This window comes from Arthrobacter sp. 01T414, assembly GCF_056398965.1.
Genome location: NZ_JBFTQK010000002.1, coordinates 1 through 115343, shown reverse-complemented (window position 1 = coordinate 115343; position 115343 = coordinate 1). Strand labels below are relative to the sequence as shown.

102 protein-coding genes, 1 tRNA gene, 1 rRNA gene and 2 riboswitches (1 of these 106 running past the window's edge) are annotated in these 115343 nt (G+C 67.5%); of the genes, 32 read left to right on the top strand and 72 right to left on the bottom strand.

From position 1 onward, the window contains the following. The 3 genes from AC1DK9_RS06015 to AC1DK9_RS06005 form a co-directional block, all read right to left on the bottom strand. A protein-coding gene (locus tag AC1DK9_RS06015) for a methylenetetrahydrofolate reductase (protein WP_476915308.1) crosses the window boundary here: on the bottom strand, positions 1 to 634 show its 5' portion. 221 nt of this gene lie to the left of the window's left edge; 634 of the gene's 855 nt are visible here — the first part of the coding sequence; it begins with the start codon at positions 632 to 634; its stop codon lies beyond the left edge, outside the window. 136 nt (positions 635 to 770) lie between these two features. Further along, a complete protein-coding gene (gene purU, locus AC1DK9_RS06010; RefSeq protein ID WP_476915617.1) occupies positions 771 to 1634 on the bottom strand; it encodes a formyltetrahydrofolate deformylase in 864 nt (287 codons plus the stop codon). A gap of 44 nt (positions 1635 to 1678) precedes the next feature. Further along, entirely contained in the window at positions 1679 to 3148 is a 1470-nt protein-coding gene (locus tag AC1DK9_RS06005) for an amino acid permease (protein WP_476915307.1), read from the bottom strand. Positions 3149 to 3303: 155 nt separating this feature from the next. Further along, positions 3304 to 3401: riboswitch (glycine riboswitch) on the bottom strand. Positions 3402 to 3686: 285 nt separating this feature from the next. Continuing rightward, a riboswitch (glycine riboswitch) is annotated at positions 3687 to 3786 on the top strand. Positions 3787 to 3921: 135 nt separating this feature from the next. Between AC1DK9_RS06005 and gcvP the strand changes: the two genes are divergently transcribed. The 8 genes from gcvP (at position 3922) to AC1DK9_RS05965 (ending at position 13661) form a co-directional block, all read left to right on the top strand. Continuing rightward, positions 3922 to 6783, top strand: coding sequence for an aminomethyl-transferring glycine dehydrogenase (gene gcvP, locus AC1DK9_RS06000; protein WP_476915306.1), 2862 nt, complete (start codon positions 3922 to 3924; stop codon positions 6781 to 6783). Between the two features lie 9 nt (positions 6784 to 6792). Then, the gene (gcvT, locus tag AC1DK9_RS05995; RefSeq protein WP_476915305.1) at positions 6793 to 7941 is read left to right on the top strand and encodes a glycine cleavage system aminomethyltransferase GcvT; all 1149 of its coding nucleotides are present in this window, start codon (positions 6793 to 6795) and stop codon (positions 7939 to 7941) included. Positions 7942 to 7999: 58 nt separating this feature from the next. Next, a complete protein-coding gene (gcvH, locus tag AC1DK9_RS05990) occupies positions 8000 to 8383 on the top strand; it encodes a glycine cleavage system protein GcvH (protein ID WP_476860536.1) in 384 nt (127 codons plus the stop codon). Further along, on the top strand, positions 8380 to 9705 hold the full coding sequence (gene glyA, locus AC1DK9_RS05985) for a serine hydroxymethyltransferase (protein WP_476915304.1): 1326 nt from the start codon (positions 8380 to 8382) through the stop codon (positions 9703 to 9705). The genes gcvH (AC1DK9_RS05990) and glyA overlap by 4 nt, the downstream gene beginning before the upstream one ends. 89 nt (positions 9706 to 9794) lie before the next feature. Then, positions 9795 to 11207, top strand: a complete 1413-nt coding sequence (locus AC1DK9_RS05980; protein ID WP_476915303.1) for an L-serine ammonia-lyase — start codon at positions 9795 to 9797, stop codon at positions 11205 to 11207. Between the two features lie 65 nt (positions 11208 to 11272). Then, positions 11273 to 12280 (top strand): lipoyl synthase, encoded by a 1008-nt coding sequence (gene lipA, locus AC1DK9_RS05975; RefSeq protein WP_476915302.1) that lies wholly within the window; start codon positions 11273 to 11275, stop codon positions 12278 to 12280. Positions 12281 to 12370: 90 nt separating this feature from the next. Then, positions 12371 to 13132 (top strand): DUF4191 domain-containing protein, encoded by a 762-nt coding sequence (locus tag AC1DK9_RS05970; protein WP_476863557.1) that lies wholly within the window; start codon positions 12371 to 12373, stop codon positions 13130 to 13132. 166 nt (positions 13133 to 13298) lie between these two features. Beyond that, positions 13299 to 13661 carry a DUF3817 domain-containing protein gene (locus AC1DK9_RS05965; protein WP_476863558.1) on the top strand — a complete coding sequence of 121 codons (363 nt, stop codon included), beginning with the start codon at positions 13299 to 13301 and terminating at the stop codon, positions 13659 to 13661. A 200-nt stretch (positions 13662 to 13861) separates the two neighbouring features. On the opposite strand, the gene AC1DK9_RS05960 is transcribed toward AC1DK9_RS05965, so the two are convergent. Beyond that, a complete protein-coding gene (locus AC1DK9_RS05960; RefSeq protein WP_476863559.1) occupies positions 13862 to 14299 on the bottom strand; it encodes an RDD family protein in 438 nt (145 codons plus the stop codon). Between the two features lie 298 nt (positions 14300 to 14597). Here AC1DK9_RS05960 and glnA (AC1DK9_RS05955) point away from each other — a divergent pair, with 298 nt between their 5' ends. Beyond that, entirely contained in the window at positions 14598 to 16022 is a 1425-nt protein-coding gene (gene glnA, locus AC1DK9_RS05955) for a type I glutamate--ammonia ligase (protein WP_476863560.1), read from the top strand. A gap of 166 nt (positions 16023 to 16188) precedes the next feature. Next, positions 16189 to 16614 (top strand): hypothetical protein, encoded by a 426-nt coding sequence (locus AC1DK9_RS05950; protein ID WP_476863561.1) that lies wholly within the window; start codon positions 16189 to 16191, stop codon positions 16612 to 16614. Here AC1DK9_RS05950 and AC1DK9_RS05945 read toward each other — a convergent pair. The 5 genes from AC1DK9_RS05945 to glnA (AC1DK9_RS05925) form a co-directional block, all read right to left on the bottom strand. Further along, complete coding sequence (locus tag AC1DK9_RS05945; RefSeq protein WP_476863562.1) at positions 16595 to 17110, bottom strand: GNAT family N-acetyltransferase; 516 nt, start codon at positions 17108 to 17110, stop codon at positions 16595 to 16597. The genes AC1DK9_RS05950 and AC1DK9_RS05945 overlap by 20 nt on opposite strands. Positions 17111 to 17170: 60 nt before the next feature. Further along, positions 17171 to 17920, bottom strand: coding sequence for an amino acid ABC transporter ATP-binding protein (locus AC1DK9_RS05940; RefSeq protein WP_476863563.1), 750 nt, complete (start codon positions 17918 to 17920; stop codon positions 17171 to 17173). Then, positions 17917 to 19380, bottom strand: a complete 1464-nt coding sequence (locus tag AC1DK9_RS05935) for an amino acid ABC transporter substrate-binding protein/permease (protein ID WP_476915616.1) — start codon at positions 19378 to 19380, stop codon at positions 17917 to 17919. Before AC1DK9_RS05935 ends, AC1DK9_RS05940 begins: the two co-directional genes overlap by 4 nt. A gap of 186 nt (positions 19381 to 19566) precedes the next feature. Continuing rightward, entirely contained in the window at positions 19567 to 22578 is a 3012-nt protein-coding gene (locus tag AC1DK9_RS05930) for a bifunctional [glutamine synthetase] adenylyltransferase/[glutamine synthetase]-adenylyl-L-tyrosine phosphorylase (protein ID WP_476915301.1), read from the bottom strand. A gap of 9 nt (positions 22579 to 22587) precedes the next feature. Beyond that, positions 22588 to 23928, bottom strand: coding sequence for a type I glutamate--ammonia ligase (gene glnA / locus AC1DK9_RS05925; RefSeq protein WP_138769615.1), 1341 nt, complete (start codon positions 23926 to 23928; stop codon positions 22588 to 22590). A 275-nt stretch (positions 23929 to 24203) separates the two neighbouring features. On the opposite strand from glnA (AC1DK9_RS05925), the gene panB reads away from it, so the two are divergent. Next, positions 24204 to 25154: a 3-methyl-2-oxobutanoate hydroxymethyltransferase gene (gene panB, locus AC1DK9_RS05920; protein ID WP_476915300.1), complete on the top strand. Its 951-nt coding sequence runs from the start codon at positions 24204 to 24206 to the stop codon at positions 25152 to 25154. 1 nt (position 25155) lies between these two features. Here panB and AC1DK9_RS05915 read toward each other — a convergent pair whose 3' ends face one another. Both AC1DK9_RS05915 and AC1DK9_RS05910 read right to left on the bottom strand, forming a co-directional pair. Continuing rightward, complete coding sequence (locus tag AC1DK9_RS05915) at positions 25156 to 25704, bottom strand: P-loop nucleotide/nucleoside kinase family protein (RefSeq protein WP_476915615.1); 549 nt, start codon at positions 25702 to 25704, stop codon at positions 25156 to 25158. A 25-nt stretch (positions 25705 to 25729) separates the two neighbouring features. Continuing rightward, positions 25730 to 25897, bottom strand: a complete 168-nt coding sequence (locus tag AC1DK9_RS05910; RefSeq protein ID WP_476863566.1) for an SPOR domain-containing protein — start codon at positions 25895 to 25897, stop codon at positions 25730 to 25732. Positions 25898 to 26026: 129 nt separating this feature from the next. Here AC1DK9_RS05910 and map point away from each other — a divergent pair, with 129 nt between their 5' ends. After that, a complete protein-coding gene (gene map, locus AC1DK9_RS05905; protein WP_476915299.1) occupies positions 26027 to 26905 on the top strand; it encodes a type I methionyl aminopeptidase in 879 nt (292 codons plus the stop codon). Positions 26906 to 26971: 66 nt separating this feature from the next. Further along, positions 26972 to 27775 (top strand): polyphosphate--glucose phosphotransferase, encoded by an 804-nt coding sequence (ppgK, locus tag AC1DK9_RS05900; protein ID WP_476863568.1) that lies wholly within the window; start codon positions 26972 to 26974, stop codon positions 27773 to 27775. Between the two features lie 117 nt (positions 27776 to 27892). Here the strand turns inward: ppgK and nrdR are convergent, their stop codons facing one another. The 3 genes from nrdR to AC1DK9_RS05885 form a co-directional block, all read right to left on the bottom strand. Continuing rightward, on the bottom strand, positions 27893 to 28384 hold the full coding sequence (nrdR, locus tag AC1DK9_RS05895; RefSeq protein WP_476863569.1) for a transcriptional regulator NrdR: 492 nt from the start codon (positions 28382 to 28384) through the stop codon (positions 27893 to 27895). 163 nt (positions 28385 to 28547) lie between these two features. Next, entirely contained in the window at positions 28548 to 29957 is a 1410-nt protein-coding gene (gene hisD, locus AC1DK9_RS05890) for a histidinol dehydrogenase (protein WP_476915298.1), read from the bottom strand. A gap of 65 nt (positions 29958 to 30022) precedes the next feature. Further along, entirely contained in the window at positions 30023 to 30580 is a 558-nt protein-coding gene (locus tag AC1DK9_RS05885) for a hypothetical protein (RefSeq protein WP_476915297.1), read from the bottom strand. A 206-nt stretch (positions 30581 to 30786) separates the two neighbouring features. Here AC1DK9_RS05885 and AC1DK9_RS05880 point away from each other — a divergent pair, with 206 nt between their 5' ends. Next, positions 30787 to 31245, top strand: a complete 459-nt coding sequence (locus AC1DK9_RS05880) for a flavin reductase family protein (RefSeq protein WP_476863638.1) — start codon at positions 30787 to 30789, stop codon at positions 31243 to 31245. 83 nt (positions 31246 to 31328) lie between these two features. Here the strand turns inward: AC1DK9_RS05880 and dnaE are convergent, their stop codons facing one another. The 23 genes from dnaE to dinB all read right to left on the bottom strand — a co-directional run bounded on the left by dnaE (position 31329) and on the right by dinB (position 59199). Beyond that, positions 31329 to 34886: a DNA polymerase III subunit alpha gene (gene dnaE / locus AC1DK9_RS05875; RefSeq protein WP_476915296.1), complete on the bottom strand. Its 3558-nt coding sequence runs from the start codon at positions 34884 to 34886 to the stop codon at positions 31329 to 31331. A gap of 76 nt (positions 34887 to 34962) precedes the next feature. Further along, the gene (locus AC1DK9_RS05870; protein WP_476915295.1) at positions 34963 to 35919 is read right to left on the bottom strand and encodes an RluA family pseudouridine synthase; all 957 of its coding nucleotides are present in this window, start codon (positions 35917 to 35919) and stop codon (positions 34963 to 34965) included. Beyond that, complete coding sequence (lspA, locus tag AC1DK9_RS05865) at positions 35912 to 36559, bottom strand: signal peptidase II (RefSeq protein ID WP_476915294.1); 648 nt, start codon at positions 36557 to 36559, stop codon at positions 35912 to 35914. Before lspA ends, AC1DK9_RS05870 begins: the two co-directional genes overlap by 8 nt. 145 nt (positions 36560 to 36704) lie before the next feature. Further along, positions 36705 to 37382, bottom strand: coding sequence for a DivIVA domain-containing protein (locus AC1DK9_RS05860; protein WP_476863575.1), 678 nt, complete (start codon positions 37380 to 37382; stop codon positions 36705 to 36707). Between the two features lie 149 nt (positions 37383 to 37531). Then, positions 37532 to 37840, bottom strand: a complete 309-nt coding sequence (locus AC1DK9_RS05855) for a YggT family protein (protein ID WP_476863576.1) — start codon at positions 37838 to 37840, stop codon at positions 37532 to 37534. Between the two features lie 150 nt (positions 37841 to 37990). Next, on the bottom strand, positions 37991 to 38521 hold the full coding sequence (locus tag AC1DK9_RS05850; protein ID WP_476915293.1) for a cell division protein SepF: 531 nt from the start codon (positions 38519 to 38521) through the stop codon (positions 37991 to 37993). 83 nt (positions 38522 to 38604) lie between these two features. Further along, a complete protein-coding gene (locus AC1DK9_RS05845) occupies positions 38605 to 39351 on the bottom strand; it encodes a YggS family pyridoxal phosphate-dependent enzyme (protein WP_476915292.1) in 747 nt (248 codons plus the stop codon). Then, complete coding sequence (locus AC1DK9_RS05840) at positions 39348 to 40094, bottom strand: purine nucleoside phosphorylase YfiH/LACC1 family protein (protein WP_476863579.1); 747 nt, start codon at positions 40092 to 40094, stop codon at positions 39348 to 39350. Before AC1DK9_RS05840 ends, AC1DK9_RS05845 begins: the two co-directional genes overlap by 4 nt. A gap of 128 nt (positions 40095 to 40222) precedes the next feature. Next, the gene (gene ftsZ / locus AC1DK9_RS05835; protein WP_476863580.1) at positions 40223 to 41437 is read right to left on the bottom strand and encodes a cell division protein FtsZ; all 1215 of its coding nucleotides are present in this window, start codon (positions 41435 to 41437) and stop codon (positions 40223 to 40225) included. Between the two features lie 284 nt (positions 41438 to 41721). After that, a complete protein-coding gene (locus AC1DK9_RS05830) occupies positions 41722 to 42678 on the bottom strand; it encodes a cell division protein FtsQ/DivIB (RefSeq protein WP_476915291.1) in 957 nt (318 codons plus the stop codon). Then, positions 42671 to 44083 (bottom strand): UDP-N-acetylmuramate--L-alanine ligase, encoded by a 1413-nt coding sequence (murC, locus tag AC1DK9_RS05825; RefSeq protein ID WP_476915290.1) that lies wholly within the window; start codon positions 44081 to 44083, stop codon positions 42671 to 42673. Before murC ends, AC1DK9_RS05830 begins: the two co-directional genes overlap by 8 nt. A gap of 64 nt (positions 44084 to 44147) precedes the next feature. Beyond that, positions 44148 to 45278, bottom strand: a complete 1131-nt coding sequence (gene murG, locus AC1DK9_RS05820; RefSeq protein ID WP_476915289.1) for an undecaprenyldiphospho-muramoylpentapeptide beta-N-acetylglucosaminyltransferase — start codon at positions 45276 to 45278, stop codon at positions 44148 to 44150. Positions 45279 to 45284: 6 nt separating this feature from the next. After that, positions 45285 to 46760: a putative lipid II flippase FtsW gene (ftsW, locus tag AC1DK9_RS05815; protein ID WP_476915288.1), complete on the bottom strand. Its 1476-nt coding sequence runs from the start codon at positions 46758 to 46760 to the stop codon at positions 45285 to 45287. 2 nt (positions 46761 to 46762) lie between these two features. Next, on the bottom strand, positions 46763 to 48364 hold the full coding sequence (gene murD, locus AC1DK9_RS05810; protein WP_476915287.1) for a UDP-N-acetylmuramoyl-L-alanine--D-glutamate ligase: 1602 nt from the start codon (positions 48362 to 48364) through the stop codon (positions 46763 to 46765). After that, on the bottom strand, positions 48346 to 49455 hold the full coding sequence (gene mraY, locus AC1DK9_RS05805) for a phospho-N-acetylmuramoyl-pentapeptide-transferase (RefSeq protein WP_476863586.1): 1110 nt from the start codon (positions 49453 to 49455) through the stop codon (positions 48346 to 48348). The genes murD and mraY overlap by 19 nt, the downstream gene beginning before the upstream one ends. Beyond that, positions 49452 to 50975 carry a UDP-N-acetylmuramoyl-tripeptide--D-alanyl-D-alanine ligase gene (locus AC1DK9_RS05800; RefSeq protein WP_476915286.1) on the bottom strand — a complete coding sequence of 508 codons (1524 nt, stop codon included), beginning with the start codon at positions 50973 to 50975 and terminating at the stop codon, positions 49452 to 49454. The genes mraY and AC1DK9_RS05800 overlap by 4 nt, the downstream gene beginning before the upstream one ends. A 6-nt stretch (positions 50976 to 50981) precedes the next feature. Then, the gene (locus tag AC1DK9_RS05795) at positions 50982 to 52637 is read right to left on the bottom strand and encodes a UDP-N-acetylmuramoyl-L-alanyl-D-glutamate--2,6-diaminopimelate ligase (protein ID WP_476915285.1); all 1656 of its coding nucleotides are present in this window, start codon (positions 52635 to 52637) and stop codon (positions 50982 to 50984) included. 113 nt (positions 52638 to 52750) lie between these two features. Beyond that, positions 52751 to 54553 (bottom strand): peptidoglycan D,D-transpeptidase FtsI family protein, encoded by a 1803-nt coding sequence (locus AC1DK9_RS05790; protein WP_476915284.1) that lies wholly within the window; start codon positions 54551 to 54553, stop codon positions 52751 to 52753. A gap of 44 nt (positions 54554 to 54597) precedes the next feature. Next, positions 54598 to 55269: a cell division protein FtsL gene (gene ftsL / locus AC1DK9_RS05785; RefSeq protein ID WP_476915283.1), complete on the bottom strand. Its 672-nt coding sequence runs from the start codon at positions 55267 to 55269 to the stop codon at positions 54598 to 54600. Beyond that, positions 55266 to 56267 (bottom strand): 16S rRNA (cytosine(1402)-N(4))-methyltransferase RsmH, encoded by a 1002-nt coding sequence (gene rsmH, locus AC1DK9_RS05780; protein ID WP_476915282.1) that lies wholly within the window; start codon positions 56265 to 56267, stop codon positions 55266 to 55268. The genes ftsL and rsmH overlap by 4 nt, the downstream gene beginning before the upstream one ends. Positions 56268 to 56476: 209 nt before the next feature. Further along, the gene (mraZ, locus tag AC1DK9_RS05775) at positions 56477 to 56905 is read right to left on the bottom strand and encodes a division/cell wall cluster transcriptional repressor MraZ (protein WP_056740915.1); all 429 of its coding nucleotides are present in this window, start codon (positions 56903 to 56905) and stop codon (positions 56477 to 56479) included. 442 nt (positions 56906 to 57347) lie between these two features. Beyond that, positions 57348 to 57719: a DUF3040 domain-containing protein gene (locus AC1DK9_RS05770; protein WP_476915281.1), complete on the bottom strand. Its 372-nt coding sequence runs from the start codon at positions 57717 to 57719 to the stop codon at positions 57348 to 57350. 316 nt (positions 57720 to 58035) lie between these two features. Further along, positions 58036 to 59199 (bottom strand): DNA polymerase IV, encoded by a 1164-nt coding sequence (gene dinB / locus AC1DK9_RS05765; protein ID WP_476915614.1) that lies wholly within the window; start codon positions 59197 to 59199, stop codon positions 58036 to 58038. A 183-nt stretch (positions 59200 to 59382) separates the two neighbouring features. Here dinB and AC1DK9_RS05760 point away from each other — a divergent pair, with 183 nt between their 5' ends. Together AC1DK9_RS05760 and AC1DK9_RS05755 are read left to right on the top strand one after the other, a co-directional pair. Beyond that, on the top strand, positions 59383 to 59916 hold the full coding sequence (locus AC1DK9_RS05760; RefSeq protein WP_476915280.1) for a hypothetical protein: 534 nt from the start codon (positions 59383 to 59385) through the stop codon (positions 59914 to 59916). Continuing rightward, positions 59913 to 61007, top strand: coding sequence for a polyprenyl synthetase family protein (locus AC1DK9_RS05755; RefSeq protein WP_476863594.1), 1095 nt, complete (start codon positions 59913 to 59915; stop codon positions 61005 to 61007). The genes AC1DK9_RS05760 and AC1DK9_RS05755 overlap by 4 nt, the downstream gene beginning before the upstream one ends. 107 nt (positions 61008 to 61114) lie before the next feature. Here AC1DK9_RS05755 and AC1DK9_RS05750 read toward each other — a convergent pair whose 3' ends face one another. After that, the gene (locus AC1DK9_RS05750; protein ID WP_476863595.1) at positions 61115 to 61468 is read right to left on the bottom strand and encodes an Rv2175c family DNA-binding protein; all 354 of its coding nucleotides are present in this window, start codon (positions 61466 to 61468) and stop codon (positions 61115 to 61117) included. A gap of 315 nt (positions 61469 to 61783) precedes the next feature. Between AC1DK9_RS05750 and AC1DK9_RS05745 the strand changes: the two genes are divergently transcribed. Then, positions 61784 to 63196: a LysM peptidoglycan-binding domain-containing protein gene (locus AC1DK9_RS05745; protein WP_476863596.1), complete on the top strand. Its 1413-nt coding sequence runs from the start codon at positions 61784 to 61786 to the stop codon at positions 63194 to 63196. Positions 63197 to 63301: 105 nt separating this feature from the next. Further along, positions 63302 to 65425: a protein kinase domain-containing protein gene (locus tag AC1DK9_RS05740; protein ID WP_476915279.1), complete on the top strand. Its 2124-nt coding sequence runs from the start codon at positions 63302 to 63304 to the stop codon at positions 65423 to 65425. Positions 65426 to 65568: 143 nt separating this feature from the next. On the opposite strand, the gene AC1DK9_RS05735 is transcribed toward AC1DK9_RS05740, so the two are convergent. Together AC1DK9_RS05735 and AC1DK9_RS05730 are read right to left on the bottom strand one after the other, a co-directional pair. Continuing rightward, positions 65569 to 66957: a class II 3-deoxy-7-phosphoheptulonate synthase gene (locus AC1DK9_RS05735; protein WP_476915613.1), complete on the bottom strand. Its 1389-nt coding sequence runs from the start codon at positions 66955 to 66957 to the stop codon at positions 65569 to 65571. Between the two features lie 122 nt (positions 66958 to 67079). Next, entirely contained in the window at positions 67080 to 67820 is a 741-nt protein-coding gene (locus AC1DK9_RS05730; protein WP_476915278.1) for a lysophospholipid acyltransferase family protein, read from the bottom strand. A 111-nt stretch (positions 67821 to 67931) separates the two neighbouring features. Here AC1DK9_RS05730 and AC1DK9_RS05725 point away from each other — a divergent pair, with 111 nt between their 5' ends. From AC1DK9_RS05725 to AC1DK9_RS05715, 3 genes are read left to right on the top strand one after another with little or no spacing between them, the layout of a single operon-like run. Next, positions 67932 to 68759 (top strand): alpha/beta hydrolase, encoded by an 828-nt coding sequence (locus tag AC1DK9_RS05725; RefSeq protein ID WP_476915277.1) that lies wholly within the window; start codon positions 67932 to 67934, stop codon positions 68757 to 68759. Next, positions 68756 to 69559, top strand: coding sequence for an alpha/beta hydrolase (locus AC1DK9_RS05720; RefSeq protein WP_476915276.1), 804 nt, complete (start codon positions 68756 to 68758; stop codon positions 69557 to 69559). Before AC1DK9_RS05725 ends, AC1DK9_RS05720 begins: the two co-directional genes overlap by 4 nt. Further along, entirely contained in the window at positions 69552 to 70100 is a 549-nt protein-coding gene (locus AC1DK9_RS05715) for a hypothetical protein (RefSeq protein ID WP_476915275.1), read from the top strand. Before AC1DK9_RS05720 ends, AC1DK9_RS05715 begins: the two co-directional genes overlap by 8 nt. Before the next feature lie 55 nt (positions 70101 to 70155). Here AC1DK9_RS05715 and AC1DK9_RS05710 read toward each other — a convergent pair whose 3' ends face one another. Next, positions 70156 to 71244: an ROK family glucokinase gene (locus AC1DK9_RS05710; RefSeq protein ID WP_476863602.1), complete on the bottom strand. Its 1089-nt coding sequence runs from the start codon at positions 71242 to 71244 to the stop codon at positions 70156 to 70158. Between the two features lie 188 nt (positions 71245 to 71432). Between AC1DK9_RS05710 and AC1DK9_RS05705 the strand changes: the two genes are divergently transcribed. Next, positions 71433 to 73253 (top strand): AMP-dependent synthetase/ligase, encoded by a 1821-nt coding sequence (locus AC1DK9_RS05705; RefSeq protein ID WP_476915274.1) that lies wholly within the window; start codon positions 71433 to 71435, stop codon positions 73251 to 73253. Between the two features lie 102 nt (positions 73254 to 73355). On the opposite strand, the gene AC1DK9_RS05700 is transcribed toward AC1DK9_RS05705, so the two are convergent. Next, positions 73356 to 76751 (bottom strand): pyruvate carboxylase, encoded by a 3396-nt coding sequence (locus AC1DK9_RS05700; protein ID WP_476915273.1) that lies wholly within the window; start codon positions 76749 to 76751, stop codon positions 73356 to 73358. A 306-nt stretch (positions 76752 to 77057) separates the two neighbouring features. On the opposite strand from AC1DK9_RS05700, the gene AC1DK9_RS05695 reads away from it, so the two are divergent. Then, positions 77058 to 77870 (top strand): ParA family protein, encoded by an 813-nt coding sequence (locus tag AC1DK9_RS05695; protein WP_476915272.1) that lies wholly within the window; start codon positions 77058 to 77060, stop codon positions 77868 to 77870. On the opposite strand, the gene AC1DK9_RS05690 is transcribed toward AC1DK9_RS05695, so the two are convergent. The 5 genes from AC1DK9_RS05690 to gcvH (AC1DK9_RS05670) all read right to left on the bottom strand — a co-directional run bounded on the left by AC1DK9_RS05690 (position 77836) and on the right by gcvH (AC1DK9_RS05670) (position 80964). Continuing rightward, a complete protein-coding gene (locus AC1DK9_RS05690) occupies positions 77836 to 78432 on the bottom strand; it encodes a MerR family transcriptional regulator (protein WP_175321578.1) in 597 nt (198 codons plus the stop codon). The genes AC1DK9_RS05695 and AC1DK9_RS05690 overlap by 35 nt on opposite strands. Positions 78433 to 78696: 264 nt before the next feature. Further along, positions 78697 to 79200, bottom strand: coding sequence for a bifunctional nuclease family protein (locus AC1DK9_RS05685; protein ID WP_476863606.1), 504 nt, complete (start codon positions 79198 to 79200; stop codon positions 78697 to 78699). Then, positions 79200 to 79916 (bottom strand): transcriptional regulator FtsR, encoded by a 717-nt coding sequence (gene ftsR / locus AC1DK9_RS05680; RefSeq protein ID WP_476863607.1) that lies wholly within the window; start codon positions 79914 to 79916, stop codon positions 79200 to 79202. The genes AC1DK9_RS05685 and ftsR overlap by 1 nt, the downstream gene beginning before the upstream one ends. A 23-nt stretch (positions 79917 to 79939) precedes the next feature. Then, positions 79940 to 80413: an FHA domain-containing protein gene (locus tag AC1DK9_RS05675; RefSeq protein WP_476863608.1), complete on the bottom strand. Its 474-nt coding sequence runs from the start codon at positions 80411 to 80413 to the stop codon at positions 79940 to 79942. A 164-nt stretch (positions 80414 to 80577) separates the two neighbouring features. After that, positions 80578 to 80964, bottom strand: coding sequence for a glycine cleavage system protein GcvH (gene gcvH, locus AC1DK9_RS05670; RefSeq protein WP_138769663.1), 387 nt, complete (start codon positions 80962 to 80964; stop codon positions 80578 to 80580). A 153-nt stretch (positions 80965 to 81117) separates the two neighbouring features. Here gcvH (AC1DK9_RS05670) and AC1DK9_RS05665 point away from each other — a divergent pair, with 153 nt between their 5' ends. After that, positions 81118 to 81987, top strand: a complete 870-nt coding sequence (locus AC1DK9_RS05665) for an Fpg/Nei family DNA glycosylase (protein ID WP_476915271.1) — start codon at positions 81118 to 81120, stop codon at positions 81985 to 81987. A gap of 68 nt (positions 81988 to 82055) precedes the next feature. On the opposite strand, the gene AC1DK9_RS05660 is transcribed toward AC1DK9_RS05665, so the two are convergent. From AC1DK9_RS05660 to AC1DK9_RS05615, 10 genes are all read right to left on the bottom strand, one after another. Then, positions 82056 to 82132: transfer RNA gene (locus AC1DK9_RS05660), tRNA-Pro, on the bottom strand. Between the two features lie 162 nt (positions 82133 to 82294). Further along, on the bottom strand, positions 82295 to 83845 hold the full coding sequence (der, locus tag AC1DK9_RS05655; RefSeq protein WP_476915270.1) for a ribosome biogenesis GTPase Der: 1551 nt from the start codon (positions 83843 to 83845) through the stop codon (positions 82295 to 82297). Continuing rightward, on the bottom strand, positions 83842 to 84540 hold the full coding sequence (locus AC1DK9_RS05650; RefSeq protein WP_476915612.1) for a lysophospholipid acyltransferase family protein: 699 nt from the start codon (positions 84538 to 84540) through the stop codon (positions 83842 to 83844). Before AC1DK9_RS05650 ends, der begins: the two co-directional genes overlap by 4 nt. A gap of 49 nt (positions 84541 to 84589) precedes the next feature. Beyond that, complete coding sequence (gene cmk, locus AC1DK9_RS05645; RefSeq protein WP_476863610.1) at positions 84590 to 85318, bottom strand: (d)CMP kinase; 729 nt, start codon at positions 85316 to 85318, stop codon at positions 84590 to 84592. Continuing rightward, positions 85318 to 86427 (bottom strand): prephenate dehydrogenase, encoded by a 1110-nt coding sequence (locus tag AC1DK9_RS05640; protein ID WP_476915269.1) that lies wholly within the window; start codon positions 86425 to 86427, stop codon positions 85318 to 85320. Before AC1DK9_RS05640 ends, cmk begins: the two co-directional genes overlap by 1 nt. A 3-nt stretch (positions 86428 to 86430) precedes the next feature. Next, positions 86431 to 87633, bottom strand: a complete 1203-nt coding sequence (locus tag AC1DK9_RS05635) for a pseudouridine synthase (RefSeq protein ID WP_476915268.1) — start codon at positions 87631 to 87633, stop codon at positions 86431 to 86433. A 109-nt stretch (positions 87634 to 87742) separates the two neighbouring features. After that, entirely contained in the window at positions 87743 to 88324 is a 582-nt protein-coding gene (gene scpB / locus AC1DK9_RS05630) for an SMC-Scp complex subunit ScpB (RefSeq protein ID WP_476915611.1), read from the bottom strand. 131 nt (positions 88325 to 88455) lie between these two features. After that, the gene (locus AC1DK9_RS05625; RefSeq protein ID WP_476915267.1) at positions 88456 to 89304 is read right to left on the bottom strand and encodes a segregation and condensation protein A; all 849 of its coding nucleotides are present in this window, start codon (positions 89302 to 89304) and stop codon (positions 88456 to 88458) included. A gap of 8 nt (positions 89305 to 89312) precedes the next feature. Next, positions 89313 to 90212: a ParA family protein gene (locus AC1DK9_RS05620; RefSeq protein ID WP_175321568.1), complete on the bottom strand. Its 900-nt coding sequence runs from the start codon at positions 90210 to 90212 to the stop codon at positions 89313 to 89315. A 305-nt stretch (positions 90213 to 90517) separates the two neighbouring features. Then, complete coding sequence (locus AC1DK9_RS05615; protein ID WP_476915266.1) at positions 90518 to 91885, bottom strand: cation:dicarboxylate symporter family transporter; 1368 nt, start codon at positions 91883 to 91885, stop codon at positions 90518 to 90520. Positions 91886 to 92019: 134 nt separating this feature from the next. Between AC1DK9_RS05615 and AC1DK9_RS05610 the strand changes: the two genes are divergently transcribed. Then, positions 92020 to 93747, top strand: coding sequence for a sensor histidine kinase (locus AC1DK9_RS05610; RefSeq protein WP_476915265.1), 1728 nt, complete (start codon positions 92020 to 92022; stop codon positions 93745 to 93747). Next, positions 93744 to 94463, top strand: a complete 720-nt coding sequence (locus AC1DK9_RS05605) for a response regulator (protein WP_476915264.1) — start codon at positions 93744 to 93746, stop codon at positions 94461 to 94463. The genes AC1DK9_RS05610 and AC1DK9_RS05605 overlap by 4 nt, the downstream gene beginning before the upstream one ends. On the opposite strand, the gene AC1DK9_RS05600 is transcribed toward AC1DK9_RS05605, so the two are convergent. Then, positions 94460 to 96364 carry a propionyl-CoA synthetase gene (locus AC1DK9_RS05600; protein ID WP_476915263.1) on the bottom strand — a complete coding sequence of 635 codons (1905 nt, stop codon included), beginning with the start codon at positions 96362 to 96364 and terminating at the stop codon, positions 94460 to 94462. The two genes, AC1DK9_RS05605 and AC1DK9_RS05600, sit on opposite strands and share 4 nt — an antisense overlap. 172 nt (positions 96365 to 96536) lie before the next feature. Here AC1DK9_RS05600 and AC1DK9_RS05595 point away from each other — a divergent pair, with 172 nt between their 5' ends. From AC1DK9_RS05595 to AC1DK9_RS05580, 4 genes are all read left to right on the top strand, one after another. After that, positions 96537 to 97178 carry a GntR family transcriptional regulator gene (locus AC1DK9_RS05595; RefSeq protein ID WP_476915262.1) on the top strand — a complete coding sequence of 214 codons (642 nt, stop codon included), beginning with the start codon at positions 96537 to 96539 and terminating at the stop codon, positions 97176 to 97178. A 10-nt stretch (positions 97179 to 97188) separates the two neighbouring features. Beyond that, positions 97189 to 98709 carry an MmgE/PrpD family protein gene (locus AC1DK9_RS05590; RefSeq protein WP_476915261.1) on the top strand — a complete coding sequence of 507 codons (1521 nt, stop codon included), beginning with the start codon at positions 97189 to 97191 and terminating at the stop codon, positions 98707 to 98709. Then, entirely contained in the window at positions 98709 to 99611 is a 903-nt protein-coding gene (prpB, locus tag AC1DK9_RS05585) for a methylisocitrate lyase (protein ID WP_476863620.1), read from the top strand. Before AC1DK9_RS05590 ends, prpB begins: the two co-directional genes overlap by 1 nt. A gap of 62 nt (positions 99612 to 99673) precedes the next feature. Continuing rightward, positions 99674 to 100813, top strand: a complete 1140-nt coding sequence (locus AC1DK9_RS05580) for a bifunctional 2-methylcitrate synthase/citrate synthase (protein ID WP_476915260.1) — start codon at positions 99674 to 99676, stop codon at positions 100811 to 100813. A gap of 82 nt (positions 100814 to 100895) precedes the next feature. Here AC1DK9_RS05580 and AC1DK9_RS05575 read toward each other — a convergent pair whose 3' ends face one another. The 4 genes from AC1DK9_RS05575 to AC1DK9_RS05560 form a co-directional block, all read right to left on the bottom strand. Then, positions 100896 to 101786, bottom strand: a complete 891-nt coding sequence (locus AC1DK9_RS05575) for a hypothetical protein (RefSeq protein WP_476863622.1) — start codon at positions 101784 to 101786, stop codon at positions 100896 to 100898. A gap of 155 nt (positions 101787 to 101941) precedes the next feature. Beyond that, complete coding sequence (locus tag AC1DK9_RS05570) at positions 101942 to 102442, bottom strand: 8-oxo-dGTP diphosphatase (protein ID WP_476863623.1); 501 nt, start codon at positions 102440 to 102442, stop codon at positions 101942 to 101944. A gap of 35 nt (positions 102443 to 102477) precedes the next feature. Further along, positions 102478 to 103230 carry a hypothetical protein gene (locus tag AC1DK9_RS05565; protein ID WP_476915259.1) on the bottom strand — a complete coding sequence of 251 codons (753 nt, stop codon included), beginning with the start codon at positions 103228 to 103230 and terminating at the stop codon, positions 102478 to 102480. Positions 103231 to 103232: 2 nt separating this feature from the next. Next, positions 103233 to 103736 carry an RNA polymerase sigma factor gene (locus AC1DK9_RS05560; RefSeq protein ID WP_476915258.1) on the bottom strand — a complete coding sequence of 168 codons (504 nt, stop codon included), beginning with the start codon at positions 103734 to 103736 and terminating at the stop codon, positions 103233 to 103235. A 160-nt stretch (positions 103737 to 103896) separates the two neighbouring features. Here AC1DK9_RS05560 and AC1DK9_RS05555 point away from each other — a divergent pair, with 160 nt between their 5' ends. Further along, the gene (locus AC1DK9_RS05555) at positions 103897 to 104391 is read left to right on the top strand and encodes an N-acetyltransferase family protein (protein ID WP_476915257.1); all 495 of its coding nucleotides are present in this window, start codon (positions 103897 to 103899) and stop codon (positions 104389 to 104391) included. Between the two features lie 65 nt (positions 104392 to 104456). Here AC1DK9_RS05555 and xerD read toward each other — a convergent pair whose 3' ends face one another. The 9 genes from xerD to AC1DK9_RS05510 all read right to left on the bottom strand — a co-directional run bounded on the left by xerD (position 104457) and on the right by AC1DK9_RS05510 (position 113840). Beyond that, complete coding sequence (xerD, locus tag AC1DK9_RS05550; RefSeq protein ID WP_476915256.1) at positions 104457 to 105512, bottom strand: site-specific tyrosine recombinase XerD; 1056 nt, start codon at positions 105510 to 105512, stop codon at positions 104457 to 104459. Then, positions 105512 to 106174, bottom strand: a complete 663-nt coding sequence (locus AC1DK9_RS05545) for an NUDIX domain-containing protein (protein WP_476915255.1) — start codon at positions 106172 to 106174, stop codon at positions 105512 to 105514. Before AC1DK9_RS05545 ends, xerD begins: the two co-directional genes overlap by 1 nt. A 27-nt stretch (positions 106175 to 106201) precedes the next feature. After that, entirely contained in the window at positions 106202 to 107998 is a 1797-nt protein-coding gene (locus AC1DK9_RS05540; protein WP_476915254.1) for a CTP synthase, read from the bottom strand. A gap of 75 nt (positions 107999 to 108073) precedes the next feature. Beyond that, positions 108074 to 109813 (bottom strand): DNA repair protein RecN, encoded by a 1740-nt coding sequence (gene recN, locus AC1DK9_RS05535; RefSeq protein WP_476915253.1) that lies wholly within the window; start codon positions 109811 to 109813, stop codon positions 108074 to 108076. 3 nt (positions 109814 to 109816) lie between these two features. After that, on the bottom strand, positions 109817 to 110854 hold the full coding sequence (locus AC1DK9_RS05530) for an NAD kinase (protein WP_476915252.1): 1038 nt from the start codon (positions 110852 to 110854) through the stop codon (positions 109817 to 109819). 46 nt (positions 110855 to 110900) lie between these two features. Beyond that, a complete protein-coding gene (locus AC1DK9_RS05525; protein ID WP_476863632.1) occupies positions 110901 to 111707 on the bottom strand; it encodes a TlyA family RNA methyltransferase in 807 nt (268 codons plus the stop codon). After that, positions 111704 to 111946: a hypothetical protein gene (locus tag AC1DK9_RS05520; RefSeq protein ID WP_476915251.1), complete on the bottom strand. Its 243-nt coding sequence runs from the start codon at positions 111944 to 111946 to the stop codon at positions 111704 to 111706. The genes AC1DK9_RS05525 and AC1DK9_RS05520 overlap by 4 nt, the downstream gene beginning before the upstream one ends. Positions 111947 to 111956: 10 nt before the next feature. Beyond that, positions 111957 to 112949, bottom strand: a complete 993-nt coding sequence (locus tag AC1DK9_RS05515; protein ID WP_476915250.1) for an HAD-IIA family hydrolase — start codon at positions 112947 to 112949, stop codon at positions 111957 to 111959. Between the two features lie 6 nt (positions 112950 to 112955). Then, positions 112956 to 113840, bottom strand: a complete 885-nt coding sequence (locus AC1DK9_RS05510) for a hypothetical protein (protein ID WP_476915249.1) — start codon at positions 113838 to 113840, stop codon at positions 112956 to 112958. Positions 113841 to 113852: 12 nt separating this feature from the next. Here AC1DK9_RS05510 and AC1DK9_RS05505 point away from each other — a divergent pair, with 12 nt between their 5' ends. Beyond that, on the top strand, positions 113853 to 114722 hold the full coding sequence (locus AC1DK9_RS05505; protein ID WP_476915248.1) for a hypothetical protein: 870 nt from the start codon (positions 113853 to 113855) through the stop codon (positions 114720 to 114722). 499 nt (positions 114723 to 115221) lie between these two features. Here the strand turns inward: AC1DK9_RS05505 and rrf are convergent. After that, positions 115222 to 115338: ribosomal RNA gene (rrf, locus tag AC1DK9_RS05500) — 5S ribosomal RNA — on the bottom strand. Positions 115339 to 115343 lie beyond the last annotated feature (5 nt).

Genomic DNA, 115343 nt, shown 5'->3' with positions numbered 1-115343 from the left:
AGATGAGCTTGGTCCGCGGCACCGACCCGGCGACGCCGGCCCACACCGGCAGGGCGACGCCTTCACGGCGCAGCAGCTCCACGTACCAGCTGATCCGGGCGGCGGAGAAGCACATCTGCGTGACCACGCTGGTGGCAAGGTGCTGCTTCTCCAGCAGGGCGTCGAGCATGCGCAGCTGGCTCTGCTGCGGATGCCCCTCGGGGTAGCCGGCGACGCCCACGGCCACGCTCCCGCCGGAGAGCTGGGCGATGTCTTCCAACAGCCGGGCGCTGCTCAGGTAGGGGCCCGCTGCCTGCGCCGCGTCCCCGCCGACGGCGAAGACCTCGTTGATTCCGGCAGCACCGCAATCCTTAAGGATGCCGGCGAGCTGGGTGCGGCTCTCGAGGCTGCGGGCGGCGAGGTGCGGCACCACGTCATAACCCAGGAGCCGAAGCTGGACAGCTGCCCGCATAGTGGGGTTGACCCCGTGGTGCGGCAGGCAGGTGACCGTGAGCGCGGAGCCCGGCGGCAGGCTTGACTGGACCCTGGCGACGATGCCGTCGGTGGGCACGATTTCCAGCCGGGTCGGAAGCGCAGGGGCACCGGCCGCGGGCCGGGATTTCGAAGACGTGGATGAAAGAGACTGAACCGTCACGTGGAACTCCAAGGAATGGCCGGCGCGACGCGCCGGAAGGGACAGGCCTGAGCGGTGGGATCCGGGGACCGGACCAGGTTCGTCATGCGAAGCCACCCGGACGTCGGGTGGCTTCGCATGACCGGGCGGGAGGCCGTCAGCGAAGGATGACGGTCCGGTTGCCGGAGAGAATGATGCGGCCTTCGGAATGCCAGCGGACGGCGTTCGTCAGGGCCTTGCATTCGGCGTCGCGGCCCACCGCCACTAGGTCAGCGGGCGCGTAGGTGTGGTCCACTTCGATGACCTGCTGCGCGATGATCGGCCCCTCATCCAGCTCCGAATTAACGTAGTGGGCGGTGGCCCCAACGGTCTTGACCCCCCGTTCGTACGCCTGGTGGTAGGGCTTGGCTCCCTTGAAACTCGGCAGGAAGGAATGGTGGATGTTGATTGCCCTGCCGGCGAGCCGGGCCGTGAGGTTGTCGCTCAGGACCTGCATGTAGCGGGCAAGGACAACCAGCTCCACATCGTAGGCATCCACCAGGGAGAGCAGCGTTGCCTCGGCCTCCGGCTTCGTCGCCTGGGTCACTGGCACATGGTGGAAGGGGATCCCATGCCAGGTGACCAGGTCCTCGTGGTCCCGGTGGTTGGACACCACCGCCACTATCTCGACCGGCAGTTCCCCGATGCGGGCGCGGAAGAGCAGGTCGTTGAGGCAGTGGCCGTATTTGGAGACCATGACGAGGATTCGCTGTTTCCGGCCGTGCCGCTCCAGGCGCCAGTTCATCGTCCATTCCGCGGCCACCGGCGTGAAGTCGCGCCGGAGTTCTTCGACGTCGGCGAAGCTGCCGGTCGAGACGAAATGCACCCTCATGAAGAAGTGCTGTTCCTGCCGGTCTCCGAACTGCTTGATGTCGACGATGTTGCAGCCGTGGTCCAGGAGGAATTTGGACACGGAGTGAATGATCCCCGGCGATTCCGCGCAGTCGAGGGTGAGGACAAACTCCGTACTCGATCCCTCCAGCTGTTCGGGGGCCGGGACGTTGGATGGCGTGCCTGTTCCGGTGCTCACTTGCCGTCCACCGCCCGGAGCTCGGCTGCGACATCCTGTTCGGACTGCAGCTCTGCCTTGAACGCCTCGTAGCGGGCCAGGTGGACGGGCCTGCGGCGCAGCACGAACCATGCGGCGCCGAGCACGAGGAACCACACCGGAGTCACCAGCAGCGCCGCCAGCGTGTCGGGCTGGGTGGTCAGGGTCCAGAGCACGAAGGCGAAGAAGGCGAAGACAACCCAGACCATGGGAACGCCGCCGGGCATTTTGAACTTGGATGAGTCATGCAAACCGGGACGGCGACGGCGGAACGCTACGTAGCTGGCGAGGATGATCGACCAGACAAAGATGAAGCAGACCGCGGAAACGGTGGTGACCATTTCAAAGGCCTTGCCGATGTTCTCCCCCGCGTACATGAGCACGACGCCGGCCAGCAGCAGCACGCAGGACAGGAAGAGTGCGTTCTGCGGAACCTTGCGGCGGGACAGGTCGCCGAAGCGTGCCGGCGCGTCACCTTCCTGGGCCAGGCCGTAGACCATGCGCGAGGTGGAGTAGATGCCGGAGTTGGCCGAGGACATCGCCGAGCTGAGGACCACCAGGTTGACGACCGTGGCGGCCGCGCCGAGGCCGGCCAGGGAGAACATGGCGATGAATGGGCTGTGTCCGGCGGCGAACTGGGTCCACGGGATGACGGACATCAGGATGATGAGGGCGCCGACGTAGAAGAGGAGGACGCGCACCGGGATGGAGTTGATGGCGCGGGGCAGGTTCTTCTCCGGGTCCTTGGCCTCTGCCGCCGTCGTGCCCACCAGTTCGATGCCCACGAAAGCGAACACGGCGATCTGGAATCCGGCCACGAAGCCCATGAACTCATTCGGGAAGAAGCCGCCATGGCTCCAGAGGTTGCTGAAGGTTGCCGGTCCGGCCTCGGAGCTGAATCCGCTGAAGATCATGAACAGGCCCACGACGATCAGCGCAGCGATGGCGATGATCTTGATGAGGGCGAACCAGAACTCGGTCTCACCGAACGCCTTCACCGTTGTCAGGTTCAACAGCAGCAGGATCGCAATGGTGACCAGCCCCGGGATCCAGAGGGGCAGTCCCGGCCAGAGTTCCTGGGAGTACCCGGCGATGGCAATGACGTCTGCAATGCCGGTGATCACCCAGCAGAACCAGTAAGTCCACCCGGTGAAGAACCCGGCCCAGGGACCCAATAGATCTGCCGCGAAATCGCTGAACGACTTGTAGTGCAGGTTGGACAGGAGCAGCTCGCCCATGGCCCGCATGACGAAAAACAGCATGAAGCCGATAATCATGTAAACGAAGATCACCGACGGGCCGGCCGCCGAGATGGTCTTGCCCGAGCCCATGAACAGGCCGGTGCCGATGGCGCCGCCGATCGCGATGAGCTGGATGTGCCGGTTGCTGAGCTGCCGCTCAAGGTGCGGGGCTTCGACTGCGGTAGTGGGTGGTCGCTGAATCGTCATGAGGAACTCCATCGTTCAAGTGGCATCGGTGCCACGATGATTCGGGTTCCTCCCCGCTCTGTCTTGGACCTGAGAGTTTCCGCGTTTCCTGCCCCCGCAGGAACCGCTTGCACCTTCGGTGAGCCGGACGCCGTCCGGCTGCTTTCCAGAGTCGCCTCGCCGCGGCGGTACATGGGCCTGAGAGATTCCTGGGGAGGATTTGCTCCTACGGCGCCTGCTGAATGTACCGGCAGGACTCTCCCGCCGCAGATCGTAAGCATGTTGATTTTGTTGTGGTGCGGAAGGCGCAGTGGCGGGGAGATCAACCCCGCTCCACCACCGGCCGCAACCGAATTCCGCGCCTCCGGGAATCCCCGGATCCGCAGAAATACTGGCCATCTGTTCCGTCCGGAACATTGCTTGGCCGATCCAGTGTGGGATGGATCACGCTGGAAAGTCAACCCCGTCGAATTGTTTCGTCGCACGGCGCCGCCGTGTTGCCGGGTGCSGGGATTGCGTGTAGCGTGTGAGCCGAATCACCACATTCGAATACGCCTTTCGAGCCGTGGCGGGAGAGTCCTCCCCGTCATCACCGGGCAGGCGCCGTAGGAGCAAATCCTCCCCAGGAATCTCTCAGGCCCCCGTACCGCCGCGGCGAGGCAACTCTGGAAAGCAGTCAGGCACGTTCCTGGCTCACCGACGGTGCAAGCGGACAAAGGTCTGCGGAATCTCTCAGGTCCAATACAGAGCGGGGAGGAACCCGGTCCCCTCCGGCGCGTTGCGTCGGCCAAACCTTGGAGTTCCTCTTGACGGTTCAATCTCTTCCATCCAATTTCGCCGATCGCCATATCGGCGCACGCCGCCAGGCCGACGTCGACACCATGCTGAAGGCTGTCGGCTACGACAGCGTTGACGGCCTGGTTGATACCGCCGTTCCCGATTCCATCCGCCAGGATGTTCCCCTGCGATTGACCGATGCCCTCAGCGAGGTGGAGGTCCTGGCCGAGCTGCGCAGGATCGCCTCCAGGAACAAGACGGCCGTGCAGATGATCGGGCAGGGCTACTACGACACCGTGACCCCCGCCGTGATTCGCCGGAACATCCTCGAAGCTCCGGCCTGGTACACCGCGTACACGCCCTACCAGCCGGAAATCTCGCAGGGCCGGCTGGAGGCGCTGTTGAACTTCCAGACCATGGTCCAGGACCTCGTCGGCCTGCCGATCGCCAACGCCTCGCTGCTGGACGAAGCCACCGCCGTCGCCGAGGCCGTGCTGCTGATGCGCCGGGCCAATAAGGACAAGGCGGCCAGCGGCGGCAAGACCGTCCTCGACGCCGACTGCCTCCCGCAGACCATCGCGATCGTCAGGGGCCGCGCCGAGGCCCTTGGCTTTGAGGTCGAGGTCGCTGACCTGTCCAAGGGCCTGCCCGACGGCGACATCAACGGCATCGTGCTGCAGCAGCCCGGCGTTTCCGGCCGCGTCTGGGACCAGTCCACGGTCATTGCGGACGCGAAGGAGCGCGGCGCACTCGTCACCGTCGCCGCTGACCTGCTGTCCCTGACCCTGATCACCCCTCCCGGTGAGCAGGGCGCCGACATCGCCGTCGGCTCCACCCAGCGCTTCGGCGTGCCGCTGTTCTTCGGCGGCCCGCACGCCGCGTACATGGCCGTCCGGGCCGGGATGGAACGCACCCTGCCGGGCCGCCTCGTGGGCGTGTCCAAGGACAACGCCGGCGCCCCCGCCTACCGGCTGGCGCTGCAGACCCGCGAGCAGCACATCCGCCGCGAGAAGGCCACGTCCAACATCTGCACCGCCCAGGCGCTGCTGGCCATCGTCGCCTCGTTCTACGCCGTCTACCACGGCCCGGACGGACTGAAAGCGATCGCCGACAACGTCCACAACAACGCCCGGGTTCTCGCCACCGCACTGGAAACGGCGGGCCGCGAACTGCTCAGCGGGTCCTTCTTCGACACCCTGACCGTCCGCGTCCCCGGCAAAGCCCGCAAGGTCATCACCGCCGCGGAAGCCCGCGGCATCAACCTGCGCTTCATCGACCCGGACACAGTTGGCGTGTCGGTCGATGAGACCACGACGCCGGAAGTCCTCTCCGCGGTGGCCGTGGCCTTCGGTGCCGGCCCGGTGAGAGAAGCGAACGGCTTTGAGCTGCCGGAAGCGGTGCTGCGCACCTCGGATTACCTGCAGCACCCGGTGTTCAACACGCACCGCTCCGAGACCCAGCTGCTGCGCTACATCCGCCGCCTCTCGGACCGCGACCTGGCCCTGGACCGAACCATGATCCCACTGGGTTCGTGCACCATGAAGCTGAACGCCACGGCCGAAATGGAAGCCATCTCCTGGCCGGAATTCGCCTCCATCCACCCCTTCGCACCCGAATCCCAGACGGCGGGCTGGCGCGAACTGATCGAGGACCTCGAAGCCCAGCTGACCGAGATCACCGGCTACGACCAGGTCTCCATCCAGCCCAACGCCGGCTCCCAGGGTGAGCTCGCCGGGCTGCTCGCGATCCGCGGCTACCACCTCTCCCGGGGTGATGACCAGCGCAATATCTGCCTGATCCCGGCCTCCGCGCACGGCACCAACGCCGCGTCCGCGGTGCTGGCCGGCATGAAGGTCGTCGTCGTGGCCACCGCCTCGGACGGCACGATCGACCATGCCGACCTGCAGGCCAAGATCGAACAGCACAAGGATGCCCTCTCGGCGATCATGATCACCTACCCGTCCACGCACGGGGTGTACGACGCCGATGTCCGTGAGGTTTGCGACGCTGTCCATGCAGCCGGCGGCCAGGTGTACGTTGACGGTGCCAACCTGAACGCCCTCGTCGGCCTGGCCCAGCCCGGCCAGTTCGGCGGTGACGTCTCGCACCTGAACCTGCACAAGACCTTCTGCATCCCGCACGGCGGCGGCGGACCCGGCGTCGGACCGGTCGCGGCCAAGGCCCACCTGGCCCCGTTCATGCCCGGCAACGCGGCAGATCCGGCCAACGGCGCCGAGGGCACCCCGATCTCTGCCTCCCGCTACGGCTCGGCCGGCGTGCTGCCGATCTCCTGGGCTTACGTGAAGCTGATGGGCGGACAGGGCCTGACCGAGGCCACCAAGTCCGCGCTGCTCGCCGCGAACTATGTTGCCTCGAGGCTCAATGAGTTCTTCCCGGTGCTCTACACCGGCGAGGGCGGCCTCGTCGCGCACGAGTGCATCCTGGACCTGCGCGAACTCACGGCCAAGACCGGCGTGACGGCCGAGGACGTCGCCAAGCGCCTGATCGACTACGGATTCCACGCCCCGACGCTGGCGTTCCCGGTTGCCGGGACCCTGATGGTCGAGCCCACCGAGTCCGAGGACCTGGGCGAGATCGACCGGTTCATCGACGCGATGATCGCCATCCACGCCGAAATCGAACAGCTTGCGGCCGGCGACTTCACCTTGGCGGACTCCCCGCTGCGCAACGCACCGCACACTGCGGCCGCCGTCGTTTCCTCCGATTGGGACCGTGCGTACCCGCGCGAACAGGCCGCTTTCCCGGTCCACACCCTCAAGCAGGACAAGTACTTTCCGCCGGTCGGCCGGATCGACGGCGCCGCCGGTGACCGCAACCTGGTCTGCTCCTGCCCCCCGATCGAAGACTTCGAGAACTAAGGACTGACAATGACTGAGAATTACACCGCGCTCTACGAAGAGCATAAGAAGGCCGGTGCGTCTTTCACCGATTTCGGTGGCTGGCAGATGCCGCTCAAATATAGTTCCGAGCTGGCCGAACACCACGCCGTCCGCAACGCCGCGGGCCTGTTCGACCTCTCGCACATGGGCGAAGTCTGGGTCACCGGCCCGGACGCCGCCGCCTTCCTCGACTACGCCCTGGCCGGCAAGCTCTCGGCAGTCGCCGTCGGCAAGGCGAAGTACTCGCTGATCTGCCAGGAGGACGGCGGCATCATCGACGACCTGATCTCCTACCGCCGCGGCGACGAGCAGTACCTGGTGGTCCCCAACGCCGGCAACGCCAAGGTCGTGGCCGCGGCCCTGGCCGATCGCGCCGGTTCTGCCCAGGAAGGCGGTTTCGACGTCACCGTCGAGGACGTCTCGGACGAGACCTCGCTGATCGCCGTCCAGGGGCCGAACGCGGAAGCCATCCTGCTGGCCCTCGTCCCGGCCGCGCAGCACAGCCTGGTCACGGAACTGAAGTACTACGCTGCCGTCGAGGTCGGCTTCAACTTCGGCGGTGCCAGCAAGAACCTGCTGCTGGCCCGCACCGGCTACACCGGAGAGGACGGCTTCGAGATCTACGTCCCCAACGCGGACGCTCCGGCGCTATGGGAGACGCTGCTGGAGGCCGGCGCAGACCGTGGACTGATCCCTGCCGGGCTGGCGTGCCGCGACTCGCTGCGCCTTGAGGCCGGCATGCCGCTCTACGGCAACGAACTCTCCCGGAACGGCAACCCGTACGAGGCAGGGCTGGGCCCGGTGGTGTCCCTCGCCAAGGAATCCGACTTCGTGGGCCGCACGGCACTTGAGGCGCTGAAGGCCGGCGGCGCCGGTTCCACGACGGGCCGCAAGCTCGTGGGGCTCAAGGGCCTGGGCCGGCGCTCCGGCCGCAGCCACTATCCGGTCCTCAAGGACGGCAATGTCGTCGGCGAAGTCACCTCCGGGCAGCCGTCCCCGACGCTGGGCTACCCGGTCGCCATGGCCTACGTTGACGTCGAGTTCGCCGAACCCGGCACCGCCCTGGACGTCGACCTGCGCGGCAAGAGCGAGCCGTTCGAAGTCGTGTCACTGCCTTTCTACAAGCGCGAAAAATAGCTCCACAGGCGGTGAAACCGCCCCACATCGACTACAGATCAAACAGAAGGAAAAACACATGAGCAAGGTTGTTGCTGAACTGAAGTACTCCGCAGAGCACGAATGGGTTGCCGCTGACGGGTCGGGCCCGGCCGGCATCGGCATTTCCGCTGTGGCCGCAGATGCGCTGGGCGACATCGTTTACGTTGACCTGCCCGAGGTGGGCTCGTCGGTGACGGCGGGTGAGACCTGCGGTGAGGTTGAGTCGACCAAGTCGGTTTCGGATCTCTACGCCCCGGTGACGGGCGAGGTCACCGAGATCAACGACGCGGTCGTGTCCGATCCCGCGCTGATCAACAGCGATCCGTACGGCGCCGGCTGGCTGTTCAAGGTGGCCGTAGCCGAAGAAGGCCCGCTGATGTCGGCTGAAGAATACGCCGCAGCCAACGGCGGCGAGCTGTGAGCGGGGCGGGCGTCGCGACGGCGACGTTTGAGCAGGTTGTGTCCCCGTCGCTGGACGCGGAGCTGTCCGCCCTGGATCCGGAGATCGCCGCGCGGATCGACGCGGAACTCACCCGCCAGCGGGACGGGCTGGAGATGATCGCCTCGGAGAACCACACCGCGCGGGCCGTGATGCAGGCGCAGGGCTCGGTGCTGACGAACAAGTACGCCGAGGGCTACCCGGGCAAGCGCTACTACGGCGGCTGCGAGCACGTCGACGTCGTCGAGCAGCTCGCGATCGACCGGGTCAAGGCCCTGTTCGGCGCGGAATACGCGAACGTCCAGCCGCACTCCGGGGCGCAGGCGAACGCCTCGGTCATGCACGCCCTGATCCGCCCCGGCGACACGATCATGGGGTTGAACCTGGCCCACGGCGGGCACCTGACCCACGGGATGAAAATCAACTTCTCCGGCCGGCTCTACAACGTCATCCCGTACCAGGTCCGCGAGGATGACCACCGGATCGACATGGCCGAGGTCGAACGCCTCGCCCAGGAACACAAACCCCAGCTGATCGTGGCCGGCTGGTCCGCGTACGCCCGGCAGCTGGACTTCGCGGAGTTCCGCCGGATCGCCGACTCGGTCGGCGCGTACCTGATGGTGGACATGGCCCACTTCGCCGGACTCGTCGCGGCCGGGCTGCACCCCTCCCCGGTCCCGCACGCGCACGTCACGACCTCCACGACGCACAAAACCCTCGCCGGTCCGCGCGGCGGGATCATCCTCTCCAACGACGCCGAGATCGCCAAGAAGATCAACTCCGCGGTGTTCCCGGGCCAGCAGGGCGGCCCGCTCGAGCACGTCATCGCCGGCAAGGCCGTGGCCTTCAAGATCGCCGCGTCGCCCGAGTTCAAAGAACGCCAGGAACGCGTCCTGGCCGGCGCCCGGATCCTCGCCGAACGCCTGGTCCAGCCCGATGTCACCGCCAAAGGCATCACCGTGGTCTCCGGCGGCACCGACGTGCACCTGGTCCTGGTGGACCTGCGCGACTGCGAACTCAACGGCCAGGAAGCCGAGGACCGGCTCGCCGCGATCGACATCACGGTCAACCGCAACGCCGTCCCGTTCGACCCGCGCCCGCCGATGGTCACCTCCGGGCTGCGGATCGGCACCCCGGCCCTGGCCACCCGCGGGTTCGGCGAAGCCGCGTTCGCCGAGGTCGCGGACATCATCGCCGAGGCCCTGACCGCCGACGCCGGCGCGGACCTGACCGGGCTCCGCACCCGGGTCCAGGCCCTCGCCGCCGCCCACCCGCTCTACCCCACGGTCACCAACCTCGGCTAAGGGCGCACCGGTAGTTGGGCCCGTCGTGGCATTGGGGGCGACGGGCTCAACTACAGGCATTTGAATCATGACTACGTTAGGAACCGACCATGGCTGTTGGAGTCTTCGACCTTTTTTCCATTGGAATTGGGCCGTCCAGCTCGCATACCGTGGGCCCGATGCGGGCCGCGGCGGTCTTCGCCGAAGAACTCAAGGCCTCCGGGGACCTGGAGAAGGTCGCCTCGCTCCGGGTTGATCTCTACGGGTCCCTGGCCGCAACCGGGCACGGGCACGGGACGATGACGGCGATCCTGCTGGGCCTGGAAGGCTTCCACCCGGAACTGATCCTGCCCGCCGAGGTCGAGGAGCGGCTCGCCGCGATCGCCGAGACCGGGAAGCTGCAGCTGGCAGGGTCCGTGCAGTTGCCTTACGGGGTGAAGGACATGGTGCTGCGCCCGCTCACCGTCCTGCCCCGGCACACCAACGGGATGACCTTCACCGTCTCCGGCGCCGACGGCTGCACCCTGCACCGTGCGACGTTCTTCTCCGTCGGCGGCGGCTTCATCGTCCGCGAGGGCGAGGAGGACGCCGCGCAGCAGGAGCTCGATGACTCCATCAAGGAACTGCCGCTGCCGTTCCGCACCGCGGCGGAGCTGCTCGAACACTGCCGGCAGAGGGGCCTGTCGATCAGTGAGATCATGCTGATCAACGAACGCGCCTCCCGCACCGAGGAGGAGATCCGCGCGGGCCTTCTGCACATCTACGCGGTGATGGCCGACTGCGTCCAGACCTCGCTCAAGCGCGAGGGCCTGCTCCCGGGCGGGCTGAAGGTGCGCCGCCGCGCCCCGGACTGGCACGAACGGCTGATGAAGGAAAACCCCGGCCAGGACCCCGACTACCGGGACCCGAAGTACTGGCAGGAATGGGTCAACCTGATCGCCCTGGCCGTGAACGAGGAAAACGCCTCCGGCGGCCGCGTCGTCACCGCACCGACCAACGGCGCCGCCGGGATCATCCCCGCCGTCCTCTACTACGCCCTGCACTTTGCCCCCGGCATGGATCAGGCCACCCAGGCCGACCGCGACGAAACGATCGTGAAGTTCCTGCTCGCCGCCGGAGCCATCGGGGTCCTCTACAAGGAACAGGCTTCGATTTCCGGCGCCGAGGTCGGCTGCCAGGGCGAGGTGGGTTCGGCGTCGTCGATGGCGGCCGCCGGCCTGGCCGAAGTCATGGGCGGCACTCCGCAGCAGGTCGAGAACGCAGCGGAAATCGCGATGGAACACAACCTCGGCCTGACCTGCGACCCGATCGGCGGGCTCGTGCAGATCCCCTGCATCGAACGCAACGCGATCGCCGCCGCCAAAGCGATCAACGCCGCCAAGATGGCCCTCTGGGGCGACGGCTCACACCGCGTCTCCCTCGACGAAGTCATCATCACCATGCGCGAAACCGGCAAAGACATGTCCTCAAAATACAAGGAAACCGCCATGGGCGGCCTCGCCGTCAACGTCGTGGAGTGCTGAACCGCGGGCCGGTTCCAGCACCCACGCCCCGCCGGTTCGCCGGCGCCAACACGAAGGAAAGAACAATGACACTGGCACCAGAAGGCCGGAAGATGCTGCGGATCGAGCAGCGGAATGCGGCCACCCCGGTGGAACGGAAGCCCGAGTGGATCAAGGCCAAGGTCCAGATGGGCCCGGAGTTCGTCCAGCTCAAGAACCTGGTGAAGAAGGAAGGYCTGCACACCGTCTGTGAAGAGGCCGGCTGCCCGAACATCTTCGAGTGCTGGGAAGACAAGGAAGCGACCTTCCTGATCGGCGGCTCCGAATGCACCCGCCGCTGTGACTTCTGCCAGATCGACACCGGCAARCCCTCCCCCGTGGACATGTTCGAACCSACCAAGGTCGCCCGCTCGGTCCAGTCCATGGCCCTGCGCTACGCCACCGTCACCGGCGTCGCCCGCGACGACCTCGCCGACGAGGGCGTCTGGCTCTACGCCGAAACGGTCCGCAAGATCCATGAACTGAACCCCGGCACCGGCGTCGAACTCCTCATCCCGGACTTCTCCGGCAAACCCGAACACATCGCCGCGATCTGCGACTCCAAGCCCGAGGTCTTCGCCCACAACGTCGAGACCGTGCCCCGGATCTTCAAGCGCATCCGTCCCGCGTTCCGCTACGAACGGTCCCTGGACGTCATCAGCCAGGGCCGCAGCCACGGCATGGTCACCAAGTCCAACCTGATCCTGGGCATGGGCGAGACCCGCGAGGAAATCTCCGAGGCCCTSCGGGACCTGCACGAGGCCGGCTGCGACCTGATCACCATCACCCAGTACCTGCGCCCGTCCGAACGCCACCTCCCSGTGGACCGCTGGGTCAAGCCGCAGGAATTCGTGGACCTGCAGCAGGAAGCGGACGAGATCGGCTTCCTCGGCGTCATGTCCGGGCCGCTGGTGCGTTCCTCGTACCGCGCCGGCCGGCTCTGGGCCACCGCGATGCGCAAGAAGGGCTGGGAAATCCCCGCCGCCCTCGCCCACATCGAGTCCTCCGGCAGCACCCGCCAGGAAGCCAGCTCACTGCTCGCGGCACACTCCTGACAGACCCCTTCAACCATTGCCGCCCAGGGCCGGCACCGGAGCAATCCGGTGTCCGGCCCTGAGCCGTGCATCACGTAGAATTAAGGCACTATGGCGAATTTCCCTGACTCCAGCACGTCCACTTCCTCGGCCGACGAGCCGAAGCGTGGCCTTTTCTCCCGCAAGCCCAAGGTAGCCAAGGCCAAGAAGCCGAGCCGGCTGAAGCAGATCAGGGAAGTCTTCCAGATGACCCGCCGCCACGATCCGATGGTTCCGTGGCTCATGCTGCTGGCGTTCCTCGGCGTCGTCGCGGTCAGCTTCCTGGTCGGATTCCTGCTGGATAACTGGATCACGGGCCTGATCATCGGCATTCCGCTGGGCATCCTGGCCGCCACCCTGATCCTGTCCCGCCGCGCCGAGCGGGCAGCGTTCGCCCAGATCGAAAACCAGCCCGGCGCCTCCGGTGCCGCACTCGGCACCCTGCGCCGCGGCTGGATCACCGAGGACCAGCCGGTCGCCGTCAACCCGCGCACGCAGGACGCCGTCTTCCGCGCCATCGGACGCCCCGGCGTCGTGCTCGTGAGCGAGGGTCCCAGCCACCGGGTCAAGCCCCTGCTCGACGGTGAACGCAAGCGTCTCGCCCGCATCCTGCCCAACGTCACCATCCACGTGATCGAGAGCGGCCGAGGCGAGGGCCAGGTGCCGATCAGCCAGGTCGCCAAGAAGATGGGCAAGATGAAGAACGAACTGACCAAGACCGAGGTCAGCACCGTCTCGAAGCGCATCTCCTCACTCGGCAACCGCCTGCCGATCCCCAAGGGCATCGACCCGTACAAGGCCCGCCCGGACCGCAAGGCCGCCCGCGGCCGCTAGGGACCCGTTGGCTACAGCTTTCCCGGGGCGCCCCGGTTGCCGGCATCTTGCCGGGAGCCGGGGCGGTCCGCTTTAACCGGGCTTAGCCCTTTTTGTCCGACCCGTACGACGACGGCGCCTGCGCTCGGAGGCCGTCACCGCATCGACCGAATCCGGAGACTCCCACGTGAAACTACCTTCGAAAACCGCCGTGCTCAGGGCCTTCAAGATCCTGGCAGTTGCCGAAGCCTTTAGCTGGGCAGCGCTGCTGGTGGGAATGTTCCTCAAGTGGGTGCTGCGGACCACCGAACTGGGCGTCGAGCTTGCCGGGCCGGTCCACGGGGCATTCTTCATTGGCTACGGCCTGACCGCCCTGACGTTGTGGAGGCTGCAGCGTTGGCCGTTCCGGGTGGCCCTGTTCGCCGGGCTGTCCGCGGTGCTGCCTTTCACCACCATCTGGTTCGAGCGCTGGGCTGAGAAGCGCGGCTATCTGTCCGCCAAGGACGTTGCAACCGAACCGTTGCCGGCCCGGGCGTCGGCCGGGGTGTAGCTCCGCGCGGGTTCTCCCTGGTTTGGCGGCGGTTTGCCGGGCGGCCGGGCGCTTCGTCACGGGGCGCCGGCCCGGTCGCCACAGATGGCCGCTATGCACAGTGCGATAGCGGCCATCTACGGCAAACGGGGAAGGTTAGCCGCGCGGCGGGTGGGCCCGCGGCCCCTGACCCCGCCCGCCGCAGCTACCTTCGACGGCAGCTACATCCGGACGAGCACCGTGTTCATGGCCTTGTCGTGCAGGCCGCGGTGGTCCGGGTCGAAGATGACGGCAGGGATCACAAGGCAGAGCAGCAGGCTGCGGACCAGGCCCGCGAGCGGCCCCGCGGGACCACCGCCGAGCCGGATGACATGGATGCCCATGATCCGGTGCCCGATGCTGTAGCCCAGCGTCCCAACCAGCAAGGCCTGTTCGACGGCGAAGACCGCAAGGTTGGCCCAGGGGTTTCCCGCGAAGGCAAAGTTGCTGATCAGCAGGGCGATCCCCCAGTCGATGCAGATGGCCAGGATGCGCCGGCCCGCGCGGGCAATCGAGCCGGGGCCGGACTCGGGCAGTCCCAGCCGCTCCCCCGGGTACTTGGAGATGCCGGACGTGTCCGGTCCGCTGAGCCAGGAGCCTATGTCTTTGCGATCAACCACCCCACAAGCCTATCGGCTCCCGGCCGGGCGCCCGGCCTGTTCATCATTTGGACTTGGGGCGGTCACAGAGCGGACCCGGATAGGCCACACTGTGGACAGCGGCTAGCTTTAACACGTCAGCGCATTCTGTAACCTGCTTGAAACAAAGCGGACACCGTGGGGAAATCCCGTGTCCTTAGGGTGGTAACAGTTGCTAGCGGCATTGTGGGCGGGGTCAACACTGCGTTTACCCCGCCGTCGGACTGCGCTGGACCACACGGCCTGACGGCCAGATCTTTCATATGCGTAAGGAGCATAGATGTTCAAGACTGCGGACGAAGTCCTCAAGTTCATCAAAGACGAAGACATCAAATTCGTTGATATCCGCTTCACCGACCTGCCGGGCGTTCAGCAGCACTTCAACGTCCCCGCCAAGAGCGTAGACGCGGACTTCTTCGTTAACGGCCAGCTTTTCGACGGATCCTCGATCCGTGGCTTCCAGGGCATCGCCGAGTCGGACATGCAGCTCATCCCGGACGTTACGACGGCGTTCGTTGACACCTTCCGCATGGAGAAGACCCTCGCACTGAACTTCTCCATCGTGAACCCCCGCACGGGCGACCCGTACCACCGCGATCCGCGTGGCGTGGCCGAGAAGGCTGAGGCCTACCTGGCCTCCACCGGCATCGCCGACACCGCATTCTTCGCTCCCGAGGCCGAGTTCTTCGTCTTCGACAACGTCCAGTACCAGTCCTCCCCCCAGGGCAGCTTCTACAAGATCGACTCCGAGGAAGCCCACTGGAACACCGGCCGCGAGGAAGAGGGCGGAAACCTCGGCTACAAGACCCCCGTCAAGGGCGGTTACTTCCCGGTTTCCCCGACGGACAAGCAGGCCGACCTGCGCGACGCCATGTGCGTTGCCCTGGACGAGGCCGGCCTTGAGGTCGAGCGCAGCCACCACGAAGTCGGCTCCGCCGGCCAGGCTGAAATCAACTACAAGTTCACCACCCTGACCCACGCGGCCGATGACCTGCAGAAGTTCAAGTACGTCATCAAGAACACCGCCGATGCCTGGGGCAAGTCGGTCACCTTCATGCCGAAGCCGGTCTTCGGTGACAACGGCTCGGGCATGCACTGCCACCAGTCGCTGTGGAACGGCGGCGAGCCGCTGTTCTACGACGAGAAGGGCTACGCCGGCCTGTCCGACACCGCCCGCTGGTACATCGGTGGCCTGCTGAAGCACTCCTCCGCCGTCCTGGCCTTCACCAACCCGACGGTGAACTCCTACCGCCGCCTGGTCAAGGGCTTCGAGGCTCCGGTCAACATGGTCTACTCGCAGGGCAACCGCTCCGCCGGTATCCGTATCCCGATCACGGGCTCGAACCCGAAGGCCAAGCGCATCGAGTTCCGCGCGCCGGACCCCTCCTCCAACCCGTACCTGGCCTTCGCGGCCCAGCTGATGGCCGGCATCGATGGCATCCGCAACCGCATCGAACCGCCGGCTCCGATCGACAAGGACCTCTACGAGCTCCCCGCCGAAGAAGCCAAGGACATCCCCAAGGCCCCGGGCACGCTCGAGGAAGCCCTGGAAGCCCTGGCCGAGGACAACGAGTTCCTGCAGGCCGGCGGCGTCTTCACCCAGGACCTGATCGACACCTGGATCGAGTACAAGTACGAGAACGAGATCCGTCCGCTTTCGCTGCGCCCGAACCCCTACGAGTTCGAGCTCTACTACGGCGTCTAGCCGGAACACGCGGCCACGCCGGGCCTAGCCCGGACCGGTCCGCCAATCCGGTGACAGAAAAGGCCGGCCCGGGGTTTAACCACCCCGGGCCGGCCTTTCGTTTGCCCCGTGCACTTTCCACGTTCGCGGCTACGCTTGGTCTTAGGAACTCCATCGAGGAGCGGTGATGTCCCGGTTCCGAAGCTTCATCCATCGGCACCTAGTGGCCGACGACCCGGCGCCGGGCTATTCGCGCCTGGACCGGTACGGCGGTCTGGGGCAAACGGCCGCCGGCGGGACCGCGCCGGACGGCGGAGCAAATCCCGGCCCTGCAGACCGTTCCGTCGCGGATGCCGAGGCCGAGGCTCTCGCCTCGATCGAGGAACGTCTCACGGCGGAGGAGAATGCCGGCGTTGCGGCCGGGCAGTCCATCCGCGACCGGCGCTACCTCCTCGCCCTCGTTGCGCAGCAGCGCGCCCAACTGGAGCGGGTGGAGGAACTGGCGGCGTATCTGGACAGCCGCGCTCCGGGCGACAAGCACTACGCCTGGCTCCTCCGCGCAGCGCTCACCCCACCCGAGGACGAAACCGGGTTCAAAACCCCCGGTACATGATCCGCTGCGGGCCGGCGTCGCCGCCGAGGTACTGCCCACGGTCCTCGAAGCCCGCCTTGCGGTAGGCGGCCTGTCCTGCAGGGTTGGCCTCGTTGACGGAGAGGACGACGCCGCGCTGGTCTCCGCCGAGCGCCGTCGTGAGCCGGGCTGCCTCCCGCACGGCCGCGGCCGCTGCGGCCGCACCCAGTCCCCTGCCCTGCTGCCGCCGGTCCACGAGGAAGCCGCGCAAAAGCCAGGCGGACTCGTCGTCGTACCAGCCGGCGGCGCGTGCGGCCCCGGCCTGCAAGGTGGCCACGCCGACGGCCGAGCCATTGGAATCCATCACATAGGGAAAGCGGCTGGCCTCCTCGAGGCCCAACAGCATCATCCGCAGCGGATCCCCGACGAACTTCCTTTGTCCCTGCCCAAGCTCCAGGCCCGCGACCTCGCCCAGCTTGATGTCCCGGGCGTCGTCGTCGAGGTTCTTGAGGCTGATCAGCCAGACGTGTGCAGACATAAAGAGAAGCGTATCCAACGCCGGGCCGCCCCSCTGTCGGGGCGGCCCGGCGTCACACACCTAGAGGACCTTGGAGAGGAACTCCCGGGTGCGCGCCTGCTGCGGGTTGCCGAACAGCTCCTCCGGGGCGCCCTGCTCGCAGATGACGCCGTCGGCCATGAACAGCACCCGGTCGGCCACTTCGCGGGCGAACCCCATCTCGTGGGTGACCAGCACCATCGTCATGCCTTCGCGGGCCAGGTCCTTGATTACCTGCAACACCTCCCCCACCATCTCCGGGTCCAGCGCGGAAGTTGCTTCGTCGAAGAGCATGATGTCAGGGTTCATGGCCAGGGCCCGGGCGATCGCCACGCGCTGCTTCTGGCCGCCGGACAGCGACGCCGGACGTGCGTCCGCCTTCTCTGCGAGGCCGACGCGCTCCAGCAGTTTCAAGGCGTTGGCCCGTGCCTCGTCCTTGCCCTGCTTCTTCGACTCCACCGGCGCCAGCATGATGTTCTCGATCACGGACATGTGCGGGAACAGGTTGAAGTGCTGGAAGACCATGCCGATGTGCCGGCGGACCTCGTTGATGTCCACCTTGGGGTCCGTCACGTCGAAGCCGTCCACGGTGACGTGGCCGCCGGTGATGTCCTCAAGCTTGTTCAGGCAGCGCAGGAAGGTTGATTTGCCGGAGCCGGAGGGCCCGATCACGCAGACCACCTCGCCCTCGGCGACCTCGGCGTTGATGCCCTTGAGGACTTCGTTGGCGCCGAAGGACTTCTTCAGCTCCCGGACGGTGATCTTGCTGGGTGCAGTGACTGCCGTGCTCATTTGTTGAACCTCTTATCCGCAACGTTGGCCAGCTTGGTCAGCAGCATGATCACCACGAAGTACAGGACCGCGACGATCAGCAGGGTTTCAGTGATCCGGAAGTTTCCGGCGTAGATCTGCTGGCCCTGGTAGAGCAGCTCGGCGAAGCCGATGGCCAGCAGCAACGAGCTGTCCTTGAGCATGATGATGAGCTGGTTGATCAGGGACGGCGTCATGATCTTGAAGGCCTGCGGGACCACGACTTTCTGCATGGACTTCGCGTAGCCCAGGCCCAGGCTGCGGCTGGCTTCAAGCTGGCCCGGATCCACGGACTGGATAGAGCCCCGCACGATTTCGGTGATGTAGGCGCCGGCGTTGAGGCTCAGGGTGAGCACACCGGCCACCCAGATGTCGATCGGCTGGCCGGTCAACTGCGGGATGCCGAAGTAGAAGAAGAAGGCCCAGACCAGCAGCGGGGTCCCGCGGAAGATGCTGACGAAGGTCGTGGCGATCCCGCGCAGCAAGACGCTCGTGGAGATCTTCAGGAACCCCATGAAGACGCCGATCAGCATGGCCAGGGCGAAGGAAATGGCGGTGACCAGGACAGTGTTCCCGAGCCCCTTCATGAGGGCCGGGAAGCTGCTGGCCAGCAGGTCCCAGAAGCTGGACGGGGCGGCCTGCGTGGGGTCCTTGAGGTATTTGTCCAGGATTTCCTGGTACTTGCCGTTGGACTTCAGTTCGGCCAGGCCGGTGTTGAAGGCCTTGAGCAGTTCCGGGTTTTTGCCCTTGTTGACGGCGAAGCCGTAGGAGCCGCCCTTTTCCTTCTCGGACACGGCCTTGAGGCCGTTGTTCTGGCTGATGCCGTAGGCCAGCACCGGGTAGTCGTCGAAGACGGCGACGGCGTTCCCGGACTTCACGAGCTCGTACATGGTGGCGGACTGGTCCAGGGACTTGACCGTGAAGCCGTACTTGCCGGAGATCGACTTGGCGAACGTCTCGCCTTCGCTGCCGGTCTTGGCGGTGACGGTCTTGCCCTTGAGGTCCTCGTAGCCCTTGATGTCCTTGTTCGACTTGGCCACGGCCATTTGAACGCCCGATTCGAAGTACGGGTCGGAGAAGTCGTAGATCTGCTTGCGCGGCTCGGTGATGGACATGCCGGCGATCACGCCGTCGACCTGGTTGGAGGACAGTGCCTGCAGGGCAGCGTTGAAGCCGAGCGATTTGATCTCGACGGTGAATCCCTGGCTCTTGGCGATCTCACGGATGATGTCCATGTCGATGCCGGTCAGTTCACCGCCCGCGTCACGGAATTCAAACGGTGCGAACGTGGTGTCCGTGCCGATGACGAAGGTCTTTCCGGAGGCGCTCGACGGCGCGGCGGCCGGTTGCGCCCGGTAGACGGACTGGTGCGCGGCGCTGGGCGCGTCCGCGGGCTGGTGGGATGCGCCTGCGGCTGTGGCCGCCGAGGCACCGAAAAGCATGGCGGCGAAGGCCAGCAACGCTCCGATGACCGTGGCCGTCCGCGGCCTGGCGGCCCCGGTCTGCTGGAGTCTGGGCAAGGTAAACAACCCCTAGGTAAGTGCGGCAGCCGGCCCGGAGGACCGGCAAAGTACCCTCCGAGGCTACCCGCATTTGACGGGCGGCGAGATAGATGTCGGCCCGCGGGCCTACTGGCCGTAGAAGACGCGCTCGAAGACGGCCCGTGCACGGCGGCTCAGCCGCAGGTAGTCCTCCTCGAGCTCGGCGGCGTTCCCGTGCCCGTAGCCGCACCAGCGGGCCACGGCTTCGAGGTCCCGGCGCGAGGACGGAAGCAGGTCCGAGGCGCGGCCGGTCCAGATCACGTTGGCGGACCGGATCCGGCTCGCGAGCCGCCAGGCCCGCAGCAGCAGCACCACTTCGCCTGCCTCCAGCAACTCCAGTTCGCCGGCGGCTTCGAGGGCCTCCACCGTCGAGGTCGTGCGCAGTTCGGGGTGCCTGCCAGCATGGCGAAGCTGCAGGAGCTGGGCGAGCCATTCGACATCGCTCAGGCCGCCGCGGCCCAGTTTCAGGTGCCGGGCCGGGTCCGCGCCGCGGGGCAACCGTTCCGACTCCATCCGGGCCTTGATCCGCCTGACCTCGCGGACATCCTGGTCAGTAATCGCGTCCGGATAGCGGATGGGATCGATCATCGCCAGGAAGTCGGCGGCGAGTTCGTCGTCGCCGGCCATCGGCCTGGCACGCAGCAGCGCCTGCGCCTCCCAGATGAGGGACCAGCGGCGGTAATACTCGGCGTAGGACTCAAGCGAGCGCACCATCGGCCCGTTCTTGCCTTCCGGCCGCAGGTCCGCGTCCACCATCAGCACGCGTTCGGCCAGGATGGCAGGCTTGAGCGGCTGGGTCAGCAGGCTGGAGAGCTTGCCGACGATCCGGGCGGCCTGCTGTTGCGCCTCGTCTTCCGGCACGCCGGGCAGGCCGCGGTGCACGTACATGACGTCGGCGTCGGAGCCGTAGCCGATCTCGCGGCCGCCCTGGCGCCCCATCGCCACCACCAGGACCCGGGTCTTAAGCGGTTCCCGGGCGGACACCACCGTCTCGGCCACGCGGAGGGCACCGAGCATGGCGGCACGGTCGGTATCGGCCAGGGCCGCTCCCACCTGGTCTTGGTCCAGCAGCCCCGCGCTGTCCGCGATGGCGATCCGCAGGATCTCGCGGCGCCGGATCAGCCGGATCAGGCGCATGGCACTCTCCGGATCCGAATGCCGGGACATCTTGGAGGTGATCTCCAGCCACTGCGCCTCGTAACTGAGCGGCACCAGGTCCTTGTCCGAGCCGAGCCAGGCCACCGACTCCGGCGAGACCTCCAGCAGGTCCGAGATGAGCCGGGAGTTGGAGAGCACGTGGCAGAGCCGCTCGGCCGCCGCCGTCGAATCGCGCAGCAGGCCGAGGTACCAGTGCGTGGTGCCGAGCGCCTCGCTGACCCGGCGGAAGGCGAGCAACCCGCCGTCGGGGTCCACGCCTTCGGCGAGCCAGCCGAGCAGGATCGGCAGCAGTTGGCGCTGCAGGGCGGCTCGCCGGCTCACCCCGGCGGTGAGTGACTCGATGTGCCGCATGGCCCCGGGCGGATCCAGGTAGCCGAGCGCGGCAAGCCGGCCCTGCGCGGCCTCGGGCGTGAGCCTGGCCTCCTCGCTGCTCAGCGCGGCGGCGGTATTGAGCAGCGGCCGGTAGAAGATGCGCTCGTGCAGTTCCCGGACGGAACGCTTCGTCTGGCGCCACGTCTTCAGCAGCGCGTCCGGGTGCGGGCGTTCGTCGGAGAACGGGCCCAGGACCGCCTTGGCGAGGGAACGCAGCGACGCTTCCTTGACAGGCATCAGGTGCGTGCGGCGCAGCTGGAACAGCTGGATCCGGTGCTCGAGCAGGCGCAGGTAGCGGTAGTCGCGGTCGAACTCCTTGGCGTCCGAGCGTCCGATGTACCCGCCGGCGGAGAGAGCCGCGATGGCCGAGGTGGTGTCCCGGCAGCGCAGCGATTCGTCCGATTTGCCGTGCACCAGCTGGAGCAGCTGGACGGTGAATTCGACGTCGCGCAGCCCGCCGCGGCCCAGTTTGATCTGCCGCTGCTCCTCCTCGGCCGGGATGTGTTCGGTGACCCGGCGGCGCATCGAACGGACCGACTCGACGAACCCTTCGCGGCCCGCGGAGGACCAGATCAGCGGGGCGACAGCGGCCTCGTACCGGGCACCGAGTGCGGCGTCGCCGGCGATGGTGCGGGCCTTGAGCAGCGCCTGGAATTCCCAGCTTTCCGCCCACCGGGCGTAGTAGCTCTCGTGCGAGGCCAGGGTGCGCACCAGTGGCCCGGATTTGCCCTCCGGCCGGAGGTTCGCGTCTACCTCCCAGAGCCCCGGCTCACGGCTGGTGGACATGATGGCCCGTGATATGCCCGAGGCCAGGGCGGTGCCGATGGTGTTGGCCCGGGAGTCTTCCAGCGCGCCGGGATCGATCACGTAGATGACGTCGACGTCGGAGATGTAGTTCAGTTCGCGGGCGCCGCACTTGCCCATCCCGATCACGGCCAGCCCGACGTCGGCCACCTCCGGCGCGCCGAACTGCTCGGCCGCCTCGGCCCGGGACACGGCCAGGGCGGCTTCGATCGCGGCACCTGCCAGGTCAGCCAGTTCGGCGCCGACGGCCGGCATGAAGTCCAGCGGATCGGCGGCGCAGAGGTCCTTGATGGCGAGCTCCACGAGCCCCCTGCGGTAGGCCGTGCGAAGGGCGGCGTAGCCTTCCTGCCCGGTCAGCACCGCAACCGGGCGGGCGGCCTTCGGGTCAGCGCGGACGGACTGCAGCAGCCGGGTGCGCAGCGCGGCGGCGTCTGCCGCCTGCGGCTCGGGGCTCGCCGTGGTGTGGAAGGCGTCCAGGTGTTCCGGGTGCCGGATGAGGAATTCGCCCAGCGCCTCGGAAGCGCCCAGCACCCGGTAGAGCGGTTCGCTGCGGTCCGGCTCCGCCGCGGCAAGTTTCCGCAGGTCCGGGTGTTTTTCGATCAGCCGGACCAGGGACTGCAGCGCCGTGTCCGGGTTGGCGGCCAGCTGAAGCCCTGCGAACAGCGCGTCCTCGTCCAGGCCCTCCAGCTCGGTGGCGGCCAGGAACCGCTCGCCCTTCTCCAGGTCGTTGAAACCCGCGGCGATGAGGCGCCGTGCCAGGCTCATAGCGGCCGCCTAGAGGATGGCCAGGTTGCGCTGCAGCTCGTAGGGCGTCACCTGGAGGCGGTAGTCCTGCCACTCGGCGCGCTTGTTGCGCAGGAAGTGCTCGAAGACCTGCTCGCCCAGGATCTGCGGCATGAGCTCGGAATCCTCCATGGTCCGGATCGCGTCGTGCAGGCTGGCCGGCAGCGGATCGTGGCCCATGGCGCGGCGCTCGGCCGAGCTCAGCGACCAGATGTCGTCCTCCGCGGCGGCCGGCAGCTGGTAGCCCTCCTCGATGCCCTTCAGCCCGGCGCCCAGCAGCACGGCGTAGGCAAGGTACGGGTTGGCGGCCGAGTCGATGCCGCGGTACTCGATCCGGGCGGACTGGCCCTTGCCGGGCTTGTAGAGCGGAACCCGGACCAGGGCCGAGCGGTTGTTGTGGCCCCAGCTCAGGTAGCTCGGCGCCTCTCCCCCGCCCCAGAGGCGCTTGTAGGAGTTCACGAACTGGTTGGTCACGGCGGTGAACTCGGGGGCGTGCTTGAGGATGCCGGCGATGAACTGCCGGGCGGTTTCGGAGAGCTGGAACTCCGCGCCGGCCTCGTAGAAGGCGTTGGTGTCGCCTTCGAACAGTGAGAAGTGCGTGTGCATGCCTGACCCGGGGTGCGCCGTGAAGGGCTTGGGCATGAAGGTCGCGTACGTGCCCTGCTGGAGTGCGACCTCCTTGATCACGGTGCGGAAGGTCATGATGTTGTCCGCGGTCTGGAGCGCATCCGCGTAGCGCAGGTCGATCTCGTTCTGGCCGGGGCCGGCCTCGTGGTGGCTGAACTCGACCGAGATGCCCACGGATTCGAGCATGGTCACGGCGGTCCGCCGGAAGTCCTGCGCCACGCCGCCGGGCACGTGGTCGAAGTAGCCGCCCTCGTCCACCGGAACCGGCGCGCCGTCCGGGCCCGGCTGCTGGGACTTGAGCAGGTAGAACTCGATTTCGGGGTGGGTGTAGCAGGTGAAACCCATGTCCGCGGCCTTGGCGAGGTTGCGCTTGAGCACGTTGCGCGGATCCGCCGCGGAGGGCTCGCCGTCGGGCGTCAGGATGTCGCAGAACATCCGCGAGGTGGCTTCGGTCTCGCCGCGCCACGGCAGGATCTGGAAAGTGGAGGGGTCCGGCTGGGCCAGCATGTCCGACTCGAAGACGCGGGCCAGGCCCTCGATCGAGGAGCCGTCGAAGCCCAGGCCCTCTTCGAACGCGCCTTCGACTTCGGCCGGAGCCAGTGCCACAGATTTCAGCGAGCCCACGACGTCGGTAAACCACAAGCGCACAAAGCGCACGTCACGCTCTTCGATCGTCCGCAGGACAAACTCTTGCTGGCGGTCCATGGTGCCTCTTTCCGGGTCTACGTCCGTGCCCCGGACCCGTCCCGACTACTCGTCCTGGCTGGCGCCCGCAGCTGCTCTCGAATCACTCTACTAAGCATTCCCGGCGATTGCTGGCCCAGCGCCCCGGCGTAACACACCGTTAACACAACGGCCGCCGGACCGCCGTCCGGGCGCCCCCGCTGCGGTGCCGGGACGCCCCCGATTGTGACGGCTCTCACCGGGCCGGCGGGGCCGCCCGGTAGCTAGGACGCCGGGTATCGCACTACGCTCATGGCATGGCCCCCAGCAACAGCCCCGATTCGCCCCTGTCCGCAGAACTCGCTGCCCCCTACGGCAACGGCCCCGCCTCCGGCATGTCCGAGGCAGCCCCTGCACCGGCCGCGGGCGGCGACGCCACAGGCGCCGCCCCCAAGGATGGTGCCGCCAAGCCGGCGGGCCGGATCCGCACACACCACCTGCGCCAGGCCAAGCTCAACGGTGAGCGCTTCGCCATGCTGACGGCTTACGACCAGTACACCGCCGAGATCTTTGACGCTGCCGGCATCGAGGTGCTGCTGGTCGGGGATTCCGCGTCCAACAACGTGTTCGGCAACGAAACGTCCCTGCCCGTCACGGTGGACGAGCTGCTTCCGCTCTGCCGTGCGGTGACCCGCTCCGCGCGGCGCGCCCTCGTGGTGGCCGACCTGCCTTTCGGCAGCTACGAGGTTTCCGCCCAGCAGGCGGTGGCGACGGGCGTGCGGTTCCTCAAGGAGGGGCTCGCCCACGCGGTCAAGATCGAGGGCGGCAAGTTCTACGCCGAGACCGTTCGGGCCATGGTCCAGGCCGGCATCCCCGTAATGGCGCATATCGGCTTCACGCCGCAAAGCGAGCACGCCCTCGGCGGCTACCGGGTCCAGGGCCGCGGCGACGACGCCCAGCGGCTGATCGACGACGCCGTCGCATTGGCCGACGCCGGTGCCTTCTGCGTGCTGATGGAAATGGTTCCGGCGCCGACGGCGGCCGCCGTGGACGCCGCCGTCGAGGTGCCCACGATCGGCATCGGAGCTGGCAACGCGACCACCGGCCAGGTGCTGGTCTGGCAGGACATGGCCGGGCTGCGCGGCGGCAAGATGGCCAAGTTCGTGAAGCAGTACGCGGATCTGCGGACCGCCCTGAGTGACGCGGCGAAGGCCTACGGCGATGACGTCCGTTCGGGCCACTTCCCCGGCCCGGAGCATTCCTTCTAGCTCAAGCTTCGGGTTCCAGCGTTTCGGGTTCCAGGATTTCGGGTTCCAGCAGGGGCCGGACCTGCCGGCACAGGGCCTCAAGGTCCACCGGTCCCGCTGTACTGACGCGCAGGGTCCGGCCCAGCCCCAGCGGCCCGGCGTGCTGCGCCCATTGCTGCCACAGCTCTTCATCCTCATGCGCTGCGTGGTGGACCGCGTGCCGTTGGCGGCCGCGGCAGCGCTGCCTGGCGGTAGCCGCATCCACACTGCACCACAGCTCAGCAGCCGCGGTCCTCCCGGCGGCGGCCAGGTCTGCGGCGAGGAGCAGCCGGTCCCTGGGGGCAAACCAAAAAGATTCGACGACGGCGGGACCGGGATATTCGGTGAGTTCGGACCAGAGGCGGGCCACAGCGGCGCGGCCCACGCTGGACGACTCCGCCGCCGTCGGACGCCTGCGGCTGTCCCAGAGGGATTCCTTGTAGGCGTCCTTGGAAAACAGCGCAATGCCCAGCCCGGCCGAGAGCTGGGCCGCGAGCGTCGACTTGCCGGAGCCGGGCAGCCCGTTGACCAGAAGGACAACGGGCGCCGCCCGGCCGTTACGCGTCGTCGTCGCCCTTGTCCCAGGCCTCGTTGCGGGCCTTGACCTTTTCGAGGGCGTGTTCGGCTTCCTCGCGGGTCTTGTAGGGGCCGATCAGCTGGCTCCAGTCGGACATTGCGTCTTCCTCGATCTCGTGAGTGTTGACGTTGTACCAGTATTCGGTCATGAAGACTCCTCCTGTGCGCGTCCGGTTCCGGGAGTCCCGGCCCCGGTCGGCGGTGTTTTCGGGCTGATAGTCCGGCTGTTTCTCGGCTGTATTTTCCGGCCTTCGGCCGGGTACTTATAGAATCAATCTATGCCTTCCCTCACCTCGACTGCACCCATCGGCACCCTTGTCCCGGGAACAGTCAGCCCGCAACTTGCCGTGCCGGCGTCCATTCCGCGCCCCGAGTACGTCGGCAAACCCGCCCCGGCCAAGTTCACCGGCTCAGAGGTCAAGTCCGCCGAGACCATCGAGAAGATCCGCATCGCCTCGCGGATCGCCGCCCGGGCCATCGTGGAGGTCGGCAAGCACATCGTGCCGGGCGTGACCACGGACCAACTGGACAAGGTGGGGCATGAGTTCCTGCTCGACCACAAGGCGTACCCGTCGACCCTCGGCTACCGCGGCTTCCCCAAGTCGCTATGCTCCTCGCTCAACGAGGTCATCTGCCACGGCATCCCCGACAGCACGGTGGTCCAGGACGGCGACATCCTCAACATCGACATCACGGCCTTCATCGGCGGCGTGCATGGCGACACCAACTACACCTTCCTCGTGGGCGATGTCGACGAGGAGTCCAGGCTGTTAGTCGAACGCACCGAAGAATCCCTGCGCCGCGCCATCCGTGCGGTGGCCCCGGGGCGTGAAATCAACGTGATCGGCCGGACCATCGAGTCCTACGCCAAGCGCTTCGGCTATGGCGTGGTCCGCGACTTCACCGGGCACGGCGTGGGCGAGGCTTTCCACACCGGGCTGATCATCCCGCACTACGACGCCGCTCCGGCCTACAACACGGTGATGGAGGCCGGCATGGTCTTCACGATCGAGCCCATGCTCACCCTCGGCACCGTCGAGTGGGACATGTGGGCCGACGACTGGACGGTCGTCACGCGCGACCACAAGCGGACAGCACAGTTCGAACACACCCTGCTGGTCACGGAGTCCGGCGCCGAAGTCCTGACCCTTCCCTGATCCCCGCACCGCCTTTCCAAGATCAACAACAAGACCCACCCCGCCCCTGCCACGAACGGAACAACATTGGCCAAGAAGGACGAGAAGTCGAAGAAGAACGCCCCGCTGATCGGCATCGACATCGGTGGCACCGGCATCAAGGGCGGAATCGTTGACCTGAAGAAGGGCAAGCTCGTCGGCGACCGGCTCCGCGTCCCCACCCCGCAGCCGTCCACGCCGGAAGCCGTGGCCGAAGTCGTGGCGCAGGTTGTCACGGAGCTGTCCAAGCGTCCCGACGCCCCCGCGGCCGACTCCCCTGTCGGTGTGACCTTCCCGGGAATCATCCAGCACGGTGTGGTCCACTCGACGGCGAACGTCGACAACTCCTGGCTGAACCTGGACATCGACGCACTGCTGACCGCCCGGCTCGGCCGCCCGGTGGAGGTCATCAACGACGCCGACGCCGCCGGCCTGGCCGAAGCCCGCTACGGCGCCGGTGAAGGCGTCTCCGGCACTGTCCTGGTGATCACCCTCGGCACCGGCATCGGTTCCGCCTTCATCTTCAATGGCAAGCTCGTCCCCAACGCCGAGCTGGGACACCTGGAAATCGACGGGTTCGACGCCGAGAGCAAGGCATCCGCCGTCGCCCGTGAGCGCGACGGCCTGAGCTGGACCGAATACAGCGTGCTGCTCCAGCGCTACTTCTCCCACGTCGAGTTCCTCTTCTCCCCCGAGCTGTTCATCGTCGGCGGCGGCATCTCCAAGCGCGCGGACGAATACCTGCCGCACATGTCACTGCGCACGCCGATCGTTCCGGCCGAGCTGAAGAACGACGCCGGCATCGTGGGCGCCGCCATTGAGGTTGCACTGACGCACAAGCTCGCGAAGTAACCCCGGCACCGCACAAACGAAACCGGCCCGCAGTTGTCCAACTGCGGGCCGGTTTGTGGTGGAGCCGGTGGTGGCCGCGGCTTCCCCTCCGTTGCCACCACCGGAACTTGTTTGAGCCTAGAGCGGGCTCTTCTGCGGGTTCTTGCCTTCCAGCCCCTTGGACTCGGCCTCATGGCGGAGCAGGGCGATGGCGGACTCGAAGTCTTCCAGCGATTCAAAGGCCTGGTACACGCTCGCAAAGCGCAGGTAGGCCACCTCGTCGAGGCGCTGCAAGGGGTTGAGGATGGCGAGGCCCACCTCGTGGGCGTCGATCTCGGCGGCGCCGGAGGCCCGGATGGTTTCTTCGACTTCCTGGGCCAGCATGGCGAGGTCGTCCTCAGTGACGGGCCGGCCCTGGCAGGCCTTCCGCACCCCGTTGATGACCTTGCTGCGGCTAAACGGTTCGCCGACGCCGGAGCGCTTGATGACGGTCAGGCTGGTGGTTTCCACGGTGGTGAACCGGCGTCCGCACTCCGGGCACTGACGGCGTCGCCGGATGGCGGAGCCGTCGTCGGCGATGCGGCTGTCCACCACACGCGAATCAGGGTTGCGACAGAACGGGCAATACACGTCGGTTCCTCCCCTGTCGCAAGCCTGGACCCCACCAAGGGCCGAAGCACCGCAGTTGGCGCCTCGGGATCAGTTTACGACTAGATGTTGATGAATAACAAGCCTGTAATTACTACATGTTGTGGTCAGGCGCAGCTGCTGCCGGATTCGCCCGGCGGGGGCCCTAGCTCCGGGCCGGGAACCGCGCGGTGACCGCCTCGCCGTGCGCCGGAAGGTCTTCCGCCACGGAGAGGCTGACGATGTGAGCGCTGACTTCTTCCAGCGCGCTCCTGCTGTAGTTGATCACCTGGATGGCGCGCAGGAAGGTGGTGACGTTCAGCCCGGAGGAGAACGCGGCCGTTCCGCTCGTGGGCAGCACGTGGTTGGAGCCGGCGCAGTAGTCGCCCAGGCTGACCGGGCTGTAGTCCCCCACGAAGATCGCGCCGGCGTTGCGGATCCGGGCTGCGACGCCGGCAGCGTCCGCGGTCATGATCTCGAGGTGTTCGGCAGCGTACGCATCGCAGGCCGCGATGCCCTGTTCGAGGTCCTCGACCAGGACGACGCCGGATTGCGGGCCGGACAGGGCTTCCCGCACGCGGGCGCTGTGCTTGGTTCCGGCAGCCTGGAGCTCGAGTTCGCGGCGGACTGAGGCGGCCAGCTCCTCGGAGTCGGTGATCAGCACGGAGGCTGCCTGCGGGTCATGCTCGGCCTGGCTGATCAGATCGGCGGCGACGAGGCCGGGGCGCGCCGTCGCGTCGGCGAGGATTGCGATCTCGGTGGTGCCGGCCTCCGAGTCGATCCCCACCACGCCCTTGACGAGCCGCTTGGCGGTGGCCACGAAGATGTTTCCCGGACCGGTGACAACATCGACAGCGTCAATGCCAGCGTCAATGCCGGACTCCGAATCGGAGCCGGGGATGCCGTAGGCGAACGTGGCGATTGCCTGGGCGCCGCCGATTGCGTAGACCTCCTCGATCCCCAGCAGGCACGCGGCCGCCAGGATCGTGGGGTGCGGCAGGCCGCCGAAGTCCTTTTGCGGCGGCGAGGCGAGGGCGATGGATTCCACGCCTGCCGCCAGGGCCGGGACGACGTTCATGATGACAGAGGAAGGGTAGACCGCCAGGCCGCCGGGGACGTAGAGCCCGACACGCGCGACCGGCACCCAGTTCTGGCTCACTACGGCGCCCTCGCCGAGTTCGACGTCGGTGTTCGCCGGACGCTGTGCGTCGGCGAAGCGGCGTGCCCGGCGGATGGACTCCTCGAGGGCGGCGCGAACGGCGGGATCGAGGCCGTCCAGGGCGGCCTTGAGGGCCTCGGCCGGAACCCGCGGGTGGGCTTGTTCCACGCCGTCGAAGTTCAACGCCAGCTCGCGCAGCGCCTCAAAGCCGCGCGTCCGGACGGCCGAAATGATGTCCAGGACCTTTTGCTCGGCGTCGGCCACGGTGCCATGCTGAGCCCGCGGGACGGCGGCGCGGAGTCCGGCGAGGGACAAGCGTTGCCCGCGCACGTCCACGGTGCGGAAGTTCAGTGCGGCGGATGCGGGGGTTGCCGGGGCGGAGGCAGAGGGTACGGGGCTGTCAGCAGTTGGGGTCACGCGTCCATTTTACGCGCCGGCGCGGGGCCCCCGGACGCTGTTACGGAGCGCCCCCGGATCAGGCGTCAGGTCCGCGCCTGCTCCGGCTCCGTCTCCGTCGACCCAAACACCGTGGAAAAGAAGATCGCCAGGGCGATGGCGGCCGGCCAGATGACCAGCATGGCGTAGGCCCGGAGTGAGAAGGCGATGCTGGCGCTGGCCGACGTGTCCGCCGGGGCGCTCCACCAGGAACCGGCGAGCACTCCGGTCCCCCAGGCCAGCAGGGCACCGGCGGCGCCTGCTGCGACTGCCAGGATTACCGCCGCTGTTCCCAGCCGGGCGGGCCTGCTGCCGGCCAGGAAGACCCCGGAAAGGCAGCCTGCCAGCAGGAACAGCCCGGCCAGGACGAGGTCCCGGGGAAGCCACGTCTCGGGGTTGCTGCCGATGGCGAGTGCGGGGTCGCGGGTGAGGAGGTTCAGCCCGGTCGGCGCCAGAAGCCACCACAGCAGTCCCACCGGAAGACCCGCCGCGGCGATCACGGCCAGCCCCCGCCAGGGCACCGCGCCGCCCTGGCGGCTGGGTGCGGCGGGCGCAGGGACGCCGGCGTGGTCGTCAACGGGCAGATGCACCGCGGGTTGTGTCATGCAAGAAACCTTAACAAAGGATCCGTCGGCACCGGACATTACGCCGCAACCCGGCACGTGACGCGGGGATAGCCGTCTGACGGGGTCCGAATACCGCGCGCCCGGCCTGCGGGAATACGCTGGCAGTGAGCACCAGTCGCAGAACAGCAGGGAGATGAACCATAGTGGCCTCAGCCGAAGAAGCCTTCGAAGGAACTTTCAAGGAAATGTTCCGCCGGCACGCCGCCGGCGTCGCCATCATCACCGCGAACTTCAACGGCGTCCCCTACGGTTTCACCGCCACCTCGGTGGCATCCCTTTCCGCCAAGCCGCCGCGTTTCACCTTCAACATGGCCCGGACCTCCAGGTCCTGGCCCGCGGTTGCCAACACCGCCTATATCGGGGTGCACATGCTCGGCCTGGAGAACCAGGAGCTCGCCGACCGGTTCGCCCGGTCCAGTGACCGGTTCGAGGGCGACCACTGGGCGCTGGGCCCGCACGAGGTGCCGATCCTCAAGGATGTGACCGGCTGGCTGATCGGCAAGATCCAGATGCGGCTTTCCTTCGAGAACAACGCCGTGGTGGTCGTCGAGGTGGTCGACGGCGCGCTCGGCGGCGACAGCGCACCGCTGCTCTATCACGGCGGCAGCTACAGCCAGCCGGTACCGCTGGACTACGAAATCTAGTCCGCCACCGGGCCGTTTCGACGGTTCCCTGCCGCCAGGACGCTTAGCGGCGTCGAGCCCGCAGGGAACCGTCGAAACGGGGGTCAGCTGTCGAGGCAGGTCGGGCCGAGCAGCACCTTCAGGTCGCCGAACAGCGACGGGCTGGGGTTGACGCGCAGGTGCACGGGCAGGCCCATGACCTCCACCCGGGAGTCACCGTGCAGGTGCAGCCGGACCTCCGACTTGCCGCGGTGGGTCCTGAGGACCTCGCCGAGTTCGTTCACCACGGCTTCGGTGGCCTTGTGCGTCGGCATGGTGATCACCAGCGGCCCGTCAAGGCCTTCGCTGAGGTCCGGCACCGAGAGTTCCATGCAGTTCAGGGCCACGGCGCCGTCGTCGCGGCGCTGCAGCCGGCCCTTGACGACGACGATCAAGTCCTCGGCCAGGACGGACGCGATTGGTCCGTAGACCTGGCCGAAGAACATCACTTCCACCGAGCCGCCGAGGTCCTCGATCTCGGCACGCGCGTAGGCGTTGCCGCTGGCCTTGGCGATGCGGCGGCTGAGCGAGGTGATCATGCCCGCGATGGTGATGATGGCGCCGTCGTGCGGCCCGTCCTCGGCGATGATCGAGGTGATGGACTGGTCCGCGTGCTGGCTGAGCAGGCCCTCGAGGCCCTGCAGCGGGTGGTCTGAGACGTAGAGCCCGAGCATGTCGCGTTCGAAGGAGAGCTTGTCCTTCTTCTCCCACTCGGGCAGTTCGGGGATCTCGATGCTCAGCGAGGACTCGGACTCGGTGTCGTCGATGCCGGCGAAGAGGTCGAACTGGCCGATCGCCTCGTTGCGCTTGAGCGTGATGACCGAGTCGATGGCTTCTTCGTGGATCATGGCCAGGGCCCGCCGGTGATGGCCCAGCGAATCGAAGGCGCCGGCCTTAATCAGCGATTCGATGGTGCGCTTGTTGCAGACGACCGCCGGCACCTTCATCAGATAGTCCTTGAAGGAGGTGTAGGCGCCTTCGCGTTCGCGCGCGGCCACCATCGCCTCGACGGCGTTGGCGCCGACGTTGCGGATGGCGCCCATGCCGAAGCGGATGTCGTTGCCCACCGGGGTGAAGTTGAGCGCCGACTCGTTGACGTCCGGCGGCAGCACCGTGATGCCCATGCGGCGGCATTCGTTGAGGTAGATCGCCGACTTGTCCTTGTCGTCACCGACGCTGGTCAGCAGGGCCGCCATGTATTCCGGCGCGTAGTGCGCCTTCAGGTAGGCGGTCCAGTAGGAGATCACGCCGTACGCGGCGGAGTGCGCCTTGTTGAAGGCGTAGTCGGAGAAGGGAAGCAGGATGTCCCAGAGGGTCTTCACCGCGGCCATCGAGTAGCCGTTGTCCTGCATGCCCTGGGAGAAGCCGGCGAACTGCTTGTCCAGCTCGGATTTCTTCTTCTTGCCCATGGCACGGCGGAGGATGTCGGCCTGGCCAAGGGTGTAGCCGGCGAGCTTCTGCGCCACCGCCATAACCTGCTCCTGGTACACGATCAGGCCGTAGGTCCCGCCGAGGATTTCGGCGAGCGGCTCCTCGAGCTCCGGGTGGATCGGGATGACTTCCTGGATCTTGTTCTTGCGCAGCGCGTAGTCGGTGTGCGCGTTGGCGCCCATGGGTCCCGGACGGTACAGCGCCAGCACGGCGGAGATGTCTTCGAAGTTGTCAGGCTTCATCAGCTTGAGCAGGGAGCGCATGGGCCCGCCGTCGAGCTGGAAGACTCCCAGGGTGTCGCCCCGGGCCAGCAGCTCATAGGAGGCGGCGTCGTCGAGGGCCAGGGACTCGAGGTCCAGGTCGACCCCGCGGTTCATTTTGATGTTTTCCAGGGCGTCGGAAATGATCGTCAGGTTCCGCAGGCCCAGGAAGTCCATCTTGATCAGTCCGAGGCCCTCGGAGGTCGGGTAGTCGAACTGCGTGATGACCTGGCCGTCCTGGAAGCGGCGCATGATCGGGATGACGTCGATGATGGGGTCCGAGGACATGATGACGCCGGCGGCGTGGACGCCCCACTGGCGCTTCAGGCCCTCGATGCCCAGGGCGGTCTCGAAGACCTTCGCGGCTTCCGGGTCCGTGGCAATCAGCTGCCGGAAGTCGCCGGCCTCGCTGTAGCGCTTGGCCTCCGGGTTCTGGATGTCGGCCAGCGGAATGTCCTTGGCCATCACGGCCGGCGGCAGGGCCTTGGTGAGCGTCTCGCCCATGCTGAAGGGATAGCCCAGCACGCGGGAAGAGTCCTTGAGGGCCTGCTTGGTCTTGATGGTGCCGTAGGTGACGATCATGGCGACGCGTTCGTCGCCGTACTTGCGGGTCACGTAGTCGATCACTTCGGAGCGGCGCCGGTCATCGAAGTCGACGTCGAAGTCGGGCATGGAGACGCGGTCCGGGTTCAGGAAGCGCTCGAAGATCAGGCCGTGGTGCAGCGGGTCCAGGTCGGTGATGCGCATGGCGTAGGCCACCATAGAGCCGGCACCGGAGCCACGGCCGGGGCCAACCCGGATGCCGTTGTTCTTGGCCCAGTTGATGAAGTCGGCAACCACCAGGAAGTAGCCCGGGAAGCCCATCGAGGTGATGACTTCGAGCTCGTAGTCGGCCTGCTGGCGGACCTTGTCCGGGATGCCCTGGGGGTAGCGGTAGTGCAGTCCCTTGTCCACTTCCTTGACCAGCCAGGAGGTTTCGTCCTCGCCCTCCGGGCAGGGGAAGCGGGGCATGTAGTTGGCGCCCGTGTTGAAGGACACTTCGCAGCGTTCGGCGATCAGCAGCGTGTTATCGCAGGCGTCGGGGTGGTCGCGGAACAGTTCCCGCATTTCCTGCGGGGACTTCAGGTAGTAGCCGCTGCCGGAGAAGGCGAAGCGCGAGCCGCCGTTGTCGTAGGTGGGCTCCAGCAGGGTGGAGCCGGACTGGATGGCCAGCAGCGCCTCGTGCGCTTTTGCGTCGTGTTCGTGCGTGTAGTGCAGGTCATTGGTGGCCACGAGCGGGAGGTTCAGTTCCTTGGCCAGCCGCAGCAGGTCTCCGGTGACGCGCCGCTCGATGTCCAGGCCGTGGTCCATGAGTTCGCAGAAGTAGTTTTCGGCGCCGAAGATGTCGCGGAACTCTGCCGCGGCTTCGAGCGCTTCCCGGTACTGTCCCAGCCGGAGCCTCGTCTGGACTTCGCCGGACGGGCAGCCCGTGGTGGCGATCAAGCCTTCCGAGTAGGTGTTCAGCAGCTCGCGGTCCAGCCGGGGCCATTTGCCGAAGACCGAGTCCAGGGACGCGATCGACGAGGCACGGAAGAGGTTTCGCATGCCGGTGTTGTTGTAGCTGAGCAGCGTCATGTGCGTGTAGGAGCCACCGCCGGAGATGTCATCCTTGCGCTGGTTCTCTTCGCCCCAGCGAACGCGGGTCTTGTCCGTGCGCGCGGTCCCCGGGGTGACGTAGGCCTCGACGCCGATGATCGGCTTGATTCCCTTGTCGGTGGCACGCTTCCAGAAGTCGAACGCCCCGAAGAGGTAGCCGTGGTCCGTGGTGGCCAGGGCGGGCATGCCCAGCCGCTCGGTCTCATCGAAGAGTTCCCCGAGGCGCGCCGCACCGTCCAACATGGAGTACTCGGTGTGGTTGTGGAGGTGGACGAACGAGTTGTTGCTGGAAGTCACCGAATCATTCTAGTGCCGGGCAGCGACACTCCCGTGCCCGGCACGGCGGCGACAACGGAGCTCCGTGGGAATACAGCTAGGCGTTGCCGGACTCCAGCACCTCGAGGGCGTACTTCAAATCCTGCGGGTAGTCGCTGGTCACGGTGACCCGCTCCCCGGTGCGCGGGTGGTCGAAGGAAAGCTGCCGGGCGTGCAGCCACTGCCGGGTCAGGCCGAGGGTGGCGGCCAGCCGGGGATCCGCGCCGTAGGTCAGGTCGCCGGCGCAGGGGTGGCGCAGTGCGGAGAAGTGCACGCGGATCTGGTGGGTGCGGCCGGTTTCCAGGTGCACCTCCACGAGCGAGGCCTTGCCGAAGGCTTCCAGCACCTCGTAGTGGGTCACCGACTCGCGGCCGTCCTCGATCACGGCGAAGCGCCAGTCGTGGCCGGGGTGGCGGCCGATAGGCGCGTCGATGGTGCCGGCCAGCGGGTCGGGCAGGCCCTGGACGACGGCGTGGTAGACCTTGTCCACGGTGCGTTCCTTGAAGGCACGCTTGAGGGCCGTGTAGGCGTTCTCGGTCTTGGCGACCACCATGACCCCGGAGGTGCCGACGTCGAGACGGTGCACGATTCCGGCCCGCTCCGGCGAACCGGAGGTGGAAATGCGGTACCCGGCGCCGGCCAGGCCACCCACCACGGTGGGGCCCACCCAGCCGGGTGAGGGGTGCGCGGCCACGCCGACGGGCTTATCCACGACGACGAATTCGTCGTCGTCCAGCAGGATCTTCAGGCCTTCCACAACTTCCTCCACAACTTCAAGGGGGTCCCGGCGCACCGGCACGACGACGTCGAGCTCGCCGCCGGCGCTCAGCTTGAGGGACTTCCCCACGCCCTTGCCCTGGCTGCTGACATGGCCTTCGGCGATCAGCGTGGCCGCCTGCGACCGGGAGATATCCATCAGCTTGGCCAGGCCGGCGTCCACCCGGGCGCCGGCAAGCTCTTCGGGGACGGTGAAGTGCCGGCGTTCTCCCGTGCTGGCGTTGCCGGGCTCAGACATTGTGTTCCCGCCCGTTTTCTTCCAGCGCAGCCGGGCCGGCGGCGTCGCCGTCCCGGTGCGGCAACAGGTGTGACCCGTCAAGGGCGATGCCGCGCAGGGTGAGCAGGCAGATGATGACCACCGAGGACACCACCGCGGAGTCGGCAATGTTGAAGATGGCAAAGTTGGGCAGCTGGATGAAGTCCACCACGTGTCCCATCGCGAACGACGGTTCGCGGAACAGTCGGTCGGTGAGGTTGCCGAGGGCGCCGCCGAGCAGCAGGCCCAGCGCCAGCGCCCACCATGCGGAACCGAGCTTGCGCAGCTGCAGCAGGATCGCGACGGACACCACCGCCATGATGATCGTGAACACCCAGGTGACGTTCTCCCCGATCGAGAATGCGGCTCCGGAATTGCGGATGTAGTACCAGTGCAGCAGGGGCGGGAGCACGGGGATCCGCTCCCCCTCGGTCATGGTCGAGGTGACCCAGAGTTTAGTCAGCTGGTCGAAGGCGTAGGCGAACACCGCGAAGCCGGCGAACAAGGTGAGCAGCAGTGCGCGCCGCGGTTTGCGCGCCGGAGCCTGCACGGCGGCCGCGGAGGGCGGCGGCTGCACGGCGTCGGCGGGCTGGGCGGCGTCTGGGGTTGGTGCGTCAGTCATAGTGCTTTCGTTCCGGTGCCGGTGGTGGCGGGGGCTTGCGGCTTGCGCGCAGGCTGCTGGGGAGGCCGCAGGGCGGCGGTTAATGCCAAAAGCCGGTGGCCGAGGAGTCCTCAGCCACCGGCTTTCAGAATACGTGTAAAACGTCCTAGTTGGCTTCGACCTCGGGGGCCGCAACCGAACCACGGGCGTCCAGGTCACGCAGCTGGCCTTCGATGTAGGCCTTGAGGCGGGACCGGTAGTCGCGCTCGAAGCCGCGCAGCTGCTCGACCTTGCGCTCCAGCACCGAGCGCTGCTGCTCGAGGGCGCCCAGGATCTTGCGGGACTTTTCCTGCGCGTCGTTGACGAGGCTGCTGGCTTCGATCTGCGCTTCGGCGATGATCTTGTCGCGCTGCTGCTCGCCGTCGGCGACGTGCTTGTCGTGCATCTGCTGCGCCATGGCCAGCAGGCCTGCGGCGGACTCTGCGGATGCGGTGGCTGCGACCGGAGCCGGTGCTGCTGCCGGAGCGGGAGCCTTCTCGGCTTCCTTCTTCTTGGCGGCTTCGGCGGCCTTCGCCTCGGCTTCTGCCTTGGCGCGGTCTTCCTTCTCGGCCTTGACGGGTGCCGGCACCTTCTCCACGACGGGAGCGCCAGCAGAGGTGCTGGCGGCCGTGCCGGAACCGGCTTCGGCGAGCTTCTTGCGCAGCTCGTCGTTCTCCTGGTTCAGGCGTCGCAGTTCGACGACGATCTCGTCCAGGAAGTCATCAACTTCGTCCTGGTCGTAGCCTTCGCGGAACTTGGTCGGCTGAAAGCGCTTGTTGACAACGTCTTCTGGCGTCAAAGCCATCTGGTCACCTCGTTGGTCTAGTTAGTCAGTAGGCCTTCCGGCCGTCAAAACTACGGTACCTAAATATGGTCTGGTTCCTCTAATTCAACACCGCAGTGTCAAACCGGAGTTTTTATCTTTTTGGCCAGCGGAGCGGGTCCGCGGCCGGGTTACGTGGCGATCGGCTGCGCGTAGGTGAAGTACCTGGCGAAGCCCATGGCTACAGAGACGGCCAGGAAGAGCACCAGGAACGCCAGGTCCAGCGAGATTCCGCCGAGACGCAGCGGCGGAAGGATCCGGCCGAGCAGTTTGAGGGGTTTGTCTGTGATCGAGTACACAGTGTGGGCGGTGACGAGCGCCACGCCGCGCGGACGCCAGCTCCGGGCGAACATCTGCACCCAGTCGAAGATCAGGCGGATGATCAGGGAGACAAAAAAGAGCAGCAGTGCGATATAGACAAGTCCGAAAACAATTCCCATGAGTTAACTCATATCTCCATGATCATTCCGGATACCGCAGTGTCCTGAAAGTGGTTGCGCAACTATTCCAGCACGTCTATTTCAACACGGATCCTTCAGCACGGATGCCAGGCAGGTGTCCCCTGCCTGGCATCCGAACCGGAATCCCGGCTAGCTCTGGTTGAAGAAGGCGGCCTGCGTCTCGCTGGTCTTCTTGTCGTCGCCGATGACTTCGACATACGACGGCGAGAGCAGGAACACCTTGTTGGTGACCCGCTCAATGCTGCCGCGCAGGCCGAACACCAGGCCCGCAGAGAAGTCGACGAGGCGCTTTGCGTCGGCCTCGCCCATGTCGGTCACGTTCATGATGACGGGGATGCCGTCACGGAAGCTTTCACCGATGAGCTTGGCGTCGTTGTAGGACCGCGGGTGGATCGTGGTGATCTGCCGCAGGCCGGTGGTCTCTTCGCGGCTCGCGGCCGCTCGCTTGATGGGTGTCACGGGTGCGCGGTATTCCTCTTCAGCGGCGTAGGGCTCTTCCCGGGGCACTTCACGGACGGCTGCCGGCGCGCGGCGCTCCTCGCGTTCGTGCTCCATGGATTCGTCCTCATCCTTGTGCGGGGTGTGATGCTCGGACTCGTAGTGTTCGTCGCCATCAGCGAGCCCAAGATAGATCATTGTCTTGCGCAGACCGCCAGCCATGGTCGACTCCTAATCGTGTCCGTTTGCGGGCCGCTCAGTGACTTGTACTGGAATCCCCGCCATTACCTTCCAATACGTTGAACCTACCGCAAGGCCGGGCGCGGACCGAGAATATCGGAGCCTATTCGAAGGTGTGTCGCCCCGAACCGGATGGCCGCTTCGAGGTCCTGGCTCATTCCGGCAGAGATGCCCGTGGCGTGGGGGTGGTCGCTGCGCAGCCGGGCGGAGATTTCCGCCAATTTTTCGAAGGCACCCTCCGGTGCCGCGCCGAGCGGCGCCACGGCCATGACGCCGGCAAGCCGCAGTCCGGGCGTTCCCGAGAGCTGTTCGCCCAGCGCCGGGACATCCGCGGGCAGCGCCCCACCGCGGTGGCCGTCGGCGTCCTCGTCCAGGCTGACCTGGATGAAGCATTCGAGGTCGCCGCGGCCGGTACGTTCCTGCTCCGCGCGGACCGCTTTGGCCAGTGCGGTGACCAGCTGGGGCCGGTCCACGGAGTGCACGGCGTAGGCGTATTTCACGACCGATTTGGCCTTGTTGCTCTGCAGTTGGCCGATGAAGTGCCACCTCAGTTGCAGCTCCTGTAGCCGGGCCGCTTTCTCTGCCGCCTCTTGGTCGCGGTTTTCGCCGACGTCGGTGACGCCGAGCGCGGCGAGCCGTGCGACGTCTTCGGCCGGGTGGAACTTGGTGACCACAATCAGCTGTGGCGGGGCAACCCCGCGCCCGGCATCGGCCGCCGCGTCGCTGATCCGCCGCCGCACCGCGGCGAGCCGTTCGCGGAGCTCGGCGAGCCTCGGGTCAGCTGGTGTGGAGTCCGTCGCTGGCCCCGTCATGCCGTAGCCCCCGTAGCGTCGGTCCAGACCAGGCCCGCGAACCGGCCCGTGTTGTTGTTGCGCCGGTAGGAGTACAGTTCCCCGTCCTCGCGGGTGCAGCCGCCGGCATATTCGACGGCGACCCCCTCGGACTCGAGCTGGCTGCGGACGCCGGCCGGCAGGTCCAGCCCGGGCGTTCCTTGGGCCGTGGTGCACCAGGCCGCGGGGACGATCGCCGCAACGTCAGCGCGCATTCCTTCCGGGACCTCGTAGCACTTTCCGCAGATGGAAGGCCCAATCCAGGCACCGATGTCGACGGCGCCCAGGGCACGCATCCGCGCCAGCGCGGCGGGAACCACACCGGCCGCCAGTCCCGGCCGTCCGGCATGCACGACGCCGAGAACCGGCCCAGCGGTCCCGCTCTCCCCCACCAGCACGATCGGCACACAGTCCGCCACCATGACCGCCAGCGGTTCGCCGGTGGACACCATGGCGTCGGCTGTCGGGGCGGTCGCGGCCGGTTCGCCTGGGATCGCCGCCGGGCCACCGCTGGCATCGGCGGCGATGACGGCCACCTCGCTGCCATGGACCTGGTTCATGAATCGGAAGCCACGCGAGCCGAGCCCGGCAGCCTCTTCCAGCGTCTCGCGGCGTCGGCGCACCGCAGCAGGATCGTCGCCGACGTGAAGCGCCAGGTTGCCCGCGGCCACATTGGTGAACGCCGCCCAGACGCCGGGCCGCACCTCAGCTCGCCAGTAGAACACTCAGCACACCGCCTGTTCGGGAGCAGCAAACAATGAAAAGCACATACCAATCACCGTAGCGTGCGAAAAAGCACCATGACACCGCCGGAGGCAGTGCCATGGTGCTGATTGCTGTTTTGGACCGATGCCTACTTCAGGAAGTCAGGCACATCCAGGTCGTCCGAGTGGCGTCCGGACAGGTCCGGCTCCACGACGGAGGGCAGGTCCACATCGAAACCCGAATCGGCCGGTACGGCCGAGGGGCGCTGCTGTCCCCAGTTGCTGAGCCCGGAAGCGCCCACGCCGGCGTGCATCGGCTGTGCCGGTGCGGAGGCGGGGGCCTGCGCCGGGGCCGGAGCCGGAGCGGCGGCGCGTGCCGGGGCGGGCTGGGACTGGTCCATGGACGGCGAGGTGGCCTTGACGTCGTCGAAGCCGGCCGCGATCACGGTCACGCGGGCCTCGTCGCCGAGGGCGTCGTCGATCACGGCGCCGAAGATGATGTTGGCCTCCGGGTGGGCCACTTCCTGTACCAGGCGGGCTGCTTCGTTGATTTCGAACAGGCCGAGATCCGACCCGCCCTGAATGGAGAGCAGGACGCCGTGGGCGCCGTCGATGGAGGCTTCCAGCAGCGGCGAGGCGATCGCCAGTTCGGCGGCCTTGACCGCGCGGTCCTCGCCGCGGGCCGAACCGATGCCCATGAGCGCGGAACCGGCACCCTGCATCACGGACTTGACGTCCGCGAAGTCGAGGTTGATCAGGCCCGGGGTGGTGATCAGGTCGGTGATGCCCTGGACACCGGAGAGCAGGACCTGGTCCGCGGAGCGGAAAGCGTCCAGCACCGAGACGTTGCGGTCGCTGATGGAGAGCAGTCGGTCGTTGGGAATGACGATCAGGGTGTCGACCTCGTCGCGCAGCGCGTCGATGCCGGCTTCGGCGGAACCGGCGCGGCGGCGGCCCTCGAAGGTGAACGGGCGGGTGACCACGCCAATGGTCAGCGCACCCAGCGAGCGTGCGATGCGGGCCACGACGGGCGCGCCGCCGGTGCCGGTGCCGCCGCCTTCGCCGGCGGTCACGAAGACCATGTCTGCGCCGCGGATGACCTCTTCGATTTCGTCGGCGTGGTCCTCCGCTGCCTGCCGGCCGACCTCAGGATTCGCACCGGCTCCCAAGCCGCGCGTCAGCTCGCGTCCGACGTCGAGCTTGACGTCCGCATCGGACATCAACAGCGCCTGCGCGTCCGTGTTGATGGCGATGAATTCGACGCCGCGAAGACCGACTTCGATCATGCGGTTGACTGCGTTCACGCCACCGCCGCCGATGCCGACGACCTTGATGACGGCCAAGTAATTCTGCGGAGCTGCCACGTTACGTGTCCCTTGTTCGTGTTCTATTGCGAAAACTGATGGAGTCAAGCTTGAGGCTTTGAACCTTAACCTTCCAGTTGAAGGTTATAGTTATGTCAAGTAACTCATGTCTGTGACGCTATTTCCTATCCAGAGGACATTCAATAACCGGCTCCGCGTGTCGCGGTAATACCGGCCAAATGCCGTCCGTTTCTACTTTTTTGCTGCTTTGTGGCGACGCCGGATCCCGGCAGGTGCGCCACTTCCACTATCGCCCGCGGACCGCCCCATGTAAGGCAGGCCCGCTACCGGGTGACCGGGTGGCGGGGCACACTCACGTCGTACACGGCCACGGGATTTTTCGGATCCGCGGGCGCCTTCAGCAGGGCCGAGAGCACCCGGGCTTTGAGTTCCTTCTCCCCCGCGTTGCCCCACACAATGGTCCGGCCGTCCAGGAGTTTGAGCTCTACGGCGTCCACGGACTTGGCCGAGGCATCGGAGAGCCGGGCGAGGACGTCCGGCGGAAGTGCCCCGAGGACCCCGGTGATGGCGTGGAACAGGTCCTTGGGCAAGGCGCCCCGGCCGGCGTCGATGACCGGAAGCTTTATCGCAGCCGGGTCCTTGGCCTTGCCGAGCTGGACGCCGTCGACGTCCACCAGCTGGTAGACCTCGCCCTGTTTCACCAGCGCCACCGGTATCCGCTCGGTGATGCGCACCTGGAGCGTGGACGGGGGCCGGGCCTGGGTGCTGACTGCTTTGACCTGGACGAGCGGCTGCAACAGTCCGCTGACTTCCTCGTCGCTGATCTGGGTCAGGGGTTTGCCCTGGAGCGGTTCGAGGGCAGCTTTGACCTGTTTGGTGCTGAGGATCCGGTTGCCCTCCACGGTGACCGTGCGAACGGCAAGCCACGGCGAGTACACGGCCGCCGCGACGATCCCCGCCATCAGCACCGCGATCACGGCGACCGTGGTGAGGACGATCCGACGGCGCCGTTTGGCCTTCGGTTCGGGGAAAGCGAGCACCTTGCCGGGCTGCGGCTCCCCCGTGCCGCCGCCGCCCGGATTTTTGGGGCCGCCCGGGTTTTTCGGGCCGGTCGGGTTTTTGGGCGCACCTGTCGGGCCGGCGCCGGTCGGGGCGGTGTCTGTCGGAGCGGTGTCTGTCGACTTCGACGCCGAGATCACGTCGTCCTGCCCGGCGGCGGGCCGGCCGGAGGCAGGCCCGCGCGGGCCGGAGGGGTACGCGGGCCGGCGCGGGCTAGCCACCGGCGGCCTCGACCGTCAGGGCCTCGACAATGAGCGGGCCGTAGGCGGTGACATCGCCCGCGCCGGCGGTGAGGACGATGTCTCCCGGAGCCGCGGCCTCGAGCACTGCCTTGACGGCCTCGTCCCCGGGGCCCACAAGCCGTCCGCCGGGGCCGAGGTGGTCCGCGATCAGCTGGCTGGTGACGCCCGGAATGGGGTCTTCCCGGGCCGGGTAGATGTCCAGCACCAGCGCGGTGTCAGCCGCGGCGAGGGCCTCCGCGAACTCGTGCGCGAACTCCCTGGTCCGGGAGAAGAGGTGGGGCTGGAAAAGCACGTGGACCCGGTGGTCRCCGGCCACCGAGCGGGCCGCGGCGAGGGCCGCCCGGACCTCGGTGGGATGGTGGGCATAGTCGTCGTAGACGCGGACACCCCGGCCCGAGCCCTTGAACTCGAAGCGGCGCGAGGCACCGGAGAAGTCGGCCAGCGCGCCGGACGCCGCTTCCGGCGCGATGCCGAGCTCCAGCGCCACCGCGAAAGCCGCGGCGGCGTTCAGCGCGTTATGCCGGCCGGGGACCTGGAGTTCGACCGCGAAGCGGCCAGCCGGCGTCGAAATCCAGACACCGCCCGGTCCGCCGTCGTGCAGCGTTACGTCGGCGTCGACCGCCGTTCCGTAGAGGACCACGCGGGTGTTTCCGCGTTCCCGGGTGCGCAGCGCGAGGGCACGGGCGCCGTCGTCGTCGGCGCAGGCCACCAGGAGGCCCTCGGCGGGAAGCAGTTCGGTGAAGCGGTCGAAGGAGGCGTAGACAGCCTCCGCCGTGCCGTAGTGGTCCAGATGGTCCGGCTCGACGTTGGTGACGACCGCGATCCGCGGACGGTAATTCAGGAAGGAACCGTCCGACTCGTCCGCTTCCGCGACGAACACCGGTGACGTCCCGGTCGCCGCGTTGACGCCCAGGGCCGGGACGTTGGCGCCGATGGCGAAGGAGGGGTCCATCCCGGCGCCCTGCAGGAGCACCGTGATCATCGACGTGGTGGTGGACTTGCCGTGCGTGCCGGCGACCGTGACGGCCGTGTCCTGCGCCATCGTTGCGGCCAGCGCCTCGGAGCGGTGCAGCACCGGCAATCCCGCGGCGCGCGCGGCTGCCAGCTCCGGGTTGTCGGAGCGGATGGCGGAACCGGCGACGACGGTCTGCGCGTCGCCAAGGTTTGCCGCGTCATAGCCGACCGCGATCCGGGCGCCGGCGGCGGCGAGCTCGGCCATGACCGGCAGGTCCTTGGCATCGGAGCCGCTCACCGGCAGGCCGCGGGCCACCATGATTCGCGCGACTGCGGACATCCCCACCCCGCCGATGCCGATGAAGTGCACGCGCCCCAGCGAGTCCTGGGTGCGGACCTCTGGCGGGGTGCCGTTCTGGGCCTGGGTCATTGCTTTACCGCTTCCTGCCGGGTGTTCAAGGTGCTGTGTAGTTCAGTGGTCACTGCTGTGCTGGTCACTGCTGCGCTGTCGCGCTGCCGGCCGTGGATTGCGCGGCTTCAAGAACGAGTGCGGCCATCCGCCGGTCAGCGTCGCGGATGCCAAGCCGTTCCGCGGCGGCAGCCATCCGGTCCAGCCGGGCGCGGTCCTGCAGCAGCGGGATGACGTGGCCGGCGACCCAGGCGGCGTCGAAGGCGGCGTCCTCGACCAGGAGCGCGGCATCGGCGTCGACAAGTCCGGCGGCGTTGAGGGACTGTTCCCCGTTGCCGATGGGAAGCGGTACGAACACGGCCGGGACGCCGACGGCGGCGACCTCGCAGACGGTCGCGGCGCCGGAGCGCGCCAGCAGCACGTCGGCGGCGGCGTAGGCCAGTTCCATGCCGTCCACGTACTCCACCTGGCGGTAGCCGGGCGCGACCAACAGCTTGCCCTCGGCATCATGGACGGCCTTGTCCCGCCCGGTGATGTGCAGGGTCTGGATGCCGGCGTCGGCAAGCGCGCCGACCGAGGCGGCTATGGCGCGGTTGATGCTTTGGGCGCCGGAGGAGCCGCCGGTGACGATCAGGGTGGGTTTGTCCTGTTCCAGGCCGAGGGCTGTGCGCGCGGCTTCACGGGCAGCCGTCCGGTCCAGGCCCGAAATTTCCCGCCGCATCGGCATGCCGACATGCCGCGCCCCGCGAAGTTTGGTCGCGGCGAAGGCTACGGCCACGTGACGGCTCAGCCGTGCGCCGACGCGGTTTGCCAGCCCGGGCCGGGTGTTTGCCTCGTGCACCACGATCGGGATCTTGCGGCGCCACGCGGCAAGGTACAAGGGGGTGCAAACGTACCCTCCGACGCCGACGAGGGCGTCCGCCTGCGCTTCGTCGAGGATGGCGCCGGCCTGCCGCACGGCGCCGGCGAGCTTGCCGGGCAGCCGCAGCAGCTCCATCGAGGGTTTGCGGGGAAACGGAACCCGGCTGACGGTGGCCAGTTCCAGCCCCGCGGCCGGAACCAGGCGGGCTTCCATGCCGCCGGGAGTGCCGACGGCGAGGAGCTGCGCCTCGGGACGGGCCTCGAGGATGGCGTTGGCGATGGCCAGCAGCGGGCTGATATGCCCGGCTGTGCCGCCGCCGGCGAGGACGACGGACAGGTTCGGTTTGGTCTTCATGGTGGGCTAGGTACGCTTCCGTGCGGGATTCTTGGGGGCGGGGGTCCTGGTACCGGGCTTCCGGCCGGGCGTGCTGCCTGCCGCGGGCCCGGCTGATCGGGCGCCCGGGGCCGCCGCCGGGGCCTTGGCGCCTGCTGCCGGCCCGGCAGCCGGCCGCTTGGTGGTCCGGCTTGCACCCGCCTGTTTGCGGAGGACTTTTGCGAAGCCGGCCGGGCCAAACTTGAACATCCTTTTAGGCTGCATGTTCGGCTCCATCTGGGCGCGGGCCAGTGACAACACTACGCCGATGGCGCACAGCGACATGAGCAGGGCCGAGCCGCCGTAAGAGATGAAGGGCAGCGGCACGCCGATGACGGGGAGCAACCCGGTGACCACGGCCATGTTGACGGTGGCCTGGCCAAGCAGCCACACCATGATCGAACCGGCGAGGACGCGGTGAAACAGGTCCTGCTGGGCCACCACGACGCGATAGATGGCAGTGCCAAGCACCGCGAAGAGGACCAGGACCACGATGGTGCCGATCAGGCCGAGCTCCTCGCCGATGATCGCGAAGATGAAGTCGTTGTGGGCTTCCGGAATCCAGCTGTACTTCTGCCGGCTCTGGCCCAGCCCGACGCCGAACCAGCCCCCGGAGGCCAGGGCGTAGAGGCCGTTGGTGGACTGGTAGTTCACGTCCGAGCCGTCGGCGCAGGTTTGGCCGGTCCACGACAGGATGCGGCAAACGCGGTTGGGGCTCGTGATGGCTAGTACCACCGTGCCGACGGCCAGGACCGCGCCGGCGATGCCGAAGAGGTACAGCCGCACGCCGGCGAAGTACAAGGCGGCGGCGGTGATCATCATGACGATCATCGCGGTGCCGAGGTCGTTGCCAAGCAGGATCAGGCCGATCACCCCGCCCGCGCCCGGGAGCACGACGGGAATCAACGCGTGCTTGGTCAGGTGCAGCAGTTTGGCTTTGGCGTGCAACACCGTGGCCATCCAGAGCGCCAGCGCCAGTTTCGCCGCTTCGGAGGGCTGGAAGGTGATTCCGCCGACTTCGATCCAGTTCTGGTTGCCCAGTGCGCTGCGTCCGACGAGGAGGACCAGGACCAGCAGGACGAGCGCCCCTAGGATGGCGAACCAGGCGACGCGTTTGAGCCACACCACGTTCACCCGGGAGAGGACCAGCATCACGAAGACGCCGATGGCCGCGAACATCCCCTGCTTGAGGGCCGCGGAATAGGGCGACTCACCGGCCGCGATCGCCTCCACGCTGGAGGCGGACAGCACCATCATGATGCCGATCGCGGTCAGCGCGAGGGTGGAGCCGAGGATGAGGTAGTACGTGGAACCGTTCCGGGACTTCCCGGTGCCTTCCAAGGCAGACCAGAAGGTGCGGTACCAGCCGCGGACGCGGGCCACGGGGGTTGCGCCTCGCGTGACTGGCTTACTGCTTACGGCGCCCGCCCGCGGCGCGGCGGGACGGGTGGGCGTGCTGACCATTGCTACTCCTCGGTGGTCTGAGCCTGCCCTTCCACGAGCTCGCGGACAGCTTCGATGAAGGCGTCGCCACGGTGAGCATAGGAAGAGAACTGATCCATGGATGCAGCTGCCGGGGCCAGGAGCACAGTGTCCCCCGAGGTGGCCAGCTGTGCCGCCGACTCAACGGCCCGTGCCATCACAGTCTCACCGTAAATCGGCGAGGGGCCTGCGTCGGCGTGGGCCGTTTCGGCAGTCTGCACGTCTTCAGTTTCGCCCTTTGCCTGGCCGATCACGGGGACATCCGGAGCGTGTCGCTGGAGCGAGGCAAGCAGGCCCGACGAGTCCGTGCCAATCAGCACCACAGCCTTGAGCCGGGAGGCGTTGTCGCGGACCAGTGAGTCGTAATTCACACCTTTGGACAGACCGCCGGCGATCCACACCACGTTCTGGAATGCGGACAATGAGGCGGCGGCGGCGTGCGGGTTGGTGGCCTTGGAGTCGTTGATCCACAGCACACCCTCGTGGCGGGCGACGGGCTGGATGCGGTGGTCCCCCGGCAGGTAATTCTGCAGCCCTTGGCGGACGGCGGACGGCTCTACCCCGTAGGCGCGGACGAGGGCGGCCGCGGCGAGGGCGTTGGCGACCATGTGCCGGGGCGCCACGGGTCCGAGGTCGGTCATCGCGGCCAGTTCGGCGGCGCTGTCCTTGCGTTCGGGAATGAAGGCGCGGTCCACGAGCAGGCCTTCGACGACGCCGACCATGCTGATCGCGGGGGTGACGGTGGTAAAGCCCACCGCGCGGCAACCCTCGACGACGTCGGCGTCTTCTACCATGCGCTCGGTTTCGATTTGCTCGGCGTTGTAGATGCACGCCTTCTGCGTCCGCTCGTAGACCTTGGCCTTGTCCGCCAGGTAGGAGTCGTAGGAGCCGTGCCAGTCAACGTGGTCTTCGGCCACGTTGAGGCACACGCTGGCGACCGGCGACACGGAGTGGCTCCAGTGCAGTTGGAAGCTGGAGAGTTCGACGGCGAAGACGTCGTAGTCCACCGGGTCGCGGAGCGCGTCCAGGATTGGCGTGCCTACGTTCCCGACGGCGATCGCCTTGAGTCCCGCGGCCTGCAACATCGATTCGGTCAGCCCGACGGTCGTGGTCTTGCCGTTGGTGCCGGTGATGGTGAGCCAGTCAGCCGTCTTGCGGCCCTTGCGTTCGCGGACCCGCCAGGCGAGTTCGACGTCGCCCCAAACCGGGATGTGTGCCCGCGCGGCGGCAGCCAGCAGGGACTGGTCGGGCCGCCAGCCGGGCGAGGTGACGATCAGCTCAGGCTTTTCGCCGTCGACCTTCGGCACGGATGCGACGGCGTCTTCGCCGAGCAGTACATCGACGGCTCCGACGATCCGGAGGGTGTCCGCCTGGGCGCGGGCCTTCGCGCTGTCCGCGGCATCCACCACGACCACGCGGGCGCCGAGTTCGATCAGGGTGTCGGCGGCGGCAAAACCGGAGATCCCGATGCCGGTGACGACCACACGGAGTCCGGACCAGTCCGAGTCCCAGCCGGTGAGGTTCTCCAGCCGCGGCGAGGTGGCCAGCGGCTCAGGGATGTTCCCGCTCACAGCAGCACCACCCATTCGGCGTAGAAGATGCCCAGGCCGGCCGCGACGAAGAGTCCGCAGAGGATCCAGAAGCGGACCACGACGGTGACTTCCGCCCAGCCCTTGAGTTCGAAGTGGTGCTGCAGCGGGGCCATCTTGAAGAACCGCTTGCCCTTGGTGATCTTGAAGTAGCCGACCTGGATGATGACCGAAAGGGTGATCAGGACGAAGAGGCCGCCGATGAAGGCGAGCAGCAGTTCGGTCCGGGACAGGATCGCGAAGCCGGCGACGGCGCCGCCGATCGCCAGCGATCCGGTGTCGCCCATGAAGATCTTCGCCGGGGAGGTGTTCCACCAGAGGAAGCCGACCAGCGCGGCGCTGAGGATGGCCGCGAGCAGGGCGAGGTCCAGCGGGTCGCGGACGGTGTAGCAGCCGGCGCCGGCCTGCCGGGGTGAGCCGCAGGCCTGGTTGCTCTGCCAGATTCCGATGATGGTGTACGCCCCAAAGACCATCACGGAGGCGCCGGCGGCGAGGCCGTCCAGCCCGTCCGTGAGGTTGACGCCGTTGGTGGCGGCGGTGACGATCAGGTTGGACCACAGCACGAACAAGATGGCCCCGGCCACGGTGCCGCCGAACGCGAGGTTCAGCCACGGGATGTCCCGGACCAGGGAGATCTGGTACGACGCCGGCGTGACGTTGTTCTCGTCCGGGAAGTTCAACGCCAGGACCGCGAAGATGATGCCGACCGCGGCCTGCAGGATCAGCTTGGCCTTGGCGTTGAGCCCCAGGCTGCGCTGCGCGGAAATCTTGATGAAGTCGTCCAGGAATCCGACGAGTCCCATGCCGACCATGAGGAAGAGCAACAGCAGCGCCGAGGCCGATGGCCCGGGCGACCGTGGGTTCATCATCCACATGACGAGGTGCGTGATGCCGTAGGAGACCAGGACCGCCACCACGACCACTGTGCCGCCCATGGTGGGGGTGCCGCGCTTGGTGTGGTGAGAGGTGGGTCCGTCGTCGCGGATGAACTGTCCGTAGCTCTTACGGACCAGGAAGCGGATGAAGAGCGGGGTGCCCAGGAAGGAGAGCAGCAGGGCCAGACCGGAGCCCATCAGCAGTGCGATCACGGCAGGGTGCTCCCTTCGGTGGCGGTTTCGGCGGGGGTCTCAGCAGCGTCTCCGGCGGAGGTACCGGCCGACGTGTCCGGGGCCAATGGGGGTAATGCTATCCGATCCCCCAGATGGCGCAGTCCGATGCTGTTGGATGACTTGAAGAGGACCAGGTCCCCGGGCTCGAGTTCGGCGCGCAGGATCTCGTAGGCTTCGTCCACGGTCTCGGCGAAGAGGCATTCGTCGCCCCAGGAGCCCTCGTTGACCGCCGAGACGTAGAGGGCGCGGGCCTCGCGTCCGATCACCAGCAAGCGGGAGATGTTGAGCCGGACCACCTGGGTGCCGACGGCGGTGTGCTCGCGGATCGAGTCTTCGCCGAGTTCCAGCATCGCACCGAGCACGGCCCAGGTCCGGCGGCCACGGCCCAGGTCCGCCAGCGTCCGCAGGGCGGCGCGCATGGACTCCGGGTTGGCGTTGTAGGCGTCATTGATGATGGTCACGCCGTCGGGCCGTTCGGTGCGTTCCATCCGCCAACGGCTGGCGGCGGACTGGGCGCTCAGCGAAGCGGCGATCTGCGCGCCGGGGATGCCGGCGGCATGCGCAGCGCCGGCCGCGGCCAGCAGGTTGCCCATGTGGTGGGCCCCAATCAGCTTGGCCGAGACGTGGTGGCGGGTGCTGTCGTCCGGAAGCAGGAGATCGAATTCCGGGCTGCCCCCGGCGTTCAACTCGACGTTCTCGGCCTGGACGGCGGCCTGCTGGCCGCCCCGGGCGGGCTGGGCGGAGAAGCCGAGGACCGTCGCGGAGGTCCGGGAGGCCATTGCGGCCACCCGCGCGTCGTCCAGGTTCAGCACGGCCGTGCCGTGGGCGGGGAGGGCTTCCACCAGTTCGCCCTTGGCCAGGGCGATGTTTTCGACGCCGCCAAACTCGCCGGCGTGCGCGGTACCAACGAACAGCACCACACCGATCTCCGGACGGACCATGTCCGCGAGGTAGCGGATGTGGCCGATGCCGGTGGCGCCCATCTCGATCACGAGGTAGCGGGTACCGTAGCCGGCCTTGAAGACGGTCAGCGGCACGCCGACCTCGCCGTTATACGAACCCTGCGGCGCCACCGTTTCGCCGTGTTCGGCGAGGATCCCGGCGAGCAGGTCCTTCGTGGTGGTCTTTCCCGCGGATCCGGTGATGCCGATGACGGTGAGTGACTCGCCGTCGGCTTCGCGGTGGGCGCGGATCCGGCGCACGGCCTCAGCGGCGAGGGCGCCCATGGCCAGGACGGAGTCCGCAACGACCACCGCGGGGAAGTTCCGGCCGTCGGCGGCGGGGACGTCCCGCTCCACGAGGGCCAGCACGGCACCGCGTTCGAAGGCGGCGGCGACGAAGTCGTGACCGTCGGCTGCCTCCCCCGGCTTGGCCACATAGAGGGAACCCGCCGTGGCCTCGCGGGAGTCGGTGACCACAGAGCCGGGCGTGAGGCCCGGTTCGGCGGCAAGCCGGCCGTTGGTTATTTCGGCGATTTCCGCCGCTGTAAATGCAATCATCTCGGTTTAGGACTCTATCCGCTGGTCATCGAGAACGGTGAATCCTCGTACTGTCAAGGCGGACCGCAGTTCCACCCGGTCATCGAGCGCCAGATTGACGCCCTTGACTTCCTGCCAGACCTCGTGGCCGCGGCCGGCAACGAGGATTGTGTCCTCGGGGCCGGCGAGCTCCACCGCTTTGCGGATGGCGGCGTCACGGGGGAAGACCTCCAGCACCGTGCAGCCGAGTCCCTCGCGATCTTTGGCTTCGAGGGCGCCCGCCATCACGTCGGCGCGGATGGCTGCCGCGTCCTCATCGTGCGGGTCGTCGTCGCTGACGATCACGATGTCCGCGAGCCGGGCCGCGATCGCCCCCATCGTGGGGCGTTTGCCTTGGTCGCGCTGGCCGGTGGCACCGAACACGACGATCACTTTCGCTCCCGCCTTCGGGGAGCGCACGGCCTCGAGCGCGCGGGCGAGGGCGTCCGGGTTGTGGGCGAAGTCGACCACGGCGGCCGGCGCTGTCGCGACGAGCTGCATGCGTCCGGGCACGGCTACGGTGAACGGATCCGCCGTGTCCAGCGCGGCTTGCACCTCGGCCGCGGGGACGCCGCTGGCGAGCACCATGGCCGTGGCCAGGGCGGCGTTGGCGACGTTGAAGCTTCCGGGCAGCCCGGTGTGCAGGCGCAGTTCGGTACCGTCCTGGTGGCGCAGAGCGAACTCGGTGCCGAGCCCGCGCGGCTGTGGGTCCACGACGGTCCAGTCCGCTGCCGGACCGGCCTCGTCACCGGCGTCGGTGCGTGTGGCGAGCGTGGTGACGGGGATGCCGGCGCCGGCCGCCAGTTTCCGGCCCCATTCATCGTCGACGGTCACGACGGCGGCCCGGGCGCGCTGCGCGGTGAAGAGCCGGGCCTTGGTCTGGAAGTATTCGTCCATGGTCCCGTGCAGGTCCAGATGGTCCTGGGTGAGGTTCGTGAACCCGGCGACGTCGAACACCACGCCGTCGACCCGGTGGAAGGAGATGGCGTGCGAGGACACCTCCATGGAGGCGGCGTCCAGGCCGCGTTCGCGCATGAGGGCCAGGAGGGCGTGCACGTCTGTCGATTCCGGCGTGGTGAGCAGGCTCGGGATTGCTTCGCCGCCCGCCAGGATTTCGATGGTGCCGATCAGCCCGGTCTTCCGGCCCAGTGCCCGGAGCAGGGAGTTGATGAAGTAGGTGGTGGTGGTCTTGCCGTTGGTCCCGGTGACGCCGAACAGGGCCGGAGCGGCGGCGTTCTCCGGCCTGCTCTGGTAGATCAGCGCGGAGAGGGCCCCGACCAGGCTGCGCGGTTCCCCGGCCAGCAACACCGGGACGGCGATGTCATTGGAGAGCGCCAGCAGGCGGGCACCGGCGTCGTCCGTCAGCACCGCGACGGCGCCGGCTTCCACTGCCTGGGACACGAAGTCAGCTCCGTGCCGGGTGGCTCCGGGCAGGGCGACGTACAGGTCTCCCGGCATGACGGCCCGGGAGTTCAGCGAGATCCCGGTGACCTGGACGTCCGCGGCGGCGCCGGGGACGACGACGCCGATTCCCTCGCCAATGGTCTCGAGCGGCACCGGGGCAACCGCCGTGGGCCGGAACGCCGAGGTGGAGTCCAGGCCGGTCGGGGTGGCCGCCGCTTCCGGGGCATTGAGCTCTGACAAAAGGATCTCCGTTGGTGGTGCTGGTGCAGGGCGGGCCGCGCGCGGAAGATTGATCCGCACGCAGGCCCGGCTGCATGGAACTGGTTGGTGCTGCTGACTCGTCCTGCTGGGTGCTACTTGGCGTACTGCGGCAGCCGGACCGGCTTCCCGGTGGACGGCTCGACGTTGTAGGTGCGCAGCGTCTGGCTCATGACCGAACGGAACACGGGTCCTTGCGTGATGCCGTAGATGCTGCCCTTGGGCCGTTGCAGGACCACTTCAACAATAAACCGCGGATCGTCCATTGGCGCCATCCCGATCAGGGAGGCGGTGTAGCCGCAGAATCCCGACTTGCCGTCGTCGCACGGGGACTCGGAGGTGCCGGTCTTGGCGCCCACCCGGTAACCGTCGATGGCGGCGTCCTTGATTTCGCCCTCGGTGACGGCGCTTTCCAGGATGTCGCGGACCTGCTTGGCGGTGTTTTTGGAGACCACCTGCCGGTTGGGCTTGGCCGGGACCTTCTCTTCGGTGCCGTCGGGGCTGATGTAGCTGTCGATCAGGCGCGGCTGCACCATGACGCCGCCGTTGGCGATGCTCTGGTAGGCGCGGACCGTTTGCAGGGTCGACTGGGCAACGCCCTGGCCGAAGAGCACGGTGTACTGCTGGCGGCCGTCCCACTGGTCGGCGGGGGTGAGGATGCCTTTGGACTCCGCGGGCAGCCCGATGTCCGGCGCCTCGCCGATGCCGAACTTCTGCAGCCAGTCGTGCCGCTTTTCCTTGCTCAGCCGCTGGCCCACCATGACCGTGCCGGTGTTCATCGAATAGCCGACGATGCCGGCCAGCGTTCGTTTCTCGGTGCCGTGTTCGAAGGCGTCGGTAAAGTTCTGGCCGTCCACCGTGTAGCTCGGCGGGATGATGAATTTGTCCAGCGGGCGGGCAGTGCCCTCCTCGATGGCGGAGGCGGCGGTGATCATCTTTTCCACGGAGCCAGGCTCGTAGGCGGCGGTCACCGCACGGACGCCGCGGTCCTCGGCTGCGACTTTGCCGGGATCATTGGGGTCCGGCGCATTGGTGTCCGCCATCGCGATGATGTTGCCGTTCTTGGCGTCCTGGATGATGATGATGCCCCACTCGGCGCTGAGCTTGTCCTTCTGGCTTTGGATGGCCTGCTGGGCGAAGTACTGCAGGTCGGAGTTGAGCGTGAGTTTGATGTCCTTGCCGTTGACGGCCGGCGTGAACTGGTCGACGCCCACCGGGATCCGCAGCCCGTCGGCGCCGATCTCGAACAGCCGCTTGCCCGCGGTGCCCTTGAGCACGTCATCCTGGGTTTGTTCCAGCCCCGCCTGGCCGGTGGTGCCGTCCTTGAGGAAGCCGACGATTCCGCCGGCCACCGAGCCGTTGGGATAGACGCGTTTGCTGGTGCCCTCGGTGACGATGCCGGGGACCTGGAGCTTGGAAACGCGGTCCTCCACGTCGGGCCGGATGTCCTTCGCCACGATGTAGTAGCGCGACGTGCCGGTCAGCGCCGTTTTGAGGTCGTTCTTCTTCATGCCCAGCACGGTCGCCAGCTCTTCGATGCCCTGGTCGCGCGGGATTTTGACCACGGTGTCCTTGCCGTCGACCTTTTCGAGCCTCGGGAACGATTCGGTGTTCGTGTTGACGGTCTGGTCAACCACGACGTTATAGCGGATCACGCTGCTGGCCAGCACCGTGCCGCGGGAGTCGAGGATGCTTCCGCGCTCCGCGGGCAGTTCAATCGGCTTGAGCCGGTTCTGGAGGGCCGCCTCGGCCATGCCGCCGACGTCGAGGCCCTGGACCAGGAACAGTTTCCCGCCAACAACCAACAGCAGCGTGAGCATGAGGCCCAGCCCAAGCCGCAGCCGTCGCGTGGCGCTCGGCGTCTTGCTGGGGCGTGCCTTGCCGGTGTTCTGCGCCACGATGATTCCTTGCTACTTGCCTGGCTGGTCGTTGGTCCCGTCGGCTATTTTCCGGGGACCTTCTGCGCGGGGGCGGGGATGGTGCCGCCGTAGAGGTTCACCGACAGGGCGGGAACCTTGACGCGCGGTGCCTTCGCAGCCTGCGCGGCGGCAGCGGCTTCAGCGGCTGCCGGGAGGCTCGACGCCGGCTTGCGGCTCAGGAGCGGTTCGTTCTCCGAGGCGGACGGAACCACATTGACCTGGCCGGCAACAGCCGGCGCGGCAATGACGGAGCCTGCATCGTCGCCCTTCACGGCGGGCTTGGCCTGCCCGGTCACCGCGAGCGTGGCCAGGTCGATCTGGCCCTTGCCTGCGGAGGCCACCATGCCCAGCTCCGTGGCCTTGGCGGCCAGGTTCTGCGGGGCGTCAAAGTTCTGCACCTGCTGGGTGAGGTCCTGGTTCTGCTTGGTCAGCGTGGACTGCTGGGCCCGCAGCTCGACCAGCTGGTACTGCGCCGAGGAGACGGAGATGTTCAGGACGAGCACGGCCATCAGGGCCAGGGCGAGGATACCGAAGCACATCACCACAAACGGTGCCCGACGCTTGCGCGGAACGGAGCGGACGACGGAGAGCGGCGTCCGGGACTTGCGGACGGGCGCACCGGGGTGCAGCGCCGGGAGGGCACGGGCCGTGGCAGCGGTGGCAACGGGGAAGCTGTTGACGGCGGCGGTGCTCATGCGACTCTCCTGGCTTTGATGCGTTCCACGGCGCGGAGCCTGGCGGAGGCGGCGCGTGGGTTTTCTGCTATTTCTTCGGCGGTGGGCACCTCGGTGCCCTTCGTCAGGGTCTTGAGTTCGGGTTTGTGCTCCTCAAGCTCCACCGGGAAACCGAGCGGGGCCGAGGACTTGGAACCGGCTTGGAAGACTCCCTTGACGATCTTGTCTTCCAGCGAGTGGTAGGACATGACGACAACCCGGCCGCCGAGGGCGATCGAGGCCACGGCCGCCGGAATCGCGCGCTCCAGCACCTCGAGTTCCTCGTTGACCTCGATCCGGAGTGCCTGGAAAGTCCGCTTGGCGGGGTGGCCGCCGGTCTTGGCGGCACCGGACGGAACCACGGCCCGGATGGTTTCGACAAGTTCGCCGGTGGTAGTGAAAGGCTTCTCGGCGCGGGCTGCAACGATCCGGTTGGCGATCCGGCCGGCGAACTTCTCCTCGCCCCACTTCCGGATGATCCGGACGAGGTCCTCTTCGCTGTAGTTGTTCACGACGTCGGCAGCGGTCTGGCCGCGGCTGGTGTCCATCCGCATGTCCAGCGGCGCGTCGAAGGAGTAAGCGAAACCTCGTTCGCGTTCATCGAGCTGCAGCGAGGAGACGCCGAGGTCCATCAGGATGCCGTGGACCTCGGCGAAGCCCAGGTCCTGAAGGACTTCGGGGATTTCGTCGTACACCGCGTGGACCAGGTCGATCCGGTCAGCGAAGGGCTTCAGGCGTTCTCCCGCCAGGGCGAGGGCTTCCTCGTCACGGTCGATGCCGATCAGGTGCAGGTCCGGAAACCGCTGCAGCATGGCTTCGGAGTGGCCTCCCATGCCGAGCGTCGCATCGACGGCGACCGGCGTCTCGCCACGGCGTCGCGCCTCTTCGAAAGCCGGTGCCAACAAATTGATGCACCGGTCCTTGAGAACCGGTACATGTCGTTCGGACGTAGGCTTCGCCTGGTTTGAGTCGTCACTCATGCCTGCGTCCTTTCGTTGTCGGGTGTGGCTGCCGCGTGGCGCTGCGGGTGTTCCCCGCGGTGCCGGTTTGCGGCTTCTTGATCCAGATCCCCATCCGCGCCTACCCTGCGGTCCGCCTGGCTCCGGGGAAGTGAGCCAGGTGAACTGCCGGATGGGCGGCTGGAGATCTCAATCAAGAAACGCTTGGTGCTGATGGTGCCGCCCGGGTCTCAGAGGATTCCCGGGATGGCGTCGTCGGTTTCCGAGAAGGCGGTTTCCTTTTCGGCCAGGTACTCGTTCCAGGCCTGGGCGTCCCAGATCTCCGCGCGGGTGCCTGCGCCAATGACGGCCAGTTCCCTGCCGAGACCTGCGTATTCCCGGAGCGCCGGCGGAATCGTCACGCGCCCCTGCTTGTCAGGTACCTCGTCAGAGGCTCCAGAGAGGAAAACGCGGATGTAGTCACGGGCCTGCTTGGAGGAGATTGGAGCCTCCCGCATCTGCTCGTGAACCCGGCCGAATTCCGCCTCACTGAAGACGTAGATGCAACGTTCCTGGCCCCTTGTGAGAACCAGGCCGGCGGCGAGTTCCTCGCGGAACTTTGCCGGCAGGATGATTCGACCCTTTTCGTCCAGACGCGGCGAATGAGTGCCGAGAAACACGGCCCACCGCCTGTCTGTTGTAGGAAGTCCAACGTCCCCTGTGCTGCCACTACCCTCTTACGTCCTCCACATTACTCCACTTCACTCCCCCGTCAACGACATTTGGCATATTTTTGGTCAATTTAGCGTCAGTTTTCAACCAAATGTCCCTTGCGAATAAAGGGAACCGGCAAAAGTGGGGCGCGGTGGAGGGATTTGACCCCGCCGAAGCCCCGGCGGGCCACCGTTTGGCCGCCAGGGCCCACGCCGTGCGGACTTGACCGGCACAGCGTTCTCATGGCCGTTACAGGGCCCGGCGCCTGCTGCCAATAACGGGCGGTCAGCGAGTATCTGGCGCCGGTTAAACGGCAAAAGACCCGCCGAAGCGGGTCTTTATGGGCGTAGCCGTGGTCTGGGTGGTGCGAAGTGGAGGTCCGGTGGCTGCCCGGGGAGCTGAACCGTATCAGCCGTCCCCGCGGTGTCGTTCCTCCCAGCGCTCCTCGAGGTTGCTCATGAACGAACTGCGGGGCTTGCCCGGCTTCCTGACGGCGGCTCCGGACTTGGACTTGCCGGCCGTGCTGCGCATGGTCGCAAAGTAGACGCCGGCGCCCATGACCACAAAGCCAAGGACACCAACAACGATGCTCTGCAGCGAGACGCCCAGCAATAACAAGAGAATGCCCGCGAGGGTGCCGAGGACCCCGATGACCAGATGACGGGTGGACCAGGAGCGACCCGGATCCGATCCCATGGAGCTGGCAAACTTGGGATCGTCCTCGTGCAGCTGCTTCTCAAGTTGCTCAAGCAACTTCTGTTCGTGCTCCGAGAGCGGCATCACGACCTCCTTAAGTCGACCAACGTCCAGATTTGACGCGGCCCTTGTCCCTAAAACCCTAACGACCGGGATGAGCGTCTGGTTCCCCGTTTCCCGTCATTGGTGAAATGGGGATCCGCTCTTCCCTGAAAGGTGTTTAGTTGGCATGGCCGGCAACCCGAACGTTCGATCCAGTCGTTCGAAATCTATGTATCTCTAAGGATAGATTGTTGCGCCCTGTTCTGAAAGACGCTGTCTGCGGCTTCGCGGCGGCCTGCGGCGGCCCGGCGCAGCGCCGCCCCTGCCGGCTGTCACCGCTGCACCCGGGGCCGCCAGCTCACTCGGCGCCAGGCCCCGGATCGAGCAGCCGGGCAGGGAGGACGGACTTATTGCCGAATTTGCGGGTGACGCGGTCCAGGGCCTGCTCGGCGGCGCGCCAGTTATCGTCCCGGCGGTCCAGGCTGAGCTGCAGCGGCGCCAGGGCGGCTTCCTCGAGCTGCTCCGCCCGGATGCCCACAAGGCGCACCGTCATGGGCCGTTGGCCGACCGACTCAAGTAGTTGCACGGCGACGCCGTAAAGCAACTGTGCGCTATCTATCGGGGTGCTGACGGTGCGGCTGCGGGTGATGGTGGAGAAATCGGCGTAGCGCAGCTTCAAGGCAACGGTCCTGGCATGCATCCCGGCGTTCCGGAGCCGTTCCGCCGTGCGGTGCGAGAGACGCAGCAGCTCCCGGTGCAGCAGGGCGTCGTCGGCCGTATCCACCGCAAACGTCTCCTCCGCGCCGATGCTCTTTTCGAGCCGGACCGGAGTCACCGGCCGGGGGTCGATGCCCCACGAGAGCCGGTGGACGTGCTCCCCCGTGGCGCCCAGAATCTTGCGCAGTGACGGCAGCGGCGTGGCGGCGACGTCGGCAACGGTACGGATTCCCATCCGGGCGAGAACCTCGACTGTCTTGGCTCCCACCCCCCAGAGGGCGCTGACCGGCAGCGTGTGCAGGTAGGGCACCGTCTCGTCGGGGCCGATCAGCAGCAGCCCGTCGGGCTTGCACCGGGTTGAGGCGATCTTGGCCACGAACTTACTGGCGGCGATCCCCACTGACGCCGTGATGCCAAGCTCGCTCTCGACCCTGCGCCGGATCAGTTCCCCGATTTCCCGGGGCGGCCCGAGCCGTCGGATGGCACCGCCGACGTCGAGGAACGCCTCGTCGACGCTCAGCGGTTCCACGAGGTCGGTGATCGAGCCGAAGATGGCCATGATCTGGGCCGAAACCTCGTAGTAGAGCTTGTGCCGCGGTTCGATGATGACGGCGGAGGGGCACATCCTGGCGGCGACCGCCATGGGCATCGCTGACTTGACGCCGAACTTGCGGGCGGCATAGGAAGCTGACAGGACCACCGAGCGGTCCGCCGGGTAGCCCACAATCACGGGGCGCCCCTTGAGTTCGGGGCGGCTGCGCAGCTCCACCGATACGAAGAATGCGTCCATGTCCACGTGCAGGATACTGCTGCGCCGGAGTTCGCGAAGACCCGCCTCGCTGAACTGTGTCCCGGCGTGCTTCTCGGCGTGATTCTCGCTGTGTTTATCGATCTGATTTTCCCTGTCCGGCCCCACACATCAATCCTATGCGTAGGTACTGACTAAACTGGAGGCTGATCCGGCGTCAACACTAGGAGGAATGCCCCCGTGAAGGTTATTGGAGAGCGCAAGCGCGCCGTGACGGCTGTGGGCGCCGCTGGCGTCTTGCTGGCCCTGGCCGCGTGCACCCCCGGCCCGGCAGCGTCGTCCACTGCGGCGTCCGAGCCCGCAGCGGCCGCGCAGTCCACCGCCCAGCCTTCCACCACGGCTCCCCCCAGCCCCTCCGCCAAACCCGGCACCTCCGCCACCGTAGGCGCCCTTGTGGAGGGCTTCCCCAAGAAACTGCTGCCGGTGATGCCGGGCGCACAGGTGGAATCAAGCAGTTTTGACAAGAGCGGCGCCCCCGCGACCGTTGCCCTGGTGGCCAAGATCACCTCGCCGGCAGCCGACGTCGTGTCGTACTACAGCAAGCAACTGAAAAGCCAGGGATTCAAGGCAGTCCCGGGCGGCACCGTCGGCTCGGTGGCCTCCAAGGACTTCCTGCGCGGGGACAACGAAACCGTGAACCTGGCTGTCGTCGAGGCCGCCGGGATCTCCACCTTCACGATTGGCGCCAACGTCGCCGCCGAGTCCGTCAAGTGAGCCTGGCCGAACAACTCCGGGTTGAGCAGGCGGATTTCGTGGCCGCCGTCGCCGGCAAGCTGACCGACTTCCTTACCTCGCGTTCGACGGTGATGTCCGCCATCTCCCCGGACATCGACCCGCTCATGGGGTCCATCTCCAACCTGGTCACCGGCGGCAAGCGCCTCCGCGCCCTGATGTGCTACTGGGGCTGGCGCGGCGCGGGCGGCGGCGCCGCGGCCCGCGAGGTGGTCACCGCCGGCTCGGCGCTGGAGCTGTTCCAGGCCGCGGCACTGATCCACGACGACATCATTGACCGCTCGGACACCCGCCGGGGCGGTCCCAGTGTGCACCGCCGTTTCAGTGAGCTGCACGCGAGCCAGGGTTGGGCGCTGGATCCGGAACGCTTCGGCCACGCGGCGGCGATCCTCACCGGTGACCTGTGCCTGTCCTTCAGCGAAGAATCGTTTACTGAAATCGGCGATCGCGCGGCCTCCGGCAGCCAGGCGCGGCTCATCTTCAACCTGATGCGCGCCGAGGTCATGGCCGGCCAGTACCTGGACATCCTGGAAGAAGTGGCCGGCCCGCACCGCGACCGGGCCGGGGCGGTCAGCCGTGCCCAGTCCATCATCCGCTTCAAGTCGGCCAAGTACTCCACCGAGCACCCGCTCGCGCTGGGCGGCGCCTTGGCCGGCGCCTCGGACGATCTGCTGCGCGGCTACTCCGCGTTCGCGCTCCCCCTGGGCGAGGCCTTCCAGCTGCGGGACGATGTGCTGGGCGTCTTCGGCGACCCCGTCACCACCGGGAAGCCCGCGGGCGACGATCTCCGCGAAGGCAAGCGCACCGTGCTGGTGGCCTTCGCCCTCGACCAGGCGACTCCCGCCGAATCGAGCTTCATCGATGCGAAGCTCGGCAGCCCTGACCTGAGCACCGGCGACGTCGAGGAGATCCGGCGCATCATCGTCGACTGCGGGGCACTGCAGGCCACGGAGGTCCTGATCGAGGAATTCGGCAAGGCAGCCTTCGACGCCCTGGACCTGCTCCCGCTCGAGGAACTGCCCAAGACGGCGCTCCGGAAACTCGCCGAGGCCGCTGTCAGCCGCACAGCCTGAACGGACGGGAATCCGCAGGCGGGTTCAAGACCAACAGGGACAACAAAGGCCGTGCCCAGCGTTACACGCCGGGCACGGCCTTCGCCGTATTAGCAGGAACCGCAGTACTACCAGGCCATCGTCTGGGCCCGGCGGCGGATTTCCGTCTTGCGTCCTTCGCGGAGGGCGTCGATCGGACGGCCCCGCAGGGACTCGTCCGGGGTGAACAGCCAGGTGATGAGTTCTTCGTCCGAATAGCCGGCGTCGGCCAGGACAACGATCGTGCCCTTGAGGCTCTCCACCGCGTGGCCGTCCTGGATGAACGCCGCGGGCACGGAGCGGATCCGCCGGTCACCGATCCGCACCGCCGCCAGTGCGCGCTCGTCGAGCAGCGCATGAACCTTGGTGATGGACACGTCCAGCAGCTGTGCTACGTCGGGCAGGGGCAGCCATTCGCCTACGAGGCTTTCTACAGTACTCACGGATCAAGATTGCCATGCCGGGGCGGAATGCGCCTAGTCAGCCACGACCCATTAATTCGACCGCTTAATCCAACGTATAAATGGGACAACAAATAAGCCCCCCGGCGGCGCCGCCCCGGGCGACCAGCCGGACGCCCGGGGCAAGACACTCCCGCGGGTGTCATTGCAGAATGTCAAACAGTTCTTGTGCTATTTCGCAATTCATGAGAGATTCGCATGGATCACATTTGTAACTGCAGTATCTTCAGTCACACTGGTAACACCAGTAACACTGTCTGTCCTGCGGGGTTCGCCGCTGAGAAGAGGATCTTTCCCATGACGACGTCACGTTCGCCGAAGCACAACCCGAGGCCCGGCCTCCCGCTGATTGCGGCGACGACGGCGGCGCTTCCCGCCGTCGTGCTTTCGTCCTTGGCGATCGCGCAGCCGGCAGCTGCCGAAGCCCGTCCGCGGGCGATCCCGGCGACGCTCGCGGCGGCCATGAAGGCACAGGGACAGGCCAGCTCGGCGGTGTCTTCGGCCCTGATCCCTGCCGCGGCGGTTCCGGCCACCGTTCCGGCCTCGTTCCAACCGGCCAAGGTCGCCGCTCCGGCGCGGTACACGATTGTCCGTGGCGATACGATCAGCGCGATCGCCCACAGGTATGGCCTGAACACCCACGCACTGCTCAAGCTGAACAACTTGCAGCCCCGGTCTGTGATCTACCCCGGCCAGAGGATCAAGCTCACGGGTTCCGCCAGCGGCCCCGCCGCCAAGGCAGCTCCGGCGAAAGCTGCACCGCCGAAGGCGGCTCCGGCACGTACCGGTGGCAGTGTCTACACCGTCAAGTCCGGCGACACTCTGAGCGGGATTGCCGCGCGCCACGGCGTCAGGCTCGCGGATGTCTTCAGCCGGAACGGGCTCAGCGCCCGCTCCGTGATCTACCCGGGCCAGAGGATCAACATCGGAGCCGCCGCGGCAGCTCCAGCCCCCCGCGCCGCAGCCCCGAAGGCCGCACCCGCCCGGCCGGCGGCGCCGAAGCCTGTCCCGGCCCCCGTCAGCTCAGGGTCCTACACCATCAAGTCGGGCGACACGCTCTCCGGTATCGCTGCCCGGCACGGAGTGAAGCTCTCCGCCGTCCTGTCGGCAAACCGGCTGACCATGAGCAGCATCATCTACCCCGGACACAAACTCGTCATTCCCGGCGCAAGCACCAGCACCATCAAGCCGGCCTCCAGCCAGCCACCAGCCGCGGTTACCCCCTTGGTGCCCAGCACCTTCCTGGGTTTCAGCTACCCGAAGGCCGTGGTCAGCTCCGCTAACCAGAACAAGGCGCTGCTCAATGCCTCGCCGGTTCCCACCCGTGAACAGATGAAGCAGATCGTGGCAGACACGGCACGCCGGATGGGCGTCTCGCCGTCGCTGGCCATGGCCTTCGCCTACCAGGAGTCAGGCTTCAACCACCGCTCGGTCTCCCCCGCGAACGCGATCGGCACCATGCAGGTCATTCCGTCCTCGGGCGGCTGGGCCTCGGACCTCGTGGGCCGCAAGCTGAACCTGCTGGACCCGTACGACAACGCCACGGCCGGCATCGCCATCATCCGCCAGCTGGTCGCGACCAGCAAGAACCTGGACTACGCCATCGCGGGGTACTACCAGGGACAGTATTCGGTGAGCACAAAGGGCATGTACGAAGATACGAAGGCCTATGTGGCGTCGATCAAGGCGCTGCAGAAGACCTTCAGCTAAAACCACCAGCATCGCGCGGGGACTGAGACCTCCGTCGCGTAACGTTACGGGTCCGGGTTGCATGTCAATCCGGACCCGTTTCCGTGCAGAGCTTAGGATCAAAGGGTGCAGGAATACACATCGGACGCTCTCGTCGGGACCCTGGTGGACAACCGGTACCTGATTCGATCCAAGCTGGCCCGGGGCGGAATGTCCACGGTCTACCTCGCCACCGACCGCCGGCTCGAGCGGGACGTGGCACTCAAGCTCCTGCATCCGCACATGGCCGGCGACCCGCAATTCCTGGATCGGCTGGGCCGCGAAGCCAAGGCCGCCGCCCGGCTCTCGCACCCGCACGTCGTGGGGGTCCTGGACCAGGGCGATGACGGTCCGCTGGCTTATCTGGTGATGGAGTACATCAAGGGCCACACGCTGCGGGATGTGATCAAGGAAAAGGGCGCCCTCACGCCGAGGCTTGCGCTGGCACTGATCGACCCGGTGGTGGAGGGACTCGGAGCCGCCCACGCGGCCGGCCTCATCCACCGGGACGTCAAGCCCGAGAACGTGCTCATCGCCGACGACGGACGGATCAAGATCGGCGACTTCGGGCTGGCGCGGGCCATCACGACGACCACCAGCACCGGCGCCCTGATCGGGACCGTGGCCTACCTCTCCCCCGAACTCGTGCTGGGCCGGCAGGCCGACGCCCGCAGTGACATCTATGCCCTCGGAATCATGCTCTACGAGATGCTCACCGGCAGCCAGCCGTTCGAGGGCGAGGTGCCGATCCAGGTCGCCTACCAGCACGTGAACTCCACCGTCGGACCGCCGTCGGACCTGGTCCCGGGGCTGGCGGAAGAACTCGACGAGCTCGTCCAGTGGTGCACGGCCAATGACCCGGACAAGCGCCCTGTCGACGGCAACGCCTTGCTCTTCGAACTCCGGCACATCCGAACCAACCTCAGCGACACCGAGCTGGACCTCCGACCCCCGGCTGCCCTGCCGGCGGCCGTCGCGGGCGGGGCGGCAGGCGCCGGCGCCACCCCCGGAGCACCCTTGGCAGAACCGCGTCAGGCAGCCGCGGACGCGCACACGGAATTCCTCGGCGCCGTCCAGGAGCCCACGGAAGTCATCAACCGCGCCAGCAACCCGACCACCATCCTCGCCGGCAGGCCCCGGCCGGGCGCCTACGGCCCGCTCGCCACTCCGGAGGAACACGACGCGGCGGCCTACCCGGACGAAGCTCCGGAGGGCCTGCCTGAGCCCGCGAGCAAGCGGGCGCAGCGCAAGCAGGACCGCGACGAGGAGAAGGCACGGCAGCGCGCGGCGGCTACCCCCAGCCGCAGCCTGCGGGCGGGGAACCCGCGGCGCCGGGGCCTGGCCTGGATCCTGGTGCTGGTCCTCGTGGCGTTGCTCGCGGCCGGCGCCGGCTGGTTTTTCGGCATGGGCCCGGGGTCCCCGGGGACCATCCCGCAGCTGGCCAACAAGACGGTGGCCGAGGCACAGCAGTTGCTCCGCACCGCCGGTTTCCAATCAACGACCCGGGATGTCTTTGACGACAACGTTTCCCCGGGCCTCGTGGTGGGCTCGGAGCCGCAGGCCGGCCAGGTCGTACGCAAATTCGAGTCCGTCTCGCTGGCCGTTTCGAAGGGTCCGGAGCTGTTTCCCCTGCCCCAGCTGACAGGTAAGTCGCTCGACGCGGCGAAGAAGGCCCTCAACGGCGCCGGCATGGCCCTAGGCCCGATCACTGAGCGCTACGACGAGGCCGCGGCGGCCGGGACCGTGCTGGCCCAAAAACCGGCCAAGGGCACCCCCGCCAAACACGGAACACCCGTGGGGCTGACGGTCTCCAAGGGCCCGCAGCCTATCCCGGTGCCCGATCTCCGCGGCAAAGACCAGGAGACCGCGGTGAAGACCATCGAAGCCGCCGGACTCAAAGCCGTCGTCGCCCCGGAAACCGTCTTTGACCGCGATGTGCCCAAGGGATCGGTTGCCGCCCAGGACCCGGCCACCGGAAATCTCACCAAGGGTGGCACCGTGACCCTGACAATCTCCAAGGGGCCCAAGTTCGTCCAGGTTCCGGACGTGTTCCGCAAACCGGAGGAGGAAGCGGTCCAGGCGCTCAAGGATGCCGGTTTCGAGGTGAAGGTCAACTACGCCTTCGGCTCCTCCGTGCTCGGCCTCGTCGCCGGCCAGGACAAGACCGGGCGGCAGCCCGAAGGCTCCCTCGTGACCATCACCGTGACCTGAGCCTGACCCCGGCGGGCCCGCTTCGGCCGCCCCGCTTCGACCGGCCGCTTCGGCGGGTGTGCCTGCTGCACCAAGGGCTCCGCCCCGGCTGGAATCAGCCGGGGCGGAGCTCTTTGCTGTGCCGGGGGCCGGCGGGTTGCGGCCTAGCGCTTGGCGAGGGCTCCGGCCACCAGGAATGCCATTTCGAGGGACTGCATGTGGTTCAGCCGAGGATCGCAGACCGACTCGTAGCGGTCCAGGAAGGCGTCCTGGTCGATCGGGTCGGCGCCGCCCAGGCACTCTGCCACGTCGTCGCCGGTCATCTCCACGTGCAGGCCGCCCGGGACGGTGCCGAGGCCGTGGTGGACTTCGAAGAAGCCGCGCACCTCGTCGATGACGTCGTCGAAGTTGCGCGTCTTGTAGCCGTTGGGCGAGGTTACCGTGTTGCCGTGCATCGGGTCGGTGACCCACAGGACCTGGGCTCCGGAGGCGGTGACGCGTTCGACGATCGGCGGCAATTTCTCCCTGATGTTGCCGGCACCCATCCGGGTGATGAAGGTCAGGCGGCCCGGTTCCCGGTTGGGGTCGAGCTTGTCGATCAGGCGCAGCGCGTCATCGCCGGTGGTCGAGGGGCCCAGCTTGACGCCGATCGGGTTCCGGACGCGGGAGAGGAAATCAACGTGCGCGTGGTCCAGTTCGCGGGTGCGCTCCCCGATCCACAGGAAGTGCGCCGAGGTGTCGTAGGGCAGGCCGGTGCGGGAGTCGATGCGGGTCAGGGCGCGCTCGTAGTCCAGCAGCAGGGCCTCGTGGCTGGCGTAGAACTCCACGCGCTTGAGTGCTTCGAAGTCCGCCCCGCAGGAGGACATGAACTTGATGGCCCGGTCGATGTCGCGGGCCAGGGATTCGTAGCGCGCGTGCGCCGGGTTCTCGGTGAAGCCCTTGTTCCACTGGTGCACCAGCCGCAGGTCCGCGAAACCGCCCTGCGTGAACGCCCGGATCAGGTTCAGGGTCGACGCCGAGGTGTGGTACGCCTTGAGCATTCGACTGGCGTCGTGGGCCCGGGATTCCGGGGTGAAGTCGTAGCCGTTGACGATGTCGCCGCGGTAGGCCGGCAGGGTTACGCCGTCGCGAGTTTCATCGTTGGAGGAGCGCGGCTTCGCGAACTGGCCCGCCATCCGGCCCATCTTGATCACGGGCATCGCCGCACCATAGGTGAGGACCACTGCCATCTGCAGGATCGTCTTGACCCGGGCGCTGATCTTGTCCGCGGTGGCGGCTTCGAAGGTTTCCGCGCAGTCCCCGCCCTGGAGCAGGAATGCCTTGCCCTGCGCAGCCGCGGCGAGGCGTTCGCGCAGGATGTCCACTTCGCCGGCGAAGACCAGCGGGGGCAGTACGGAAAGTTCCTTGACTGAGGCTTCAAAGACCGCGGGATCGGACCAGCTGGGCTGTTGCGAAGCGGGCAGCTCCCGCCAGTGGTCCAGTCCCGGATAGTTGGCGGCACCGCTCTGGGCCGTGCTGGTGAAAGCAGACCCGGTCAGGGCGGAACCGGCCAAGGTACCGGCCGGCGTGGAAGTGTTCAGGGACGTCGAAGGCGCAGATAGCTCAGTCACCCTCTAAGGATAGTTGCCCCGGGGTTGAACGGGGGCGCCCGGCGTCATTGACTGCGGGCGCTTCGTCACACAGTTCCGGGCTTCTCCGGTTCCGGGCCGGCACCGGCCTCCGGCGCCTCGGTAGCTTTTCCGGCGAGCCGCAGTTTGACGACGGCAGCGTACTCGTCGACGTATTCCTGGCCGGAGAGCCGCATCAATTCGTACATGATCTCGTCCGTCACGGAACGCTGGATCAGGCGGTCATCTTCCATCCCGTAGTAGCGGCTGAAGTCCAGGGGCTCGCCGAAGATCATCCCAATCCGCCGGATGTTGGGCATCCGCTTGCCGATGGGCTGAACCTTGTCGGTGCCGATCATCGCGACCGGGATCACCGGGACCCGGGCCTGCAGGGCGAGCCGGGCAACACCCACCTTCCCGCGGTACAGCCGGGCATCCGGGCTGCGGGTTCCCTCGGGGTAGATGCCCAGGAGCGAGCCGTTCTTGAGCACATCCATGCCGGCGTCGAGCGAGCGGGCGGACGCCGCTCCCCCGGACCGGTCCATCGGCAGCTGGTTGGTCAGGCGGAAGAAGGCAGCCGTCAGTTTTCCTTTGATTCCCTTGCCGGTGAAGTATTCCGATTTAGCCAGGAACACGACCGGGCGGGGCACCATGAGCGGCATAAAGATGGAGTCGGAGAAAGACAGGTGGYTGGAGGCCAGGATCGCGGCGCCCTCGGCCGGAACGTTGTCCAAGCCCTTGACCCACGGCCGGAAGAGCGTCTTCAGGACAGGCCCAAGGACGAACGTCTTCATGAACCAATAAAACACGTGGTGTACCTCTMCGGCAGGCGTCTGGCCGGCCCTTCCTCGGGCCCGGCCAGGACTTCAATGACACCCTACTCTAGTGAGTTTTGTCGCGAACAGTGACACGATGGGCTCATGAGCGAAAGCAGCACTCCGATGGCGCCTGCCGCTTTTCGCTACCCCGGCCACGGCGACAACGCAGGTACCGGCGTCGCCATCTGCCACGGCTTCACCGGAAGCCCCCTGAGCGTGCTCCCCTGGGCCGAGCACCTGGCCTCCCTAGGGTTTGCCGTCTCCGTTCCCTTGCTGCCCGGCCACGGCACCGATTGGCGGGACCTCGCACGGCACGGCTGGCAGGACTGGTACGGCGCCTTCGAGGAGGCGTACCTCGAGCTGGCGGCGGGAACCGGCTCGTGCTTCGTGGCGGGCCTCTCCATGGGCGGGACCATCGCCCTGCGTACTGCCGCCCGCCACCGGGTGGCCGGCGTCGCCGTCGTCAACCCCGGCCTCAGCTTCTACGACCGCCGGGTGCGCTACATCGGGCTGCTCAAATACCTGCAGCGCACCACGGTCCCGCTGCAGGAGTCGGAGTCGACGGCGGCAGCCACCGAGGACGGCGACTACTCGCTGACTCCGCTGGCGGCCGTCCACCAGCTGCGCAAGCTGTTCACCGCAACCCTGCGCGAGTTGCCCGCTATCACAGCTCCGGCGCTGGTGTTCAAGTCCGACACCGACGCAGTGGTGCCGCCGAGCTCGCTGGAGCTGCTCCGCCGCCGCCTTGGCTCGCGGGAGCTTACGGTCGTGCCGCTGCCGGACAGTGGCCACGTTGCAACGCTCGACGTCGACGCTCCCGTAATCTTTTCGCAGTCCGAGCGCTTCTTCCGGGAGCACGCGGACACGTCAGCCATCAAACCCAGCCCAGCCGTCAAACCCAGCGCAGCCATGAACACGGAGCAGCCATGAGCACAGCCCCCGACCACTCGCCGTTCAGCAGCCCGTTCACCGGATCCGGTCCCCGGACCGGCGTCGTGGTTTCCCATGGTTTCACCGGCAGCCCGCACGGCGTCCGGGCTTGGGCGGAGTCCCTGGCTGCAGCGGGCTACGCAGTCCGGATGCCGCTGCTGGCCGGGCACGGAACGAGCTGGCAGGAGCTGGCCCGGACCCGCTGGCAGGACTGGCACGCGGGACTCGACGCCGCCTACCTGGAACTGGCTGAGGAGTGCGACCACGTTGTGGTGGCCGGCCTTTCAATGGGCGGCGCCTTGGCGCTGCGGCTCGCGGCCACCCGTCCCGTGGCCGGGGCGGTGCTGGTGAATCCGGGCCTGGTCATCGACGATCCCCGGGCGCCGCTGGCCGGGATCCTCAAGTTTGTGCTGAAGAGCACCCCAGCGATTGCCAACGACATCCTCAAAGAAGGCGTGGACGAGGGCGCTTATCCGCGCACCCCTGTCGCCGCGGCCCACGAGCTGAACAAGATGTTCAAAGACACCGTGCGGTTGTTGCCCCGGATCACCGCCCCGGTCCGGGTTTACCGGTCCACCGTGGACCACGTCGTCTCCGACGCCAGCCTGGCTGCCCTGCGCCGCGGCCTGACGAACGCCCGGCTGGAGGTCATCGCGCTGGAGAACAGCTACCACGTGGCTACCATGGACAACGACGCGCCCCGGATCTTCCAGGGCACAGCCGAATTCATCCGATCGGTCGTGGAAGGTCGGAGCCAGGGCACCCCCAGCGCCAGCCAGAAAGAAACGGCAGATGACTAGATCCGACCCCGGGACGCCGGACCCCGATTCCCCGGACTCCAGCGCGAACGATGACGACGCCGTCTGGCTTGATCTGGTTGCCCGGCTTGAGGGCACCGAGTCCGGGCCTGCCGGTGGCGCCGGAGCCGCGAGCCCGGCCCCGCGGACTTTCCGCGACTTCGACCCGCTGGGCCTTGCCGCTCCCGCGCAGGCTCCAGTCGAACCTCCGGCCGGGAGCCGGCCGGCGGCCCCGGACCGAATTGACGGCCACGAGGATAGCGGGCGCGCGAGTGGCCCGCGGGACTACGAGCCTGACGACGACGACGGCGCGTTCGTCCCCGAGGAACCGCCCAGCCTCGCCGGATCCGACCCGCTGACGACGCTCGCGTGGCTGGGTGCCGTCGGCGGCCCGATTGCCCTGCTGCTGTCCGCCATTTTCTGGCGGAGCGCACCACTGATGGCAGTCCTTGGCATGGTGTTAGCTTTCGCTGCCTCGGTGGTGTTCCTGATCATGAAGCTGCCGCAGGAAAAGGATGAGAACGACGACGGGGCCCGCGTCTAGCACGCTGCTGCTGAGCCGTCGGTTCGGGCCCTGGCGCGGCTAACTCCGCGTCCGGCTAGCCGCGGGTCCGGCTGCTGACCCGGGAGAGGTCCGCCGCGCCGATCAGCCCGGCATTGGGCCCCAGCGCGGCCAGTTCAATGGCGGCCGCCGGGCGGAACCCGCGGCCGGTCAGGTTCCGGGCAAAAGCCTTCCGTGCCGGTTCCACGAGCAGTTCGCCTGCGTCGCAGAGGCCGCCGCCGATGACGAAGGTGCCCGGGTCCAGGGCCGCTGCCAGGTTCGCCAGCCCCAGGCCAAGCCATTCCCCCACGTCTTCGAGAAGTTCACGGGCAGTGTGGTTTCCGGCCTTGGCGAGTTCGGTGACGATCACACCGGTGATCCGGTCGGCGTGGCCGTCCACAGCGTCGAGAAGTTCCTGGGCCACCGGTGAGTTGGCTGCGGCTAGTTCCCTGGCTTCACGGCCGAGCGCGTTCCCCGAGGCGTACTGTTCCCAGCAGCCGCGGTTGCCGCACTCGCAGCGGTGGCCGCCGGGCATGATGATCTGGTGGCCGAATTCACCGGCCACGCCGAAGCGGCCGCGTTCGAGCCGGCCGTCCATCACCATGGCGCCGCCGATTCCGGTGCCCAGGGTAATGCAGACCAGCCGGCTCTCGCCCCTCCCGGCGCCAAAGCGCCACTCCGCCCAGCCGGCGGCGTCGGCGTCGTTGGTCAGCAGCACGGGGCGGCGGAGCAGCCGTTGCAGGTTTTCGCGCAGCGGTTCGTTGCGCCAGGCCAGGTGCGGGCTGAACAGCACGGTGGCGCCGTCGAGGTCCATCCAGCCGGCAGCCCCGATGCCGACCGACCCGATCCGGTGGCCCCGGCCCAGTTCCTCCACGAGCTCCACGATCACCTGCTCGACGGCGCGCGGATCGCTGCCGGGCGTGGAGCGTTTGGCCTGGCTCAAAATGCGGCCTTCGGCGTCCACGACACCGGCCGCAACCTTGGTGCCGCCGATGTCGATGCCGATCGCGAGGCCCTTGCGCCCGAGCCGCAGGTGTCCGCGGAAGCTGCCGGCCTCGGTGGCGCCGGGAAGGCCCTGTACCCGGCGCCGCCAGGCGGCCGTCCTGCGCTGCGGTCCGGACTTCTGGCCGGGTTTTGGAGTATGCATCGTTCCCCATTCTAGGGCCCGCCCCAGGCCGCGACAGCGGAGCCGCCGACGCCCTGCCGGGTGGCGAAACGCAAGCCTTGACCGTAAAGTTACTCGCCAGTAGGTGAAGTGGAACACACCCAACTCGGGGCCACATACTACTGTTAGCCGTACCCCCTTGCGGGTCAATGGATATCAAAGGAGCTATCGTGCGAGAAATCAGTGTCCCGCCCCTGGTCACCGTCCCCCCGGAGACGAACGTCACGGACCTGGTCTTGCGCCAGGCAGCCAAGGCGTCCAATCCGGCCCTGTTCTCACGGCTCGACGCCGCGGGCCAGTGGCAGGACGTCCGGGCCACCGATTTCCTGGCTGATGTCTCCCTGCTCGCCAAGGGCCTGATGGCCAGTGGCGTGGCGGCCGGCGACAGGGTCGGCATCATGTCCCGCACCCGGTACGAATGGGCCCTCATCGACTTCGCGATCTGGTTCGCCGGCGCCGTCTCGGTCCCGATCTACGAAACGTCCTCCCCCTCGCAGGTCGCCTGGAACCTGGGCGACTCCGGCGCCGTCGCGGCCTTCGGCGAATCCGCCCACCACGAGGACATCATCCGGCAGGCCGCGAGCTCCGAGGGCCTGTCCGCGCTGAAGAATGTCTGGCAGCTGGAAGGCGACGCCCTCGACGAGGTCCGCGCCGCCGGCGCCGCGATCACCGACGCCGAACTGGAAGCCCGCCGCAGCCAGGCCTCGCTCACGGACCTCGCCACAATCATCTACACCTCCGGCACCACGGGCCGGCCAAAGGGCTGCGAACTGACGCACGGCAACTTCGTGGAGCTCTCGGACAACGTCCTGGCCACCTCCCTCGGCCAGATCGTGCACGAGCAGGCCAAGACCATCATGTTCCTGCCGCTCGCGCACGTCTTCGCCCGTTTCATTTCGGTACTGGCGGTTGCTGCGGGCGTCACCGTGGCCCACACCCCCGACATCAAGAACCTGCTGCCGGACCTGCAAAGCTACAAGCCGACGTTCATCCTGGCCGTCCCCCGGGTCTTCGAAAAGGTCTACAACTCGGCCCTGACCAAGGCCGAGGACGGCGGCAAGGGAGCGATCTTCCATCGCGCCGCGGAAACCGCCATCGCCTATTCGCGGGCCCGCCAGGCGGGCAAGCTGGGCCTGGGCCTGCGGCTCAAACACACCCTGTTCGACAAGCTCGTCTACGGCAAGCTCCGCGACGCAATGGGCGGCCAGGTCGCGCACGCGGTGTCCGGCGGCGGCCCGCTCGGCGAACGGCTCGGCCACTTCTTCCAGGGCATCGGCCTGCAGATCCTCGAGGGCTACGGCCTGACCGAAACCACCGCCCCGGTCACGGTCAACACGCCCGGCCTGATCAAGATCGGCACGGTCGGCGCCCCGATCCCCGGCAACGCTGTGCGGATCGCGGAGGACGGCGAGATCCTCGCGAAGGGCGTGTGCGTCATGCGCGGCTACTTCAACCGGGAGGATCTCACGGCCGAGGCATTCGTGGACGGCTGGTTCCGCACCGGCGACATCGGCCAGCTCGACGGGCAGGGCTTCCTGACCATCACCGGGCGGAAGAAGGAAATCATTGTCACCGCCGGCGGCAAGAACGTCGTGCCGGCCCTGCTCGAGGACCAGATCCGTGCCGACGCGCTGGTCTCGCAGGTCCTCGTGGTGGGCGATAACCGTCCGTTCATCGGCGCCCTCGTGACGCTGGACGAGGAGGCGCTCCCGGGCTGGCTGCAGCGCCACGGCCTGCCGGCGTCGACGACCGTGGTGGAGGCAGCGGAGAACCCCGCCGTCAAGGCGGCGGTCCAGGAGCTGATCAACCACGCGAACCAGTCGGTGTCCCAGGCCGAGGCGATCAAGTCGTTCCGCATTGTGCCCTCCGACTTCACCGAGGCCTCCGGCCACCTGACGCCGTCCATGAAGGTCAAGCGCGCCCAGGTCATGAAGGACTTCGAGAACGTGATCGAGGAGATGTACTCCGCCAAGCGGACCACCCACGCCTGATACCACTCGAACGACGGTACGAAGCGAAAAGGGCTCCTCCGGCTGCGGCCGGAGGAGCCCTTTCTATTGCGCTACTGCTTACTGCACTACTGCGCTTCGCCGCTATTCCACGACCAGCAGCAGATCGCCGCCCTGGACCTGCTCGACGGCGCCGACGGCGAGCCGCGAAACGGTCCCGGCCACCGGCGTCGTGATCGAGGCTTCCATCTTCATCGCCTCGATGGTCGCAACCGTGTCCCCTGCCTTGACCGCATCGCCGGCCTTGACGGTCAGGGTGACGGCGCCGGCGAACGGCGCCGCTACCTGGCCCGGCTGCGAGGAGTCGGCCCGCTCGGCGGCCTTGACGTTGCTGACCACGGAGCGGTCACGGACCACCACGGGCCGGGACTGACCGTTGAGCGTGCACATCACGGTGCGCATGCCCTTCTCATCGGGTTCGGAAACAGCCTCCAGGGACGCGATCAGCCGCACACCCTTCTCCAGCTCGATCTCGTGCTCGGCGCCGCGCTGCAGGCCGAAGAGGTAGTCGCGGGTGTCCAGTACGGACAAGTTGCCGTACGCCTCGACACTCTTCTGGTAGTCCTTGGTGGGACCGGCGAAAAGCAGGCGGTTCAGGGTCTCCTGCACCGTTTTGGAGTCGCCCTTGAGCGCTGCACTGTCCTCGGCGCTCAGTTCAACGTCGCGGACCTTGACGCTGCGGCCCTGCAGGGCCTTGGTCCGGAACGGCTCCGGCCAGCCGCCGGGAGGGTCGCCCAGTTCGCCGGAAAGGAAACCGATCACGGAGTCCGGGATGTCGTACTTCTGCGGGTTCTCGTTGAAGTCGGCCGGGTCGGCGTTCAGGCCCACGAGGTGCAGGGCCAGGTCACCCACCACCTTGGAGGAGGGCGTAACCTTCACGAGCCGGCCGAGGATACGGTCCGCCGCCGTGTACATGTCCTCGATCGCCTCGAAGCGTTCGCCCAGTCCCAGCGCAATCGCCTGCTGACGCAGGTTGGAGAGCTGGCCGCCCGGGATTTCGTGCTGGTACACCCGGCCGGTGGGGCCCGGCAGTCCCGATTCGAAGGGTGCGTAGACGCGGCGCACAGCCTCCCAGTAGGGTTCCAGGGCACAGACGTTGGCCAGGCTCAGGCCGGTGTCGCGCGGCGTGTGGGCCAGGGCCGCGACCAGGGCGGAGGCTGAGGGCTGGCTCGTGGTGCCGGCCAACGACGCCGAGGCGACGTCGACGGCGTCAACGCCCGCATCCACGGCGGCCAACAGGGTGGCCAGCTGGCCGCCCGCGGTGTCGTGGGTGTGCAGGTGGACCGGAAGATCGAACTTCTCCCGCAGGGCCGTCACGAGGCGGGCGGCAGCAGCCGGACGCAGCAATCCGGCCATGTCCTTGATCGCGAGGATGTGCGCGCCGGCGTCGACGATCTTCTGGGCCAGGTCCAGGTAGTAGTCGAGGGTGTACAGCTTCTCATCCGGATCGAGCATGTCGGCCGTGTAGCAGAGGGCCACCTCGGCGACGGCGGTGCCGGTGTCGCGGACGGCGCGGATGGCCGGTGCCATCTGGTTCACGTCGTTGAGGGCATCGAAGATCCGGAAGATGTCGATGCCGGTCTTGGCCGCCTCGTTGACGAAGGCCACCGTCACCTCTTCGGGGTACGGCGTGTAGCCGACGGTGTTCCGTCCGCGCAGCAGCATCTGCAGGCAGATGTTCGGCAGCGCCTTGCGCAGCGCAGCCAGGCGGTCCCAGGGGTCCTCGCCCAAGAAGCGGAGGGCGACGTCGTACGTCGCACCGCCCCACGCCTCGACGGAGAGCAGTTCCGGCAGCAGCTTGGACACGGCCGGGGCGGCCGCGACCAGGTCGCGGGTCCGGACGCGGGTCGCAAGCAGCGACTGGTGGGCGTCGCGGAAGGTGGTGTCGGTGACGGCGACGGCGTCCTGGCCGCGGAGGGCTTTCGCGAAGCCCTCCGGGCCGAGCTCCAGCAGCCGCTGGCGGGACCCCGCGGGGGCGTCGGTGTCCGGGAGGGCGGGCAGCTTCTCCGCCGGGTCGGTGTGCACCGTGAGCTCGCCGTTGGGCTTGTTGACGGTGACCTCGGCGAGCCAGGTCAGCAGCTTCGTGCCGCGGTCAGCGGAGACGCGGGCCTTGAGCAGCTCGGGGCGTTCGTCGATGAACGAGGTGGCGACGTCGCCGGCGACGAAGTCCGGGTCATCCAGCACGGCCTGCAGGAAGGAGATGTTGGTGGACACGCCGCGGATCCGGAACTCCGCGAGGGCGCGGCGGGCACGGGCCACGGCCGTCTTGTAGTCCCTGCCGCGGCAGGTGAGCTTGACCAGCATCGAGTCGAAGTGCGGGCTGATCTCGGCGCCGGAGTACACGGTGCCGCCGTCGAGCCGGACACCGGCGCCGCCGGCCGAACGGTAACCGGTGATCTTTCCGACGTCGGGCCGGAAGCCGTTGGCCGGATCCTCGGTGGTGATGCGGGACTGCAGCGCAGCACCGTTGAGCTTGACGGTCTCCTGCGAAAGGCCGAGATCGGCGAGAGTCTCCCCGGAGGCGATCCGCAGCTGGGCCTGGACGAGGTCGACGTCGGTGACTTCCTCGGTGACGGTGTGCTCGACCTGGATGCGCGGGTTCATCTCAATGAAGACGTGCTGGCCGGCCCGCTCGCCTACCGTGTCGACCAGGAATTCCACGGTGCCTGCGTTGACGTAGTTCAGGGCCTTGGCGAACTTCACGGCGTCCCGGTAGAGCGCCTGGCGGATGCCTTCGTCGAGGTTCGGCGCCGGGGCAATTTCAATAACCTTCTGGTGGCGGCGCTGGATGGAGCAGTCGCGCTCGAAGAGGTGCATCACGTTGCCCTCGGCGTCGGCGAGGATCTGCACCTCGATGTGCCGCGGCCGCAGCACAGCCTGCTCAAGGAACATGGTGGGGTCACCGAAGGCGGCGTCGGCCTCGCGCATGGCAGCCTGCAGCGCCTCGGGCAGCGCCTCCCGCGTGTCCACCCGGCGCATGCCGCGGCCGCCGCCGCCGGCCACTGCCTTCGCGAAGATCGGGAAGCCGATTTCGTCCGCTGCGGCGATGAGTTCATCGACGTCCTTGGACGGTTTGCTCGATTTGAGCACCGGGACGCCGGCCTTGCGGGCAGCCTCCAGCGCGGCGACCTTGTTACCCGCCAGCTCCAGCACTTCTGCCGGCGGGCCGACGAAAGTGATCCCCGCAGCAGCGGCGGCGCGGGCCAGGTTGGGGTTCTCCGAGAGGAAGCCGTAGCCCGGGTAGATGGCGTCCGCGCCGGCTTCTTTCGCCACGCGGACAACCTCATCCACATCGAGGTACGCCCGCACGGGGTGGCCTTCCTCGCCGATCAGATACGCCTCATCCGCCTTCTGGCGGTGGATCGAGTTACGGTCCTCGGTTGGGAACACTGCAACGGTCTTGGCACCCAGCTCATAGCTGGCGCGGAAGGCGCGGATGGCGATTTCGCCGCGGTTAGCCACCAGAATCTTGGAAAACATACTTCTCCTGCATCATTGCGGGTGGTTCGGTAAGTCGTCACAGTTTCTAAGACTGGTGTGCGCAAACACAAATCATTGTGGCGCCCATCACAGCATTATGCGTCATTTCGGTGGCATTAGGCAGATCGCCGCCCTTTCATGGACTTCGCGGCAGTTCGGGCCCCGGCGAGCCCGAATGAGAAGGGTTTCGTCGCCGCATCAACATATGATGAGTTGGTGGGTGGCGCATGCACGCCCCGGTCCGAAGGAACGCACGGGCCGGCATGACCCAGTCTCGGCAACCGGCGTTAGGTATTGGTTTTTCAAGTGCAAGTAGTCAGCATCAGCAGCCTCAAAGGCGGTGTCGGCAAGACATCCGTGACAACCGGACTGGCGTCGGCCGCACTCGCAGCCGGCATTCCCACCCTCGTGGTCGATCTGGACCCGCACGCGGACGCCAGCACCGCCCTCGGGGTCCGGCCCGACGAGCAACTGGATATCGGCCGGATGCTCAAGTCCCCCCGACGGGCCCGCCTCGCCGAGAACGTCGTCCCCAGCGGCTGGGTCGAGCACAAGGCCGCCGGGGCATCCCACGGCACCTCCTCCGACGAGACGGCAGCCTCCTCCGTGCTGGACGTGGCCCTCGGTTCCGCGTACACCGGTATCTACGACCGGCCCGACCTCGGCCGCCGCGACCTGCGCCGGCTCTCCGCCGTGCTGGCAGGCGCCGGACACTACGAGCTCGTTCTGATCGATTGCCCGCCCTCGCTGAACGGCCTTACCCGGATGGCCTGGTCGGCCAGCGACAAGGTCGCCCTGGTGGCCGAGCCGGGCCTGTTCTCCGTCGCGGGCACCGAGCGCACCATGCGCGCCATCCAGCTGTTCCGGCAGGAGTTCGCGCCCGGGCTCTCGCCCGCCGGCATCGTGGCCAACCGGGTGCGCTCCGGATCCGCCGAGCACAGTTTCCGCCTGGCCGAGATGCAGTCCATGTTCGGCGAGCTGTTGCTCACCCCGCACATCCCGGAGCAGGCGAACTGGCAGCAAATCCAGGGCGCTGCGGGCCACATCGTGGCCCCGCGCTTCTCTGTTAAGTTTTTCCGGCCTGCTAGCCGATTTTGCGGGCAGCGCGGCGCTTGCTGAGTTCGTCGTCGGGGAAGGACTGGTCCGAGGCATGCTCGCTCGGGAGGGCCGCCAGGCTTCCTTCCACTTCGCGCCAGACCCGGCCGACGGCGATGCCGAAAACGCCCTGTCCGCCCTGGACCAGGTCGATGACTTCGTCGGCCGAGGTGCACTCGTAGACGCTGGCGCCGTCGCTCATGAGCGTGATCTGTGCCAGGTCCTCGACCCCTCGTTCGCGAAGGTGTTCAACGGCCGTACGGATCTGCTGCAGCGAGACACCCGTATCGAGGAGCCGCTTGACGACTTTGAGGACAAGGATGTCGCGGAAACCGTAGAGACGCTGCGAACCGGAGCCGGCCGCACCGCGCACGGCGGGTTCGACGAGTCCGGTGCGGGCCCAGTAGTCCAGCTGGCGGTAGGTGATTCCGGCCGCCTTGCACGCCGTGGGGCCGCGGTAGCCCGCGTCTTCGTCCAGGACGGGAAGATCCTCGGTGAACAGCAGGCCCTGGGCACCACTCGCGGGCACAGCTACGCCTGCCGTCGAGGCCTGCTTAAGCTCGCCTGCTTCGCCTTTCGGACTCACGTGGATCCTCCTTGTCATGAGCTCCCGCGGGAACTTGCAGCAACAACGCGGTGTCCGGGAGCGGCGCCGGACCGAAGGGCCACGAAAATCATCCGTGTAGTTTCGGCTCCGGCTGCTTTGTCCAGTGTGACTTGCGCGGCTGTTGTATGCAATGGGAACTTGTACCTCCGACGTTAGGCCCGCCGGGGCCCAAGGTCAAAGACGTTGGGGGTATTGCCGGGGCGTGTCGAAACTTTCGACCTCGACTTTAAGCTTTGACCCGGCTCAGCCGGCGAAATCCTCTGGTTCGACGTCGTCCAGGAACTCGCGGAAGCGGCGCAGCTCCCCCTCTTCGTCGACGGCGGGACCGGGCTGGGCCTCCTCGCCGTCGTCGTGCTCGGTGATGCGCACCCCGGCTTCTTCCATCACGGAGTCCGCGCACCAGATCCGGCACTTGGCCCGCAGGGCCAGGGCCAGGGCGTCCGAGGCCCTCGAGCTCACGGTGGTGCCGTCTTCGAACTGGAGTTGGCCATAGAAGATGTTGTCCTCGACCGCCACGATATTGACGCTGACGATCGTGTGGCCGAGCGCCTCGACGACGTCCACGAGCAGGTCGTGCGTCATTGGCCGCGGCGGGACGACGCCCTGCTGGGCCAGGGCGATGGCGCTGGCCTCCGGGGTGCCGATCCAGATGGGGACGTGGCGCTCCCCGTGCATCTCCTTGAGAAGCACCAGCGGCTGGTTCGACGGAAGTTCAATCCGTACGCCTACGATTTCCACCTCAATCATCAGATGTCCATCCTCGAGATGCGGTCCTGGACCAGGGCCCGGTGCAGCGAGAGGCACAGTTCGCTGATTTCCCGGGCGGCCTCGGCGGCACGGGCGTGCGATGCGGCATCCTTGCGCGAGGTCAGGGTTGCAACCGCGCGTTCCACCAGCCCGAATTCGCGGTCGGCGGCGGCCTGGAACGGGCGCAGGTGGCGGGGTTCGAGGCCATGCCCCTCCAGCTGCACGCATGCGCGGGCAACCTGCAGGGCGTGTTCATCGAACTTGCCGTTGACGTGGCCGATCAGCCCGAAGCTGAGCAGCGACTCCAGCAGCGGCACGCTGGCCCCGGACTCCGTGCGGAGCTGTTCCTCGCTGAGCAGGCGCACCCGGTGGTTCAGTTCCGCGGCGAGTTGCTCGGAGACGATCCGCGGCGAGACCGTGACGCCGGGCGGCAGGTTGTCCGGGCGTTCGCCGCGGTCGATCGCGTCCAGGTAGTCCTTGATCACCTTCAGCGGCAGGTACTGGTCCCGCTGCAGGGCCAGCACGAAGCGCAGGCGTTCGACGTCGCCCTCCGAGTACTGCCGGTAGCCCGCCGGTGTCCGCTGCGGGTTGATGAGCCCCTTTTCCTCAAGGAACCGGATTTTCGACGCGGTCATATTGGGGAAGTCATCGCTCAGTTGAGCCAGGACCTCCCCGATGTTCAGGACCTGGGGTCCGCGCCGTTCGGCTTGTGCCATGGCCACAGGCAACTACCCCGGGATCAGACGTTGCCTGAGGTACGGGCAGGGCTGAGGTAGAAGGTGAGCCGGAACTTGCCGATCTGCACCTCGTTACCGGACTTCAGCTCCACGCTGTCGACACGGTCGTGGTTGACATAGGTGCCGTTCAGGCTGCCGGTGTCCACGACCTCGAAGCTGCGGGCCGTGCGGCGGAACTCGACGTGGCGGCGCGAGACCGTGACGTCGTCGAGGAAGATGTCGGCGTCCGGGTGCCGTCCCGCCGTCGTGACGTCCGAGTCGAGCAGGAAACGGGCGCCGGCGTTCGGACCGCTGTGCGCCACCAGCAGGGCGGAGCCCGCCGGGAGCGACTCGATGGCCGTGCGTTCCTCGACCGAAACCTTCGGAGTGAGCGTGGGCTCATCGCGGATAGGAGTGAGATGGATGGATGTGGTCTCCGAGGCTTTCACTCCACCCGTGCCGTATTCACCGGTGTCGTTCTGTCCGTGCCCAACCATTGAGTCCTCCTCATTCGTTGCAGGTGTCCCCCCTGCAAACAACGCATGCCGTCCGGAAAAGCCTGGCRGATCCGGTAGTCAGTCCCCCCGGCCGGCCACTTAGGCGCACAATTGTTGTGTCCAACAATCGGTGTGTCCAGTAACACGGCCCGGAGACCTTCCCATTAGCCTACCTGTTGTTCGTACTCCGACGCACTGAGCAACGACTCCACGGCGTCGGCCTCGGCGAGCTTGATTTCGATCAGCCAGCCCTCGCCGTAGGGATCGGAATTGATCAGGGCGGAATCGGTGTCCAATGCCTCGTTGCGGGCCACCACTTCGCCGCTGACCGGGGCGTAGATATCGCTGACACTCTTGGTGGATTCGACCTCACCGACGACGTCGTTCGCCTTGATGTCGGTGCCGACCTCCGGCATCTGGGCGTAGACGACGTCCCCGAGCGCGTCCTGGGCAAAATCCGTGATCCCCACGCGGACGACTCCGTCGGCGTTCGGGGCGGAGACCCATTCGTGTTCCGCGGTGTAGGACAGCTCTTCGGGAATGATGCTCATGGCGGGCCTTTCGTCGGGTCTATCACCAAGGTCGACGGCGGCCGATCGAACGGGCCGCCGCTGAAAGTATAGGCATATCCGGCCGGACCCGGGGAGGACTCTGGCATGATGGGCCCATGCCAGCACCCGCACCCGTTCCGGCCGGATTTGCCCATGCCTGAGCTACCGGAAGTAGCGGCACTCGCGGACTTCCTGGACACCCGCCTGCGCGGCGCCGTGCTCAGCAAAGTCCAGATCGTCTCGTTCGCGGTGCTGAAGACGGCGGATCCTCCCATCTCGGAATTGGAAGGCCGGACCGTGACGGGGGTGGGCCGGCACGGCAAGTTCGTGGACATCGAAGCCGACGGGCTGCACCTTGTCTTTCACCTGGCCCGGGCCGGGTGGGTGCGGTTCACCGACGCCCCCACCGGCGCGGTGCTGAAGATGGGCAGCGGGCACATCGCGGCACGGCTGTCGTTTTCCAGCCCGGCCGGACCGCTGGACCTGGACCTGACCGAGGCGGGCACGAAGAAGAGCCTGGCGGTGTACCTGGTGCGAAACCCGTCCGATGTGCCGGGAGTCGCGGCACTCGGACCGGATCCGTTCGGCGCCGGGTTCGACGTCGAGGCCCTGGCCGGAATCCTCGCGGCCAGCAACCAGCAGGTCAAGGGGGTGCTGCGCAGCCAGGGTGTCATTGCCGGCATCGGGAACGCCTACAGCGACGAGATCCTGCACGCGGCAAGGATGTCCCCGTTCGCGATCGCCAAGTCTTTGGACCGGGCGGCGGTGGAGCGGTTGTACGAAGCGATCCACGAGATTCTGGGGACGGCGGTGGCGGAGGCCCACGGGAAGCCGCCAAGTGAGCTCAAAGATGCGAAGCGAAGCCACATGCGGGTGCACGGCCGGGCCGGAGAGGCATGCCCGGTCTGCGGTGACACGGTGCGCGAAGTCTCCTTTGCCGACACCGCCCTGCAGTACTGCCCGAGCTGCCAGACGAAGGGCAAGATCCTGGCGGACCGCCGGACATCACGCTTCTTGAAGTAGGCGCCCCGAAGTCGGGTTAAACAGAAAACCCCGCCATTCCGTTGCCGGAATGGCGGGGTACTTTCTGTTGGTCGGGCTGACAGGATTTGAACCTGCGACCCCTTGACCCCCAGTCAAGTGCGCTACCAAGCTGCGCTACAGCCCGCTGGTTCCGCCGTTCTCCGCTCACGATGCTTCATTTGGAAATCCAAAAGAATTCATCTGAGCAGTCCGGCCGAACCACCTCCAAAAGCTTACACGATTCCGGAGGGTGCCCGTGACACTTTGACCATGTCACGGGAACTTTTCCCCGCGGGTGCGTCCGGAATTAGCGCTTCTTGCCGCGCTTTTCCCTCACCCGCATGTTGACCTCGATCGGCGTGCCCTCGAAACCGAAGGTTTCGCGGAGCCGGCGCGTGATGAACCGGCGGTAGCCGGGGTCCAGGAAACCGGTGGTGAAGAGCACGAACTTCGGCGGACGGCTCGAGGCCTGGGTGCCGAAGAGGATGCGCGGCTGCTTGCCGCCGCGGACCGGGTGCGGGTGCGCCGCGACCAGCTCGCCGAGGAACGCGTTCAGGCGTCCGGTGGGGATGCGCTTGTCCCAGCTCTCCAGCGCGGTGTCCAGGGCCGGAACCAGCCGGTCCTTGTGCCAGCCGGTCTTGGCCGAGATGTTTACCCGCGGGGCCCATGCCACGTGGGCGAGATCCTGTTCGATCTCGCGTTCCAGGTAGGTGCGGCGTTCGTCGTCGAGCAGGTCCCATTTATTGAACGCGAGCACCAGCGCACGGCCGGACTCGATCGCAAGCTGCAGGATGCGCACGTCCTGCTCGCTGAGCACTTCGTCCACGGCGAGGAGCACGACGGCGACCTCCGCCTTTTCGAGGGCACTCTGGGTCCGGAGCGAGGCGTAGAAGTCCGCGCCCTGGGCCATGTGCTGGCGGCGGCGGATGCCGGCCGTATCGACGAAGCGCCAGGTGCGGCCGCCGAGCTCGATGAACTCGTCGACCGGGTCGCGGGTAGTGCCTGCGGTGTTGTCAACGACGACGCGCTCGGAGCCAGCCAGCTTGTTCAGCAGCGAGGACTTGCCGACGTTCGGCCTGCCGATCAGGGCGATACGGCGTGGACCGCCGCTGCGCTCCAGGCCTTCGATGGTGGAGAACTCCGGCAGGGTGTCCATGACGTGGTCGAGCAGGTCGGCGACGCCGCGGCCGTGCAGTGCGGACACCGGGTACGGCTCGCCGAAGCCGAGGCCCCAGAGCGCGGCCGAGTCGGCTTCCTGGGCGAAGTCGTCAACCTTGTTGGCCACCATGATGACCGGCTTCTTGGACTTGCGCAGCATCTTCATGACGCCCTCATCCGTGGCGGTCGCGCCGACGGCGGAGTCCACCACGAACAGGACGGCGTCGGCGAGCTCCACGGCCATCTCGGCCTGCTCGGCGACGCGGGCGTGGATGCCGCGGGCGTCRTGCTCCCAGCCGCCCGTGTCGACGACCGTGAAGTTCCGGCCGTTCCAGTGGGCGGAGTACATCACGCGGTCACGGGTGACGCCGGGGGTGTCTTCCACCACGGCTTCGCGGCGGCCCAGGATGCGGTTGACCAGGGTGGACTTGCCCACGTTCGGGCGGCCGATGATGGCCAGGACCGGGTCAAGCTTGACCGGGCCGTCGAAGTCCTCGTCCTCGTAGCGCCCGCTCAGCAGGGCGGCGTCTTCCTCGTCCAGCTCGTAGTCGTCCAGGCCGGCCCGGAGCGAAGCCGCACGCAGCTCGGCTTCCTCGTCGTCCATGGCAGCGAGGTTCTCCGCCACCTGGTCCGTGCCGGTGGGCGTGTATTCGTCTTCGCCGGCGCCAAAATGGCCGGGGGTTTGAGTCGTATCGCTCATTGCACTTTCCTTAGGTGGTGATCTGCCGGCGTCGCGGCTACTGCTGTCTGTGGTTCTTGCGGGGAATCCGCCCCGGGCAGTCGCTGCCCGCTGCTTTGAATTGTGTCCTGGACATGGCGCGCCAGTGCGGCGCGGATCTCGGTTCCCACCCTGTCCATTGAAGCACGCCCGGTCTCGCCGGGCCTGCGGCTGACGGTAAGGGCGCCGCCGAAGCTGACGTGCAAGCGCCGGCCCGGCCGGGGAACCGCGTTGAGGTGCTCGCCGCTGACCCTGGTGCCGAGGATGGCTACCGGGATCACGGTGGCCGCCGAGTTCAGCGCCAGCCAGGCCACGCCGTTGTTGATGGCGGCGGCCTCCCCGCTCCCCCGGGTGCCTTCGGGCAGGATCCCCACGCACCGTCCGGCGTCGAGCAAGCCCTTGGCCCGCTCCAGCGCATTCCGGTCCCCCGAACGGTCCACCGGCAGCTGGCCGGACGCCTTGAGGACCAGGCCCAGGAAGCCTTTGAACATCTCCTGCTTCACGAAGATGTGCATCGGCCGGGGCGCTGCGCCGAACATGACCGGGCCGTCAAGGAAACTGATGTGGTTGCCGGCAAAGATCACCGGGCCCGCGGCCGGTACGTTGGCCCGGCCCCTGACCGTGGTCCGGTACACCAGGTGGTCGAGCAACCAGCCGACCGGACGGCTCCACGCCATGGTTCCGAACAAGTACCAGCGGGCAGGATGCTTCGCCGCGGCTGCTCTCTCAGTCACGGTTGATGGCCGTGTGGTCGATGATCCGCTGCACGATCCCGAGGGCCGCGTCGACGGTCTGGGCGAAGTCCAGGTCCGAGGAATCCAGCGTCACCACGCCGTCGGCGGCCTGGGTGAAGTTCACCACGGTGGAGTCCTTCGCGTCCCGCGCCGTGACCTGCGCCGCGAGCTGCTCGGCGTTCTGGCTCCCGCCGAGCTGGATGCCGCGGCGGCGAAGCCGGGCCTCCTCGCTGGCGGTGAGCAGCATGCGCACCTCGGCGTGGGGCGCGACGACGGTGGTGATGTCCCGGCCCTCCACCACCATGCGGCGGTGGTGCTTCTCGATCAGCTCGCGTTGCCGGCGGATCAGTTCGGTCCGCGCCCCGAGCGTGGTGGCGACGGCGCTGACCGCCGCGGAGATGGCCGGCTCGCGGATGGCGTCGGTGATGTCGACACCCGCGACGCGGACGTACTCTTCCTGCGGGCTCGTGCTGATTTCCAGCTGGAGGCCCTCGGCGGCGGCTTCAATGGCTTCGCCGTCAGCAAGGTCCGTGCCGCTGTCGAGGCAGAACCAGGTCAGCGCCCGGTACATGGCGCCGGTGTCGAGGTAGGCCAGCCGGAGTCGGCGGGCCACTTCTTTGCTGACGCTGGATTTGCCGGAGCCGGAGGGGCCGTCGATAGCGACAACAAGGCTCTTGCCGGGGCGGACGACGTCCACCGTTTCAATAAGTTCCTGGGTCATTACTGGAGTACCCGCCATCCACGGTCGTTGAGGGCTTCGATGAGCAGCTCATGCTTGTTTGGCAGCACGGAGATTTCCACCATGCCTACATTCTGTCCTGAAGAGTGGTCCAGGCGGAGATCCTCGAGGTTGACGCCGATCTCGCCGATTTCGGTCAAGAGCCGCGCGATCTGGCCGGGCGTATCGTCCACCAGGACGGTCAGCCAGGAGTAGGCCTGCGGCGGTCCGCCGTGCTTGCCCGGGATCCGGGCCTGGCCCGCATTGCCCTCGCTGATCAGCTGGGCAAGGTCCAGCCTGGCACCGGGCGCCGTCGGATCCTCAAGGGTTCCGATCAAGCGGTTCAGGTCCTCGCGGACACCGTGCAGGATTTCCACGACCTTGCCCGCGTTGGCGCCGAGGATCTGCACCCAGAGCGTGGGGTCGCTCGCGGCGATCCTGGTGACGTCGCGAAGCCCGTTGCCGGCCAGCGAGAGCGCGTGCAGCGGGGTTCCCTGCAGCCTGCTGGCCACGAGCGAGGACATCACCTGGGGCAGGTGCGAGACCAGCGCCACGGCTTCGTCGTGTTCCTCGGCCCCGAACTCGGAGACGATCGCGCCCAGGTCGCCGGCCAGCGCACGCGCCGCCTGCAGGGCCTCGGGCCGGGTTTCCGGCGTTGGGCAGAGCACCCACGGCATCGAGGTGAACAATTCCCCGCGGGCGGCGACCGGGCCGGACTTCTCCCGTCCCGCCATCGGGTGCGTGCCAACGTAGCGGCCCAGGTCTGCACCGCGGTTGCGCAGTTCGGCCAGGATGCCGGCTTTGACACTGGCAATGTCCACGACGACGGCCTGCGGGTAGTCCGCGAGGGCGCGGGCGACGACGTCGGCGGTCACGTCCGGCGGCGCGGCCACCACGACAAGTTCCGGCGTCTCGCCGTCAAGGCGCGCCAACGGCAGGCCGGCGCCGATGTCCACGGCGACGGCCTGGTTGGTGGGCGAGGGGTCGGAGAGGAAAACGGCGACGCCGCGGCCCCGGAGCCCCAGCCCGATGCTGGTGCCCAGCAGCCCGGTCCCCACGACCACGACCGGCCCGTTCAGGTGGCCGCGGCCGTGGGTACGAAATGCGGACATGCTTTACAGCCCCACGGACGCCAGCAGGTGGCCGACTTCCTGCTTGCCGAGGTTGCGGATGCTGCCCTGGCGCTGGTCGCCCAGGCCGATGGGACCGACCTTGACGCGGACCAGGCGCAGCACCGGGAAACCGACGGCGTCGAAGAGGCGCCGCACGATGCGGTTCTTGCCCGAGTGCAGCACAACCTCGATCAGCACGTGGCCCGGCGTTGAGTCGACGAGCTTGAAGGAGTCCACGGAGGCGATGCCGTCTTCGAGCTCGACGCCGGCCTTGAGCTGCGCGCCGACGCCCTGCGGGAACGGTCCACGGACCTGGACGAGGTACGTCTTGGGCACCTCGTAGGACGGGTGCGTCAGGCGGTTGGCGAGTTCGCCGTCGTTGGTCAGCAGCAGCAGGCCCTCGGTGGCGACGTCGAGCCGGCCGACGTGGAAGAGGCGTTCGCCGTGGTGGTTGCGAACAAAGTCGCTGATGCACGGGCGGCCGTCCGGGTCCTCCATCGTGGAGACGACACCCTTGGGCTTGTTGAACACCATGTAGACCATGTTCTCGTCCAGCTGGATCCGCAGGCCGTCCACGTGGATCACGGAGGTCTTCGGGTCGACGCGCACGCCGAGCTCCGTGACGACCTGGCCGTCGACCTCGACGCGGCCTTCGGCGATCATTTCCTCGCAGACGCGCCGGGAAGCGACGCCGGCGGAGGCCATGACCTTCTGCAGGCGGATGCCGTCGGCATCGTGCAGCTCCGACTGGGGCACGTCCTGGCGCGGTCCGCGCTTGCGGCCCGGTTTGCGGACGGGCCCGAGGTTCTGGCCGAAGCGTTCGCTGCCGAACGCACGCGAACCGGTGGCCTTGGCCGCGCCGGCACCGACGCGCGGCTTGGGCTTGAGCGCGCCCGGAGTGCCGGGAACCTTGCCGGCGCCGGGCTTGCGGGCGGCCGGTTTGCGGGCCGCAGGCTTGCGCGCGTCAGACCGGCTGCTGTTCCGGTCGCCCGACTCCGGCGCTCCGCCGCCCGGGTTCAGATCCGGGTCGATGAAAGCCTCTTCGCGCGGCTTGGGGCGCTTGAACGGGCGGTCGCCGCCGCCCTTGGGAAAGTCGCGCTGGCCTCGGCCGGCGCCGCCCGCACCCTGGGTGCGCGCTGATTGGTGTCCGGCGCTGGTGCGTCCCGAACCGTTACGTGGTGAACCCTGGCGTCCCGCCTGTGTCATGACCCGTCCTTCGTTTGGTGGCCCGCGGCGGACGCCTCACGGCTGCCCCCACCGGCCGGGCAGATGCTTCTGCCCTGGTGGTTACTTGTTACGCAGGCAGCATTCCTGCCTACATTCTTCCTGCGTCGTAATACTCTGCTATGCCTTCAAGCCCTGGAAGGTGGGGTGAAAGCTGAGGCAACTCAGCCACCGAGCCGATTCCCATACGTTCGAGGAAATACGACGTCGTGCGGTACAGGATGGCCCCGGACTCAGGATCATTTCCCGAATCCTCGATCAGTCCGCGCTGGGTCAGCGTCCGCACGACGGAGTCAACATTGACCCCTCGAATTGCAGACACCCGCGCCCTGGATACGGGCTGGCGGTAGGCGATGACGGCGAGCGTTTCGAGCGCCGCCTGCGTCAGCCTGGCTGTCTGGCCTTCCAGCACGAATCCGCCTACGACGTCGGCGAACTCAGCGCGGGAATAGATCCGCCAGCCTCCGGCGATATTCCGCAATTCAAAACCCCGGGGGGCGGTGCCGAAACCAGCAGAAGTTAAAGCAGTGCTGGCGTCGTCCACATCCGGGGCATTACCAGTATAGCCGTTATACTCCCGTTGCAGTTCCCCGAGCAGGCCCTCGACGACGTCGACCGTCAGGTCCAGGCCGGTCGCCAGCTCCAGGGCAGTGGCCGGTTCGTCGATGACCATGAGGACGGCTTCCAGGGCGCCGCGGGCACCGCCGGGCAGCCCGGCCAGGTCCGGCAGCCCGGCCTCGCCGGTAGCGTCCGGGGCCGCGTCGGCTGAGGCCGCGTCGGCTGTGCCAGGGGTCGGTACTTCGGTCACGGCTGTTCCTCGTATTCTTCGCTGAGTTTCTCGCTGCTCCAGTCCGGGTCCTCGGCTGTCCAGTGGACGGACAGCTCGCCGAGCGGCAGCAACTGGTCAAAGCCCACCGCCTTGTCCCGGAACATTTCCAGCAGCGCCAGGAACCGGGCCACCACCACGAGGGTGGATTCGGCGTCGGCGATCAGGGCCCGGAAGGTGAGCGCCTTGCCCAGCCGCAGCCGATGGCCGATGATCTCGGCCTGCTCCTTCACGCTGACCGGCGTGCCGTGCAGGTGGGCGAGCCCAACTTCGGTGGGAGCCGCTTCCTTGGGCTTCAGGGCCGCCTCGGCCAGGGCCGCGAAATCCTGCGGGGTGTGCTTCCAGACCAGTTCGGGCAACAGTGCGGCGAAGTGGCTTTCAAGCGCGACTTGCCGTGGGTAGCGGCGGCCCTCCAGCTCCAGCGTCGAGCCGATGAGCCCGGCAACCTGTTTGAAGGCCTTGTACTGGAGCAGCCGGGCGAACAGCAGGTCGCGGGCCTCGAGCAGCGCAATGTCCTCGTCGTCCTCGACCTCGCCCGCGGGCAGCAGCCGGGCGGCCTTCAGGTCCAGCAAGGTGGCGGCGATGACCAGGAATTCGCTGGCCTCATCCAGCGCCCACTCCTCCCCCAGCTTTTGCAGTCCCTTGATGTACTTGATGAACTCGTCGGTGACCGTGGCCAGCGCCACCTCGGTGATGTCCATCTGGTGCTTGGAGATCAGGCCCAGGAGCAGGTCGAAGGGGCCGGTGAAGTTGGCCAGCCGGACCTCGAAGCCGGGTTTCTTCCCGGACGGTGACAGCTCTGCCGTCGGGGTGCCTGTCGCCGCCACGGACCTGGCTAGGGCGCGCCGCCGCGCGAAATCAGCTCTTTGGCCAGTCGGCGGTAGGCGTCGGCGCCGGCGTGGTTGCCGGCGTAGCTGGTGATCGGCTCGGCAGCCACGGTGGCGTCGGCGAACTTGATGGAGCGTTTGATGACGGTCTCGAAGACCTTGTCCCCGAAGGCCTCCACGAGCCGGGCGATGACCTCGCGGCCGTGCAGGGTGCGGGCGTCGTACATCGTGGCGAGGACGCCGTCGACCTGCAGGCGCGGGTTCAACCGGTCCTGGACCTTGTCGATCGTTTCGACCAGCAGCGCCACGGCACGCAGGGCAAAGAATTCACAGATCAGCGGGATGATGACGCCGTGCGCCGCGGTCAGCGCGTTGACGGTCAGCAGGCCGAGCGAGGGCTGGCAGTCGATCAGCACGACGTCGTAGTCGTCCTCGACCTTCTTCAGCGCCCGGTCCAGGACCTGCTCGCGGGCAACCTCGTTCACCAGCTGGACTTCCGCGGCGGAGAGGTCGATGTTGGCCGGCAGCAGGTCCACGTTCTCGACGCCGGTCTTCTGGATGGCGTCGCGGATGTCGACCTTGCGGTCCATCAGGACGTTGTAAACCGTCAGGTCCAGTTCGTGCGGGTTGGTGCCGAGGCCGGCGGAAAGTGCACCCTGCGGGTCGAAGTCGACCAGCAGTACGCGGCGGCCGTATTCGGCCAGGGCGGCGGCCAGGTTAATGGTGGACGTGGTCTTACCCACGCCGCCCTTCTGGTTGACCATGGCGATGACTCGGGCCGGGCCGTGGGAAGACAGCGGCGCAGGCTCGGGAAAATCGCGTTGGGGGCGCCCGGTGGGGCCCATGATGGCGTCTTCCAGGTCGAGTCCGGTGCCTTCCAGAGTGGCTGAACCCTGTTCGCTGCTCACGTATCTATCCACACTTTCGATGACGGTGATTTTCGTGCCCGATCCTGCCGGCTGCATTATTTTGCTGAAGGGCCTGTCTTGCTGGCCCGCCTGGTCTTGCTGGCTGCCGTCCGGCGCGGATCGTTATTCCTCCCAAGGTTACAGCCCCCGACACGGTATTCGACGGACCTTGACAGCCGCCGTTGCGCGCGCCTTGACCCTCTGGTAAAGGTCGAGGCTTGCCCGGCAACTCGGCCGCGCCGCAGACAAAACCGCCCGGACGCGGGGTGCGCGTCCGGGTGGTTTCAGTGCGTTCGGGCGGGCGCTTAGGCGTTGACCGGTACCGCCGGGGCAGTCTGGTCGGCAGGTTCAACGGCGGCCTCGTGCCCGGAGTGGCCGGCGACCATGGTCTGCTCGTCGAAGGGCTCGGCGCCCGAGAGCACCCGCTCGACCTGCCCGCCGTCGATCTCCTTGACCCAGGTGCCGATCAAGACGGTCGCCACGGCGTTGCCGGTGAAGTTGGTCAGCGCGCGGGCCTCGGACATGAAACGGTCGATGCCGACGATCATGCCTACGCCGCCGAGCAGCTCCGGGCGGTGGGCCTGCAGGCCCGCTGCCAGGGTGGCGAGGCCGGCGCCGGTGACGCCGGCGGCGCCCTTGGAGGCGATGATCATGAAGACCAGCAGCGAGATCTGGGCGCCCAGGTCCAACGGCGTGCCCATCGCGTTGGCGACGAAGAGGGAGGCCATAGTCAGGTAGATGGCCGTGCCGTCCAGGTTGAAGGAGTAGCCGGTGGGGACCGTGACGCCGACGACCGGCTTGGAGACGCCGAGGTGTTCCATCTTCGCGATCAGGCGGGGCAATGCCGACTCCGAGGACGAGGTGGAGAAGATCAGCAGGTATTCGCGGGCGAGGTACTTCATCAGCCGGAAGATGTTGACGCCGGAGACCACCTTCAGCACACCGCCCAGGATCACAACAATGAAGACGGCGCAGGTGATGTAGAAGGCGACCATGAGCGTGGCCATGCTGATGATGGCCTGCACCCCGGTGGCACCGACGACGGCGGCGATCGCACCGAACGCACCCACCGGGGCCAGCCACATGATCATGATCAGGAGGCGGAACACGAGGGTCTGGCCGTGGCCGATGGCCTTCAGGATCGGGGCGCCCTGGGTGCCCATCTTCTGCAGCGCGAAACCAATGAGGATGGCCGCAAAGAGTGTGGGCAGCACGGGGATATCACCCGGGATGATGCCAAGCAGGAAGTCGACGGTGCTGTCCGTCGCGGCCTTCTTGTTCGGATCGTACGGGGCGAGCTTTAGGCCGGTGCCCGGGTGGATCAGGTTGCCGACGACGAGGCCGATGGCCAGGGCGAAGGTCGACATGACGATGAAGTAGCCGAGGGCCAGGCCGCCGACCTTGCCGACAGTTGCCGCCTTGGCGATCGAGCCGATGCCGAGCACAATGGTGCAGAAAATGACGGGGGCGATCAACATCTTGATGAGCTTGACGAAGCCGTCGCCCAGCGGCTTGAGCGACTTGCCGACCTCGGGGAAGATCAACCCGACCAGGGCCCCGAGAACAACAGCGATTATGACGGCCATGTACAGGTAGTGGGACTTGTCCAGCCCCTTGCGCTTTTTAACCGGCGCCGCGGCCGGTGCCGCTGACTCTCCTCTTTGAGAGGCCATGGTGTTCTCCTTGGATAGGCTGGACTTCGATGCGGCTTGGGGCGCGCATCACGTCCGTTCTGCGTGTTCCTCCATCATTGGGGATGAGGTGACGCGCATCACCGTTGCGTTCATATTGGTCATGGAAGGTGCAGTTGATCCATCACTGGAGCATTGCCCGCAGGCTGTTTGTGGCCCACCTGTTGTTCATGCTGGCCCTGACGGCCATTGTTGGCACGGCCACCTTTGTGGACGCCAGGGACCACGCCTACGAGGAGGCCGGCCGCAGGATGGCCGGGGTGGCCACCGCGGTGGCCGACAATCCCCTGGTCCTGCAGGCGGCGAGCGCCACGGATCCTTCTGCGCGGCTCCAGCCCTACGCCCTTAAAGTGATGCGGGACGCCCGGGCGGACTTCATCACGATCATGGCGCCGGACCGGACCCGGTGGACCCATCCCCGCACCGAGGAGCTCGGCAAGCCGTACATCGGCTCGATCGACGCGGCCCTGCGTGGCGAGGTCTTTACCGAGATCATGGCCGGCACCCTGGGCCCGTCGGTGCGCACGATCGCCCCGGTCAAGGACGCGGACGGCAAGGTCCGGGCCCTGGTGGCGGCGGGCGTGACGGTGGGGACGGTGGATGTCGCGTTCTCCGGCAGGCTGCCCGCCCTGCTCGCGATCGCGGTCGCCCTGTTGGCCGGAGGTTCGGTGGCCTCCTGGCTGCTGGGGCGCTACCTCCGCCAGGTCACGCGCGGCTGGGGCCCGGAGCAGCTGGCGCAGCTGTTCGCCTACTACGAATCGGTACTGCATTCGGTCCGCGAGGGGGTGATCCTCATTGATCCGAAGGGCAAAGTGGTGATGTACAACGACCAGGCGGCGGCGCTGCTGGGGGTGCCGCCGCGAGCGGTTGACGGCGGGTCCTTCGGCGGTCGCGGACCCTCAGGGGGCCGCGGGCCGGAAGCGCCGTCGCTGGCGGATCTGCCGCTGGCGCCGAGCCTCAAGGAGCTCTTCGAATCCGGCCGGACCGCCCAAGACGAGATCCACCTGACCGGCCGGCGCGTGCTGGTGGTGAACCAGGGCCCCGCGGTGGGGCCCCACTCCCCTGCGGCCCGGCAACGGCCGGCTTCCTCCGGCACCCCCGTCTACGGCACGGTCGCCACCATCCGGGACCGCACCGAGATCGAGTCCCTCGGCAGCGAACTGGAAACCATGCGGACGCTCTCCGACGCCCTCCGCGCCCAAACCCATGAACATGCCAACCGGCTGCACACCATCGTGTCCCTGATGGAACTCGGGCGTGGCAACGAAGCCCTGGACTTCGCTACCAAGGACCTCGAACTGAGCCAGCGGCTGACCGACGACCTGGTCAGCTCCATCGAGGAACCGGTGCTCGGCGCCCTGGTCATGGGCAAGGCGGCCGAGGCGCATGAACGCGGCGTCGAACTCATCCTGAGCACCGGCGGCTCCACGGCTGTGACCGGACTGGCCGTCCAGGACCTCGTGGCCATCCTTGGCAACCTGCTCGACAACGCGATCGACGCCGCGGCCGATGCGCCGCCGCCGCGCCTTGTGGAACTGTCGGTCTCCTCCGAGGGTGGAGGCCTGGAGATCACGGTGGAGGACAGCGGACCCGGAATCGATCCCGATGCCGTGGAGGACGTCTTCCGGCACGGCTTCAGCACCAAGGCTCCGGGCCGCTTTGGGCGCGGCCTCGGGCTGGCCCTGGTCCGTCAGGCGGTGCAGCGCCTGGGCGGTAGCATGACCATCACCAGTCCGGCCGGTGCACTGTTCCGTGTCACCCTGCCGGCGGTTCCGGTGGCGGCGGCAGGCGCGGCGACAGGCGCCGGGGAAGAACCCGTCCGGACAGCAGAGGAACAGCAATGAGCGATATCCGCGTACTCGTCGTCGAGGACGAACCGATCGCCGCGGCCGCCCACGCCGCCTACATCGGCCGGCTGGACGGCTTCACCCTGGCAGGGTCCGCTCCGGACGGACAGTCCGCCCTGCGCCTGATGACGGACCTCTCCGCCGCCGGCCAGCCTGTGGAACTGGTTCTGCTGGACATGAACCTGCCGGACCTGCACGGTCTGGACATCGCCCGCCGGATGCGGGCCGCCGGCCTGTTTGCGGACATCATCGCGATCACGGCGGTGCGCGAGCTCAATATCGTCCGCAGCGCCGTGGCCACCGGCGTCGTGCAGTACCTGATCAAGCCCTTCACCTACGCCACCTTCGCGGACAAGCTGCGCAGCTACCGGCTGTTCCGCGACCAGCTGGCCTCCCCCGGCCCGGGCGGCGCCGGGGCCGGCGCCTCGCAGAGCGACGTAGACCAGGCCTTCGCGAGCCTGCGGGCGCCCTCCGAACTGCCACTGCCCAAGGGCCTGTCCTCCTCCACGCTGGATTCCGTGCAGGACTTCATGAAGCTGCAGGCCGGCGCGGTGTCGGCCAGCGAGGTGATGGAAGCGCTGGGCATGTCCCGGGTGACGGCACGCCGCTACCTCGAGTACCTCGCCGACGCCGGCACGGTGTCACGCACCGCGCGCTACGGCGCCCCGGGCCGGCCGGAGAACGAATACCGCTGGAGCCGGCCCGCGTCCTAGCCCCGTAGCGCGCCGCCGGGCCGCAGTGTCCCGAGGAGCTGGTCGATCACGCCGGCGTCCTCGATCGTGGACGGCACCACGTAGTCCTCGCCGTCGGCGATTTGGCGCATGGTCTTGCGCAGGATCTTCCCGGAGCGGGTCTTGGGCAGGGCCTCCACGACCGTGACGTGCTTGAAATCCGCCACGGCGCCGATGTCCCGCCGCACCAGCGCGACCAAATCCTTGACCAGGACCTCCTCCGGCACGTCCACCCCCGATTTGAGCACCACGTAGCCGCTGGGCCGCTGACCCTTGAGCGGGTCCGCGAGTCCGATCACGGCACATTCGGCGACGGCCGGGTGCTGGCCGATCACCTGCTCCATGGCGCCGGTGGAGAGCCGGTGCCCTGCGACGTTGATGATGTCGTCCGTGCGCCCCATCACGAAGACGTAGCCGTCTTCATCCCGGTAGCCGGAGTCGCCGGTGGCGTAGCAGCCCTCGAAGGCCTGCAGGTAGGAGGAGATGTAGCGCTCGTCGTTACGCCAGAGCGTGGTCAGGGTTCCGGGCGGCAGGGGCAGGTCCAGGACGATGTTTCCCTCGGTTCCGGGCTCCACCTCTTCGCTCCCGCCGTCCAGGATCCGCAGCCTGAACCCGGGCATCGGAACGCTCGGCGAGCCGGCCTTGATCGGCAGGCCGTCCAGGCCGCGCGGGTTGGCGCAGATGGCCCAGCCGGTCTCGGTCTGCCACCAGTGATCGACCACCGGCACGCCGAGGACGCGGGAGGCCCAATGGAAGGTGTCGGTGTCCAGCCGCTCCCCCGCAGCAAAGAGGGTGCGCAGGCTGGAGATGTCGTAGTGTTCGAGCAGTTTCGCTTCGGGGTCGGCCTTGCGGATGGCCCGCAGCGCGGTCGGGGCGGTGAACAGCACGTTGACCTTGTGGTCCTGGATGACCCGCCAAAACGCGCCGGCGTCCGGGGTGCCTACCGGCTTGCCCTCATAAATCACGGTGGTGGCGCCGGCGAGCAGCGGCCCGTAGACGATGTACGAGTGACCCACCACCCAGCCGACGTCGGAGGCTGTCCACATCACGTCGCCGGGGCCGATCTCGTAAATGTTCTCCAGCGTCCAGCCCAGGGCGACGGCGTGGCCGCCGTTGTCCCGCACCACACCCTTGGGCGAGCCGGTGGTTCCCGAGGTGTAGAGGATGTAGAGCGGGTCCGTGGCTTTGACGTCCACCGGGGCGGCGGGCTCGGCGGACGCCATCGCGGAGTCCCAGTCCAGCCAGCCCGTGTAGTCGGCAGCGGACGCCGTGAACCCGTCCCGCGCCTTGACCAGCACGGGGGTCTCCGGCGCGCCGGCAAGTTCGAGCGCTTCGGCGACGGCCGGGAGGTACTCGATCCGCCGCGAGGGTTCAATCCCGCCGGACGCGGTGACGACGGCGGCGGGGCCGGCGTCCCGGATGCGGGCGGCGAGTTCCTTGGGCGCGAAGCCGCCGAAGACCACCGAGTGGATCGCGCCGAGCCGGGCCGTGGCGAGCATGGCGATGGCGGCTTCCGGGATCATCGGCATATAGATCACCACCCGGTCGCCCTTGCCGACTCCTTGGCTGCGCAGCACCCCGGCAAAGCGGGCGACCAGCTCGGTGAGTTCGGCATAGCTGAAGCGCTGCTGTGTGCCGAGCATGGCGGAGTCGTAGATCAGGGCGTCCTGGGTGCCGCGGCCTTCGGCCACGTGCCGGTCAAGGGCGTTGTAGCTGGTGTTCAGTACGCCATCGGGAAACCAGTCGTAGAGCGGAGCGCGGCTGGAGTCGAGGGCCCGGCTGGGCGGCGTGCTCCAGTCGACCTTCCTGGCGGCCTCGAGCCAGAAGTCCTCCGGCTGCTCAACACTGCGCTGATAGCTGTCCCGGTAGCTTTTGGTGACCATGAAGTAATCCCGTCCACGACGTTGTGATGCAGCTCATGGTAGCCGGGCGAGGGCGACCAACACAAGGGTTGTGTATACAGCGGACGATGGAATTATCTCAATTTGCTCAAAAAGCTGGGCTGAAAGGCCAAGTGTGTATACACTGATCGGGTCAGCTAACGAAGGAGTCAGGATGCGCGCCAGCGACAAGGCCTATGCGGCCCTGCGCGAGGACATCATCGAATGGCGCCTCCTCCCCGGCACAGTGCTGGCCGAGGTCGAGCAGTCCGAGCGGCTCGGCATCTCCCGCACCCCGCTGCGGGAGGCCCTCAGCCGGCTCACCGCTGAAGGGCTGACGACGACGGCGGGCGGCCGCGGCGTCGTCGTCACCGACATCTCCCTCGAGGACATCGACGAACTCTTCGAACTGCGCGAAACCCTTGAGGGCAAAGCCGCCGGGCTGGCCGCGGAGCGAGGCGACGCGGCGATCTTTGAACAACTGCGGCGGGAGCTCCTGCGAGCGCCGGAGCTGATCAATGGCGCCGACCCCGCACGGCACGACTACTACAGCCTGGTCGGGCGGCTGGACACCGCCATTGACGCCGCAATCTCCAACGCTTATCTGGTCCAGGCGATGCGCAGCTTGCGCGTCCACCTGGTCCGGGTCCGCAGGCTGGCGGCCGACGACGCCGAACGCCTCACCGCCGCCGCCGCCGAGCACGCCGCCATCGCCGAAGCGATCGCGGCCGGCAACCCGCGGCTGGCCGAGGCCGCCACCACCCTGCACCTGCACCGCAGTCTTTCCCACGTCAAAGCCACCCACGTACCGCACTAGAAGGAGCACCATGGTTAAGGAACACCACGTCCGCGTATACAAGAGCGAGGAAAACCTGGCCCGCGAGGACCAGCTCGCCTACAAGATCGCCAAGGTGGCCGCTGATCCCGTGGCCGTCTCCGACGACGTCACCGACATGGTGATCAACCGCGTGATCGACAACGCCTCCGTCGCCATCGCTTCCCTGAACCGCGCGCCCATCGTGGCGGCCCGCGCCCAGGCACTCACCCACGGCCCCAGCACCGGCGGCAAGGGCTCGAAGGTCTTCGGCATCGAAGAACGCGTCGCTCCGGAATGGGCCGCCTGGGCCAACGGCGTTGCGGTCCGCGAACTCGATTACCACGACACCTTCCTCGCCGCGGATTACTCCCACCCGGGCGACAACATCCCGCCGATCCTCGCCGTCGCCCAGCACGTGGGCTCCAGCGGCAAGGACCTGATCCGCGGCATTGCCACCGGCTACGAGATCCAGGTCAACCTGGTCAAGGCCATCTGCCTGCACAAGCACAAGATCGACCACGTAGCCCACCTGGGCCCCTCCGCGGCCGCCGGCATCGGTACCCTGCTGGGCCTCGACGTGGAGACCATCTTCCAGTCCGTTGGCCAGGCGCTGCACACCACCACCGCCACCCGCCAGTCCCGCAAGGGCGAGATTTCCACCTGGAAGGCCCACGCCCCCGCTTTCGCCGGCAAGATGGCGGTTGAATCCGCCGACCGTGCCATGCGCGGCCAGACCTCGCCGGTGCCGATTTACGAAGGCGAAGACGGCGTCATCGCCTGGATGCTCGATGGCCCCGACGCCAACTACACGGTGCCGCTGCCCGAGGACGGCGAGGCCAAGCGCGCCATCCTGGACACCTACACCAAGGAACACTCGGCCGAGTACCAGGCGCAGGCCTGGATCGACCTGGCCCGCAAGCTGCACGGCGAACACCCCGAGGTCACCGACCCCGCGAACGTCGAATCCGTGCTGATCAAGACCAGCCACCACACGCACTACGTGATCGGCTCCGGCGCCAACGATCCCCAGAAGTACAGCCCCACGGCCAGCCGGGAAACCCTGGACCACTCCATCCCCTACATCTTCACGGTGGCCCTGCAGGACGGCGCCTGGCACCACGTCGACTCCTACGCTCCGGAACGTGCAGGCCGGCCGGACACCGTTGAGCTGTGGCACAAGGTGACCACGGTCGAGGACCCGGAATGGACCCGCCGCTACCACTCCCTGGACATCGCCGAGAAGGCGTTCGGCGGTTCCGTGGAGATCACGCTCAAGGACGGCACCGTCATCACCGACCAGATCGCCGTCGCCGACGCGCACCCGCTCGGCGCCCGGCCGTTCGCCCGCGAGCAGTACGTCAACAAGTTCCGCACCCTGGCCGCCGGCTTGGTGGCCGAGGACGAGATCGAGCGCTTCCTGGCCGCTGCCGCGCGGCTTCCCGAGCTGGCCGCCGGCGAGCTCGACCAGCTGAACATCAAGGCCGCCGACGGCGTAATCGACCTGGCAGCCGCACCGAAGGGACTCTTCTGATGCTGTATTCGAAGACCACGCCCGAGCAGAAGCGGATCCGGTTCCGGGAGCTGCTGGCGTCCGGGACCATCCAGCAGTTCCCGGGAGCTTTCAACCCGCTCTCGGCCCGGCTGATCGAGGAAAAGGGCTTCGCCGGGGTGTACATCTCCGGCGCCGTCCTGGCGAACGACCTTGGCCTGCCCGACATCGGGCTGACCACGCTCACCGAAGTGGCCACCCGGGCCGGGCAGATTGCGCGGATGACGGACCTGCCCTCGATCGTCGATGCCGACACCGGCTTCGGCGAGCCGATGAACGTGGCGCGCACTGTCCAGGAACTCGAGAACGCGGGCCTGGCCGGCTGCCACATCGAGGACCAGTTCAACCCGAAGCGCTGCGGCCACCTCGACGGCAAGAACGTCGTGGACCTTGAGACCGCCACGAAGCGGATCCGGGCCGCGGCCGACGCCCGGCGGGATCCCAACTTCCTGATCATGGCCCGCACCGACATCCGGGCCACGGACGGCCTCGAGGCGGCGCAGCAGCGGGCCAAGGCCCTGGTGGAAGCCGGCGCGGACGCAATCTTCCCGGAAGCCATGAAGGACCTCAGCGAGTTCCAGGCCATCCGTGACGCCGTCGACGTGCCGATCCTCGCCAACATGACCGAGTTCGGCAAGAGCGCGCTCTTCACGGTGGACGAGCTGGCCGGCGTCGGCGTCAACATGGTGATCTACCCGGTGACGCTGCTCCGTAGTGCCATGGGCGCTGCTGAGCGTACTCTGGAATCGATCAAATCCGACGGCACCCAGGAGGCACAGGTTTCGAGCATGCTGACCCGTGCGCGGCTCTACGACCTCGTCGATTACGAGGCCTACAACCGCTTTGACACCGGGGTCTTCAATTTCCAGATCCCCGGCATCTGACATCCCCACCGGACTGCCGGCCCCGGCCGGTCAACAGGCGTTAGGAACAAAGGAGTTTCAGCATGGCTGAAAATGAGATCAAAAAGGGCCTAGCCGGCGTCGTGGTGGATTACACCGCGGTGTCCAAGGTCAACCCGGACACCAATTCGCTGCTCTACCGCGGCTACCCCGTCCAGGAGCTGGCCGCCAAGTGCAGCTTCGAGGAGGTGGCCTACCTGCTGTGGAACGGCGAACTGCCCACCGAGGAGCAGCTGGCGGAGTTCACCGCACGGGAACGCGCGGGCCGCGCACTGGATCCGGTGGTCAAGCAGGTCATCGATGCGCTGCCGCTAACCTCGCACCCGATGGACGTCTGCCGGACCGCGGCGTCGGTGATGGGTGCCCGGCATCCGCTGGCCGAGGACTCCTCGCGCGAGGCGAACATGGCCAAGGCCGTGGACCTCTTCGCCGCCATGCCGGCCGTGGTCGCGTATGACCAGCGCCGCCGGCACGGGCAGGACGCCGTGGAACCCCGGGAGGACCTGGGCTACTCGGCAAACTTCCTCTGGATGGCCTTCGGCGAAGAACCAGTTCAGGAAGTCGTCGAGGCGTTCAACGTCTCGATGATCCTGTACGCCGAGCACTCCTTCAACGCCTCAACCTTCACGGCACGGGTCATCACGTCCACGCTCTCGGACCTGCACTCGGCCGTAACCGGCGCCATCGGGGCGCTCAAGGGGCCGCTGCACGGTGGCGCGAACGAGGCCGTCATGCACACCTTCGATGAGATCGGCATCCGGCAGGAGGAGTCGCTCGAGGAGGCAGCGGTCCGGGCGAAGGCCTGGATGGAGGACGCCCTGGCGAACAAGAAGAAGGTCATGGGCTTCGGCCACCGTGTGTACAAGCACGGCGACTCCCGGGTCCCCACCATGAAGGCGGCTCTGGACAAGATGATCGCGCACTACGGCCGTCCGGAACTGCTTGGGCTCTACAACGGGCTCGAGACCGCGATGGACGAGGCGAAGGCGATCAAGCCCAACCTCGACTACCCGGCCGGTCCCACGTACCACCTGATGGGCTTCGACACCCCCACCTTCACTCCCCTGTTCGTGGCCAGCCGGATCACCGGCTGGACCGCGCACATCATGGAGCAGCTGGACTCGAACTCCCTGATCCGCCCCCTGAGCGAATACAACGGCGTCGAAGAACGGCACGTGCCGTAAGCAGTGCCGGCAACAAAGAAGCGCGGGCCGTCCCCCTTTGGAAGGGGGACGGCCCGCGCTTTTTGTTGCCTGGCCGCTGTTGCTAGCCCTCGTTGATCTTCAGTGAGGTGATCATCCGCTTCGCGTTCCGGTATTCGAGGCTGTCCATGTAGGCCTTCGCCGCTTCCATTGTGGGGAAGGTCTTGGCACCCTTGCGCTTGGGGTCCTCTTCCTTGCTGCCAACGTTGACCTGGACGGCGTCGGCGAAGAAGTACAGCGGCGACTCGGACGGCCCGTCGACCACGTTGTAGAACATGCAGGTTTTGCCGTTCTGCCCGGCCACGGTACTGGTGAGGCCGTAGGACGCGGTAACCCGTCCTGCTTCCTGGAGCGCACGGAAGGCGAACCTGGGCGTGACCGAACCCTTCGAGGGCTGGTATGGAAGATTCACTTCGACCGAGTCAAGCACCGTGTACGGAACCGGCCCCTGGCACGCGCCGCCGAGTCCGCCGGAGGGTCCGATGTGCAGGGACGCCACCACCACAGCGGCCTCATTCGCGACGTCGACGTCGACCCCGCCGGCCGCGCTGGTGTCGGTGACTCGCCACGTGGACGGGTACTCGAAACTGACCTTGGAATCGGAGCTGGTGAAAGTCCGCCAGTCCTCGGCAGCCGGAGCCGAGGTGGCCGGAGCGGACGTTGTGGGTGCCGCCGTCGTAGCCGTGGCCGACGGCGTCGCGGATTCCGGCCCCGCAGGCAACGTCGTGGTGTCCAAGGCGGAGGCTGAGGGCGCCGTCACCGCGGACGACGCCGGCCCGGAGGCCTCGTCCGCCGGCCGCATGTTTCCGGCCACGGCAACGCCGGCTCCAACGACGGCCAGGGCGAGCGCCACGATCGCCGCTGCCCAGGGCCAGCGCCGGCGTCCGCCGCCGTCGTTTGCCGGTTCTTCTTCGAAAAGATCCGCGTCCGGAAGGTTGTTGTTGCCCGGTTCCATGCCCTGTCCCCAAATCGGTCAGATTGCCGCTTACCGGTGAGCGAAGGAAGTGCGTGCGCCGGAGCCTGCGATGTTCGAACCTTAGGCTACTGGCCCCGCAGCGACTTTCCCGAGACCGCCATCCCGTGTCGCCGGGGTTCGGTGTGGAAGCTTGCTCACGCCGGCGTGGACCCCGGTGTGGAGGGGTACCTGACCGACGCCACCGTTTCGTTGTCCTCGTTCAGGACCACGACAACGTCGATGGTCTCGCCCGCCAGCGCGGGCGGAAGCCAGTGCCCGGCATCCTGCCACATGCGGTGCAGCGGGAGCTCCCCGACGCCGAACCACTCGGGCGTGATTTCCCGGCTCTCGGTAGGGTCGCCGTCCCAGCGCCTGGTGGTGAAGAGGCGGCAGGACATGTTCCATTCCGGCCGGGCGGGGAAGATGAACACGACGACGCCGGCGTGGACCAGGTCCTCCTGGAGCACCACGACGCCGATCTCTTCCCAGACCTCGCGGACCACGGCCTCGGCGTCGTTCTCCCCCGGTTCGACGTGGCCGCCGACGCCGACAATCTTGCCGATGCCGAACCCGGTCCGTTTCAGGCCCAGCAGCACCTCGGCGCCACCTGCCGCATCACGGAGCAGGAAGCAGAGCGTGACTGGCGTGAAATCCATGGTTCAACCCTAGTAGCTGCGGTCCCGGCCACCTGCTATTTGCTGGCCGGGCCCTCGCCTACCAGCTTCGGCCGCAGCTTGACCGGAATCCCCTTCTCGGCGAATTCTTTGTCCATGGCCTGTTGCGCCGTAAGCCCTTGGTTGTTCATCGCCTGGAAATTCCAGTCGAAGACGCTCGACCAGACTTGCTGGTAATCGCAGAGGAAACGCCCGTTCTGCAGCTTGGCGAGGTGGAACCAGACGTTGCCGCCGTCGAGTTTCATGGCCTTCGCCCCCTCTTCCGAGGTGGAGTAGGCGAGCCAGCCGTCGGCGCAGCCCAGCACGGTGTAGTACCGGCGCTCGTTGGCGGGCACCGGGATGATCGCCCGCACCTGGTCACTGCGCTGCTGGTCGACATAGGCCATGGTGCAGGGGACGCCACCGGTGGTCAGGGTTGCGGCGGTTCGTGTGGGAGTGGGGGTGGGCGAAGGGTTAGGAGTGTTCGAGGGGCTCGGCGAGGGGCTGACGGAGGCGGACGCCGTCGGGACGCCGGTCTGGGCGGGTCCCGGCGCCGGCCGGCTCGTGAGGTTGCCGCCGACCACCACCGCGGCGACGACGGCGGCCGCGGCCACCAGCGTGGCGGCCGCAGCCCGGACGGTGTTGCGTCGTGCCGGCGTGCGCCCTGCCAACTGGACAACGTTGGGGTCCGTGGAAAGGACGGCGGAGCGGGCGGCCTCGCTCCCTGGCGCGACGGCCGGTGCGCCAACCCGCGGTTTGGCGTCTTTCATGAGCTGTTCGATGCGGTCCACGGCTAGTCCTTCCGTTCGGTCATGAGTTGGGCCGGCACGGCTTTCTCGAACGCCCGGCGTGCCCGGTGCAGGCGGACTGCAGCGGCGGAAGGAGAACATCCCAGCGCCTGGGACAGCTCGGCGGTGGTCAGGTCGTCCCAGTAGCTGAGCATGAGGACTTCGCGGTCCCGTTCCCTCAGCCGCGCCAGGACATCCGCCACGGCGGACCGTTGCTCGGTGTCCGGCCCGGGGTCCTGGTTGCGGACTTCATCTTTTAGCCGCTCCAGCAGTTCCTGGCGGCGACGTCGGCCCTTGTATTCGTTGCCGATCACGTTCCGGGCGGTCGCCAACAGCCAGCCAATGCCGGGCGGCTCCGCCAGTTGCTTTTCCCACGCAATCCTGAAGACATCCGCGGCCAGTTCCTCGGCGCGGTGCTGGTCGCTGACACGGTAGGCAATATAGCGGTAGACCCGCACTGAATGTTGAGTGTGCAGGTCTATGAACGCTTGCTCTTTGGCAGCCAACATGGTGCTTCCCCCGGACATCGGATGACTTCTCTGTGGTGACTTCTTCGTGGTGAGTTCTTGCTGGTGACTTCTTCCTGAAGGCCAGGTGTCCCGTGAGGGGCTTTTTCTTACACGCATCAGCAAAACATTTCCCGGCCGGAAATTCTGGCAGGATGTCCTGATGTCCTTCACTTTGCGTGAGCCCGTGCCCACCGACGCGCCTGAGATCGCTGAGCTGCATGTGGCCACTTGGCGGGAGACTTACGCGCACCTACTTCCGGAGGACTTCTTCACGGTGGAACACGTCCAGAGCCGACACCGGATGTGGAACTACGTCCTCGGGAATCAGCGCGAAGATTGGACTATCAGAATCGCGGAGCTCCAAGGACAGATCATCGGCTTCGGGTTCGCCGGTCCCGGCGTGGGCCCGGAAGGCCAGGAACTCCCGCGCGAACGTCAGTTGTTCAACCTCTACGTGTCGGCAGCGCACCACGGCCAGGGTGCAGGCCAGGCCCTTCTTGATGCCACGGCCGGCGTTGGCCCGGCCATGCTGTGGGTCGCGAAGGACAATCTGCGGGCGGTGGCGTTCTATCGGCGCAACGGCTTCGACTTCGATGGAACGGAGCAGGTGGACCCCGGAGCTCCGGGGATCATCGATGCCCGCATGGTGAGGTAGGAACGCCTGCACGGATGCCTGCATCCGGCCCCGGGCCGCGCAGCTCCGCCGTTGCCCGCCCCGCGTCAGCCCAGCGCCCTCGGATGCGCCGCGGCGTAGATCTCGCGCAGCGTGTCAGCGGTAACCAGGGTGTAGACCTGCGTGGTGGTTACCGACGCGTGGCCCAGCAGTTCCTGCACCACACGGACGTCCGCCCCGCCCTCAAGCAGGTGCGTGGCGAAGGAGTGCCGCAGGGTGTGGGGCGAGACGTCCTTGGTGATGTTGGCCTTCTCGGCTGCGGCTTTGAGGATGGTCCAGGCGCTCTGCCGGCTGATCCGGCCGCCCCTGGCGTTGAGGAACAGCGCAGGCGTGCCCTTGCCCTTGGCGGCCAGGAGCGGGCGTCCGCGCACCAGATAGGCGTCCAACGCCCGGGCGCCATAGGACCCCAGCGGGACCAGTCGTTCCTTGGAGCCCTTGCCGAACAGCCGGACGATCGCCGGCCCGGGCGCGTCCTCGCCCTGCAGCGAGATGTCGTCGACGTCGAGGCCCACGGCCTCGCTGATCCGTGCCCCGGTGGAATAAAGGAACTCGAGCAGGGCGCGGTCTCGCAGGCCGGTGGCCGTGTCGGTTCCTGCCGCTTCCAGGATGCGGGTAACTTCGTCGACGGTAATGGCCTTGGGCAGCCGCTTGCCCGGCATCGGCGGGTGCACGTCGCCGGCCGGGTCCGTGGCCGTGACGCCTTCCAGCGCCCAGAACTTATGCAGCCCGCGGACCGCCACGACCGTGCGGGCCGCCGAGCGCACACCGAGGGCGGAGCCGCCGTCGGACCCGTCCGAGAGCGCCTGCACGAAGCCGGTCACGTCGCGGCGGGTGATCTCCTCCGGGCGCTCCCGGCCGACGACGGCGAGGTGCCTGGCGTAGCGGGCGAGGTCGCGTCGGTAGGCCGAGAGCGTGTTGGCGGCCAGTCCGCGCTCCACACCCATGTGCTGCAGGTAGTCGGTGATGGCGCGGTCGACGGCCGTCAGCGGCCGGGGAGGCGCGGACTCAACAGCGGCAGCGCCGGCGACCGCAGACTCAGCAGAAGCAGTCTCGGCAGCAGCAGCTTCGGCAGCGGGAGGTTCGGCAGCCAGCAGTCCGGTCATCAGCGCTGGCTGGGGTGGGCCGGCCAGGGCGCGTCGGACGGCCGAAGCGACTGGAAATCGTGCGCCCGGGCCGCGGCGGCGGCGAGGATCCCGACGACGGCCGAAGGGTTGTGCAGGCGCCCCTCAAGCACAGCCGCAACCGCGGCGTCGAGCGGAATCCAGTGCAGCTCGATTTCCGCTTCCTCATCGGTGCGAACGTGCAGCTCGTGGCCGGGAACATCGCTCAGGTCCCGGGCCAGGTAGATCCGGATGGCTTCGCTGGAGGACCCGGGCGAGTTGAAGAAGTCAGCCAGCACGTTCCAGGTCGCGGCCACCAGGTCCGCTTCCTCGGCGAGCTCCCGGGCCGCCCCGACAACAAAGTCCTCGCCCTCGACGTCGAGCAGCCCGGCGGGGATCTCCCAGAGCGCCATGCCAACGGGGTGCCGGTACTGCTTGATCAGCAGGATCTCGCCGTCGTCATTCATCGGCAGCACGGCCACCGCGCCGGGGTGGTCGATGTAGTCGCGGACAAGGGTGTCGCCGTCGTCGCTTAGTTGGAAACTGTCGCTGACCACATCCCAGATCCGGCCCTGGTAGACCTTCTCGGAAGACAAAAGACGGCGCGGGCTCGGCTCATCCGAAACCTGCCGTGCAGCATTGGGGGTTTCAGGTGTACCGGGCATCGCGCCGTCCTTTGATTCAGTTGGGAGTTACTTTGACGCTGCCGGGGTCGTCTTGGCGGCAGCAGCCTTGCCAGCGGAACCGGCCGGCTGGCCTGCGTCGCGCTGGCCGGCGCCGTGCTGGCCGGCGCCGTGCTGGTGATCCAGGGCGGCCTTGACCAGCCCCGCGAAGAGCGGGTGCGGGCGGGTGGGCCGCGAGCTCAGCTCGGGGTGCGCCTGCGTGGCGACGTAGTACGGGTGCACTTCACGGGGAAGCTCGACGTACTCGACCAGCTTGCCGTCAGGCGACGTGCCGGAGAACACGAGGCCCTCGGCGGCGATCTGCTCGCGGTACTTGTTGTTTACCTCGTAGCGGTGCCGGTGGCGTTCGCTGACCGTGGTCTTGCCGTAGGTCTCGGCGACGACCGAGCCCTCGTCCAGCTTGGCCTCGTACAGGCCCAGGCGCATGGTGCCGCCCAGGTCGCCCTTGCCCTCGACGATGTCGAGCTGCTCTTCCATCGTGGCGATGACCGGGTACTTGGAATCGGGTTCGAATTCGGAGGAAGACGCGCCCTCGAGGCCCACAACGTTGCGGGCGTACTCAATCACCATGCACTGCAGGCCCAGGCACAGGCCCAGGACCGGGAGCTTGGATTCGCGGGCGTACTTGAGGGCGCCGAGCTTGCCCTCAAGGCCGCGGATGCCGAAACCGCCCGGAACACAGATCGCGTCCACGCCAGCCAGGGACTTCTTCGCACCGGCTTCGGTGTCGCATTCGTCCGAGGGAACCCAGCGGATCTTGACCTTGGTGTCGTTCGCGAAGCCGCCGGCCCGCAGCGCTTCGGTCACGGACAGGTAGGCATCCGGCAGGTCGATGTACTTGCCGACAAGGGCAATCTCCACCTCGTGCTTGGGGTTGTGCACAGCGTTGAGGAGCTTGTCCCAGCTGGTCCAGTCGACGTCCTTGAACGGCAGGTCCAGGGCACGCACGATGTAGGAGTCCAGGCCCTGGGAGTGCAGCGTCTTGGGGATGTCGTAGATGCTGGGGGCGTCCGGGCAGCCGATGACCGCGTCGATGTCGACGTCGCACATGCGGCCGATCTTCTCGCGCATGGCCTGCGGCACGTCGCGGTCCGAACGGATCACGATCGCCTCGGGCTGGATGCCGATGGAGCGCAGCGCGGCAACGGAGTGCTGCGTCGGCTTGGTCTTCAGTTCCTGCGAAGGTCCGATGTACGGCACCAGGGACACGTGGAGGAAGAAGACGTTGTTCCGGCCGACGTCCTGGCGGACCTGGCGGGCCGACTCGAGGAACGGCTGGGATTCGATGTCGCCGACGGTGCCGCCGATTTCGGTGATGATCACGTCCGGCGCGTTCTTGCCCTCGGCGGGCAGCCGCATGCGGCGCTTGATCTCATCGGTGATGTGCGGGATGACCTGGACGGTGTCGCCGAGGTACTCGCCGCGGCGCTCCTTGGCGATGACCGTGGAGTAGACCTGGCCGGTCGTGACGTTGGCGGAACCTTCAAGGTTTTCGTCGAGGAACCGCTCGTAGTGGCCGACGTCGAGGTCGGTTTCCGCGCCGTCGTCGGTCACGAAGACCTCGCCGTGCTGGAAGGGGTTCATCGTGCCCGGATCCACGTTCAGATAGGGATCGAGCTTTTGCATTGTTACAGACAAGCCGCGTGCCCGCAGGAGGTGACCCAGGCTCGAAGCCGTCAGTCCCTTACCGAGCGAGGACGCCACACCACCGGTGACGAAGATGTGTTTGGTCGTCTTGGACGAGCCCGGGAACCGGGAATTTACACGGGAATTTGATCGCTGCACCACGGAATTTGAGCCTATCATCAATTCGGTCTTCTTTGGGTCGATTAAACGCCGCTGTGATGGTCATCCCAGTCCCGGTCCGCCAGCAGCCGGCGCTCAGGCCTGTTGCGGAAGGAGCTTGGCGTCGTCCAGCAGTTCCTGGGCGTGTGCCTGGGCCGATTCCGAGTCTTCCTGCCCTGCCAGCATGCGGGCCAGTTCGCGGACCCGTTCCGCCTCGTCCAGGAGCTGGACATCGCTGGAGGTGAAGCCGGTGGCGGTCGCGCCGTCGGACCCCCGCACCGAGGTCTTGGTGACCCGGATGTGCTGGTCGGCGAAAGCCGCCACCTGCGGCAGGTGGGTGACCACCAGGACCTGGACGTGTCGGGCCAGCATGGCCAGCCGTCGGCCGATCTCGACGGCGGCGCGGCCGCCGACTCCGGCGTCGACCTCGTCGAAGACGAACGTCGGGACCGGGTCCACGGCGGCCAGCACCACTTCGATGGCGAGCATCACGCGGGAGAGCTCACCGCCGGAGGCACCCTTGCCCAGCGGCCGGGCGGGCGCGCCGGAGTGCGGCTGCAGCAGGAAGGAAATCTCATCGGTGCCGAACGGGCCCAGCTGCTCGCCCTGGTCGACATTGATGACGAGGGTGGCGTCGGCCATGGCCAGCGCGGTCAGCTCGGCGCTGACCCGGGCGGAGAGGTCCTTGGCGGCCTTCTTCCGAGCCTTGCTGATGGCCGCGGCCTGCTTGCGCAGGTCCGCCTCGGAGCGGGCAACCTCGGCGTCGAGCGCTTCGATCCGAGTGGAGTCGTCCTGAAGCTCCTCGAAGCGCGTGCGGGCCTGCTCTGCCCAGAGGAGCACCTCGTCGATGCTGGGCGCGTACTTGCGCACGAGCTTGGCCAGGGCGGCGCGCCGTTCCTCGATCTCGGCCAGGCGTTCCGGCCCTTCGGTGTCGAGGGAGGCTTGGTAACTGGCCAGGTCGCCGGCGATGTCGTTGAGCAGGAAGCCCACCTCCGCGAGCCGGGCGGCCGCCGAGCCCAGTTCTCCGTCATGTTCGGCGACGTGCTCCAGGGTGCGCTTGGCCGCGTCCACCAGGGTGGTCGCATCCGCGTCTTCGCCGAAGTCCTCCGAGATGAGGGCCTGATGGGCGGTGCTGGCGGCGATCCGAAGCTCTTCGACGTTGGCGAGCTTGACCGCCTCGGCCTTCAGCGATTCGTCCTCGCCCGGCTGCGGGTCGACGGCGTCGATCTCGGCCAGGGCTGCTTCAAGGGACTCCGCCTCGCGCAGCCGCTCGCGGGCGGCGTTGCGGAGTTCGTCCAGCTCGGACTGGCTGGCCTTCCAGTGTGCGTGCAGCTCCCGGTAGGCGGTTAGGGTCCCGGCCAGGCCCTCCCCCGCGAACTTGTCCAGGGCTTCGCGCTGGGCCACCGGACTCTTGAGCCGGATCTGGTCCGACTGGCCGTGGACCACCACCAGCGTCCCGCCGATTTCGGCGAGGACCCCGACCGGCGCGGCGCGGCCGCCGAGGTAGGCGCGGCTGCGGCCGTCGGCGCCGACACTGCGGGCCAGCAGCAGTTCGGCGCCGCCGTCGAACTCCTCGACCTCGGCCCCGGCATCGCGCGCCCGGGTAACCGCGGCATGCCCGGCGTCGAGCTTTAGGACGGCTTCGGCGGAGGCGCTCTTCGCGCCGCTGCGGACGGCGCCGGCGTCGGACCTAGCGCCAAGGAGCAGGCCGACGGCGGTCACCACCATGGTCTTGCCGGCACCGGTTTCGCCGGTTACCACGCTCAGGCCGGGGCCCAGCGGCAGCGTCGCGTCGGTGATGACGCCGAGATCGCGGATTCTCAGTTCTTCAAGCATGAGTCACTTCGCAGTCGAGGGATCGGTTGGAGCGCCGGGATCAGCGCCGGGGCCGGCGTGCCGGGGAACCGGCAGCGCACGGCTGGGCCGCGGGGTGCGTACCACGGGCACGGGTCCGGTGTGGATGGTGTCGGTCTGCGGCGCCGGGCCGCGCCAGCCCTGGATGGGGAGCTCGAACTTGCGGACCAGGCGCCCGGAGAACGGGGTCTGGTGGGTGCGGGCCAGCCGGACCGGAGTGGCCGACCGGGTGACTTCCACGCGGGCGCCGGGCGGCAGGTCGACGGAGCGCCGGCCATCGCACCACAGCACGCCCTGGGCGTCGGTTCGGTTCAGGATTTCGACGGCGAGCCGGGACCTGGGCGAAACCACGAGCGGCTTGGCGAAGAGCGCGTGGGCGCTGATCGGCACGATCAGCAGGGCCTCCACCTCTGGCCACACCACGGGGCCGCCGGCCGAAAACGCGTAGGCGGTGGACCCGGTGGGGGTGGCGAGGACGACGCCGTCGCAGCCGAAGGAGGTGAGCGGGCGTTCGTCGACCTCTGTGACTACCTCAAGCATCCGTTCCCGGTTGCCCTTCTCGATGGCGGCCTCGTTCAGGGCCCAGGTGTGCCAAATCTTCTGCCCGCGCACCCACACCTGCACGTCGATGGTCATGCGCTCTTCCACCGTGTACTGGCGGCTGGCGATCCATTCGACGGTCTGGGCAAGGTCCGCCCGCTCGCTCTCCGCGAGGAAGCCGACGTGGCCGAGGTTGACCCCGAGCAGCGGCACGTCCACCTCGCGCACCAGCTCCGCGGCGCGCAGGATGGTGCCATCACCGCCAAGCACCATGACGAGTTCGACGTCGGGCAGCTTGACGTGGTCGTGCAGGACTTCGACGGGCTGGTCCAGCCGGCCGAAGAACCGGACCATGTCGCCGAGCTCGGATTTCTGCATCACGGCGACGAGGCCGGAGGCATGCAGCTGGGCGCACGCTTCCCAGGCGGCCTTGAGGGATTCCTCGCGGCCGGTGTGGGCAAGGATGAGGACACGCCTGCTCATCGGGTTCCGCCTTCTAGTGCTTCTCGTGCTGCTTGGGCTTTCAGGGCTACGACCAGATCGTTCCTAGTAACGCGGCAACGGCTGCGTCCCGCTCCTCGATCTTAGGCAGGTCTGTCCGGATCCCGCGTTTTATCCACAGGAAGTACTCCACGTTTCCGTCCTGGCCAGGCAGCGGACTCTGCGCGAGTCCGGCCAGGTCCAGGCCCGCGTCCATCGCCGCGGACGCCACCTTGGCGACGGCCAGCCGCCGCTCCCGCTCGGAGGTGACTACCCCGGTGCGGCCCAGCCGGTCCTTGCCGATCTCGAACTGCGGCTTGACCATCAGGACCAGATCGCCGCCGGGCTCGGTGCACGCGGCGAGGGGCGCCACCACGAGGGTCAGCGAGATGAAGGACAGGTCCGCCACGGTCAGGGACGCGGGGCCGCCGATCATTTCCGGCGTCATGTAACGGACGTTGAGGCCCTCGTGGACGGAGACCCGCGCGTCGTTTCGGATCTGCGGGACCAGCTGGTCATGCCCGACGTCGACGGCCACCACATGGGCGGCGCCGCGCCGGAGCAGCACCTCGGTGAACCCGCCGGTGGAGGCTCCGGCATCGAGGCAGCGTTTGCCTTGGACTTCGACGGCGGGAAAGGCGTCCAGCGCGCCGGCCAGCTTGTGCGCTGCGCGGCTGACGTAATCGTCCTCGCTGGTGGTGGCGACATCCAGGGCCATTCCGTCCTGGACCTGTAGGGAGGCCTTGGCGAGCACCTCGCCGCCGGAACTGACCTTGCCTTCGCCGATCAGACGGGCGGCATGGGTGCGGGACCTCGCCAGCCCGCGGCTGACGAGGGCCTGATCAAGGCGGGTCATCGGGGCAAGTCCCCCGCCTGCTGTCCGGCTACGTCCTCGTTGAGGGCCGCCGCGAGCTCGTCGTGCAGGCCTGCGTAGAGTTCGCCGTGGTCTGCGACCGGCAGCTCCGGCAGCCCGGCAAGGCGTACCAGCAGGGCCTCTACTGCCGGATCGTCGACTACGGCGGCGTTCGCCGGCCAGTCAATCCGGGCGTCGGCGCTTTCCGAATCGGCGTCGGTGGAAGAAGTCTGCTCGGTCATGCTCTCCAGTCTAGTGATTTTCCCACTCGAGACCGGGCGCCAGCGCGTTGGCGGTTTCGGGGTTCGCAGCCCACCAGGCGGCGCAGGCCGCACGCCATGAATCGAGGTCCGCAGGGTCCCCGCTGACGTGAACCGTTGTCCCCTGCACGAGCGCCGTGGCGTGGCCGCACCGGTAGCCGCCCTCGGCGTCGGGCTCCACTGCCGGGTAGGGACGGTAGAGATCGGTCAGGTCATTGATCAGGAAGGTGGGGCGTTCCATGGTGCGTGCGGCGAGGATGGATTCCCTCGTGTCGACGCCGGTCAGCACGGCCACCGTCGCGAAGCCGGCGTTGTTACCGCCGAGGATGTCGGTGTCCAGCCGGTCCCCAACAACCAGCGGACGGTCCGCGGCAAGGCGCTTGGCCGCCGCGTGGAACAGCGGCGCCTCGGGCTTGCCCGCAACGAGTGGCTGCCGCCCGGTGGCGGCGGCGACGGCGGCAACCAACGTGCCGTTGCCCGGAGCGATGCCTCGGGCCTGGGGAATGGACATGTCCGTGTTGGTGGCGACCCACAGGGCACCCGCCGCGACGACGTAGGACGCTTCCGCAAGGTCCTTCCAGCCCAGGTCCGGGTGGAAGCCCTGCACGACGGCGACGGGGTCCTCTGCTTCACTGCGCACAGGCACCAGCCCGGCGAGTTCAATTTCGCGGGCCAGGGCCTCGCCACCGGTGATGAGGACGCGGGCCCCGGCAGGCAGCAGCGAGGCAAGCAGCTCACCGGCTGCCTGCGGCGAACTCACCACCTGCTGCTCCTCGGCTGGCGCGCCGAGGTCGCGCAGGTGCTGCGCCACCTCTGCGGGCGAACGGGAGGCGTTGTTCGTTACGTAGCCCAGGCTGACGCCCATGCCTTCGAGCCGGCGCAGTGATTCCACGGCGCCGGGAATGGCCTGCGGACCTGCGTAGACGACTCCGTCCAAATCAGCGAGGAGCGCGTCAAACCGGGAAATCAGCTCTGCTTCGGCCATTACCGGCTAGTCCTCGGCGCGTTCCGGCAGGCTGGACTCGCCGGCTTCATCGGCTTCCCCGGCTTCCAGTTCGTCGGCCTCGACGGAATCCTCGTCAGACTCGGCGTCGTCGGACTCGAAGAAGTCGGGTTCCTCGTCGTCGGAACCGGCCTCGAGATCGTGCGCGGCCGACTGCGCCGCGGCGGTCTCCGGGAGGCCGGATACGGCTTCGGCACTGGCGGCACGGGGAGCCTGCTCGGCGGAGGCGGCGGACTGCTGCTCCGCCTGCTCCCGCAGGAGCCGGCGGCGCTGCGCTTCCTCGCGGGCTTCCTCTTCTTCGTCCCAACCGAGATCGATGATGTCCGGCTCTTCGTCGATGCCCAGGCCCAGGGCCTTCTCGGCAACTCCGGCCTGGCGCTCCCACTTCGCGGCCTCGGTCTCGCGCCCGACAGCCGTCAGCGCCTCGGCGTAGGCGCGGAAGAGCCGGGGGCTGTAGGAGAACGCGCGGTTGATGTCCAGCTGTGCGATCTCCAGCTCCGAGACGGCAGCGTCGAGCTGGCCGAGATCGGTGCGGGCGCCGGCGGCGACGATGGCCAGCTCGACCTTGCCCGGAGCGTCGAGGTCCTTGGCCTCTTCGGAGCGGGCCATGTCCAGGGCACGGTCCGGGCGGCCAAGGCCACGCTCGCAGTCAGCCATTACCGGCAGGTGCATGTTGGATCCGCTAATCCGGCGGTAGGTACGGAATTCACGCAGCGCCTCACCGTAGTGTCCGGCCGCGTAGGCGGTCAGGCCAACGGCTTCGCGGACGGCTGCGAGGCGGCCACCGCGGCGGCTCGCGGCGAGAGCGTGCTGGAAGGCGAGCCCCGGTTCTTCGTCAAGAAGCCGGCCGGCCATCACGAGGTGGCGTGCCACCCATTCGGCACTGTGATCTTCCAGCGTCTTGATCTGGTGCTGCGTGGCGCGGTCAAGTTCCTTGCCGGTGACGTCCTCATCAATCTGCGGGGAACGCTCACGGTCCGGGCGGTTGGCGCTGCGCAGGTCCCGGGCATTGGGTTCGCGGACGGGACGGTCCTCGGCGCGATCACGGCCGAACTGGCGGGGCCCGGAATCCCCGCGGTCGAAGCTGCGGGCCGGGCGATCCTCGCGGTTGCCGAAAGGCTTGCGGTTATCGCCACCGCTGAACGGCTTGCGGTCGCGGTCGCCACCGAAGCTACGACGCTCACCACCCTCACGCGACGGACGATCACCAAACGGCTTACGATCCCGGTCCCCACCGCTGAAGGGCTTACGGTCGCGATCGCCACCGCTAAAGGGCTTACGATCACGCTCACCACCCTCACGCGACGGACGATCACCAAACGGCTTACGATCACGATCGCCACCACTGAAGGGCTTACGATCACGATCGCTACCGAAGCTACGACGCTCACCACCCTCACGCGACGGACGATCACCAAACGGCTTACGATCCCGATCCCCACCACTGAAGGGCTTACGATCCCGATCCCCACCGCTAAAGGGCTTACGATCCCGGTCGCCACCGAAGCTACGACGCTCACCACCCTCACGCGACGGACGATCACCAAACGGCTTACGATCCCCCTCGTTGAACGGCGGCCTGGATCCCGAAGGACGGTCATCCCTCGCGCGGAAACCGCGGGGATTGCCGCCGGAGTTGTTTGCTCCGCGGAATCCGCCGCCGCCGGAATTGCGTCCCCCGCCGAAGTTGCCGCGGTCGTTCCCGCCGCGGTTGCCGTCGTTGTGCTCAGCCATGGTGGATTCCTCCTGTTATGAGCTGACCACTGGCGCAATCGCAGCCGCTCTGTTTCCGTGTTTCGTTCCCTACGCAACCCGAAATCAAGCGCTTCGAAGTCCGTACATCTCAATCAATTCTAGGCGAGTCGCCCGCGCCCGGCTAACGCCAGCGCGTCATTCCACCCGCGCGGTGGCAAGTCTCACAGGCCCACTCCCCATCGTCCTCTATCGACGCTCTCTCACTTTTGACGCGTTTGCACCCGACGCTCCCTCACCTCCTACCGGTTACGCTGCCCGGTACTGAGGGGTGTTTGTGAGATCCGCACCGGTGCTGCGGGAACATTCAGCGTATGGCAGCCGGAGCTGAGGGAGCGTTCGGCGTATAGCTGCCGGTCCTGAGGGAGCGTCGGTGGTGTACCGGCAACTTCTGAAGGAGGGTTGGCGGTGTGGGCGCCACTTCTGAGGGGGCGTCTGGGTTGTTTTTGGGTTAAATGGCGCAGGCCCCGACACGGTGTGTCGGGGCCTGGCTGTAATGGTTGTCCGGCGGTGACCTACTCTCCCACACCCTCCCGGGTGCAGTACCATCGGCGCTGTGGGTCTTAGCTTCCGGGTTCGGAATGGGACCGGGCGTTTCCCCCACGCTATGACCGCCGTAACCCT

Bases quoted from the DNA above. Each gene is read 5' to 3' on its own strand.
- AC1DK9_RS06005 (WP_476915307.1), bottom strand. From the start codon at position 3,148: ATGACGATTCAGCGACCACCCACTACCGCAGTCGAAGCCCCGCACCTT.
- gcvT (WP_476915305.1), top strand. From the start codon at position 6,793: ATGACTGAGAATTACACCGCGCTCTACGAAGAGCATAAGAAGGCCGGT.
- gcvH (WP_476860536.1), top strand. From the start codon at position 8,000: ATGAGCAAGGTTGTTGCTGAACTGAAGTACTCCGCAGAGCACGAATGG.
- AC1DK9_RS05980 (WP_476915303.1), top strand. From the start codon at position 9,795: ATGGCTGTTGGAGTCTTCGACCTTTTTTCCATTGGAATTGGGCCGTCC.
- AC1DK9_RS05970 (WP_476863557.1), top strand. From the start codon at position 12,371: ATGGCGAATTTCCCTGACTCCAGCACGTCCACTTCCTCGGCCGACGAG.
- glnA (WP_476863560.1), top strand. From the start codon at position 14,598: ATGTTCAAGACTGCGGACGAAGTCCTCAAGTTCATCAAAGACGAAGAC.
- AC1DK9_RS05950 (WP_476863561.1), top strand. From the start codon at position 16,189: ATGTCCCGGTTCCGAAGCTTCATCCATCGGCACCTAGTGGCCGACGAC.
- AC1DK9_RS05945 (WP_476863562.1), bottom strand. From the start codon at position 17,110: ATGTCTGCACACGTCTGGCTGATCAGCCTCAAGAACCTCGACGACGAC.
- AC1DK9_RS05940 (WP_476863563.1), bottom strand. From the start codon at position 17,920: ATGAGCACGGCAGTCACTGCACCCAGCAAGATCACCGTCCGGGAGCTG.
- AC1DK9_RS05935 (WP_476915616.1), bottom strand. From the start codon at position 19,380: ATGCTTTTCGGTGCCTCGGCGGCCACAGCCGCAGGCGCATCCCACCAG.
- AC1DK9_RS05930 (WP_476915301.1), bottom strand. From the start codon at position 22,578: ATGAGCCTGGCACGGCGCCTCATCGCCGCGGGTTTCAACGACCTGGAG.
- glnA (WP_138769615.1), bottom strand. From the start codon at position 23,928: ATGGACCGCCAGCAAGAGTTTGTCCTGCGGACGATCGAAGAGCGTGAC.
- panB (WP_476915300.1), top strand. From the start codon at position 24,204: ATGGCCCCCAGCAACAGCCCCGATTCGCCCCTGTCCGCAGAACTCGCT.
- AC1DK9_RS05910 (WP_476863566.1), bottom strand. From the start codon at position 25,897: ATGACCGAATACTGGTACAACGTCAACACTCACGAGATCGAGGAAGAC.
- map (WP_476915299.1), top strand. From the start codon at position 26,027: ATGCCTTCCCTCACCTCGACTGCACCCATCGGCACCCTTGTCCCGGGA.
- AC1DK9_RS05885 (WP_476915297.1), bottom strand. From the start codon at position 30,580: ATGACACAACCCGCGGTGCATCTGCCCGTTGACGACCACGCCGGCGTC.
- AC1DK9_RS05880 (WP_476863638.1), top strand. From the start codon at position 30,787: ATGTTCCGCCGGCACGCCGCCGGCGTCGCCATCATCACCGCGAACTTC.
- AC1DK9_RS05870 (WP_476915295.1), bottom strand. From the start codon at position 35,919: ATGTCTGAGCCCGGCAACGCCAGCACGGGAGAACGCCGGCACTTCACC.
- lspA (WP_476915294.1), bottom strand. From the start codon at position 36,559: ATGACTGACGCACCAACCCCAGACGCCGCCCAGCCCGCCGACGCCGTG.
- AC1DK9_RS05860 (WP_476863575.1), bottom strand. From the start codon at position 37,382: ATGGCTTTGACGCCAGAAGACGTTGTCAACAAGCGCTTTCAGCCGACC.
- AC1DK9_RS05855 (WP_476863576.1), bottom strand. From the start codon at position 37,840: ATGGGAATTGTTTTCGGACTTGTCTATATCGCACTGCTGCTCTTTTTT.
- AC1DK9_RS05850 (WP_476915293.1), bottom strand. From the start codon at position 38,521: ATGGCTGGCGGTCTGCGCAAGACAATGATCTATCTTGGGCTCGCTGAT.
- AC1DK9_RS05845 (WP_476915292.1), bottom strand. From the start codon at position 39,351: ATGACGGGGCCAGCGACGGACTCCACACCAGCTGACCCGAGGCTCGCC.
- murG (WP_476915289.1), bottom strand. From the start codon at position 45,278: ATGAAGACCAAACCGAACCTGTCCGTCGTCCTCGCCGGCGGCGGCACA.
- ftsW (WP_476915288.1), bottom strand. From the start codon at position 46,760: ATGGTCAGCACGCCCACCCGTCCCGCCGCGCCGCGGGCGGGCGCCGTA.
- murD (WP_476915287.1), bottom strand. From the start codon at position 48,364: ATGGGTGGTGCTGCTGTGAGCGGGAACATCCCTGAGCCGCTGGCCACC.
- AC1DK9_RS05800 (WP_476915286.1), bottom strand. From the start codon at position 50,975: ATGATTGCATTTACAGCGGCGGAAATCGCCGAAATAACCAACGGCCGG.
- ftsL (WP_476915283.1), bottom strand. From the start codon at position 55,269: ATGAGCACCGCCGCCGTCAACAGCTTCCCCGTTGCCACCGCTGCCACG.
- rsmH (WP_476915282.1), bottom strand. From the start codon at position 56,267: ATGAGTGACGACTCAAACCAGGCGAAGCCTACGTCCGAACGACATGTA.
- AC1DK9_RS05770 (WP_476915281.1), bottom strand. From the start codon at position 57,719: ATGCCGCTCTCGGAGCACGAACAGAAGTTGCTTGAGCAACTTGAGAAG.
- AC1DK9_RS05745 (WP_476863596.1), top strand. From the start codon at position 61,784: ATGACGACGTCACGTTCGCCGAAGCACAACCCGAGGCCCGGCCTCCCG.
- AC1DK9_RS05725 (WP_476915277.1), top strand. From the start codon at position 67,932: ATGAGCGAAAGCAGCACTCCGATGGCGCCTGCCGCTTTTCGCTACCCC.
- AC1DK9_RS05720 (WP_476915276.1), top strand. From the start codon at position 68,756: ATGAGCACAGCCCCCGACCACTCGCCGTTCAGCAGCCCGTTCACCGGA.
- AC1DK9_RS05715 (WP_476915275.1), top strand. From the start codon at position 69,552: ATGACTAGATCCGACCCCGGGACGCCGGACCCCGATTCCCCGGACTCC.
- AC1DK9_RS05710 (WP_476863602.1), bottom strand. From the start codon at position 71,244: ATGCATACTCCAAAACCCGGCCAGAAGTCCGGACCGCAGCGCAGGACG.
- AC1DK9_RS05700 (WP_476915273.1), bottom strand. From the start codon at position 76,751: ATGTTTTCCAAGATTCTGGTGGCTAACCGCGGCGAAATCGCCATCCGC.
- AC1DK9_RS05685 (WP_476863606.1), bottom strand. From the start codon at position 79,200: ATGATTGAGGTGGAAATCGTAGGCGTACGGATTGAACTTCCGTCGAAC.
- ftsR (WP_476863607.1), bottom strand. From the start codon at position 79,916: ATGGCACAAGCCGAACGGCGCGGACCCCAGGTCCTGAACATCGGGGAG.
- AC1DK9_RS05675 (WP_476863608.1), bottom strand. From the start codon at position 80,413: ATGGTTGGGCACGGACAGAACGACACCGGTGAATACGGCACGGGTGGA.
- gcvH (WP_138769663.1), bottom strand. From the start codon at position 80,964: ATGAGCATCATTCCCGAAGAGCTGTCCTACACCGCGGAACACGAATGG.
- AC1DK9_RS05665 (WP_476915271.1), top strand. From the start codon at position 81,118: ATGCCTGAGCTACCGGAAGTAGCGGCACTCGCGGACTTCCTGGACACC.
- AC1DK9_RS05650 (WP_476915612.1), bottom strand. From the start codon at position 84,540: ATGGCGTGGAGCCGTCCGGTCGGCTGGTTGCTCGACCACCTGGTGTAC.
- cmk (WP_476863610.1), bottom strand. From the start codon at position 85,318: ATGACCCAGGAACTTATTGAAACGGTGGACGTCGTCCGCCCCGGCAAG.
- AC1DK9_RS05640 (WP_476915269.1), bottom strand. From the start codon at position 86,427: ATGTCCGCATTTCGTACCCACGGCCGCGGCCACCTGAACGGGCCGGTC.
- AC1DK9_RS05635 (WP_476915268.1), bottom strand. From the start codon at position 87,633: ATGACACAGGCGGGACGCCAGGGTTCACCACGTAACGGTTCGGGACGC.
- scpB (WP_476915611.1), bottom strand. From the start codon at position 88,324: ATGGTCATCGACGAACCGGCCACTGCCCTGGAGCTGGCGACCGGCCTG.
- AC1DK9_RS05615 (WP_476915266.1), bottom strand. From the start codon at position 91,885: ATGGCCTCTCAAAGAGGAGAGTCAGCGGCACCGGCCGCGGCGCCGGTT.
- AC1DK9_RS05605 (WP_476915264.1), top strand. From the start codon at position 93,744: ATGAGCGATATCCGCGTACTCGTCGTCGAGGACGAACCGATCGCCGCG.
- AC1DK9_RS05600 (WP_476915263.1), bottom strand. From the start codon at position 96,364: ATGGTCACCAAAAGCTACCGGGACAGCTATCAGCGCAGTGTTGAGCAG.
- AC1DK9_RS05595 (WP_476915262.1), top strand. From the start codon at position 96,537: ATGCGCGCCAGCGACAAGGCCTATGCGGCCCTGCGCGAGGACATCATC.
- AC1DK9_RS05590 (WP_476915261.1), top strand. From the start codon at position 97,189: ATGGTTAAGGAACACCACGTCCGCGTATACAAGAGCGAGGAAAACCTG.
- prpB (WP_476863620.1), top strand. From the start codon at position 98,709: ATGCTGTATTCGAAGACCACGCCCGAGCAGAAGCGGATCCGGTTCCGG.
- AC1DK9_RS05580 (WP_476915260.1), top strand. From the start codon at position 99,674: ATGGCTGAAAATGAGATCAAAAAGGGCCTAGCCGGCGTCGTGGTGGAT.
- AC1DK9_RS05575 (WP_476863622.1), bottom strand. From the start codon at position 101,786: ATGGAACCGGGCAACAACAACCTTCCGGACGCGGATCTTTTCGAAGAA.
- AC1DK9_RS05570 (WP_476863623.1), bottom strand. From the start codon at position 102,442: ATGGATTTCACGCCAGTCACGCTCTGCTTCCTGCTCCGTGATGCGGCA.
- AC1DK9_RS05560 (WP_476915258.1), bottom strand. From the start codon at position 103,736: ATGTTGGCTGCCAAAGAGCAAGCGTTCATAGACCTGCACACTCAACAT.
- AC1DK9_RS05555 (WP_476915257.1), top strand. From the start codon at position 103,897: ATGTCCTTCACTTTGCGTGAGCCCGTGCCCACCGACGCGCCTGAGATC.
- xerD (WP_476915256.1), bottom strand. From the start codon at position 105,512: ATGACCGGACTGCTGGCTGCCGAACCTCCCGCTGCCGAAGCTGCTGCT.
- AC1DK9_RS05545 (WP_476915255.1), bottom strand. From the start codon at position 106,174: ATGCCCGGTACACCTGAAACCCCCAATGCTGCACGGCAGGTTTCGGAT.
- AC1DK9_RS05540 (WP_476915254.1), bottom strand. From the start codon at position 107,998: ATGATAGGCTCAAATTCCGTGGTGCAGCGATCAAATTCCCGTGTAAAT.
- recN (WP_476915253.1), bottom strand. From the start codon at position 109,813: ATGCTTGAAGAACTGAGAATCCGCGATCTCGGCGTCATCACCGACGCG.
- AC1DK9_RS05530 (WP_476915252.1), bottom strand. From the start codon at position 110,854: ATGAGCAGGCGTGTCCTCATCCTTGCCCACACCGGCCGCGAGGAATCC.
- AC1DK9_RS05525 (WP_476863632.1), bottom strand. From the start codon at position 111,707: ATGACCCGCCTTGATCAGGCCCTCGTCAGCCGCGGGCTGGCGAGGTCC.
- AC1DK9_RS05520 (WP_476915251.1), bottom strand. From the start codon at position 111,946: ATGACCGAGCAGACTTCTTCCACCGACGCCGATTCGGAAAGCGCCGAC.
- AC1DK9_RS05515 (WP_476915250.1), bottom strand. From the start codon at position 112,949: ATGGCCGAAGCAGAGCTGATTTCCCGGTTTGACGCGCTCCTCGCTGAT.